This is a genomic window from Croceifilum oryzae, assembly GCF_030814315.1.
In the GTDB taxonomy this organism is placed as follows: domain Bacteria; phylum Bacillota; class Bacilli; order Thermoactinomycetales; family Thermoactinomycetaceae; genus Baia; species Baia oryzae.
Genome location: NZ_JAUSUV010000003.1, coordinates 1 through 115343, shown reverse-complemented (window position 1 = coordinate 115343; position 115343 = coordinate 1). Strand labels below are relative to the sequence as shown.

The following is a 115343-nucleotide window of genomic DNA, read 5'->3' as shown; positions in this document are numbered from 1 at the left end:
ATCCAGCTCCAAACGGCATTGACGCTAAGTTTGCTTGGAATCATCCAGGCGGAGACGGCGCTAATGTGACCATAGCCGATCTGGAGCAAGGGTGGAACCTATCTCATCAAGATCTCATCGCCCAAAACATCTCCATTATTTCAGGTCTAAGCCTAACTTCCCAAAGTCATGGAACCAGCGTTTTAGGTGAGTTAGTTTCGACCGATAACACAGTTGGCACAGTTGGAATCGTCCCTCATGCCACATCCAAAGTCGTCTCCCAATGGCGCACCAACTCTATCTATAGCACCGCTGATGCCATCCTAAGTGCGGCACAGAATTTAGCAAAGGGAGATGTTCTCCTATTAGAAGCCCAGACCACTTATCCAACGATGTCGAATTATTTACCTGTAGAGGTGGAGGATGCCGTTTATGATGCGATCCGATTCGCAACCAATAAAGGCATCGCCGTCGTCGAAGCAGGCGGAAATGGCTCCAATAATCTAGACAACTTCCGCAATCAAGCCGGTAAATATATCCTGAATCGCAACCTTTCTGACTTCCGAGACTCCGGCGCTATCATGGTCGGAGCAGCCTCTTCCTCCGCTCCTCATGCACGATTATCTTTCTCTAATTATGGTAGTCGCATCGATTGCTATGGCTGGGGACAAAACGTCACCACGACCACCGGAAACGTCGGGCAAAATACAAGCTACACAAACTCCTTTAGTGGAACATCTAGCGCCTCGCCCATTATCGCAGGAGCAGCTACCGCGCTAAATGGAATCACCAAAGCAGGCTATAACGGCTTCACGTACAGCCCTACCGATATCCGTACCATTTTAAAATACTCCGCCTTCTCTACCCCTTCCGCTAGCGCAAATGACAAAATTGGTCGTATGCCTAACCTAAAAGCCATTACCGAATACGTCCTACAGATTGGGTCGAATTCCAAATCAAAAAAATCAATCGCTCCCAAGCCGCCTATAAAGTAAATAAATTCTATTTTTTATCGCTGGATAGCAGGCATTTACCCTGTTTCCAGCGTATTTTTTATGTAAAGTTATCTAATATTTATTTGAGAGAGGAGGGAATCGTTTGAAAAACATTATGGTTCTCGACGTGAAAACCACCTGCTACCCTACTGGGCAAACGCCTGTCCAATTTATCCCCGAAGTCATCCGCATTCAAGCCATTATTCTACACACGGATCGTATGCGCATTCTCGAAAAATACCACTGCCATATCCAGCCCACTATATTCCCTCACTTATCCCATTTTTGCACCGAGTTTATCCAAATCCAGCAACAAGAAGTGGACACAGGAATCTCATACCCAGAAGCCATGCAAACCATCGGGCAACTTACCGCGCAATACCAATCCATTCCTGCATTCTGGGGATACTACGGTCATCTACAATTAGTTCGCCAATGCAAGAGGCTTCAAGTCCCACTCCCGATCCCCAAGCGTTTTATCACCATCAAACATAACTACAGCAAGTTTTACCAACTAAAACACATGAAAAAATTAGGACACGTTCTCCAATACCATGGTCTAGAATCCTCCGTCCCTCCTACAGACCCGATAGCAGATGCGAAAAAAGTGGCCAAAATCATATCTATCCTACTCGAAGAGGGCTGGGAACACCGTTATTTAAAATAAAATACGACAACGTAAAAAAGCCACCCCACCCCTGTATCGGATAACAAAGGTAAGGTGGCTTATGTATGAGTACTGGTACCGAAGGTGGGACTCGAACCCACACTCCTCGCGGAACGCGATTTTGAGTCGCGCGCGTCTGCCATTCCGCCACTTCGGCATATCATTTTTGGATGAATTGTTTGGCTCATCCGAACTACTTTATTGATAATAACATCACTTTTCATTCTATGTCAACAAAATCTCTATAAATCTTTCACATAAAAAACAAAGAGGGTCATAAAAAACGCCATCCTCTCCTATTGAAACGAAAAAGGATGGTGTTTTCGGATTTTAGTATTCTTATTTTGGTATTCTTGGCATGATAGCTCTACCCTTATTATCTAGGTTTAACCATCTTTCTACATGCTTCTAGTTTCTCTCGCACTTCTATTATCTTCTTTTGATAACCATCATTTCCGTTACGCCCGTCAAACTTTTTTGCTATGGACTCTACTTCATTGGTTAACCATTCATACGTAACATGGTCAGGAATGTTTAAGGTATGTTGGTATTCTCCTATCTCTTCGAATAGGATGCTAGCGGCTAAGAAGAATTGGAACTGACAATCTTTTTCGTAGAGTGACAAAGCCTCTGGTAGATGCCTCTGAAGGAGGATCGCTGCTTCCTCTTTATCCACTACAGTTAGAAATTGAATATGTTTCGCTACAGATGGGATAAACCCTTTTTCACCTCGGATCAACGGATATCCTGTTTGATAGTACTGCCATGCAAGCTCCACCTTACCTGCCTGCAAAGTCGGTAGAAGAAAATCGGCATAGGTAGTAGAAGGAACTGTGCGGCAACCTTCCCAACCTTGAAATAATGATTTGGCTAAGTCTTCTGCTCGATGTAAGTCTTTTTCTAGGTAATAAGATACTTGATGATCTCGTTCACAAGCCCGGCAGTCAGACATGCGATCCCTAGGCTCCTCCATCCATAATTGAAAATATTTCTCTGCTTCTTCTAGATCCCCTCTCTCAAAAGCAAATTTCCGTTTCTGCCAATAGTAAGGACGAAGTTTATACCCTAACTCCTGATATCTCCTTTTCAGATCTGCTAACGTTTCTTCTACTTTCTCTACACTAATTTGCGGAAATCTTTGGATATGTTCTGCAATCCACTTATATGTCCACATAATATTGTGACTCACAAATCGCCCCGGCTCTTTATCATACTGAGCAAGACACCAAGCAAAAGCAACGATCGCTTTTTCTCCTCTACCTAAGAAAACGGCTATGTTTATATAATTCATACGTTCGTAAAAAGCATTATCTACTTCTTGAAGACTATCTAACATACGAATCGCTTCTTCCATTAACGTGAGCTTTGCATCTCCATCCGGAAGCGAGGCAGCTTGTCTTAGCAGTTTCTGATAATCCATCATTTCTCTAACCTCCAGCTGATAAACTGTCGTAAGTTCTTGTTTAATAATTTCATTTCTGACTGCTTTAATGGATGATGTCCCAATAAAAGAGCTTGTACATACAAAGTCTCAATGACCGATCTCTGCAATTTTGGATCATCCGAGTGGAAGAGTTGTTGGATCGTTGGATTGTCATAGTTAAAACAGAGTTGGGCGAAGGTAGGCTTCACACCCTCTACGACCATCTGATCGATAATGGAGGCAAATAGATCATTCGTCTCCTCTTTGGTATAAGAAGCATTACGGAAAAAGGACGCCTCTTTATTATTGGTATATAACGCTGGTAACTCGCTCGGGTTAAATTTTTTCACATCACATTCGCATTGAAACGGTTGAAGAACTAAATTTGCGACCCGCAAGAATGTATAGGCTTCTTCTCTTTCCTTCAACGTAAGATCCACGAAGTTCTCAGAAAATGTACTAGCATCTACCTCCTGTATCTCAAGCTCTGGAAAGACGTTTGGTAACTTTCTCAGAAGTTCCGAATCGTGGACATACCCTCCGTTTAAAAGAAGAACGGATTGCGCTTTTGCTACTTTACTCACTTGGCGGAACTGGTCTACAGATGAAGTGTAAAGAATCATATCCCCTTCACTCCGTATCTCCTTCATCGTCTTCCTCCCTAGAGAAGTTTCAAAAGGTAACCAGTCGACAAAGAGTGCATAAAGCTCATCATCTTCCACTGCTAATGACTTAATAGAAGAATAATGAACATCTAGGATCTCCCAGAAAGTATCCGATTGCTTTTCTGCAAGATTGACCAAATACTTCTTAATACAATCTCCCAGCTCTACACGAACCAACTCTAGTAGATCACTCTGGTAAAACTCCTCTCGTGAGGCAGTTAAGCGGAGTCCATCTGCATTTAAAACACCCGTAACAAAGAAAGCCCAATCCGGTAAAATATTACTGACCTTTTCTGATAAAAGCATCTGTTTCACATAAACCTGATGGGATTGTTTTGCATTCGTGCTAACAGCATATGGCAAGACATATGCGATCCCTTTGACACCCCCGATAGTAGAAGAAAGTGGAATCGCATCTAGGTGTCTTGCTCCATTTCTCGCTTCCGCATATTGGAGGGCTGCTTCTGTCCTCATCTCCCACGGAGCTATTTCCTCGTTTAAACGAATCCGTTCTTCTCCATAAAAATAAATAGGATAAGGTAGAAATTCCCCATAATGCTTTACATATTTCCGTACACTATCTGGCTGAAAATATTCTTCAAACCCTCTCTTACTCTGTAAAAACACCTTCGTTCCAGGTAGCATCTCCTGATCTAACTTCTTAATCTGATAGCTTCCATCCGGCTTCCCACGCCACTCGATTACCTCATCCGAATGAACCGATCGAGTAATCAGCACAATCTCCTCACTTACAATAAAACAAGAGAGCAAGCCCACACCAAAGCGACCAATAAAGTCTTGCTCCTCTTCGCCACGCTTGGAAGTTTGACCAATCTGCGACAAGAACTGATGAACCTCTTCTTCTGTAAGACCAATCCCATTATCTTCTATGTACAACGTAGGGGGCTTTGTCGGCGAAGTAAATAATTCAATCCCAATCGTACCTTCGTGCTCTGCTGTCACTTTTTTACGTGCTGTAAGGGCATCCACACCATTTTGAATTAATTCCCGCAAATATACATGCGGTGTACTATATAAGTGGTTAGATAGTAAATCGATCATCCCTTTTAAATTTACTTTAAAGTGAAATTGACTCATCATTTAGCTCCTTATAAACATCTATGTAATATTATTAATTAAAATAGTCCACGTTCCATTCATCATTTTATCATGATCTAACTGCCTTACTGCCACTTGATTCCCCCAAAAAAGTATTTGTAATCTACTTGCTATTAAAGGAAGATTATAATAGTTAAGAATGATATACTATTTATGTTCAGGAGGGAATTTATTTGGGCGATATTAAACTATTCCGTATTAACAATGACTACGTAGAAGAACTAGCAGGACGATCCGTTACAGTTGAGAAATCATTGCAAAACACATTAGAGCAGCATTTAGAAACATTTCTAGGCGTACGATTTCTAGCCACTGAATACAGTACAGGCAAAAAGCATGCCGGCAGAATCGATACTTTAGGTATTGACGAAAACAACTCACCCGTCATTATCGAATATAAGCGGGCTGTAAATGAAAACGTTGTCACACAAGGTCTATTTTATCTCGATTGGCTACTAGATCACAAAGCAGAATTTGAGTTAATGGTTATGCGTAAATATGGTGCTGAAGTATCGAATACTATAGAGTGGAGCAATCCACGCTTATTATGTATTGCAGGTGGTTTTACTAAATTTGATCGTCATGCAGTTGAACAGATTCATAGAAACATCGAATTATATGTTTATAAATATTACGATGACGGGCTACTATTACTTGAATTAGTAAACGCAACTACTGCACAAACCATGCAGATCAGTGACAATACTGTTACACAACGTAATGTAAAAGTTAAAACCGTTTCCGATTACTTGGAACAAGCCAATACGCAAGTTACAGATAGGTATGAATCATTAAAAGCATACATGATGGCCTTAGGCGATGATGTACAAATCAAATTTCTAAAGCATTACATTGCCTTTAAGCGGATTAAAAACTTTGTATGCCTTGAAATACACCTCCAGACAGGGCGAATATTGCTATATGTAAAAGTAGATCCGGATCAAGTTACATTAGAAAACGGTTTTACTCGCGACGTCAGGAACATAGGGCATTTTGGTACTGGGAACTTAGAAGTTGCCATCACAAGCGATGCAGATATTGAAAAGGCGAAACACTTGATTAGCATGGCTTATGATGTTAGTTAATGAAGTCTATTTTTTATTCGAACCTACTCTCGACAACCCAAAAAGCCACCTCAAAAGCACGTAAAAAAGTGTAATAAGGATTTACTCCCTATTGCACTTTTATTTTATTGATATATTGATTTAAATCACCAATATCTTTTTATACGTCTCTGCTTCCCCGTCTGTCCTCTGACCATCCACTTCGATCCACGCATGTGAAGCAAAGGGCGCAAGCCTTACACCGATTAACCAATCTACTGATTTCCTCTTAGATGTTACATATAAAAATAGAGCAAGCGATTCCTCTAAACAAGCCGTTCGAGAGAGAAACAAGCGTTTTGCCTGTTCAATTTTAACGAAAGCCTGCTCCACTTCATCTAGAGAACATATCTCTTTACACTTATCTTTTCTTTTACGAAGAAATGGCTTTAATTGCTCGACACTTCTAGTACGAATGAGAAATATCGCGATAACCAGACAAATCCATCCTCTTATCATAATCCAAATATCAACTCTTTCTCACTAAGATTACGGATAAACTGTTCCATATCATTCTTTGCTCTTTCAAATGGAATCTCGTAAGCTCTACTTATATGATGGATAGCCAACTCTATTTCGCCACAAAGATTGACTTGTTCCAGAAATTCTGCCCCTGTTTTATTAATAGCGAAAAAGCGATTCGCTCGACAATCTAATAAAACCCATCTCCCCTCTATTTCGGTTAGTTGAATATGTTCAGGAATTGAAAACTGCATCCTGCTCAGTCCCTCCTCTGTCTTGAGCTTTTTTCGTTTGGCGTAACCACATTTCTAATGATAGTGTCTGATGAAACTCCGGAAGCCTTACCGGTACGCCCATAGATAGCCTATGGAAACACTCTTGGAATTTCTGAATGTCTACTAATCCCATTTCAGCTAAAATCATTTGTTGAAAGTTTTCTTGAAACCACGAAAACTGCTGCCTCATTCCATAGTAGACATCGGAAGTATAATTACCTTTCGTATTACGAGTTAGAAGACACTCGGGAAGGTCATGCTGAAATGCTCTCTTCAGTAGTGGCTTCAATTCATAGGGATTCATTTTCTTTTCCGATGAAGTCCGCATACAAACCCTAATCACATTATGATCTACGTATGGAAAACAAATATTCACTTGCTCCTGCTCCGATAAGTCTTTTAACCCATGCGAAATGTGCCCCAAATACTGAATGCCATGAATCGTGTTGGATACACCTTGATAGATCGAATAATTTTCTTTTGGAAATGCTGTGGAAAAAGGAAGCCATTCAGGATGGTTACTCATTGGAGAGAGAGGATGTCTTTCTTTAGGCGTGAATGGAAGTCGAAGGGCAAGCTGGATAGAACCCCTAATCCAACTAAAAGGAGATTGCTTTTTAACCTCTGCCCATCCTTTTGCATGAGATAAAAAAGTCTTCCACTTTCTTCGATGAATTAAGTCCACCAAGTACGTGTGATCTGCTCCTAGAACCGTATCTCCACCTTCCCCACTGAAGTGAATATCCGATTGATTCTGCTTTGCCCATAATAGCTTCGCCTTCACTTTATTGGCGGACCATAGAAAGGGAATAGGAGCATCAGCCCTTACTTTGTCGATATTTGAATAGATCAGAGGGATTTCATCCTGGGAAATAACAGTTTGCTCAATATTACTTTGCTTTTGTACGATTTCCTTTGCTATTATACAGTCTTCATCCTCTTCTTTCCCTACAATGGTGATAGATTTGACCTGATTTCCTTTAGATGCAATCCATGTAAGAGTAGATGAATCCAATCCACCACTTAAATCACTAGTAATGTGCTTATTCCTACATCTTAGTAGTACGGATTGGGTTAATTCGTTCTTTAATTGATCCTGCGCCATCTCCCAAGATAGTGAAGGTTCTTCATCCACATCCCATGCTTGGAAGACATGAACTTTGTCTCCTTTATATCGAAGCCCAAATCCACCAGAAATCATATTAATTGCTTCATATGGGGATTCTGACTCGATATGCGTTCCACCTGTAAGTAAGTATCGACGAAGCCAAGGAATATGTAGTTCAGAATTCACTTTTTGGTGGATAATCGAAAGATGAGAAGAAACTAGTAACTGTTCTTTCTGTTTTGCATAATAGATTGGTCGTACATTCCCTAGATCAGCAAATATCCATAGTTGGTTAGATATGCGTATAATGGATTGATAATTTCCGCGAAGTGATAGGATAAACCTTGGACTTCTATGGGATACAAAATGTCGAAAGGCACGATATGACTCTTCCTCATTCGATAACATTTCCCCAATAAAATAACATTCTGCATCGCGATCGTGGTAATGAATGGTTGGGTCCGTTATCAGTTCCATGGACAACCCATCCACCTTGTAAGTACTAAGGAACACTAGCATCATTCCTTCCTAGAATAAATAGGAGGGGACGGATCTGTCCCCACTCCATTTAGTGTTGATACGCGTTTTCATCAGCTGTATCAGCATACTTTCTGCCCAATGTCATCTCTTCGAAAGAGCCGATTTCAATTACTTCTGGAGCTTGATATTCCACATTACACACCTCCTTTCAATTTCACCTTCACTTTATTCCCTACAAAAAAAGGCTGTAACTGTTCATAACTAGGGCATCCGATATCATTCCAATCGTTCCACCAACTCTTCAGAACATCAGCATGCTCCTGATCTGAGATCATCCACTGATTTGGCTCATGATCGCAAACAAGGGCAAAGCCGTCTGGACTGCTGTAACCTACCCAATATCCGTAATCAGGGTGAAAGGCATATGTGAAGCCGTCTGGATTTGTACCTAGTAGATAGGCACGAATATCTCTTCCGCTTTCTTCAAATGGGGATGTTTCTAGCTGTGAGCGATAGAATATTTCGGTCCACTCTTGATTGGAAACTCCCTTTTCCATCCATTCGGAACTCGCCCAAACTGGGTGATCTTCGTCACCTACCAAACTTGCATGTATCTTCTCTCCAGAAAGATTTATATCCTTGACGGGTTCAGAATACATCATGATATACCCATCTCCACTAACCGCTTCCCCATGTAACAGTCCATTTTTATTTCTTATTCGAACCGTAACCGTACCTCGCGCCATAGGAAGAACTTGAAAGGGAGCAACAATAATGCCATTTTCACGTATCTGCTCCTTCCAAGCCGCTGGAAAAGCAGGTGGGGTCGTCCAAGCAATAATGCGATCATAAGGCTTTTGTGAATCATAGCCGTTTCTTCCATCTCCGGTTATAAAAAGAGTGTTATGGATGTTGTTTCTCTTACACAATTCTCGTGCCCTCTTGGTCAACTCTGGTTCAATATCAACAGAGACGACAGATCCTCTTATGCCAACTAATTGGGAAAGCAGTGCTCCGCTAAACCCTGAGCCAGTCCCGATTTCGAGGACATGATCTCCTTCTTGCACGTCTAACATTTCCAGTCCCTTTCGGATTGCAAAGTTGGCTGTACTTTGTGTGACTTGTCTTCCATCTTCCCTGAGTACAAACTCGTCACGATCTATATGTTGAAATGCTTGATCTACTCTGTTCATGTGACTCCCCCTTTTTTTGATTTGAGTGGTGATGCAGGACAAAAACATAAAACCATCTTCATCTATATGAAAACGTTCCAACTAAAGCGATCTAAGGCAGTAGCAAGAACGTTGGAGTAAACGGGGTTGAACAATACATCAAATGAAGGAGTTTACACCGCTCTCCATCCAAAAAATCGATGCCTAGAAAACAATCGGAGCTTGTCCCAGGCTTCAAACACACCTACGCAATCCTGGAGAGAAAGACCGTACACATCTAAAAATTTTTGGATTTTCTTAGGACTCGTAATCTTTTTCTTGGTTTGGCTCTTGATGTGTAGGACATGAAGGGTTCGTTCGGTCGTGCTATACCAAAATCGAATTTCGTTCACTTCGATCCTCCTTTCAAGAACTTAGTTTCCTTTTAAAACGGCTGATCGTGATGGTTCCGACTGCAATCAGACACACATTTCGATGATATTTTGTATTCATCGTGTACCGCTGAATTTCATAATCATCTACCACCGTCGTCACGCGATCATATTTATAAAGCGCCTTCTCTTCGTTACATAGAGGACACATAAACGTTTGCTCTGTCTGTGGCTTTCGGCACTGAAATTGTTTACGAATTGCGATCCTACCACAATCTCGGCATTTTACTTCGGAAAAGTAAAGAGTTAGAGGCATGTTTAAATTCCACCTTTCAACACTTTATTTTTCTACGGATTCGATCATAATTATTTTTCAATTAATCAAAAAGTGGTATAATTTACACAACCATTTCATACTAAGCCGTTTCCGAGACGGCCCTCTTACACCAAGACATCGATCAGCTCTCCACACGATCCTGACTCCAAGATTCATTTCAACCTCACATGCCTAAGTGGAATACTGATCCCGACACCTTCCTGATCAATTGAATAACTACGAGATAATCACCTCCGCAGTAAGGACTAACCTCTCATCTCCGATTGTATTAAATAGTTAAATTATTTACAAATTTGTAAAATAAACAATTATTTATGTGGCTTCTTAGTAAAAATCAGCTCTGTTTTCTCATCATTCCAGAGGAATATACACCCTTTTTTACTTTCGGCTGTACAAGCTTCACTAAAATCTAGCTTGACGGTCCATTCATACTGAAAAATATATTTTGAGAAATTTTTTTGATCAAGGGAGGAAGCCCTGTGGACGTGTATTCGTTAAATGGACTCGGACACGTATTTCGGGAGAAACGCGAGGAATTAGGACATAAAATCGAGGAACTATCCGAAGAAGGTCTATCCATCGCCACCATCAGCAACTTCGAAACCGGCAAGAAAAAAGTGAGCAAAGACAAGATCATCCGCCTATTTGACAAAATTGACATCACCATGGATCAGATCCCTCAGCTACTGTCTGAGACAAAAAAACAGAGAGACCACATCATGAAGCGATTAGAACTTCAATTAATCGCAGTGGAGAATGAAATTGATTTCGTTGATGCTACCCAAGCTCTGAAAAAGATCAAAAACTTGCGGAATACGATTCAAGAAAAGAAGTGTCTGCCCCACCTAGCTACATTAGAGTATCTAGCAGGAAACGCATATTATAAAAAGGAAAACTGGACGAAGTCTCAAGATTATTACCACAGAGCCATACGCATCTGCCATGACCATCCTGAAATCGAACACTCTAATATTAAGGCAGGTAGCTTTTATGGCTTGGCACGTATTTCCTTCCGAAATAGTGACATCTCGAATGCTTTAAAGTTTGTAAGTGATGGTCTGACTTCTTTTCAAGATAATGGCGACCGAAAATATCTCCATCAGCAGCTTATGCTTAGTAAAGCAATTTACTCAGAAATGCTAGAGCGAAATGAAGATGCATTCGATACTTTATCGGAAATGTGGCAATGTTTGAATGAGATAGATACAGAAATCATTCTAAACATGTATCAACTGCAATCGAGTCTCTACATAAAACGAAACAAATACGACATAGCGATCTCCTATGCTGTAAAAGGGATTGATATTGCCCGAAGAAATAAAAACTTTGACCGTAGCTTCGAACTGTGGATCACACTAGGCAGTGCCTATATCCATCTTGGCAACTTAGATCAAGCCAAAATCTGCTTTGAGACCGCTTCACAGTTTGAAAGTAAAATTCGTCGCAAAATTTTATCTGTACACAACCTTATACAACTTGGGTTGTTATATATGAAAGAAGGAGATGCAAAGTACGCACAAGCACTCTTAGAAAATGCCGCAGGAAAGGCAAAAAAGGAGAACGATGCTTTGTTACTTTTCAAATCACTTGAGGCTTTAGGAGACTGCCTTCTTCAGCAGTTAAAACACGATGAAGCTCTGGGTCAATTCGAATGTGCCTATGAAATCGCACAAAAGCATTCTTTTCTTCTCCAAGAGCATAATTTATCGCTTAAGTTAGCCGAATTTTACGAGAAAGTAGATTTAACCAAACACACCAAATACTCTACACGATTTTACCGAATTAGTGTACAATTACGGCATAACGGAGGTGAAGAACCAGTGAAGTCCAACGAACAAATTCAATATCTAATGAATGAGCGACAATCGGTAGCAGATCCTCCAGATAACTAAAATGAAATAATACATTCATTTGCTGATAAAACCCTTTACAACTCTAAAGTAAGGGTTTTTTGCTGTTGATCATAATGAAACAATATACTATATCATCTAAAATTAATGTATATTTAGACTAAATAAGCGATCTAGCATCACTAGATCGTTGTCAATTCGATTCCGGAGGTGATAGCACATGATCTTGTCACCTGAGCCTCTAGGAGATTGCTTTCTTCAACAGTACAAGCATGATGAAGCTTTTGATCGATTCGAACAAGCCTATGAAATCGAACAAAAGCATTCATTTCTTCCGCAAGAACATCAGTTAACACTAAAATTAGCTGAGTTTTACGAGAAAGTAGATTTAACAAAACACACCAAATACTCTACACGATTCTACCAAATTAGTGTGCAATTACGGCATAATAGAGGTGACGAACACATGAAATGAATGAACAAATTCAATACCTAATGACTGAACGACAATCCGCTGGAGATCCGCCAGATGACTAAAATGAAATAATACATCCGTACCCCTTTAAAAATCCTTTACAACTCTAAGTAAGGTTTTTTTGCTGTTAATTGGATGGTGGCAACATAGAAATAACCTCTTGAGAGCGAATAAAAGCCTCTAAAGGGGTTATTTCTACTATAGATAAATATTTAAAATTTTACGCGTACACCTTGTGGTCGAATCCCTACTGTAATGGTAGTGAGTATCGTATTTGTAGTCCCATCTATGACAGAGACATTATTAGAAACACTATTCGCTACATAAATCCGATGGGTCACTGGGTTTACGCCAATCCCGAATGGGCCATTCCCCACTGTAACAGTAGCAAGTACCCTATTTGTATTTCCATTTATGACTGAGACATTATTAGTATTAGTATTCCCTACATAGATCAGATTTGTCCCCGTGTTTACACCCACACCTATTGGACCATTACCTACAGTAACAGTAGCGACTAAAGTATTTCCATTTCCATTTATAACAGAGACATTATTAGTAAGATTATTAGCTACGTAGATCTGATTGGTTCCTGGGTTTATACCTACATCTAGTGGACCACCCACTCCCACTGTAACAGTAGCAAGGATAGTATTTGTATTTCCATTTATCACTGAGACATTATGAGAAAGAAAATTCGCTACATAGATCTGATTGGTTCCTGGGTTTACGCCTATACCTGATGGGTTAATCCCCACTGTAACAGTAGTGAGTATCGTATTTGTATTTCCATCTACGACAGAGACATTATTAGAAGTACTATTCGCCACATAAATTCGATTTGTCACTGCGTTTACGCCTATACCGGACGGGTTAACTCCTACTGTAATGGTAGCAATTCTAACATTTGTATTTCCATTTATAACAGAGACATTATTAGAAAGAATCCCCCCTACATAGATCCGGTTTGTCACTGCGTTTACGCCAATCCCGAATGGATTAGTTCCCACTGTAACAGTAGCAATTATCGTATTTGTATTTCCATCTATCACAGAAACACTATTAGAACCACCATTCGCTACATAGATCACTGGCGTATCTGTAAAGGTCCCTGTTGGACCTGTAGCCCCTTGTGGACCCGTATTTCCTTGGGGGCCCGTATTTCCTTGGGGGCCCGTATTTCCTTGAGGACCCGTATCTCCTTGGGGACCAGTATTTCCTTGGGGGCCCGTGTCTCCTTGGGGACCGGTGTTTCCTTGGGGACCCGTGTCTCCCTGGGGACCGGTGTTTCCTTGGGGACCCGTGTCTCCTTGGGGACCGGTGTTTCCTTGGGGACCGGTGTTTCCTTGGGGACCGGTGTTTCCTTGGGGACCGGTGTTTCCTTGGGGACCCGTGTCTCCCTGGGGACCCGTGTCTCCTTGGGGACCGGTGTCTCCCTGGGGACCCGTGTCTCCTTGGGGACCGGTGTCTCCTTGGGGTCCAGTATTTCCTTGGGGACCCGTGTCTCCCTGGGGACCGGTGTTTCCTTGGGGACCCGTATCTCCTTGGGGTCCAGTAAGACCGAGTTCTTCGACGATTGCTTTAACGATATCTGCAATAGCCCCAGACGTTCCAGTAGGCACTTCTAAACTCACATTGGCAGAACCGGAGGTTACTGTAATGTCTAACGTATTGGATAGAAAGTTTAGCGTATCTCCGAAACCGAGTGGAACGTTTCCGTCAGCTCCTGAATTCCCTTGAACCCCGATTAAGAAAGCACCTGAAGCAAAAGTTCCTGTCGGTCCTTGAGGCCCTGTGTTACCCTGAGGCCCGGTATTTCCTTGTGGTCCGATATCTCCCTGTGGACCTGTGTTCCCTTGTGGTCCCTGAGGTCCGATAGGTCCAGGAGGTCCTCCTGATGACCCAGTGACTCCCGCTGGTCCTTGAGGTCCCGTTGGTCCTCTTGTAACGTCTGTGTTTAAAACGTTTTCTAACTTCTGGTTTAAAATCCACTCTTTCTTCCCGATTATATTAATGGTATCACGAACACTTTCATTGATTGTAAGTAAGTCCGTAATCGAGGGTTGAAAAGTGGTGGACACTCCGGGGAGAGTACCTAGAACATATTGAAGCTTTTCTCCTTCCGCATTAATAATATGACTTAAGCCTAGCTCTTCTAACGCAATAGAGGACAGCAACAGATTTATCGCATCTTCTCTAGTGATCTGAATGTTGGGGGAAATATTAGGGATATTAGCTTGAGACATATTTAAACCTCCTAATTTCCATCTATTTATACTGAACCTTTAAATATTATCTATCAAACATAGATGATTTCAATCTATTGTAACTATAATTATTGTATGTAAAATGCTAGAGAGGGGTTACGACGGAAAAGCGTGGAAATATCATGATCCTTTTTAGTAACCGTCACAGGATACATTAGGTAGTATCCCATTTTATAGATTTGGATACAATTCTTAGAAACTAAATAATACAACGGAGGAACTAATGAACGTTCTAATCGTAGATGATGAAAAAGACATGCTAAAAATCCTAAAAGCTTACTTTGAACGTGAAGGATACCCTGTGTTTCTCGCTGAAGATGGAGAACAGGCACTTGATCTCTTTTACAGCAACAAAATTGATCTCGTGGTTTTAGACTGGATGATGCCCCACGTGAGCGGTTTAAGCGTATGTAAAGAAATCAAGAAAAATAGTAACGTAAAAGTTCTCATGCTAACCGCTAAAAGCGAAGACGAAGACGAGTTAACAGCATTACATATAGGCGCAGATGATTACATAAAAAAGCCTTTTCATCCTGGAGTCCTATTGATGAGAGCGAAAAAACTAATGAGCGAAGATAAAGTAACCTATCTTGGAGAGATAAAAATTGATTTTCAGGCAAAGAAAATCTATAGAGGAGAGCAAGATCTACAAGCCACGAAAAAAGAACTGGATTTAGTCGGTTGCTTTCTACGAAACAAGGGCAAGATCTTAACCCGAAAAGACCTATTAGATCTCGTCTGGGGAATGGATTATGTAGGTGACGAACGAACAGTTGATACACATGTAAGAAGATTACGAGAAAAGATCGGCTCAAATCTCATTAAAACGCATCGAGGTTTAGGGTATAGCTTGGAGAATGTGGATGAATAAACTCGGAAGAAAACTAGCTATCACCATTTCCATCTCTATCATGTTACTTTTTTCACTTTCTATGCTGGCCAACTATTTCTTTCTACCCAATTACTATAAGTACCAGATTAGAAAAGAGTTACAAGCCGTAACGCATGAAATCGAAACGACTCCTACTCCAAATTTGGATGAACTCATTGCTAATTTGGAAGAGAAGTATAGTGTGAACATTGTATATGAAAAAATAGTAGATAATGAAGAAGATCTGAATTGGAAGTTGCGTGAACAGCTAGCACGGAAACGAATCAATTTAAATAAATTTTGGATCACCCAGGATACTTTGCACAAAGTAAAAGAAGGACAAAATCAATATGTGTTATACGATCAAGGAAAGCTAAAGTCGAGTTTTTCAACAAGTTTGATCGAAAAGGACAATTTGCTTATTGTTGTGGGTGTTTCGATTGTTCATTTTCGGGAAGCGGCTGAGGTAATTAATTCATTTATGATTTACACTTTTGGATTTGCCATTTCCATTCTCCTCTTTTTGGTTTGGATATGGTCACGCAAAATTACAAACCCTTTGAAGGTCTTAACGGATATTTCACAAGACATCTCTCGTCTCGATTTCAAAAAAGTGGATATAAAAACCAATGATGAAATTGAAGACTTAGCCGATAGTATCAACAAAATGAGCGATGAACTCAAAACAGCCCACGATGACTTGAAAAGGAAAAATCAAAACCTAAAACGGTTTATGTCTGATATCACGCATGAACTGAAAACGCCTTTGGCTTTAATGAAAGCATACTCTGTAGGAATTCAAGATGGGCTGGACGATGGTACATATCTTCAGACGATTTTAAGGCAAATCGATAACGTATCCTCTTTGATCGATGAACTATTAGAATTCTCGAGAGTAGAACGGGAAGAATTAAAAAAGAAGGAGTTTGATTTAATCTCACTCTTTCACTCTTGTTTGGAGAAGCATCAAATTGAAATTCAACAAAAACAGATCTATCTTGATGTCCAAACAACCATAAGTCCCGCCATACAAGTATATGCAGATCCCAGTAAAATCGAAAAAGTGTTAAATAATCTAGTAAGCAATGCAATCAAATATACAGAAGGAACAACGATTCGAGTCAAATTTGATGAAACAAATGAGGATGTCCTCTTCACAATAGAGAATCAAACAAGCCTGCAAGATCCAACGGACATCGCCAGAATATGGGAGCCTTTTTATGTAAACGAACTCTCTCGCAACAAAGATAAATCGGGAACGGGGCTTGGGTTGGCCATTGTTCAATCTATCTTACAACGTCATCAACTAAAATATGGCATTAGGCTATTAGATGGAAGCATTCAGTTTTATATCTATTTCCCAAAAAGCTTTGATACAACGAATAGAGGACTTGATTCCCAGTAGATCTGAGGAATCAAGTCCTCTTTGTTATGGGCACGAAAACTCAAAGAACTACTAAGAGCTTTAACTAGATAGAAACTTTTTCTTGTATGTAACAATGGCGTCACATTGAGGCTTTATAGTGATATCAACTGAAGGAGGCTTCAAAATGAAAAAGAAAATAAAACGTTCGATCATCTCTATGTTGATCTTTTCACTTGCTATTACGAGCGTTATCATCTATTACACAAAAAATAGTACAGTAAGCGCAAACGTTAATCAGCCTTTTAATTTCCAATATCGGGACTTTGGATTTGATGCAAATCCAGAAACAGGCGAGATTGTTATCAACAAAGATGGGGTGAAAGAAAGTGCATCTCTTCCTTTGCCTAAGCAGAAAGTGACGAATCTAAAAAAGACAGGCCAATCCATCTCATGGAGTTATCCAGATAGTAAAATGGATTTCAACATTGAGAAAAAAGATCACTATCTTGATATTAAGCTAACATCCACAGGAGCCAAAGAGTTTGAGTGGCCAAAAGTTAGTGCAGATCATTACACGTTACCCCTAGGAGAAGGAAAATATATTCCAAATAATGACAAAAATTGGAAAGAGTACCTCAAAGATGAGAAGGAAATGTCGTTTTCATCTAGCTTTTCAATGAGATTCTTTGGCCTAAATAACAAGAAGTACTCGATGGTCTACATCGCAGAGAATATGTTTAATGATACCATTCGCTTCCAAACCGATGACAAAATTAAATTTAGTTTTGTTCATGAGTTTCCTTCTATTAATCCAAAGAAGGAATATAGTTTCCGCCTATATGTAACAGAAAACAATCCTGTCGAGATCGCTCAGGTATATAAAAATTATGTAAAAGAAATCGGTCAGTTTAAAACACTCCAAGAGAAGGCAAAAGAAAATCCAAATATTGAAAAACTGTATGGAGCTCCGCATTTTTATCTATGGAATGACTTTGCCTTCACCAAAGAGAATATCAATTGGGCGAAGCTAAAAACAAAGTTAACGGACCCATTGGTTTCTTGGATCGAACAACTGTTAAAACAGTATACACAAGATGGTTCTACTGAATTTACGAAAACAATCAGTCAAATAAAGAACCAAACTTATATGGATCAATCCCAAAAAAATACGATTTTACGCTCACTCAATACCATCTTGAAACTTGAGCAACTTTACAACAAAGATGTTTTTCAGAATATGGATGACGAATCAAAGAAAATGATCGAAAACGGTGTTAGCCGCTTAAGCGAACAAGAATTATACACATTGAATAAAAAGCTACTGAAAAGTGTGTTAACCGATTCCATCGATGACATCGAAGAATGGGGAAAAAAGGACACAGACATGATCCAAGATATGAAGCGCTCAGGCATCAAACAGGCTTGGATCGGTTTGCAAAACTGGGCGAACGGATTAATGAATCCAGATTTAGTCCAAAAAGCCAATCAATCTGGATATCTAGTAGGTCCATACGACTCTTATCACTCGATTCATGAGAAGAAAAATGTGGGCTGGAATACAGCTTCATTTGATGATCCTAACTTATACGAACAGGCAACCATTACAAAGAAAAATGGCCAAAAAGAAAGTGGGTTTTTAGGGAAAGGTAGAAAGCTGAATCCAACTCTATCATTACCGAGTGTCAAACAACGGGTATCAGGAATCTTAAAGAATGGGGTTTCCTTTAATTCTTGGTTTATCGATTGTGATGCGACAGGTGAAGTGTTTGATGATTATTCGCCAAATCACATTACAACACAAGAACAAGATATGAAGGCAAGATTGCAGAGAATGAGCTATATTCGAGACGAAAAACAAATGGTGATTGGCTCAGAAGGCGGCAATGATTTTGCTAGTCCTGTCATTTCATATGCACATGGTATCGAAACACCTGTTATCAAATGGGGTGATCCAGATATGCGAGAAAATAAAACAAGCCCTTATTATGTAGGAGCATACTGGTCACCAGACGGCTCGATCCCTGAAAGATACAGCAAGTCGGTACCCATTAAATCACAATATAGATCTATCTACATCGATCCCGTGTATTCACTTCCTTTGTACAAGTTAGTCTATAATGATTCGGTTATTACAAGCCATCATTGGGAGTGGGGAAGCCTCAAAATTAAAAATGAGGTTGGAAACCGAATGCTAAACGAATTACTGTATAATGTTCCACCGCTCTATCATCTTGACCAGAATACATGGAGCAAAAATAAAGATATGATTACGTCCTATACAAACACATGGTCTGAGTTCCATAAAAAAGCGGTTACCAAGCCAATGACTCGATTTCAAACGTTATCCCAAGACCGTTTAGTCCAAAGTACAGAGTTTGGAGAAGATATGAAGGTAATTGTAAATTACTCTAATAAAGACTTTGACTATAACGGTGAGAAAATCAAACCCAAGACAGCAGTTCTATACGATGGAAATTCGAAAAAAGTATGGGATGTATCAAAATATAAAGATTAAGTAGCTTCTAGACACAAACTACCTAGTGTATGGATGATTAGCAAAAGAGAGAGATTCTTCCCTATCTACAAGGTGAAGAATCTCTCTCTTTATGCTTTCGCAAACGTAAGCACATACCCATTATTATCCGCAATCGCAAACTCAGTTGCCCCGTAGAATGTTGTATGCGGTTCATAGAGGACGTTACACTTTCCCTGCAGCTCCGTATAAAGATGCTCAAAATCATCCACATCCATATATAGACTTACTGACGGCTGTACCTTTGGCGTCTCCAAGATTGGATATTCTTGAGTCAGACTTGCTCGTTGTTGAATCATTAAACTAAGCTTGTCCTTCTGTAGGATAGCAAATTGCAACTGTCCGTTATCATTTGGCACAGATGTAACAAGCGAAAACCCTAAGATCTCCTGATAAAAAGCCAATGTTTCCTCTACACTTTCCACCATCAAATTCGTCGTCATGCTCTTATACATATCACACTTCTCCTTTCCATCTATCGTAATTTTCAATTTTTAATCACTTATCATTAGTATAAAGTAACAGGAGGCGAAAGCCAAAGAGCTTATCTCCCTTTTCGATCCTACTCATGAATTTGAGTTTTTTTCGTTGTTTAAAAAATTACCCCTCCACACGTTTTCAATCAGGTGAAGGGGTAATTTTTGTTATAGCGATGCGATTGAATCTTTCATAGCGTGGTACATTTTTTCTGCGTACCCGTCTAGTTGATCTCGAGACATACACAAACGTTCTGCGGAAGTGCTATATCCGATTTCCGCTTCTCCTGCTTCTAATCCTTTGAAAATGCCGTCTGCAAAATCATGTAATGGCTCTACATGCGTACGAAGCCATTCTCCTCCTAAATCAGTAGCAACTGCTGGTGGAACGACTTCAATCACCTCTACAGATGTATCAGAGAGCTGGCGTCTGAGGCTCATGGTAAAAGAATGAATCGCCGCTTTAGTAGCTGAATAGATCGGAGTTACAGCAAGAGGGGTAAAGGCGAGCCCGGATGATACATTTATAATCGTCGCTTCTTCTTTTTTAGCAAAGAATGGTGCGAGCAACATAGTAAGATGGATCGGAGCATCCAGATTAGCTGTAATTTCTTGATTGTAGTGGCTCCAATTATCCCTCGCGTCTGCTGTTAACACGTTGAAACGCTGTAAGATTCCTGCATTGTTGACTAGTACATTTACTTCTGGATGATTCGTGATGACCCAATCAAATAATGCGATCCGCTCGGATTCGATTGTCAAATCGCATGTATACGTAATGAGACTTGGAAATTGCTCTTTCGCTTTCTGCAGAGCGCCTTCACGTCTGCCGCAGATTAGTACTCTGTTCCCCATCTTGATAAAACGTTCTGCAAAAGCCAACCCGATCCCAGATCCTCCGCCAGTAATGAGGATTGTGTTTCCTGTCATTTTCATATAGACTCCACCTTTTGTTTATTTAATTAGTCAAGCTAACTAATAGGGTAAAAAAATTATATATCCATTTTGATTAGTAATTCCAGCAACCGAGCGGTCTCTTCTTCTGTTAAATTGTTAGTGAGATTCGCGCAAGTCTGCCAGTAGTGTGGTAAAGCGAGATTCAAAAGACGAAACCCTTCTTCGGTTATGGTTACATGAACCCTTCTCTGATCCTCAGGAATGATGGTCCTGGTGATCAACCGATGTTCCTCTAACCAAATTAATTGTTTGGTTACAGATGCTCTTCTAATGCCTAGATAATCCGCAATTTCGGACGGCTGTAATGGCTGGTCTACTCTTGTATTGAATAGTAGCATGAGCAAAGCAAATTTGCTTTCAGAAATCTGGAATTCTTTCAGCGTAACATTTATCGCATCTAGAACATCGTCTGATATCTGTAATAGCACTTCTCCTAAACGGGCTCTCGTGTTAGGAGGGATGGTAATCGAATGTTCTTCCACAAAAATACCCCTTCCGCAATTAGTTTCCTTAGCTAATTAATAGTATAGTGAGGAGAAAAAGAAATGTCAACAGGGAAAAACACATTCAAATGAATACTATTATATATACGAAAAAGGAACCACTTCTAGCAAAGCCCCTCACCAGTAACCTCTCCTTTTCATAAAGAAGGAGCCCCATTATAGAGGCCCTCACTTCGGCATGTGCAACACGATTCATCATATAACGGAAAGGCTAGTTTCTCTTACACTATCTAATCTCTTCTACAGTACCTTGAAATTGAGCTCCTCCAAAAGAAGGAGTTACTTTAATCCTGTATTGGGTACCTTGGTACGCTCTATGGGTAATCGTAATGTTTATCCCACATTTTTTATCCTTTGTATCATACCAAACACCGTCTTTTTGCTGCTGTACCTTCATGCATAGACCCCCAGAGCTACTAGGATCATTTTTATAGATATTCCAACGCAACTTTGAGGAAGTGGTACTCATAGGTCCAAATGCCCCCTGATTCTCTAGACTATCAGAATACCAAGGACCATGATGTGTATCACCAACAAAGGCTGTTGATGCAAACACATTTGCTGTAAGCGATAAGGATAACGCGAAAGTTAGGAAACCAATTGCCCACTTCTTTCTCATGCCATTCATCCTCCTAAATGAATCTCTTCCTCTCAATCTTCTCCAATGAAGCCTACTTACAAACATGACAAAGGGCCTTCCATTGGAAAGCCCCTTGTTACATCAATGTATTTTCTATTCAAAAAGAAAGAAAACATTGCCCCAAAACAACTATAGCAAGGTTTTCTTTCTCTCATCCGATTAAGCCTTTTCGTTTCTCTTTATGTTAATAATCGGCATGAAATCCGCTTTCTGCTTCTTGATTTCCTCGCCATTCTTTCTCATAAATAAGAAGTAAACAAGGTACATCACGAGCACAGCAGGCACACCATATTGAACATAGATCTTAGTTGCTTCATCAAACCAGTTACTTACAAATACAGCAACACAACAAATGAAGCCAAAGATCGGTACAAACGGATACAGCGGTGTACGATATTTTAGATCTTCTATTTTTCCGCCTTGCGCAAGATATTTACGACGGAAAAAGAATTGAGATGCACAGATCATGATCCAAGAGAGAATAGCAGTCATACCAGCGATATTCATCAGTCCTTGATATACTTTATCAGATGGTAAGAAGTAAGTTAGGAAAGAAAGGGCTGCTACTGCAAAGCTGACTATCAAAGCGATAAATGGTACCCCTGAAGCATTAATTTTCCCAAATGCTTTTGGCGCCATTTTATTACCCGATAAGGAATATAACATACGACTTGATGCATATAGACCCGAGTTTGCTACGGAAAGGAGAGCCACTAACACGACTCCGTTCATAATGTCAGCTGCATAGGGAACGCCGATTTGTTCGAGTGCAAAAACAAATGGACTTTCGAGTACACCGGCTTGCTTAAACGGTACAATAGCGTTTAGTACTGTCATCGCTAATCCAAAGAATAAGATCGTGCGCCATACAGTCTGACGAATCGCACGTGGAATAACACGTTCTGGATCCTTCGATTCGCCTGCTGCAACCCCGACTAACTCGGTTCCTTGGAAGGCGAAGTTTACCGCGAGCATCGTAACGAAGATAGAACCAATCCCCGTTGGGAAAAGTCCGTCTTTTGTAAAATTAGAAAATAGCGGAGCTGAACTTGCGCTTTTGATATCTATGAAGCCAAACATAGCCGCTCCACCAATGAGAATAAACAATACCACCGCAGAGATCTTGATACTTGCAAACCAAAACTCTGCTTCAGCAAAACTACGTCCCGAGAATGCATTTACTAAAAACATCACAGATCCAAATAAAATGGACCAGATTACAATATGAATATCCGGGAACCAACGTTGCATAGCTCCACCAATCATCACAAGCTCTAAGGCCACTGTTGCCGCCCAGCCTAGCCAATACAACCAGCCTACTACAAAGCCATGCGACGGACCGATAAAGCGGGTTGAGTACTCTTGGAAAGAGCCTGCTGTTGGCATCGCTACCGATAATTCACCTAAACATAGCATTACGAAATACATAATGAGTCCGCCAATTAAATATGCCAATACGGATCCAAGTGGACCAGCAGTTTGGATTGCATAACCTGACATATTAAAGAAACCCGTTCCGAGTACTCCACCAAGTGCAATCATAAACAAGTGACGGCTTTTCATGGAACGTTTGAGACCGTTCTGAGTTGTCTCCATCATAATTCGATTCCCCTTAATAAATGATAGTGTCAAATTTATGTCGTTTCATAAGTACTAGCATGATTTTATATTTATTTATATTTGTTGTATACAGGTTTTTTTTGTAAAACTTCTTGCCTCCAAATTGTAAGCGTTTTCTTTCCTTATATACCAGTATATATGGATTTTCTCCCCTAGCTAATTATATTTTGATCAATATGTATCAAGCTTATATTTAACCATATGTCCATTCATGAATAAGCATTCATTCGCATACATTTTGTTATTATCATTCGTTAAGGATTCATGACTTTTCCAAATATGGATATTATATTCTGTATAGAGGATAAAAAATTCACTTTCATGCCTCAAATCAATCAAGATAAGAAAATATTATCGTATATAATTTATAGATCATATTTTATAGAAAAGAAGGTTTACTTATGAACAGAAAAGATAGGGTTGAAAATAGAAAGTTCGATTTCAAAAAGAGGTTACCCCTTATATCAGTAGTGATCGGGATAGGAGCTGTCTTGTTAACCGTAGCTTATATGCTCTTTTTTCATAATGGAGCATTACAAGAATTTAATAAAAAGATTAATCAAGTACAGACAAGTAATCTGAAATACGGAGAATTATCTGCTACGTCTTCCGAAATCTTTAAAAAGGAAAAAGACATGGTTCTGGCACTAAAGCCTGCGATTGAAGACAACAAGGACGCACTAAAACAAATTGTTCAATTAATTGAAGAACAACAAAAAACAACTGAACTTCAAAAAACAGAGCTTGCAAAAAGTAAAACCACCTTTCCAGAGTTAAAGAAGCAACTAAACGAAATTCCATCTGATTACCGTCCTTCTGCAACCGAGCTCATCTCTCAATTTGAGAAAGCGACGAATCAAAGAGAGCAAGTCTATCAACAAAGTGAGCTTGTACTAAAGCAGGAGCATGACTTTTACCTTGAGCTAAGCCAAGGGAAGATGGGCATGCACAAGATCGATCAGAAAGAGTATGCGAAATTAGAACAGCTTAGAACCCAATTAGAAAGCCAAATTAAAGATGAACAAAAGGCTTACCAAGCATACGTTGATAAAACCAAGTAGATCATGAAAATGAACTCATTAGGTAACTCAATCGGAGGGAAAGGAGGATGTGATCTTGTTTGCTCAACTCTTCGATAATTTTTGCCTATGGACTTCTGTTACTGCTATTTTCTTAGCTCAGTTCGTAAAGGTCTTATGGAATTTCTCGCTACATCGAAAGTGGAATTGGAGATGGTTTTATCTTTCAGGGGGAATGCCTAGCGGGCACACTTCAGCGGTAACTTCACTGGCAACCTCCATCGGGATTACACAAGGCTTTCATACAACTTCCTTTGCGATCGCCACCATCATCGGCATCATTGTCATGTATGATGCTACAGGGGTTCGCAGGCAAGCAGGTATGCAGGCCCAAGCTATCAATCAACTAATTGACGACTTCGCGGCCTTACTCCACGAAATTCGAACATCCAAGTTGAATTTAGAGCACCGAAACCGGTTAAAGGAAATTTTGGGACATAAACCAATCGAGGTATTTGTGGGTGCTTGGTTCGGGATTTTTGTCGCATTGATCATGCTTATGGTTTGGTATTAAATAGGTAAATAAAACAGCTCGCATCTGGTTACTAGTTACCAGATGCGAGCTGTTTTCATATTCCTCAGTACGTGCGTGATACTAAAACATCTTATATCCCTTCACTCGCAATGTTTGAATGGTCCATCCACTCGCAAGAGCACCTACTAGTCCAGCGATTAACCATGAAACATCCACTAAATGGATGTGTTTCATCTGAGATGCAATATAGGCTACAAACCCTGCATACACGATAATGGGTAGCCAAGTCGTTTTAAGAATCATATTTAATATAAAGCCAATACCAAAGAAGAAAACAAGCAACAGCACAATTGAAACGGCCAACTGTGGTATCGAAATCGGCATAGAAGCATCCATTAGACTATCCTCCGTTCAAAGCTTAATAACAAAACCAACTCTATCTTACTGAACCTCGTTCTATGGGTCAACTCTTAAAACGTTTGCGTTTTGATGGTTTCTTTGGCACAATAAGGATGATCTTTGTTCATGATTGAACAAATAGGCTACTCAAAAAGTGAGGAATGAAGAATGAGACCACAACAAGGTAGACCATCCTTTACAGGGCGTCCTGGAGCCGCTCCATCTTCTGCTGAAGGCACTCCACGTCCACAGTTACCCACCCAATATGTAAATTTCTCTTTCTTTAAAGTAGATCCTGCTTGGCGTCGTCTTTCGCAAGAAGAGCAAGAGCAAGGGAAAGCAGAATTCGCAGCAGTTGTAAAAGAATATCAAGGAATGAAAGGGAATTTTATTCTCCCTTATTCAATGGTAGGCATTCGCCCTGATGCTGAATTAATGCTTTGGAGAATTGCTAACGAGCTTGAGACATTCCAAAAAATGACCTCTGAGCTCATGCATACAGGTCTAGGGAAATATTTAACCATTACGTATTCGTATCTATCGATTACCAAACGTAGTGTTTATGTAGATAAAATGGATCCTGAGCATCAAAACCCACGAACCCATATCATCCCAGGACAATCCAAATACTTATTTGTTTATCCTTTTATTAAGACACGCGATTGGTATCAACTCTCCTTCCCAGCCCGCCAAGGGATGATGGATGAGCATATTCAAGTAGGAAGCCGTTATCCATCGGTTAAACTAAATACAACTTATAGCTTCGGGATTGACGATCACGAGTTCGTTGTAGCGTTTGAGACGGACGATCCGAAAGACTTCTTACAATTGGTACAAGACCTTCGTGAAACCGAAGCAAGCCGCTATACATTGCGTGATGTACCGATGTTTACCTGCATCTCACATTCTGACGTCATGGATGCATTAAACACTCTATAAACATAAGCAAAAGCACCCTTCCATCGCGGAGAGTGCTTTTTTGTTTGCCTATAATTTCCCTTTACGTAGAACAAGTGAAATTCCACCTAAGAGAAATAACCATTTGATGTCGATTATTTTCTTCATAAAGCTCGCCGAACCACCGAACAGCTTTTTAGATCCCACAACGCCAATCGCTACTCTGTTACCTAAAGAAGCAACCGTTCCCTTAGGTGCATATTGGAATGCGTCAACACTTTCCCCTCTCATTAATTGAGGTAAGTGTTTACCAAGGTATTGACCTTGTTGAGTAGAAATCTGTGCAGTTGGAGGGTAAGGACGCTCTCCATCTTTCGGGATGACTAAAGAGCTATCGCCTAACACATAAATGTTATCATGACCCGGTGCACGTAAATTTTCATCTACCTTCACACGACCACGCATGGTTTCAATCCCGGATTCCTCCACGAGCTTGTTACCACGAACACCACCAGTCCAGACAACGGTAGATGATTTAATCTCTTCTCCACCTTTTAGGACAACTCCATCTTTTGTACACTCTTCGATCGGTACGCCAAGGTAGAATTCTACACCTTTTCCTTTTAGATATTCTACAGCGTAGTCAATAAGCGCTTGATCAAAGCCCGGTAGTACCGTTGGTGCTGCTTCAATATTTACAATCCGTAGCTTTTCTTGTGGAAGATCGTATTCACGACAGAGTTCAGGAAGTCGATCTACCAACTCACCTATATACTCAATCCCTGTAAATCCAGCTCCACCCACTACAATTGTAAGATACTCTTCTTTTGGGTCATTTTTATAGCGAGCAAACATATATTCCATATGCTCACGAATCATACGGACACTATCAATGTTACGGATAAAGAAGGCATTTTCCAAAAGACCTTTGATCCCAAATGTCTCTGGAGCACTTCCAAGTCCGATCACCAAGTGATCATAATCAAATGTATTATTTTCCAAGTACACCTTTTTTTCACTTGGATTGATCGAAGTTACACGATCTACGACAAAGTTTACGCGGTTTGTATTGATCACGGAGGCAATGTTTACACGTGCGTGATCATGATGAGCCGTACCAGCTGCCGGTTTATGCAACTCAGTAGTAAAGTAATGATAAGGGTTTTGGTTCACCAATGTAATCTCAGCATCAGAAGCTCCAAGTCTTCTCGTTAAACCTTTCACAGTCATAAGACCGCCATAACCTGCACCTAGAACCAGAATCTTAGGCGTTGCCACTATTCATCACATCCATTTTGCTTATTACACATACCAAAATATGTTTATTCTCTCACAAACTAAGAAATGTAGGCCCGACAACGAGTTCCATATACTAATTACCAAACCTTATCATATGACCTCTTTAGACATTTGGCAAGGGATTTTGTATATATTGTGTCCGTTATTTTGTTTTATAGCCACGAAAAGATTATTTTAAAATGTTATGCGTTTTATCTGTCTAATATGGAAATAAGTAAGAAAAAACGTTGGCTTTCTGGTATAATGTTTCTAAGTTTTTTTTATATTCCAAATCAAATTAAACCTTGGGGGAAAATTCGTTGATTCCTACAGATATTACGATTATCGGTGGAGGGCCTGCTGGGCTGTTTGCTGCTTTTTATGCGGGGATGCGGAAGTCTTCGGTCAAAGTAATCGAAAGCATGCCTCAATTAGGTGGACAGTTATCGGCTCTTTATCCAGATAAGTACATCTATGATGTAGCTGGATTTCCAAAAGTGACAGCGCAAGAACTAGTCGATCAGTTAATAGAGCAAGCCTCTATATTCAAACCTGAATACTGTTTAGATGAGAAAGTAATGGAGGTTCATAAGCGAGATGATCAATTATTTGAGATCGTCACCAACCAACAAACACATTATTCTAAGTCCATCATCATTACAGCAGGCTGTGGCGCATTTGAGCCAAGACGAATTTCACTACCGAATGCAACTCGATTCGAGCAAACGAATCTCTTTTACTTTGTAAATGATGTTTCACGCTTTGCAGGACTGGACGTAGTCATAGCAGGCGGCGGGGATTCAGCCTTGGACTGGGCTCTTATGCTTGAGCCTGTTGCCAAAAGTGTCACATTGGTCCATCGCCGAGATAAGTTCCGCGCTCATGAGCATAGTGTCGAACTACTGGAACAATCCGCTGTACGAGTCATTACACCGCGAGAGATTACGGAACTACACGGTGGAAGTCAGATTACCTCCATTACACTGAGCAACCAGAAATTAGGGGTCACAGAAGAAATTCATGCGGACGCTCTTATTGTAAGCTATGGTTTCGTTTCCTCATTGGGACCTATTGCAAACTGGGGGCTACAGGTGGAAGACGGCGGAATCGTAGTAAATTCTAGTATGGAGACCAATATCTCTGGGATCTATGCAGCTGGGGACATCGCGCATTATCCAGGGAAGGTTAAGTTAATCGCAGTCGGATTTGGAGAAGCTCCGACCGCAGTAAATAATGCGAAACGATATATTGATCCTGCGGCGAAGGTACAGCCGGGGCATAGTTCGAGTATGTCATTTTAGGGGATAAGATCCGAGATAGAAAAATCAAAGAGAGACAAAAGGGATTTCAGCTATTGGGTAATCGAAGGCGGGATACGACCTATTGAACCATGTATGAATCCACCAAATAAGAAAAAGCCTTCTTTCAGATGACCAAATTCTGAAAGAAAGCTTTTTCTTATTTGTATTAACAATCTCCTGGTTTTCCAGCCTCTGTTGCTGTGCGGAATGATGAACCACAACCACAGTTTGCGATTGCATTTGGATTTTCGATGCTGAAACCGCCGCCCATCATGGACTCTTTATAATCGATAACGGTGCCAGCAAGAATGGGACCACTTGTCTCATCAATAATTACTTTCACCCCATGTAGATCGAGTACCGTATCACCTGGGTTCTGCTGTTCATCAAAACCCAAACTATATGATAGACCACTGCAACCGCCTTGGGTAACACCTACTCGCAAGAATTGTTGCTCTGGATTATCTGTATCAGTTAACATTTCTTTGACTTTAAGTACAGCTTCCTCTGTTAATATAATCATGGATTTCACCCTCCTGTAGCACAAGTATACTGCTCAGGAGACGAACAATTCAAGCTACTTACAAAGGATTAACCGACATATTGGTACATTTCGATGGCCGAACATTCTTTCACATGAATATGATTTTTTCGAATTTTGTAGATATTTTTCCTCTTACCCCCGCACATACGATGCCATTCATTATGAAGTTGATCAAGCTCAACACTTAACTGATAAACAATTGGGTGACCTATTCCCATTATTTTGGCTGTTTCTTCCATCTGCAGTCTAACTACCTCAATCTTCTCCTCTAGTTTCCGCTTTAACAACGGAAACCCCCCCCTTTATACTTCTAAAAGTGGACTATCTACCATTTTCTAGTATACACCATTCCTTCGACGAAACGGAACCACTATTTTACATTTTTTTCTAAATTGTTATTTTTTGTATGATTTGTACAGACAAACCTTGACACAAAGGACCGCTCCTGGCCAAATTCTCTCTTTCTTCGATACCAATTACATCTTTCGTTCGATTATGTTAGAATGAGGTCATCTTTCAAAGTCGAAAATCGTTATTGAGTTACTCAATATCATAGCATGTTTCGTCTTATTTTTTATGACTTGAGAGGAGAAGAGTCAAAAATGGATACTCGATTTCAGGAAATTGCAGACAAAGTACGCCATGGTGAGCGTTTAAATCTACAAGATGGTTTGTACTTATACGAGACGCCAGACCTGCTCTCGGTTGCACAACTAGCTAATGAGGTAAACCTAAGCCGAAATGGTAAAAAGGTATATTTTATTCAAAATATGTATATTAACCCCACAAACGTATGTGAAGCAAAATGCTCATTTTGTGGATTCCGCCGTGATCCAGGAGAAGATGGCGCCTATACGATGTCTCCTGAGGAACTATTAGAATATGTGGGACACCGGATGACAGACAATATTCGTGAGTTTCATATAGTAGGTGGGCACAACCATAAAGTACCATTCGATTACTATCTCGATACCATCTCGATTCTAAAGAAGAATTATCCAAATGTAACCGTAAAAGCATATACAGGAGCTGAAATTCAATTCTTCGCGAAGATTAGCGGACAATCTCCCGAAGAAGTCCTGCGCGCTCTCGTAAATGCCGGCTTAGATACCATGCCTGGTGGCGGTGCGGAAATTCTTACAGAGCGATATCGCGAGAAAATGAGTCCTGATAAAGCAAGTACGGATGAATGGCTAGAAGCACATCATATCGCTCATAATCTCGGACTAAAAACGCATGCTACCATGCTGTATGGATCGATTGAGACGAAAGAAGAACGCCTCATCCATATGATGCGAGTACGGGAGCTACAAGACGAAACCAATGGTTACCTCGTATTTATCCCACTTGCTATGCAACCACGTAGCATTAACGCAGGGATTCGTCGCCGAACATCTGCGATGGACGATATGCGCACGCTTGCCATTAGCCGTCTGATGTTGGACAACTTCCCACACGTGAAGGCTTACTGGATTAATATCGGTACGCAGCTTACTCAGCTATCCATGCATTATGGAGTTTCCGATATCCATGGCACATTAGTGGAAGAACGAATTAGTCATGCTGTTGGTGCTCTTACTCAGAGCGCATTGACCCGTGATGAACTCGTCTGGCTAATCCAAGGTGCGGACCGAATCCCTGTTGAGCGTGATACATTCTATAATGAGATTAAGGTGTTCGAACCTGCTATGAAGAAGTAGAACGATCGTTTTATAGAAAGAAGGGATGGTTTCTGTAACCATCCCTTCTTTTTTTAATTCCTAAAAACGAATCTCCATTTCATCGATCGCCTTATGAATGGCAATAAGTAGCTCCTCTGCTGTATCGGCTTTAATCATATCACCGTTGACTAGGGCATAAGGTTGTGTAGCACAAATCCCACAGTACCCTAGACAGCCATAATCGAGCACATCGTAATCGAGGTTCGCTTCGAGCTTCTTTTTTACTTCTGCTATCTCTGGAGTTGCGTTGTTTACGCAAAACTCAATGAGTGGCCGCACGTTTCTCTACCCTTTCACTCTTTAAATCGGTTTCACACCCAGATTCTCAATATATTGATACAATGCCCTTAATTTCGGATTCCCCTCCGCGAGAATTTCATCTTGAATCACCACAACGGGATACCACAGATTCTCCTCTATAATTCGGTTGGAAAACGCTTGATCCTGCTCGTTTTCAGGTGCACAGATATCGATATAGCGAACCTTTACCTGCTCTCCAAATTTTCTTAGCAAAGCCGCTTCAAGCCAAGTAGCTGTTTCGACAGCAGAAGGTAGGGTAACGCAACTGGAACAATTTTCTTTGGTCCCATATACCAAAACCTCAATTATGGACGTTTGATTCACACGTTACTCCCCGCAGTCACTTCCATTGCTTGGGCTAAATCTTGGATCAAATCTTCTACATCCTCTACTCCAACGCTAATCCGGATCAGACCATCTGTAATCCCTAGTTCAGCACGTCGCTCTGCTGGAATCGATGCGTGAGTCATGCGAGCAGGTACAGAAATCAAGCTTTCCACTGCTCCTAAACTCTCAGCCAATGTAAAATATTTCGTTTTACTTAAAATTTGATCCGCGCGCTCTTCGCTTCCTACATCAAAGGAGATAATCCCGCCATATCCTCTTGCCTGAATGCTAGCCATTTCATGCCCGGTATGGGTTACAAGTCCTGGATAATAAACCTTGCTTACTTGCTCGTGATTAGACAGCCACTTTGCCAATTGAACCGCATTGGCTTCATGCGCTTTCATCCGCAGTCCGAGTGTCTTTAATCCTCTGATAAGCAGCCACGAATCCTGTGGTCCGAGTACTGCTCCGATTGAATTTTGTACAAAATGCAACTGCTCACCTAGCTCTTCATTTTTTACAGCTACTAAACCAGCTACTAAATCACTATGCCCACCTAAGTACTTCGTAGCACTGTGAAGGACAATATCTGCACCTAAATCAAGTGGGTTTTGCCAGTACGGAGTTAGAAACGTATTATCCACGATACTAAGCAAATTATGCTTTTTTGCAATGATTGCAAGTCCTTTTATATCAGTCACTTTTAGTAATGGATTACTTGGCGTTTCCATATAGATCGCCTTTGTATTAGGACGAATCGCCGCTTCTACATTTGATAATACACTCGTATCGACGAAAGTAGATTCAATTCCTAGGCGACTAAAGACTTTGCTTAGTACACGATATGTCCCACCGTAAATATCATCCCCAACTACTAAATGATCTCCTTGGCTAAATAAACTAACAATCGTCGAAATTGCCGCCATTCCTGATGAGAAAGCAAATCCACGAACTCCATTTTCCAAGTCTGCAATTAGCACCTCAAGTGCATGACGTGTTGGATTGCCTGTTCGAGAGTATTCAAATCCCTTATGATTTCCTACTCCATCTTGTTTATAAGTAGATACTTGATAAATCGGAACACTTACAGCCCCTGTATGCTCATCTCCAAAAATTCCACCGTGAATTAATTTTGTATCCATCTTCATCTTTCTTACACCCCACCTTGATAGATTTTTTTACTTAAATATCGCTCTGAACTATCTGGAAAAATAACCACAATCCTCGTCCCTGGATTACCTTTCTGGGCCTCTTCCAATGCAGCATAATAAGCTGCCCCAGATGAACTTCCTACCAACAATCCCTGCTCCCTTGCTAAGTCTGATACCATAGCAAAGGAATCAGAATCATCTACCGTATAGATTTGATCCACTAAGTCATGTTCAAAATAAGGCGGTATAAATTCTAAGCCAATTCCCTCCGCCTTATGAGGACCTACTTCTCCTCCACCTAAAATAGAACCTTCTGGCTCTACAATGACTGCTTTCACTTTTGGATCTTTCTCTTTTAGATATTTCGTGACACCGACAAAGGTTCCTGCCGAACCAGCCCCTGCTACGATGACGTCTACTTTATTATCCATTTGATCCCAAATCTCGGGACCCGTCGTCCCATAATGAATACGTGGATTAGCTGGATTGGCAAACTGTTGAGGCACATAGGAATCCGGAATCTCTTCCGCCAATTCTTGACACTTACGAATCGCTCCTTTGATCCCTTCTTCCGTCGGCGTATTGACAACCTCTGCCCCCAATGCTCGCATTAACTCCTGCTTTTCCTGAGAGAACTTCTCCGGAACGACAAAAATCACTCGATACCCAGTGCCTACAGCCGCTAACGCCACTCCAATTCCAGTATTTCCCGCAGTAGGCTCAATAATCGTCCCACCTGGCTGCAGCTTCCCTGTTCGCTCTCCCTCGGCAATCAAGGCCATACCCAACCGGTCCTTCACACTTCCTCCGGGATTCATAAACTCCAATTTCGCATATACTTCAACCCCTATGGGAATACGTGAATCATGTAGTTGAACAATCGGAGTTTGTCCGATTAACTCTTTCACATTTCGGTATACCTTTTTCATATAGTACCTTCTTCCATAGAATTAAACATTTTTAAATAAATAAAACTTACATTTATCTTATCAATTTACTAGGGGTAAAAAAAGAGAGAGATTTTACATGAAAGAAACCCTACAATCTCCATTGATTTTATTTACCAAAAACTCTACAATGAGGATATTAAATAATTAAGAACAATTCTCACCCGTGAGGGATTGTTGACTCGAAGGGAGTATAACAAATATGACTTTAGAAGAACGCGTACAAGAGGTTTTAGATAAATTACGTCCATATATCCAACGTGATGGTGGCGATGTAGAACTAGTTGAAATCGAAGATGGTATCGTTCGCGTACGCCTACTTGGTGCTTGTGGATCTTGCCCAAGCTCTACGATTACACTTAAAGCAGGAATCGAACGTGCATTGATGGAAGAAATTCCAGAAGTACGTGAAGTTGAACAAGCACTTTAATATAGGGAAAGGCTATCTAGTAAAATGATGGACTAGATAGCCTTTTTTCTTTGTTTATCTATTTATTTTCTATCTACGAGTCGATTTTGTATCAAAAGCATCTCGCAGACCATCACCGATGAAGTTAATAGATAGTACGGTTAAAACAATCAGAACACCCGCAGGAATCCATTGCCATGGTCGCTCTGTCATGATGGTATAATCCATTCCATCATTTAACATTCCTCCCCATGCAGGAGTCGGATCAGGTATACCGAATCCTAGGAAACTCAGTGCTGCTTCAATACTAATCATCTGTGCCATCAATAAAGTTGCATTTACGATGATAGGTGCAATCGCGTTGGGCATCATATGCCTAAAAATAATACGGAAGTTTTTATTCCCGATTGCTTTCGCACTTTGTACATATTCCATCTCACGAAGTGATAAGAAGATTCCCCTTACGAGACGAGTCGTTGTAGGCCAAGACGTCAACGCTAGGGCCGTTATCAGTAGCGGAACGGTAGTCTTCTCAAAAATAGAGATTAGAAAGAGAACAAACACGAGGAATGGGAAGTTCAACATTAAGTCTGTAAATCTCATCATGAGACTGTCTATTTTCCCTCCAAAATAGCCCGCTATCGCTCCAAAGGTAATCCCAATTACAACCGTAAAAAACATGGTACAAAAACCAACCACCAAAGAAACTCGTCCACCTGTAACTAAGCGGGAATAAATATCATAGCCCATCGAGTCTGTTCCTAGAAAATGCTCACTACTCGGGGATAAATCTTGACTCGTAAGATCTGTCAATTCTGGATTATGTGTGATTAACCATGGGGAAGCAATAGTTAGAATAACAATGATGGAAAGAACAACCAAACCCATAAATGCCATTTTATTCTGTAGGAACCTTTGAAAACCTAGCTTAAAAGGAGAGGCATGCTTCTCTTCCTTTTTCAGACTTTTCTTGTTTCCCAATTCAACACTAACCTTCATAAGAGTCACCTCCTAGTCATATTTAATTCGTGGATCAACGAATGCATATAAAATATCTGCAATTAGATTTCCGATGAGAACCGCCATAGAGGTCATCATCGTGATCGCCATCACAACTGGATAATCACGAGTTGTAATAGACTGTATATATAATTGCCCCACTCCTGGGAAGCCAAAAATAGTCTCTGTTATAATTGCACCACTTAATAAGAGACCTAGATCGATCCCAAACAACGTAACGAGTGGAATTAAAGCATTGCGCAATACATGCTTCCTCAAAACCTTACTCTCCGAAAGTCCCTTCGAACGAGCTGTTCTCGTATAGTCTTGTGCTTTCGCATCTAGAACACTTGCCCTGACATAACGATTATATTGGGCGATATTAATGATCGCTAACGTCATAGCAGGCAAAATAACATGATGCAATCGATCCATTAGATATTCTAGACCCTCATATCCCGAGGCTTCAGTCTCCGAACCACTGTACGGAAACCATCCTAACTGAAATCCAAATAAATAAATTAATAATAGCCCTGCAAAAAATGACGGCATCGAAAATCCGATGAAGGAAGCACTGGTAAGGGTATAATCCAACTTGCTATACGGTTTATTAGCTGAGAGGATCCCTAGAGGTATCGCAATCATATATGTAAAAATCAATGAAACTATACCAAGAAATACGGTCTTCCCTATACGTTCACTAAGTAAATCCTGAACCAAAACTTTCTTATCAAATGAGACGCCAAAATTCCCCTGTACAAAATTCTTAGCCCAAAAGAAAAACTGTTCCACAGGCGGTTTATCGAGCCCAAAATCTTCTTTTAATTTAGCAATATAATTCGCATCTGCATGTTGATCCAACTTGCCAGCCAACGGATCTCCCGGTGCTAATTGCAATAAAGTAAATAGAATGATCGAAATAAGAACGATCATCGGAATGGTTCCTAACAATCGGCGAGTAATATATTTAACCAAGCTCTTCACCTCTCTCTACTGATAAATGAAAAACGTGTAGCCGTGTTGACTACACGTCTTTCATTTTCAAAGCTGTATATCGACTACTTCACATCCCAATCCACGAAGCTTGGATGCCCTAACGCACCACGGTAGTCATACTGCACTCCAGTGATACGTTTGTTGTAAGCATCGATAACATTTTGAGAGTACAATAAAACAACCGGAGAATCTTGTTGGAAGATCTTCGTCCAATCTTTAATCAATGCTTTACGACCTTCCTTAGTAAATGCTTTTTGATCGTACATAGAGACACTGATTGATTTATCACTTTCTGGGCTCTTCCAACGATAGTAGTTAGACTCAGCTGCCGAACCGTAGATGTTTTTAGGGTTTGGATCTACATCCGTTGTCCAACCCATTAACCACATTTCCATCGTTTTATCTGCTTTTTGTTGTACCGTTTCAGCTAGAGCAGCAAAGTCTTTCGGTTGTTTTAGATCAATTTTGATCCCTGCTTTTTCAAGATCTTCACGGATCAACTTAGCCGATTGTTCACGCACTTGATTTCCTTTAGGGAATTCTAAAGAAAGTACATATGGCTTACCAGCTGGATCTTCTACAAAGCCATCTCCATTTGTATCTTTGTAGCCTGCTTCCGCTAGAAGAGCTTTTGCTTTTGCTGGGTCATAGGAATAATCAGCATCCAGATCCTTGCTGTAAGCCCAACTTTTAGGAGAAACTGGAGTGCTGAGCAATGTACCGTGACCTTTTAGAAGACCAGTTACCATTTGTTCACGATTGATTGCATATGCAATGGCACGACGTACTTTTTTGTCTGCAAGTTTCGGATGGTCTGTTCTAAAACCTAGGTATTGATACCCAAGGTCGGTATCTTCCACAAGCTCAACATCCTTAAAGCCTTTAATGGTTTCAAAGCTACTAGGCTTGATCCGCGAAACCATGTCCACTTTTCCTTCTTTTAGTGCCCCAATCGCCACATCTTCCTGAAGCACTTTCCAAACGATTTGATCTAATTTCGGCTTACCTTCCGCAGCACCATAGAAATTTTTGTTTTTCTCAAGTACTACAAACTCTCCAGCCTTAATTTCTTTAATGGTGAAAGGACCACTTGTTACAATATTTTCTGCCTTTTTCACCGCTGGGTCATTCTCAAGTGTTTTGACTGGCTTATTCTCAAAAATGTGTTTCGGCATAGGCGTACTCCACACTTTGGTGCTAAGATCACGAGCATCACTCTTATCGAAGGTAAGTTCTAAGTTGTAGTCGTCTACTCTTTTTATCCCTTCGATCTCCTTGGCTTTTCCTTCGTGATACTCTTTTGCACCCTTGATGGATTCCACATACTCAAAACGGGAACCACTATACTCTTTATCCGCGATAAACTTCCACGTAAAGATCATGTCGTCCACTGTAAGTGGCTTGCCATCTGACCACTTTGCATCCTTACGCAGTTTAATCGTAACCCCATCTTTTTTCTCTGACTCTTTCCAAGACTCAGCCAAGTCAGGGATGCTCGTTTCTAGTTTTTCATCTTGTTTCCACAAGGAAGCAAATGATTGGTCAAGAATATAGGCATCATATATACTGTCATAAAGTGCGGGGTTAAACTTCCCATCAAATGTACTGTTCATCGTTGCTGTAATGGATTTCTTTTTTGCCCCGTCGCCGGAAGATTTACTAGCACAAGCAGTTGCGAATACAGAAAGACCCATCACGACTGCAAGAGAGAGAATACCAATTTTACGTTTCTTCATGCTTTTACAACCTCCTAATTGAATGAAAAAAATAATTTCAAATCTTCCGAAGTCCCTTCGAGGCATCACCCCTTTGATAGATTCTTTTCTACTAATCGTAGAGGTGACACGCTACGTAATGTTCACTTCCTAGATGCATCATCTCTGGGCGCTCCACCTTACAACGATCAAATGCTTTCGGACAACGCGGATGAAACGCACATCCTTGTGGCGGATTAGAGGGACTCGGTACATCTCCCTTTAAAATAATCCGTTCGCGCTTTAGGCGTGGATTCGGGATCGGTACAGCCGAAAGGAGTGCTTGGGTATACGGATGGGCTGGCTTCGTATATAGCTCCTCTTTGGGTGCAATCTCTGCCATGCGACCGAGGTACATAACTCCCACACGATCTGAGATATGACGTACCACACTTAAATCGTGGGCAATAAAAACATAGGCAAGACCAAACTCTTGTTGCAAATCTTCCATCAAATTTACAACTTGCGATTGAATGGAAACATCTAGTGCAGAAACAGGTTCATCTGCAACAATTAATTTGGGTTGTAGAGCAAGCGCTCTAGCGATCCCGATCCGTTGTCTTTGACCACCCGAAAATTCATGTGGATAACGACCACCAAAGTTTTTATTTAATCCAACGGTATCCATAATTTGAAGAACGCGATCCTGACGATCCTTCTTTTCCCCAATGTTATGAATATTGAGAGGCTCCTCAATTAGTTGTTCAACTGTCATCTGTGGATTTAAGGAGGCATATGGATCTTGGAACACCATTTGCAGATCGCGACGAGCTTTTCTCAAAGATTCACCCTTTAAGGTAGCAAGATCGACACCATTAAAAAGAATTTGCCCATCTGTTGGTTCCATCAACCGAAGGAGCGTCCGTCCAGTTGTCGATTTACCACATCCCGATTCTCCTACTAGGCCAAAAGTCTCACCTTTTTTCACATAGAAACTAACTTGGTCAACTGCCTTCACATCACCCACTTTACGTTTGAAGAGACCACCCTTAATAGGGAAATATTTACTTAATTTCTTTACTTCTAATAGGTGGTTACTCATGGCTGAACGTCCCCTTCTCTGGATGATACAGAAAGCATCGTACTTGATGACGATCTCCTACACGATATAAATCAGGTGCATGATCAAAGCAGTGATCCATCGCTTTATCACAGCGTGGTGCAAAACGACAACCGATAGGAAATTCATCTGGGGTTGGTACGTTTCCACGAATGGAGTAAAGTCTTGTTTGATCTGCTTCCAAATTGGGAACTGATTTAAGAAGGCCTTCGGTATAAGGATGGGATGATTTCTCAAAAACATCAAATACACTTGCTTCTTCTACTACTTTTCCTGCATACATAACAACTACACGATCTGCCATCTCAGCCACTACACCGAGATCATGTGTAATCAATAGAATCGATGTCTCGAATTCTGCTTTTACATCCCTCATTAATTCAAGAACTTGCGCTTGAATGGTTACATCAAGAGCAGTAGTAGGCTCATCTGCGATCAATAACTGTGGATCTGTGGACATCGCCATCGCAATCATGACACGTTGACGCATCCCACCAGACAGCTGATGTGGATACTCGTTCATCATATCTTTGGCACGAGCAAAACCAACTAGCTTTAATCGCTCTATCGCACGAGCTTCCGCTTCCTTCTTACTCAACTTATGATGGAGGATAAGCCCTTCTGTCATCTGATCCCCAATTTTGAGCACAGGATTAAGAGAGGTCATAGGCTCTTGAAAGATCATCGCAATTTTATTTCCACGAATTTTACTAATATCTTCAACTGACTTCTTAGTCAGATCATTTCCCTCAAACATGATTTTCCCCTGTGCAACTTTCCCTGTACCTGGCAATAGACCCATGATGGATAGAGAGGTCATACTCTTTCCACAGCCCGATTCTCCTACTAGAGCAAGCGTTTCTCCCTTATTCATAGAGAAACTAATATCATCGACAACCGTAACTGCGCTTTTTGTATTCTCGAATACTGTTTTTAAATTCTCAATTTGAAGTAAAGCCTGTGACAATCCTATCCCTCCAATTCTAAAAGAAAAGAACAAATATGTAATCTAATTAATTAGATATAACAAAATATACAATGCTATATTTCTATTCTGATAAATAATATGAAATATATGATTTATGGAGATTTTTCCCTAATTTAGAAAAAGCATTTCGTTAGATTAACACTAAATCTCCTGCTAATTGTAACAAATTTTATTTGATTTCTTTTTATATTGCAATAGGTCTTACTTATCTTTTAGAAAAAAATTTCTGTTAATTATTTAGATTTACGTAGTTTTGGCAAATTGAATTTTTTGTAACAAAGGGACTTTTTGTATGATATTTACTTAGAAGGTTTACCCACTTGCATCCATTTTAAAGAGTATTCTGGACCATATGGATGATAGACAACACCTTGTACATACGGCTTTTGAAGCCGAGAGATCGCTCTCTGGTACAGTGGGATCACTGCTTTATCCCTATAGGTCAAAATATCTTCAGCCTCCGAAATGAACTTAGCTTGTTTGACTGGATCAATTTCTTCATGAGCTTGGGTTACCAATTGATCGTACTTTGGATTTGAATAACCAGTCGTATTTTCTGTAGCATTTGTTGTAAAAATATCGAGAAATGTAAGTGGGTCATGGTAATACGATTTCCATAAGTTCACTACTAAACCTACTCCCTGTCCCTTCATTTGCTCTCGAATTTCTTTTGCTGGTACTTCATTCATCGTGCAAGAAGGGCACACTTTTTCTTTGAACATCTCACAAACTCTCTTCACCTCTGATTGATCAATGCAAGTAACTTCATCGGATTTTATGGGACTGGTGACATTTCCGTTTTCACTTTTTTTAAGCAAATCATTCCGCTTATAGATAAGGTCAGGCATGATGCTACTACTCTTTACAAATGAAGATTGATCCGTTAACTTCTCAACTGCATACGCATAATAATCCTTTGTATCCCCATTCAGATTAGGGTTTACATACAGATAGTAAATAGTCGCTCTTGGCACTGTCACCACATCACTTTTGATCGTAGCCTCCGCCATTTTGTTACGCATCTGCATGAAATCCACTTCATTCGACACATATTTATTGTCTGAATCCCGATCATCCTTACTACCAAACATAATAAATCCGTTACTCTTAACCGATTGATGATCCCAGTAGTTACTATTTTTCACTGCTACTAGTTTATGTAACGTAAAAGATTCCAACTGAAAAGGGCCGTTGGAAACTAATGTTTTTATGTCACTTCCAAATACATCGCGGTACTTCTCATATAGATCTTTTCGTTGTGGAAACATAGCGCTATTGGTAGTCAATGATAAAAAGTTTTGATCTGGCTTGACTAATGTTACTGTCAACTTATCTCCTGAAGCCACAACCCCTTGTTCTATCTTCCCTTCTTTATAGCCTTTTATATTTTTAAATAGATAACCATTTTTAGAATTTTTAGTGTCCACTGCTCTCGTCCAAGCAAAGGTAAAATCTTCTGCTATGACCGGTCGACCATCACTCCACTTCGCATCTTTTCGAAGCGTAAACGTATACGTTTTATAGTCTGGACTCACTTCCACTTTTTCAGCCATACCGTAAGATGGCTTGCTATCCTTATCTAGTCTCATGAGCCCTTCCATGATATTATTTAACACATTTTGGGCACTTTGATCGTTCACTAACGCACTGTCTAAATTGCGCAGCTCTCCCGTCTCCACGATCCGCAACATATCCGGAATCTGCGGCGGCATCTCCGTTAGAACAGAGGAATTATCGGCTCCTTTTTCCATAGCAAAAAAGCTGGTGTAAACCAAAACAATCATAACTGCAATCACAGCTAACTTACCTAGTTGATAATAGTGTTCCCTAGGCTCTTTTTCATTCCATTTGTTGACAAAAGCTTGTTTTAATTTCTCTAACCCTTTATATGAAATGGATTTACCTATTTTTGTTATGGTTTGAATGATCCGTTTAAACCGTGCCATATATCCTTCCTCCTCATTTGTCTGGAATGGATAGCTTATACTTTTTCATTATAATATAAATTTTTTGAATATGAAATAGAGCAAACTACATTCCTACCGAAATGACACTTTCATTCAACTCTAATCAACAAAAGTATGTCAATCAAATTTTTCGGGTGAGATAGTAGCTCATCAGTATATAATCTGTATACATTTTGTATCAATCGATCACCACCTCTTAATTATTTTGTAATTTTATATATTTTTAGTTGGAGTATGCTTTGCACATAAACTATAAAACCATGTCTCATTTCAGACATGGTTTTATAGTTTTTCCCTTTTTATACAAAGTGAATCCATCCATTCACTTCCACAATCTCAAGAAATTTAGCCAGACGCGGAAGTATCGGTTCCGCTTCTTCTCCAAAGTGGTTCATCAAGTCATCGCTAATCTGCTGAACGGTTTGCATTCCTTCACATCTTTGGATCACGAAGCTCCCTAGTGGATCTAATTGCACTTTTATCACTAAAGGCTGTTTTAGAAAGCGAATGGAAAACCGCTCGATCCAGCTCATCCTTGGCAACAATACTTTACACAAGCTCTGGTTTTCTTCGTTTTTCTCAATCTGAAAATGGCTTCGTAAAAGCGGCTTCATCTCAAGAAGATTACGAGCTGATTGCTTCCTCTGAGTACGTTGTAACATGGTATACTCCTATCTTGATTGGTACTAGGTAGTAGGTTTCTCTTTGGACTTAAATCGAACAGCGATCCATAGGAGTGAGATTGCTAATAGAGAGAAAATAGTAACTGGCATCCAGTTATTGTCGAACGCAAGTGGTTTATCAGGATCGATTACTTTCGGCACGATTAACAATGCGATCACCACACTAATCAAAGCCTCACCTGCAATTAAACCAGAAGCAAATAATGTCCCTACTTCCTCCCGTTTACGTCGAATCCTTTCATCTTTCGCAAAGGCTTCGGACAACCAGCGGATGATCCCACCCACCATGATTGGTGAACTAATTGACAGAGGGAGATAAAACCCAACTGCAACCGTAAGCGAATTTAAGCCTAAAAATTCGATCGCAATCGCCAGACTAATCCCCATAAAGATAAGGTCCCATGGTAAATTTCCACCCATAATTCCTTCCACGATGATGCGCATTAATACTGCCTTAACTGCGGGCAATTCTGTTCCACCTAACCCATAAGTGGAATCAAATAAAGTTAATACATACCCGATTAATAATCCACTCGCTAAAACCCCAATCATCATCGCAAGTTGTTGTTTCCAAGGGGTTCCACCAACTAGATATCCTGTTTTTAAATCTTGAGAGATATCTCCTGCGACTGCTATGGCTACACACACAATAGCCGCCACCACTAATGCCGCTACACTCCCTTCCGTTCCAGAAAATCCTACAGCTTTATATAAAATGGTCACGATTAACAAAGTAGCGATCGTCATTCCCGAAACAGGCATAGAGGAACTTCCCACAATCCCCACAATTCGGGATGCCACCGCTACAAATAAGAAGCCGAAGATCGCAATGGCAATCGCACCTAGAACACCTACATTAGTCACAGGCGTAAAAGCGATGATCAATATTAAAATTAATACACCAATACCAATATATTTATAGGAAAGATCCTGATCCGTTCGTTCTAAGGTACCGTCTTGATTCTGGGTACGAAGGCTTACTATCGTATCCCTTACAGATTTAATCAATAGAGGAAGCGTCTTAAGTAAGGTGATTAATCCACCTGTCGCTACCGCACCTGCACCAATGTATCGAATGTAGTTTGAATAGATCCCACCGGCATCAATCGTACTAATCGGCGCAGTAGCTGGGAAGAATGAAGTGGGACTTCCTGTGGTAAAAAAAGCAATCATCGGGATAAAAACAACCGATGCAAACAAGCCACCTGCCATCATTTGACCTGCAATTCGGGGTCCAATAATATAGCCGACTCCTAATAAGGAAGGCATGATATCCATCCCTAAAGTGGCCCCCTTATAGCCAGCGATAGCGGTTCCTACCGAGCTTTTGACCCAGCGAAGTCCATCCAATACCTTTACAAGTCCACCAATCATAAATCCAGCAAGGATTAAGATAGCGCTACTACCACCCCGCTCGCCAGACTTTAGCACTTCTGCACAAGCAGTCCCTTCAGGATAGGGAAGCGTCTCATGTTCATTTACAATTAACAGTCGGCGTAATGGAATCATCATGAAAACACCTAAAAATCCACCTGTTAACGTGATAAATGCAACCATTCCCTGTGAAGGAGTTAGTTTCATGAGATATAAAGCGGGAATCGTAAAGATAGCTCCAGCCGCTACTGCCTCACCCGCAGTGGTCATCGTTTGGACAATATTGTTTTCTAGAATCGATTCTCGACGGAATATTCCTCTTAATATCGCCATCGAAATCACGGCAGCAGGAATAGAGGCAGTGACGGTTAGTCCTATCTTTAGCCCCAGGTATGCGTTAGCTGCACCGAAAACAATTGCCAATATAACTCCTAATATAACGGATACAATTGTGATCTCAGGCAGAGAACGCGAAGCAGGTATATAGGGAATAAATTTCGATTCGCGTTTCAAAGAAAATCTCCTACCTTCTTTTTTATGTATCCTTACATTGCCCATTTCCTTTATAAAATATAAAACAACACCCCCTAATAGGATGCTGTTTTATGATCAACGAATATTTATAAATGTACCCAATATAGTGTCGGTACCTTTTTATTAAATTCCTGTTTCATCATCTCGACGTACCAGCTGGCGAAGGCAATTTTTTTACTCGTAACTTCTTTTGCTTCCGTGAGCTTTTTACACGCCGTGGTTTCAAAGTAAATTTGTTCCTCAAAAATCTGCTTGCACTCAAATAAATAATGATCTGGATAGATGAGTCGTGAATAAATCAAAGCATGTTCTTCTTCTTCAATGGGGTGAATCCGATCATATTGCTTGATAATTCGGGTAATTAATTCTTTGCTTCCAGTAGAACGATACGCGGTTAGTAGCCAATCGCCCACATCTTTCGTTCTTACCTGACAGCTAAGTTGATTCCAATCAATTAGTTGAGCCTTATGATCCTCTCTTCGAATCCAATTCTTCCGCGTACAGTTATTATGACAAAGCTTTCCGTTCACCCTGCTCTGTTCCCGAACTGCTGGGCCTGAGATCTTTTCATCATACTCTTGAATCGATTCCAGCAAGCTCTGATAGTAGGTTCCCATCCTTGATAAAGTAAGGTCTACTTGGCTCGGAATCTCCGTCCATTTGGCGGCAAGGGTATAAATTTCGTGTTTATATGCTTCTTCTTTTTGAATCCCGGATGGATCTGCCCATTTCATCTTTTTTTTCTTTTCTGGCTCCCATGCTGCACTCTGTTTATGAAAAGAAGCTAATTGTACTGTAGAATCCAGCCAATCTTGCTCATGATTCCAGGACATGCTTTCCCCTTGAATCCAAGGATAAATCACATAGTTCCGAGCAAATCCCGTTAAGACATGTTTTTCATTTTTAAGAGAGCTCAGGGGTACCGGAATTTCCATAACGCGATCCGATAACGACTCCATCCATGGCGCTACTTGGATCAGCAGTTTATAACTATCTAGTTCACTTTTCTTAATTCGTTTACATCCATACGGACCTTGATCTGTCTCCAGATAGATTACACCTGATATGGGCCTAGCTGAGAGCACCTGAAAACCATAGTGATATTCCAGTAATTGCGTAAAATGAATTTCTCCTGTCCACTGGTTTAGTTGCTCTGCTACCTCTTTCGAATCTTGTGAAAGCATGTACCTTCACCTCTACTTCTTCATTCACTTATGCCCATATTGTATGTAAAGAAACGTAGACTGTGCTTACTGAATGGAAGTAATTTGCTTTTTAGAGCGCGGATGGATGACATCAAGCCCTCCCGTCACATTCAAAACACTCCCTGTCATGAAGTCAGATTGTTCTTGTAGTAAAAAATGTACAATCCTCGCTACATCTTCTCCCGATCCAGGTCTACCACGCGGAGTTTCGTCATCCGAGATGGTAATCACTTGTTCACGAGTCATCTCTTTATATTCTCCAATAATATCTCCCGGACTTACCATATTAGCCGTAATCCCGTACACCGCTTCCTCTACAGCTATGCTTTTCATAAACGAAACCAAGCCTGTTTTCGCAGCTGCATACACAGATCGATCCGGCCATGCGGGAGCCTCTGAAACACGACCAAATCCAAAATAAATCAGCCGACCAAATTGCTCTTCTCTCATGATCGGGATCATTTCACGCGTCAACCATAAGCTACTCATAAAATTTCCTTGAATTAATTCCTCTATTTCCTCAGCAGAATGATCGGCAAATAATTTTCGCTCTCGCAAGAACGGTCCCACAGCATGTACCAATGCATGAATCCCACCAAAATCACGTTTTACTTCTTGTACCAACGATGTAACTTCTTGACGATTCGTCACGTCCGCTTGATAAAAACAGACTTGTTGTCCGGTCTGATCGGATAGCTCGTTTGCATAGGAAACCCCTTGATCATAAGACCTCGCCGCAATCGCAACATTCCAGCCAGATTCTGCAAGCAACCTCGATATCATTCTCCCGATTCCTTTGTTACCGCCTGTAATGAGTAATGTTTTCATGTAAAATCCGCCTTTCCTTCCTAACTAACATAATTCCCACATCTTCGGTAAACCTATCAACTGAAGAGAAAATGGAGTGTGATATATGGATCATCAACCAATCCCTGCTTCGGCAAAAGAGGTTCATCAAACGACGATTGAATGGATTCACCGGCGTGGAATCAATGAATCACAGATCGCCGAACTTACATTTTATTTACAGAAGGATTTTTTTCCAGATCTAACATTAGAAGAGTGCCTTACCAATGTAGAAAAAGTACTCGAAAAAAGAGAAGTTCAAAATGCAGTTTTAACCGGAATCCAGCTAGACATTCTGGCTGAAGCAGGCAGTTTGCTTGAACCGTTACAAGATATGATTGTTCGAGATGAAGGCTTGTATGGCATCGATGAGGTATTGTCGATAGCTATTTTAAATGTTTATGGAAGCATCGGCTTAACGAACTATGGTTACATTGATCGAGTAAAGCCGGGGATCCTAGCCAAATTAAATTGCAAAACAGATGGTGAGATTCACACATTTCTCGATGATTTGGCTGGTGCGATTGCAGCCGCTGCAGCTTCTCGAATTGCTCATAATCGGAAGCAGTAACTAGGTAAAGGTCATCTCATATGTAAGGAGATGACCTTTCCATTTGCTACTACCGAGCCGGAACATAAAAGTACCGTTTCCCCGCACGTTCTACTTCTAATTGTTGATTATTTCGCAGGTATTCCAAATGGGCCAATGTTTCCGATAATGCAAAGCGAATATTATGAATTGATAAGTCTTTACCAAAAACATGATCACATACTTCAGTAGCAGAGACACGCCCTTCTGTCTCAACAAAGTCTTGCATAAGCTTCAGCCGGCCCTCATGATGACGGCGAATTTGTTCAATTCGTTCCTGATAATTTTCAAACATAGGACCATGAGAAGAAAAGACTCTCTTTACAGGTAACGATTCCATTTTCTCAAGTGTTTTCATATACGATTGCAGAGGGTTCTTATCACAATTAGGCCACATGCTAATATTGGGCGTTATACGCGGAAGTAAGAAATCGCCCCCAATTAGCCATTCACGCTCCGGGTCATAGAAACTAAGATGACCGTCCGCATGTCCCGGTGTATGGATTACTTTATATGTACGATCTCCTAACTGAATCTTCGAACCCGCACGGAGAAATGTTGGATTTGGATGTGGTTCGATCCATGGGATAAAACTGGCTAGATGCTCGGGAATTTGTCTTACCACGCTTTCATCTAAGCCGTGTCTCCTGAAAGCACTTGCGAGATCTTGTGCCATCTTGCTATCCCGATCCCAGAAAAGCCTGGCTTGCTGAAAGTCAACTTGTGAGATATGAACAGGGATTCCGCCTGCTAGTTGTTGGATTCTCCCCGCTAATCCATAATGGTCGGGATGATAGTGGGTGAGGACGATTTTATCCAGATCACTCCACGTAATCCCTAGCTCCTCCATCACCGACTCCCACACCGTAAAATCTTGCTCTATATTTAAGCCCGTATCCACGATCGTAACGCCATTCTCCCCCATAAATAGATACGCCTTTATCTCTTTCAAAGCAAAAGGCAATGGCAGAGGTACTTCTACAATATCTTCCCAACGATTCAACAAATGAACTCCCTCCTATTTCTCCTCTAGATCTCCCATTTATCTAAATAATCCACTACAAAAGTAGGTGTTATGTTGTATTTTTCTACATCCTGTCTGGAATGAACACCCGTTGTAACCATCAATGTATCGACACCACCACGCACACCCGTTAAGATATCCGTCTCCAAATTATCGCCCACAATTAAGGTCTCATCTGGTTTGGTATGAAGAAGATCCATCGCATACTGCAAAATAATCGTCTCCGGCTTTCCAATCACAATAGGCTTGGTATCACTGGCATGCGAGATCGCAATATTAATCGTCCCACTACCCGGAAGATATCCCTCTTCTGTAGGTAAAACTCGGTCCACATTGGTCGCGATATAGGTAGCACCATCTTGAATCGCAAGACTCGCTCTTTTCAATTTCTCATAGTCAAAAGAGCGATCGATCCCAGCTACCACTACATCTGGCTCATGATCTGTCACAGTCATCCCAACTTCTATCAGCGCATGACGTAAGCCTTCTTCGCCTACCACAAGCACCTTCGATCCTGGATAATTCTTTTGTACATACTGTGCGGTTGCCAGAGCAGATGTGTACACTTGTTCAGGCGTGGCAGGAAGCCCAAAGCCCCTTAGATGCTTTGCAACTTGCTCTGGAAGACGAGAAGAGTTATTCGTTAGATACAGATAGGGGATGTTTTGTTCCACTAATCGTTTCATAAAGTGGACAGCCCCTGGAATGACCTCAATCCCGCGGTATAACGTACCATCTAAGTCAATCAAATATCCTTGATAACGTTTCTGATTCATCCTGATTACTCCTATCGAACTAACGTGCTCCAATTCTACTACTCGATATTTCCTTTTTCTCTTTCTGCCTGCAAGAATGTTTGAACTTGATGGTCAAATTGAATCATCATTTCGCATTGCTCTGTAAAAACAGCAAGCTCACTTGCTTGAACCGCTGTATAATGTCGTACCAAGCGATCACGTAACAAAATCCACTGCTTCCATACAGAACCTACCGAGGACTGTATCACTTGTTCATCTTCCATAATGTCTACGATATCGAGATAGCCACCTGGATCACGCATGATAAAGTCATCAATGATCGTATTTCCTACATCAATCATGCACTCTACCGCTAGATGAGCCGCTCGCTCTACTGCAAATCGCTCCATCGTGCCTTGACTCCCTAGTTGTAATCCCGAAGCCATCGAATAACAGACTCGTAACATGTCTAACTGCTCTTGGATTTTTGAGAGGTTTAGTTTGTATAACATAGTATCCCTTTCCCTTGTTCACTCATATCAATTCCATTATAAACGATTCAGTCACATCGAAACCACACTAGGAAAATTGCAACTTTGCGTAGTACAAAATCAACACGTTAATCTATAAAATATGAAATATAGTAATCATACATGTTTTATTTAAAGAGGTGAAAGAAATGCGTAAATTCTTCGTGGGAGCAATGGTTGCACTTTCTCTATTTGCAACGAGCGCACATGCAATGGATGCAACAACAGGCAACAAAGCTGGAGACAACGAATGTATGGTACTCCGTAACGGTATGCTATGGTGCACATAGTCAATCGCTAATATCCTTATGAATCAAACAAAAAGCAGGTCTATTGTTAGTCGTTGTACTAACTAGTAGACCTGCTTTTTACATAAGCGGATAGTGAACCAAGAATAAAAAACTAAATTCAAATCATTTTTAGCGTTCCCTTTCGCAAAACCATAGAGTTGCGATCCATTTTTCCCCTTTCTCTAATACACTGGATCCATGAAGAGAATGAGGATGAGGATTATTAGTTCCACTGTAACAATTCTCAAAAACCAGCAAATTTCCTTCTGTTGGAGTAATATTTAGATCAAGGTGAGGAAAGAATGTTTGTCCACCTTCTAATGTAGTATTTAAATATAGAATGGCTGTATAAAGACGTTGACCTCCAAGTGAGTAGAAATATTTGCCTCCCTCAGAGTTTAGATTATAACAATCTACATGTTGATCAAATTTCCCTCCGACTAGATACCTCGCCGCCTGTAAATGCTCTGCATGGTTCAAAGGCTGATCAATAGTCTCTGCAATCCGATTACAGAGGCTATAAATGGTTCCACAATTAAAGTGTCCTATCCAAGCAACATCAGATGTCCGTGATTCCGAATATCCGTCTTGTGATTGCGCTGGTGCCAGCCTTTCTTTGGCAAGATTTATGACGTATTGGCACTCTTCGTGTGACCAAAACCTCTCATACAGACCTACAAAAGGTTCCGTAGATAATGTAACGGTTGGTTCTTTCAAGTATAGTCCCCCTCACTGAAAGTCGGTTTTCCTTGATAAACCCTAATAGACATATTATTCAATTATATTAATAACTATTCAATTGATACTATTTCGCGACTATTTAGCGAGGTCATGTTAAAAGCCAATCGTTAAGGGACTGCTTATGTGAAGATATTATTTATTAGCGTCTCGATCTTGATGATTAGTAAAAGCATGTGGGATTACTTTACATAAAATCAGAATCGACTAGGGCATGTATCTACCCACAGCTCCATTTGGATGATACATGCCCTAACTCTACTCCAATTCATTAGATTCTATCATTCTTATTTAACTTAATTTTCTAATATGTTTCTGATATTTAAATGAGGGAACTACTCACATGTGTGTAAAACAATTCATTCTTTCATGAGGTGATCCAGATGAAACAAATCATGTTTACCTACCATTCCCTATCTCTTCAAAATAACCGCTACAAACAACATAAGGAGGAATTTTTGTGACTATCTTAGCGAAACTAAAGTCATTCTTTGAATGCAATGACTTCATGATTCACAAGCCAAAGAAAACGTTAAATGTGACGCATTCTCAAGATTTTATCGAAGTCATGTTAAATCGTAACATTCGATAATCTATCAAACAAAAGCATCCCTAGCTAATCCGTCACTAGAGATGCTTTTTTCCATTTCAAGAACTTGCTCCCCGCACATACCCCTTCACACGATAGGAAGAAGAACCATCCGTGATATCAATTCTATATGTACCCGGTCTCATCCCGTCAAAGACCGTTGCGTAACAATCCTCTGAACCGGCAAAAAGATGATTTGATGTACAAGCTCCTGTTTCGGTATTACATAATCGTACTTTTAGCGTTTTACCGTCAACCCGCTTTCCACCCATAGTAGTAGGTCCTCGCCCATCCTTTGCTCCTAGATTAATCTCCACATTCCCCTTCGACCGAGTCGTAATGATCGATTCCCCATCCCACTTGCCATCTTCCGTCTCAAAGTAAGTCCAATTAAATTCGTTTGCACTTACAATCCCTTTCATTCCAAATAACATAACCATAACTAAGCTAAGCGACCCTAGCATAGATAGCGCTTTTTTCATGAAGATACCTCCTTATATGAATAGTTATAAAGTCGTACCTTCATTTCCTACTTGATAATGGATTAAGAAAAAATTCGTGTGTCGTTTCAGGATAGTATGCAATTTAATGTAGTAAAAATATAAATATATATATGATAATGTTGGTTTTATGTTTTTTATAAAGGAGACAAATCAATGAAGTCAAAACGTCTGATAGCAGGAATGATCGCTTGTAGTGCCATATTAACCGGGACAGAACTAACTCTCCCTTCATTTACATATGCGCACGATACTACAGAAGTATCCCCTTCACAAATTTCCACTATGGGTTATACTGTGGTATCGAATGCCATAACAGAAAACTGTAATCTGAATTTATTTAATGACCATTTCGCTCAATTTACTGCTACCCATACTTCTAGGGTACGTATCAAAATTGCCACCAGCCATGTAGACTATGACAAAATTAAAAGCTTCCTCTCTTCTTGGGGTTTAATGAGAGTGGATGAGACAGTGGACATGCCTAACTACTTAGTTCCTGTTATGCCAGATCGCAACATAAAAAATGGAGAATCAGTCGAATTTTTCGCCACCGTACTAGCAGGTAAGAAGTATGTGTTCTCTGCTACCAACTGGACAGGCGATCAAATGAATGGAATCCAACCTACCCCTATTAACGCCACCATTACGGTTGACTACATTCAACCCAATCCATCAAAATAGTCGGGCGATCATATAAAAGTCAATGGGATATCAAATAATTGTGATTGGCTTTGAAAGTGACCATTTTGGTAGATTAACACAGGGCAGACAACCCGACATGTTGGATGACACATCGGAAATCAGCTTGGTTTGGTAAACTTCTCCTAACGGGGATTGTATACTCTCCTGATTGGAAAACACTATTTCTAACTAAACCTCCTCCAATATTAATAAAAATGAAAAACAACCCAGCTCACTAAGAGTTGGGTTGTACGTGTTTCCTATTTATATATCAGTTAGGTGGGTCGCTAATTTAAACTCCTCTGATCGTTTCGACTTGATGAGTCATTAATGCTCTATCTCTCTTCAACAAACGAATGGATAGCTCTTGGAATTCTTCTATTACTTTTTGATAATCGGGTAATTTGTTCCTCTTACAAATATCGCTCATATTCAGTAAAACGGTAAATGTCAGAGTCCCGAAATTATATTCTTTTGATATGGATCGTGCTTCTATGAGATGTTTATATGCTTCCATATCTTTGTTTTGCATGACTAGGCTTTGGCTTAATGATATAAGAGACTTCACTAAGCGTTGAACATCCTTATATTCGCGAGCTAACTGGACAGCCTTAACCAATGTAGATTGACCTAGCTTCAATTTTCCACATTCGCAATGTACAACACCTAAATGAGTGTGTGTTTTGATCGCTAAATGCTTTCTTTTTATCTTACCTTCTAGTTTTAATGCTGATTGATAACATAGTTCAGCATTTACCATTAATCCTTTTTGAGCATAGCTTTCACCTAAAGAAGACCAGAGGTCAAATGCATGGTCATATAATCCATCCACACGAGCAAGGAATAAGCCTTCTTGCACATAATGAATGGCTTCATCATACCTTCCTAGCTTGTTTAACAACTCGATTCGAATAAGCAACAAGTTTAACCATGCGTCACCGCTTCGTATACTAGAGCTCCCTCGCTCGCAAACAGATTCAACTAGCAATAATGCTTCAACATCTCGGTTTAACCTTTCAAGTATAATGGCTTTATTAATCCACAAATTGTATTGAATGTGGTGACGCTTGCTATCAGGATTAAATGCTTCGATTCCGAGATCTACATAAGCTAAAGCTTCGTCTAAATAGTTTTGGCGCAGATAAACTCTTGCCATGCCATTCAAACAGGCTGACTTCAGGTTTTCCTCGTCTATATTTTCAATAGATGAATTGATGATCTGGACTACTGTCCCATATTGTTCTAATGCAGAATTCCATTTTCTCTTTTTCTCATAATACTTTCCTCTTAGATAATATGGAAATAAAACAAGCAAGCTTTCTTTTATACCTTCTAGTTTGCTGTACTCTTCGAATTGTCTCAAGTCTTCAATCCCTTGTTCTAAATCCATTAAATCTATATCGTACTCTATAGCCATCAACTGAAGGCGTGTATCTGCTTTGTCGATGACTGGCTGAATGGTATGGTGGGCTGAAAACTCATCTATACTCATCCCATAGTAACTACATAGCTTTTCTAAATAGACTTTATTTGTCTTGCATACACCCTTCTCTATCTTGCTAATGGTCGAATTCGCGATGCCAATTTCATCTGACAGCTCCAATTGACTTATCTCCCTAGCTTTCCTTTCATTCTTAAACATTGCACCTAACTCAGCAGTAACGAAAATAGAATTGGTACTATTCCCCATTTCATCAATCATCCTTAAGAAAATTTTTTGGTTGAAACTCTATTTAAATAGTCATTTTCCTATCAAAAGCAAACTTGAAATAACATTTTTGATAAATAAATATACACATTCCACTAAAAGTTAGGGAAAGTTATTTCAAAATAAAATAGAAGTTAAATACCACGAAATGAAAATTAAACATTTTAAATTTTTGATACAAAAAACATATCCTAGTACACTAAGTTTGTGCAGTAAATGATTGCGAAAAACTTGAGAAAGAGAGGGACAAACATGCTACGGTTTCATATCAAAGCCAAGTCTTTAGAAGCCTTAAAATGTTCTAGATTAGCTTTAAAGCAAGTGTTTGACCTGGAAGAACGTCGGACGACCAAATTACCTGACGAAACTACGGAAGCAGTCTATGTTGCTATACGTAGAAAAACAGAGCAAACACTTGTTATCACAACTGACACGAAAGTGAAGATTTATCTACCAAACATCACATGGAAAAAATTCAAAATGGACAACAACACCATTTTTTATGGACGTGGGTATGATATTTTTTCGATTAGACTTGTTTTTCCCTCACTTATCTAATTTCGACATTTATTTACTTATCACCTGTTCTCAGGCTTTACCTCTCCATCATTTTTTGTAATTGGACTAGGAGGAGGCACGACTTTAATGTACAGACTGTTTGTAGGCGATCCACCTTTAGAAGCAGGAATCTAGTTGCTTCATGTATGGGGTCTATCCTTACGGTATTTTCATTGGTTGCTTCATTATGTAAATACGAGGGATGTAGAAGAGTTACAGTAGCTCATCCTTCGTATTTTTTTATTCAATTTAAAAGGAATTTTGAAAGAGATGAAAAAATTTATCTTAAAAAAGGTCCATTGGATTTAAATCCCGGAACAGCCATGCAAATAGCAGATGCTATAAAGTGGGCTATCAATGTCTTTTTATTCTAGTCTTATAAGAGGTGAAGTAATTGAACGAATATGAACGTCGACTGAAAGAACTGGAAGATGCCAAAAAAAATTACGTCCAAGAACCTGCAAGTGAATTGGACCTCTTAAAAGAAGAAGTGGCTCAATTACGAGAAATGGTTGAATTCTTGTCCTTCTCAAAGGTGACAAATGAAAAGTACGCTTTTTGGGATTGGTGTGTCCAAAATAACATTTTTGGAGATACACGAACACGTTTGGGAATCGTTAAATCAGTTCTAGTTGATCGCCTTACAGGTAAAGAACCTTTATTTGTAAAGAAGAATATTCCTGGGGTATCTATGGACATTCTATACAGCAAAAATCCTCCTACCTATCAAGAAGCAAAGCAATTGCTTATGGAAGCACTTGACACACGAAACGAAGAGACGGTCGAAGAGCTCTTCCGAGCATTACACCGTCAAGGAATATTCCAAGATTTGACCGCCTTGTACCCACATCAGCTTTAAATGGACTTTCAGGCTACTACGAGGGATGTAGCCTACTTGAATGGCTCATCCTTCGTATTTTTTATTCACTAATAGGGAAAAAAACCTAATCAACAAAAGACATATAAAGCAAAAAGAGAGATCCACCTACCATGATGATCATCACACAATACCAAAAAATCCGGAGCCATTTGGGCAGTTGCTTAGGTTAACACTTTTGTTAGGTAAACCTTCAATTTTTTGGTAATGGTCGATAGCACTATTGAATGGGGTCCCTTCTATATCCACTTTATGATCTTCCTTATTCATTTTAGCTTTCTCCCTTCATCTTTGTAGGTAAACTTCATTTCTCCCACCGATCCACCGTTTCCTGCTTCAGCTCAGGAGGTAAAAGTTCAACTTTCCTGTCAACTATTGACTTCCTTTGTCAACAAGGAGGATTCCTATTTTTCAAAGAGAAATGATACCTAACAAGAAAAATGTTAGGAGGATCTTCATTGATCAATCAAAAGGAATTCCTCACTACTCGGGAAGTTTCGGAGCACCTCCAGGTCCATGCGAGGACGATTCGTAAGTGGATTGATGTATTTGAAGACTATATTGGTCCCGATCTAAATGAGCGTGGACACTATATCCTATCTGAAGATAGTTTAGAGCGATTAATGGACATTAAAGAGCGGCTTGCGGTGCCGAATCAGTCGATGAAGCAGGTTCGTGAAGATCTTAAATTTGAGGGGAAGTTATCGATGCCAGCACCCGCTGCCTCTGTCTCACAAGAGGATGTCGCTTTTTTACCAATTGTTACACAAGAGAAGACGATGCAGAAGGTCATGTCAACCATGAATCAGATGGGTGATTTGATGGAAGAGTTATTTGAGCGGATGGATCGTATGGAAGACCATATGTATACCATATTTGAGACATTTGAAGATATGGAGCACAAGTTAGTCTCACTGAATCTAGACCGCGTATCGGGGAATGATGTTCATCAGATGTTCGATGAGATCCGGAAGAAGCAAGATCAACTAAAGCTTGAACTTCGAAATGTTCATTTTACACAGAAGTTATCTGCCGCGGCTAGTGAACAACCGGTGGTGCCAAAGAGGCAGAAGAAAGGCAAATTTCTCTTTTTCTTCTAAGGCTTGCAAACTTCGATTCCTACGGTATAATGGGGCAGAATCCACACAGTGAAGGAGATAGCACCATGATGTTGGATGACTTCATGCACCTATACGACGATACGGTACAAACAAATACTCGTTTTGTCGGATTCATGGGTGAGACTGTCCGGTTTGATCTCGTCATCATGAGAACGGATCGATTTTATGGAAAAATGGTTGTTATGGATATTCAGTCCAGTAAGTTTGCCATTATCGGAAAAGATGATTTAGAAGAAGAAGGTTATCTCGAGTTTGCATTTGGCATTAACGCAGAGTCCGCAGAGGAATTGAAGTTCTTTTTAGAACAAACTTTTTAAGGAAAGTACGATCCGTACGTATATATAGCGTATGGATTTTATTTTTGTAGACAAAGAAAGCCCTTTCGCATGGAAAGGGCTTTCTTTGTCTTTTTCTGTTTATACCACGGTGTCTGATTCGGTTGTTTTTGGTTTTGTATCGTCTTGTGTAAATATCTTTTGCAGAATAAAGTACGAACAGCCGAAGTTACAGTATTCATTTAAATACTCTTCGAGGTAACTGATACTCGTATCAGCCGTTGCCCTTATATGGTCTTCGTGAAAAAATCCCTTTAGTCGCAGTTGACCATATCCCCAATCTCCTACAATAAAATCATACTTACTTAAGATCTCGCTGTAACGTTTTTTAAATACCTCTGGATTCCAACCTTCTTTATAGTCCATGACCACTTCAAAGGTAAATCCTTGAATTTCCACGATTTCCATAGAGATCCATCAACCTCAATCTTTTTTTCTGGCATGATCCCAGATATCCTTATTGAGCTAGGCGCTCTTCCGTCGTTTTTTGATGTCCTTTTACTTGCTCGTGAGCGTGGTAGGAACTACGTACTAATGGACCAGATTCCACGTGTGAAAAGCCAAGACCCATGCCGTACTCTTTCCACTCCGCAAATTCTTCAGGTGTATAGTACTTCTCAATTTTGATATGTTTTTTGGTAGGTTGTAAATATTGACCTATCGTCAAAATGTTTACATCATGATCGCGTAAATCATGCATGGTTTCTTTTACTTCTTCGTAAGTCTCGCCCACACCTACCATGATGCTGGATTTCGTTGGGATATCCGGTTGCATTTCTTTGGCGCGCTTTAGTAGTTCGAGTGTCCGGTCGTATTTGGCCTTGGATCGAACACGATCTGAACGCCTACGAACGGTCTCAATGTTGTGGTTGAGAATATCGGGTTTTGCATCCATCACGACCTGCAGAGCATCCCAATTCCCCATAAAATCGGGAATCAACACTTCGACACTCGTAAGTGGATTTTTAGCACGGACTGCTTTAATCGTAGCAGCAAAGATCCCTGCACCGCCATCCTTGAGATCATCTCGTGCTACCGATGTGATAACTGCGTGGCGTACTCTCATCTGCTGAACCGCTTCTGCTACACGTTCTGGTTCTGCTAAATCTAATTCTGTAGGGAGTCCTGTCTTCACTGCACAAAAGCGACAAGCACGTGTACAGATATCACCCAAAATCATGAAAGTAGCCGTACCGTTAGCCCAACACTCATAGATGTTTGGACATCTTGCCTCCTCACACACAGTATGAAGCGTCTTACTGCGCATCATCCGCTTTAACTCCTGGTAGTTCTCACCTGTACTTAATTTTACTTTTAACCATTCGGGCTTACGCTCTTTTCCATCCACACGTTCCGTCGTCACCGACTACTCCTCCTCTATATCAACAAATGCGAACAATTCGTTTGGAGATGAAACTTTTCTTATCTTCTTATCTTACCACATTTACCTTCAAAAAATTGAATGCTCCAAAAGGGGAATTGCTTCATTCATGGAAAAAGCAAGAGACATGTTTAATTTCAGCGAAAAATGACAGACTAACAAACAGAATAATGGCTTAGAAATGGGGTGGTAGAATGAAGAAAGCGACCATAAGCAAGAAGGTTGGTACTCTATGTATTTGGCTCGTTATTTTCTCTCTTCTTACTTATCCAATCGAAGGATTTGCCTATAATCCCGACCTTGAACATGAAAAAAAAATAGCTCTCTTTCGCTCTGTAGGATCTCAAACCGGACTGCCGTGGGAGTATTTAGCTGCTATGGATCAATACGAGCAGAACATCCAAAAGAAAGATACGAAACCATTGCCTAATCGGATTACTTCCATCCAGATTATCGATTCCAAATGGTCAGGCTTGTCGAATCCAGACTTACATAGCTCAAACCCTACTAGCATTCAATTCTTTCAGGGCATGGGACGTGATGGGAATGGGGATGGGATTGTCGATTCGGAGAACGATCAAGATGTCCTCTATTCCATGGCTATTTTTCTTAGTAGCTCCGGCAATAGTGAGGATCAAATTCGAGAGCAACTTTGGAAATACTATCAACAACCTAGCGCCGTTGATGTCATTACCCATATCGCACGCCTCTATCAGAAACATCAAACCCTTCAATTAGATGCTAGCTCATTCCCCATCCCTCTCCAATATAACTTTACATACAGAGGAACATGGGGTGCCAATCGGGGATGGGGGGGACGTCGTATCCATGAAGGAACGGATATATTTGCTGGATATGGAACTCCCGTTCTTAGTACCTGCTACGGATATGTAGAACTAGTCGGTTGGAATGTGTTTGGTGGTTGGCGAATTGGAATTCGAGATGCACTAAATCGATATCACTACTTTGCACATCTCAAAGGGTTTCGAAAAGGGTTAAAAAAAGGAGACCTCGTTACTCCAGGAGAAGTCCTGGGAGCAGTAGGATCTTCTGGTTATGGGCCACCTGGTACTTCTGGAAAATTCCCGCCTCATCTTCATTACGGAGTTTATAAGTTTAACGGAAGCCGCAATTACTCTTTCGATCCGTTTCCCCTTCTAAAAAAGTGGGAGAAAGAGGCACGAATCAAGAAAAAATCTACTCATAAAAAGAAGAAGCATTAGAAAATCAAATCAAATGGAGCCCTTCCTCGTTAGGCGATCTAACAAGGAAGGGCTCCATTACATCATGTTTAATATCTCCGTCCAAGCATCGATAAGATCGCATCAGGCTGCAGGCCTGGGATCGCTTTTCCATTGATTACGGTAACAGGTACTCCCAGGAATCCCATACTTTTCACTTCATCAACATATTTAGGGTTCTTACTTAAGTCACGAACCACAAAGTCAATTTGATAATCACGCAAGAAGCGCTTTAACACATTGCACTCTGGACAATGTGGCTTCGAATATACAATTACGCTCATATAAGAAACTCCTTTTCTCACATATGCTAATACTATATCATAGGTACTACATAGAAAAATCATGACAATCAGGAGAGATTCCATTGCATAAAAATCTACGTTCCTTTTTGGATCAACTTCGTGAGGAAAGAGATCTGGTAGAGATCACTGCCCCAGTTGATCCCAAACTGGAACTTGCTGAAATCCATAGACGCGTCATCGATGAAGAAGGACCTGCTTTATTATTTACAAATGTAAAAGGGAGTCAATTCCCTGTCGCCACAAACCTTTTTGGTACCATCCGTAGGGTTAACTTAGCATTTGGAACTCGCCCAGAGGAATTAATGAAAAAAGTGGTGGAACTTACCCATACGATGCTTCCTCCCACTCCATCAGCCCTTTGGAAAGAGCGAAAGGTACTGCAAGATTTACTAAAAGTCGGACTCAAAACCGTTTCCGAAAGCCAAGCTCCTGCGCTTGCCTCTAAGCAAATGCAAGTAAATCTAAATGAACTACCTGTCCTTACTTCTTGGCAAGAAGATGGGGGTCCTTTTTTCACGTTACCTCTTGTATATACTGAGCATCCTGAGACGGGGCAACATAATCTGGGAATGTACCGCATGCAAGTATATGATGCATCTACAACAGGAATGCACTGGCAAATCCACAAAGGAGGCGGGTTCCACCACTTTGAAGCGGAAAAACGAAACCAAGATCTACCCGTTCGCATGTTCTTAGGCGGACCTCCAGCATTGATTGCTTCTGCCATCGCTCCCGTTCCTGAATTTTTACCTGAGTTACTTCTTACTTCCTTAATTGTAGGTGAAAAATTACCTGTTGTTCGTCCTGCAGATGGGGGCTATCCGATTATTGCGGAAGCCGAATTTGTACTATCCGGATTAGTGACTGCCCATGAACGCCGATTAGAAGGACCTTTTGGGGATCATTATGGATACTACTCCTTAGCGCATGACTTCCCAGTCTTCCACATAAAATCTGTTCATCACCGTACCGATGCGATTTATCCAGCCACCATCGTTGGAAAGCCGAAGCAAGAAGATTATTACTTAGGAGATTTCCTCCAACGTCTTCTCTCGCCTGCATTCCCGATGGCTATGCCAGGTGTACGTGATTTATGGACCTATGCAGAAACGGGCTTCCATCCATTAGCGGCTGCTGTGGTACGAGAAAGCTATAAGCGCGAAGCTCTAGCCAATGCATTCCGCATCTTAGGCGAAGGACAATTAACGCTAACCAAATTCCTAATTGTGACGGATCAAGCCGTCGATTTAGGCAACTTTACTCAATTATTTGAGGCTGTAATGGAGCGTTTTGACCCACGAACTGATTTGTTCATTTTTAATAACACTTCAATGGATACGTTGGACTATACCGGTCGTCGTTTCAATCATGGAAGTAAAGCAGTCTTAGTTGGAACAGGAGATCCTGTCAGAAGCTTGCCATCGGAGTATCACGGACCTGATATGAAAGGAATCCATGATGTAGCTGTCTACTGTCGAGGTGCGCTAGTACTCCAGGCTGATGCCTACGAGGCAAATCCGGATCTTCCTAACATCTTACTTACCCATTATGGTGATCAATTGAAAGACTGGTGTTTCCTTTTCCTCGTAGACGATATCCAAGCGGCAGCTGATCAAACTTCCTTCTTGTGGACAGCATTTACACGATTTGATCCAGCATATGATATTTATGCCAAAGCGGAACTTGTCCGACACCATTCGAGTTATGAATGTCCAATTATCATTGATGCGCGAATGAAGCCCGGATATCCGGATGAGCTCGAGCCCCTACCTGAAATCAAAGAATTAGTAGATAAACGCTGGAAAGAGTATTTCCCTTCTAAATAACGTCATGAAAACGAGCATCGATCCACGAGATCAATGCTCGTTTTTCTTTTCGATCGGTGGCAAAGCAGGCTGGTTTCCACTAGGCTTGGAATCTTCCGAATTATAGTAGTAGCTTGGAACTTCCCCTACCACCATCGTTTGCGCAATGGGATAAGACGTAGTAAATTGAATCATATCTTTATTAAACGGAACAATGATTCCTAATTCTGTTTGCACAACCAAATTAACGGTGATCAGCACCATATTAATCCCTTTTGATTCAAGTTTTGGCTCTAAGCTAATTTTTGCTGATCCTTCCTGCCACATCTGCACAGGGATATCGGGTCCAACGTCTGCAAACATAGTAGATTGCATCACCTGGCCTAAGGATATTTCAATCGGTTTATCCTTCAGATGAGCCATCGATTTTTCGATCTCCTTCGCACTGTTTGTATATATTTTCGCTTGGATGAGTGGTTCCAATTGAACCGAAACAATCCTGCCGTCTTCTGCTTTTTGAACTTGTATGAGCTTATTTAACTCTTCTCCCATATGAACTTGCTGTTCAATCCCCTTCGTAATCGCAGATTGAGCTTCTTTCTTCACTTCTGTAACCGCAATGTGCATGAGTACAGGATCAATATTTTTCTCAGCGGTCCATAAAATAGGGATTAAAATGAGTAGCACAATGATCACAGTGGAAACCCATCTATTTCGTGCAAAACGAAACGAAATGCTCCTAGATTTACGCATTGGACGTTTTGACATACGAGGCATCATCTCCCACCTCTCTTACTACTGATTCAAGCGATAAAATTCGATAATTATATATAGTGCCAAGACGTTCATTCTAGTACTGATTGAAAAAAGGAGGTTCTTATGTCGAAAAATAGAAGGGTAGGCGTCAATTCATCATAGTCGCCTACCCTTCTATTTTTCATTTATTGAATTCTATCCATTCTTCTCGCAATATCCCCATTTTTACAGAATCAAAGTACTTTCCCTCCACTATTCTCACATTCCGAATTCGCCCTTCTTGGATCATTCCAACTTTTTTAGCTAAGCCAATCATTCTCTCATTTCCTGACCATGTAGAGATACCCACACGAACGATATCCATATTTTCAAATAAATAATCGACCCACATCTTAAATGCCTCCGTACCATAGCCTCCAGACCAAAAATCGGGGTCAAATATGACAATACCACTATCCAACCAATTCGTATTTTGATCCACCCAATACCAACCAACTGTTCCGATCAACTTATTATTAACGATGATAGCTAACTTTGATCTAACATGGTTCGTTGTGGTGATATCTAAATGAGATCGATAATCCTCTTCTATAAATTCTTCCAATGATTTTTCGTCTATAGGATGATAAGGAGCATTCCAGTTAAGATGTTCTCGATTCTCTGCCAAGTATCTCCAATAGTATATTTTTTCTACATATTCTAATGATATATCTTTCAATTCAACCTTATTTCCGCTTAATACCACTTTATGATCGGACATTTTCTCACCTTATTTCATTATTTTAGGGGACCCCAAATCGGTCCCCTACTCATTTTACATCACGACGGCTCTTGATCCCAACGAGAAAACAAGCCACCTGTATATTCCATTTCTTCTTCGTTTAAGCTTAGGCTCACTTCTTGTAGTGCTTTCTCTTCCATAGGAATACGTAGCAAGACGAGAACGAGTATATTGACGAATGTCATCACGATACAGGTTACGTAAGCCCCAAAGAGAAGCGGAAATACCAAGAACTCCGTCACAACTGCTACATAATTGGGATGCCTCATATATCGATAAGGCCCTTTTCGTTCAATTGGCGTATTCGGTATAACCCAAATCCTTGTATTCCAGAATCGCCCTAGGGAACGAATCGACCAATACCGTAAAGCTTGAACCCCTATAAACAGGGTAAATGGAAGCCACCACCAACTGGGAGAGGTGGCGTGATATAAAAACATTTCAACAAGAATTCCCAGAAAAAAAAGCACGTGAACGCCTACTATAAGGGGATAATGCTCTCCCCCTATCTCTTGTCCACCCCGTCGTCTAATCCATTCTCCATTTTGTTTGGCAACTCCTATTTCCCAGATCCTTTGTAACACAACTAGAGACCAGAGAATCAGTGTCCATTTCATGTAATCTCTACCTCCCAACCAGGAAACTGCCGCTGGTATCGAGGGTTCGGGACATGATCTGGTTGTGCCAACTGACTCTCTTGTTGAATAGGAAGCCATTCTACTAATAAAAACTCTGCACTAAACCCGGGACCCATTGCTAGTAAAATGCCTTTTTCCTGCTCTTGATGCTGGTTTTGCAGCTCATGTTGTAAGACAAACAGGACGGTTACTGAAGACATATTGCCAAAATCACGTAGAATTTCAGAAGCTGAGGCAAAGGATTCTGCTGGTAATCCTGTAATCTCCTCGTAAGCTTGTAACACTTTTTTGCCACCCGGATGAGCGATCCATCTTTGTACATCTTTGCATGAGAGACCATGATTTTGTAGATAGGAGCGTAAAACAGGACCCACTTCTTTTTTAACCAACGTCGGGATCTCTTTAGAAAAAACAACTTTCAGACCGTCGTCCTCTATGTCCCAACCCATTACTCCTAAGGAATCGGGGAAGATTCGACTCTGAGATGAATGGTAATGCAAAACTGTATCTTGGGGAACGCGGATCGGTACTTCACTCCCAGTAACCAGCACTGCCGCCGCTCCATCAGCAAACAGGGACGTTGCCACAATATTGCTTTTGGAACGATCGTTTTTACGGAAAGTAAGCCCACATAATTCCACTGCTACGAGCAATATCTTCTCATCTGGGCACGCCTTTGCAAATTCCAATGCTCGAGTTAAACCAACTACACCACCCGCACAGCCTAATCCCCAAATAGGAGTTCTCTTGATATGCGGATTCATATTCAAACGATGAACGAGATGCGCGTCAATACTAGGAGTCGCTAGTCCCGTTGTCGATACAAATACTAAGTGGTCGATTTCACGAATGTGAAAACCACTCTGAGCCAGACATCTAAGAATCGCTTCTTCGCCTAATTGGCACGCCATCTCAATATAGATTTGATTCCGCTCAGCAAAGGTATGATCCTCTTTAAACCATTCTAATGGTTGACTCATTCTACGTTGTTGGATCGCAGTATTTTCAAAGATAGATAAATATCGATCAATATGTTGAACAGAATCTGAAAAAGTATGTTCAACATAGGATTTTACGTCTGATTGTTTTAATATATGGGGAGGAACAGCAGTTCCTACAGCAACAATACGTGACATCTTATCCTCCTCAAGTCGTTTTCTATACTATTCCCACTCAAATTGGAAACATGTAGAAAAAATAGAAACGATGAGGAAAAATATGTATGAATCATTCACAATCACATGTTATCTACGTTCATCCCATATCTACGCTCAGGTCGACCAATCGTTCCATATGCTAGATCTGCTCGAAGTCTCTCCATCGAAACCAAATATTCGAGATAACGCCTTGCTGTGGTTCTACTCGCTCCTAGTTTTCGTCCTACTTGTTCAGCCGTCAGTCCAGACTCTCCATTCCCTAACACAACTCGCTCTACTTTTTCGAGTGTCGTTGGGTCAATCCCTTTGGGCAAAGACATCGTATGAGATCCCTCTATTTCCTCTCGTGCGCCCCGGTGTATGAGATAGTCCACTTCGTCTTGACCCATCACTTTCATCGAATGAATGAACTGTACACGTTCTTTATATTTATCCAAACTCTGTCTAAATCGATCCAGCGTGATCGGCTTTACTAGATAATCAAAGACCCCACCACGCAGAGCTTCTTGAACAATCCCCGTTTCTCCACTAGCTGTCATCATAATAATATCTATGTTTTTATAAGTCTCTCTGATATACCATACTAAATCGCTTCCTGATATATCAGGAAGATATACATCCAAAAGAACCAATTGCGGTCTCATCACCTCTAGGTACTCTTTTGCTTCTTCTCCAGAGCACGCAATCGCGATTAATTTAAATCCTTTCATTTTCTCCAAAAAACGACGATTAATCTCAGCAACTCGCCGATCATCCTCAATAATTAACACTTCTATCAAGTCTCTCATCCCCTTTCAATGGTAGAGTAATGGCAAATAGAGAGCCATTCCAATCCCCTCTCCCTACAAACACCGTACCGCCATACTCTTCTACAATTTGTTTTACTTTCCACAATCCAAAACCACGCTTTCCAGAATGCGTGATTGGTTTTGTAGAAAATCCTTTTTCAAAGATAAACGGAACCATCTCATCTCTAATTCCGAAACCATTATCTTCAACCTCTAAAACCAATGTATCTTCTATACATTCCATATAAATCCGTATCCTTCTTTCACCCTGCACCTTTTGTAGTTCTTCCATTGCATTCAAAACCAAATTGCCGAACAACGAGATAAATGATGTTATATTTGGAATATTAATATGTTCAGGAATATTTGTATCGGGATCAATCTGCAAAGTTACTTTCATTTCGCTTGCATGATTGTAATACCCAATTAAGATAGCAGATATTCTTTTATCTTTCACCTTTTTCGTCCATACCCCTATTGGATCCTGATGAAGCTGAGATTCTTGTTGAATAAGTGAAACTGCCTCATCATACGATTGTAGCTGAATTAAACCGGAAATCGCATAAAGAGTATTTTGGAATTCGTGTGTCTTGGCTCTCATTGACTCCATATATTCATGAACTTGAGATAATTCTTTATGCAATTCATTATGAATGCGTTTTTTTATGTACTTGGACAGCTTGATCGTAGCAATCCATTCGATAGACATCATCCCCATGGGAACGCCAATCATCCATCCGACATTGATTTCCCCATGCTCCCAATAAAGAAAGAGGATACCAACAGAGATCGCTAATATATTTATCATACTAATCCAAAGAATTACCTTCGTCCGTAAGGTCCAGCACCGGTTGAGCACCAAACGGGTACCTCCTTCATGGTAATATCAACCTTAAACAATGATGAATATTAATGTTACATTATCTAAATACCATAATTCCATTAAAATTACTTGGTAAACATTTTACCTCATATATCAAAAAAATTGCTATCATTTTGACCTTCAATTTACAAAAAAAATCAGAAGCCTATTGCAAGCTCCTGATTTTTATAATGCTAACTCCATATCTTAAAGCGCATTAGCAGATAGCGACATCCCCCTACCAGTCCCGCAAACAGAAGAGCATCTAGCAAAGAAAATTGATCTGATGCCCATATAACGGTAAAAGCTGCCACTCCCCAACCAAGCGGAATGATAAAGGGCCTTATGAAATAACTTATGATACACAAAAAGATGATACTCATAACTGCCACGGCATTCCCATATGCAAAGCCCATAAAGTAACTAATCAGGAAGATCTCAAGGAAAGGACCTATTGTTTTTATTAGCTGTTTCACTTCTCCACCACTCCAAACTGATGTCCTGTTGAACAGATTTAATCATGGATGTTGTAGTTTTCGGTCATATATTCAGCAATTTGGGGATCAATCTCTTCAATAGGGCGAGCTTCAGCAGATTGCTTCATGATTTCTAGACCCCAATCTAATCCCCATCTCCTGGCTAACCCGAGTTCCTCTGTACGGTGATCAGCTACTTTTCCATCTGGCAAATAAACAAACGGCGGATCATTTTCAACCACACATACTGTCGTATGACTACGTTGATTTTTCTTTGTTCGTAAATAAACGGCGACATTTCGCTCCTGTAGTCGTTCTAAGAAGGTTGTTTTGACCGTTCCACGCGTCAAGCTTTCTACTTCATCGGCACCTTCATGTTGGGCACAGCTTAAAATCATCCCAATATTGCCCTTTATAGCCTGCATAAAATTCTCTTCATGAAAGGAATCAATATCTCTGGTCACAAGCCCGATCCCAAAATTATACTTGGCATCCTCTGATAATAGAGCCGTCACAATGGGGATCTGAACGAGATGCGCCTCTTCAACTAACATGAGATGGAATCTGGCACTATAGTCACGTTGCTTGGAATATTGATGATAGAGATGAACGAGATGCCCAACTGTTACCTTCACCTCATTATCCTGCATACCATACAGATCAAAAAACACGATATGGCCTTTATCCATTGCCTTCTTATAATCAAACAGCGACTCTTTTTGTAGAAAGATTCTTCGCATAGTCGGATCTTGTAGTAAAGGGTCAATTTGGGCTAAAATCGGCTCAATTTCCAAGTTCATCTGTTGATCAAATTTGGCCCAATATCTCTTTACATAAGGATCTTTTCCATTTTCAAGGACACTGTGACGAAACTTCTCGTTGCGGAAAAAATCATCGATTCCCAGCACGGTGTGAGCCACATCGTCCTCTAGTAAACTATGAATTGCCATAGCTAGTAAGCGGCGTGTGCGGGCTTGTAGGTCACCTGAAGTCTGCTTAAACAACAGAATATCAGCAATCTGTTCCGCCAGCTCATTCACAGGAATATCAGGAATGGAGTGTAGCAAATTAAGCCCCACTACATGAGTCGTATCAGTACTTAGATTAAAGTGGTGTATCTTTTCCTTCGGAATATGGACTCCTGTTCCTTCTAAATAACGCAAGCGATTTTCAATAATCGCAATAATTTCCCTAGCAGGATCGATAATGGTAAAGCCAGGTGCCTCTGGATTTTGAATCCAATCATCGATCATCGACTGGATCATTTCAACTCCTGCGCTAGATTTCCCCATCCCACTCGCTCCTGTTAAGAGGAAATGCCTGCTAAGGTGCTCATGAGGGACTCTCACCTCTCGAGTATAGAGTGGATGCTTCACTTTCCCAATCAATACCCCTTCCGTCCACTCATTTTCAGCTAAGGAACGTTGATTTTGAGAGATGTGTAGGAGCCTTCCCCGAGGATCTTCATCATTTGGTTCAGGGTCTTGGTAAATAAAGTGATTGGCAGGTGGCAAATGAAATAAATTGGCCATCTCTTCTCCAGACCAAATCATGAAGCTACCGGGTAGTGGAGTCGGGATTGGATTCGCATCCGCCATCGGATTCCAACGAGATTGTAGCCAGAATCGAATCGTACCATCATAATTCATCGTCGTTGTAATCGATTCTGCAGTCGATCGGATAACGGAAACAGCTTGTGGTGAATTAGACCAAATCGATAACCGCATTTTAAAAGGGAGTTCTCGCCCCGTGGTACGTTTTATGAGACTAATCTTCCTTTGCTTTTCTTCAGGATCCAAATCACTCATTTTTTTATCTTTCAAATCATCATAGGCATCTTCAAATCTCTTTTCAAATCGGCTCCATTTTACAGGCGAAAATTGAAGATCGATAAAAGATCCGGGTCGTAGGCAGTTTAAGACGTCCCCTAACATACTTACCTTTTTCTGCTCAAGAGAAGCCAGTGGCAAGCCCTTTCTCTTCCCCCATTGATCGGTAAAAATCCCGCCTACCCCACCCGCTGTAGGTTGTGGAAATTGGCTTGGCTTCAGATCATGAATCTCCGCATTGGGATACGTGCCACGAATGGTATCAATAACACTACTCTTTTTATCGAGTGGAAATGAAAGATAGATGCCGATCTCATTACTGCCAATTGGCATAGCAAATCGTAATCGGAACCAAGGCGGTCCCCATAAAACACGGTGACGACGATGGCGATGCATCTCTCCAAAAGTACGAGTCAAAACCGTTATCTTTTCAATATCCAAAACGGTATCGTCTGAGGGTAAAATCCGGATATATCGAGCTTGCAAAAGTGCTTGTTGTCGGTAATAACGATACAAAATATAACCGCCAATCGCCCATATTACAGCTCCTACAGCCGCTACTACCAAACCCCAAAACAAAACTTGCAGCGCAACATCCCAGACAGATCCAGCTGTATCCACTACTACTTTTTTCGCCTCATTTGCAACAGTCTGGCCTGCTTTTCTTCCCTCTAGCGTTTCTTCCAGATAAGGCCAAACTTGTACTAAGAGCAAAAGAACGCCTACTGGTATGACCAAATAGAACAATACAAGCCTAGGAATTCCCTTGAGCTGATCATCGCCGCCTTTGGGCTCTTTTAGCCAACTCATACCACGTAACCCCACCTTTTTTGAATCAAGTATCACATTGATCCATAATCTTTCGGAAACAAGGTTCTACTACTATTTACGTCGAATTTTTCCAAGTCTAGTAGAAGTGTTTGAAGCATACTGATTGAGCTTATTTAGCATGTTACGTAAACCAGGGTCCGCAATCCCCTGATCGGGCTTCCCAGAAAACGTTGTATTTAATACCCCATACAACTCTTTTCGCTTCCACATAACGCCCACCACTAAAATTAACTGCATAATGATCGTCCATGAATATCCATAATCCTTAGGCGGAGTTAAGCGATAAAGGAAATTAGAGATTGTAAGCAAGATACTTAAAAAGACGCCTAATACGATTTTGATTAATTGATATCCTAAAAATGTTTTGAGCCAATTGACCGCAATACTCGACCATGCAGGATAGAGTGCTAAGAGCAGTGCAATCGGAGCAAATAAAGCAAAAATGATAAAGAAAAATTGATAGAGAATGACTGCTCCTGCTGTTAAGAAGAATACAATCCCGATGACAAAGTGGGTAATCCCGAGTAACAATAGAATACTGAGTCGTTGAAATGTGCCTTTTGTTGTCATCATGATATTAGGCGGATTTCCATCTGTCCCAATGACCTCTTGTTTTACAACTTGTTTTCGGGCTTCACTACCAGGCTTTTGGCTTAGCAACTTCTTAGCCCTAGCATAGTTAACAGCATCGGAGCCGTCCACATTGCCATATTGAAGCATCAAATAGGGTTCATAAATGAGTAGGTGGTACACTTGATCTGCTAAACGAAACGGATACGTAACAGGAGAAGCTTTTACTTCACTCGAGTTTTGTGGTTTTCCAGCACCATTTCGAATTCCATCCACTACATCATCTTCCGAACTTCCTTCATCAGTTCCCACATCACCTAGATTTAATGAAATCCCCATCAACTCCGTACTGATCCCACTACTAATCGCATTTAGATCCTTCATGATCCCACCCGCATTCGCAAAGAAGGCTAATGATGCCATGAAGATCACCATCATCGTAATAATACTTGAAACGGCATTCGTCTGATCTCGCTTATATAAACCTCTGTAAGCAAACCAAGCTCCTGAAAGGACGATGATAAATAAGATAAACCCGCCCCATAATCCCTTGCCCGCTACGATGGTGGTTCCATTAAAGCCAGCAAATTGTTGAATTGTCTTCTCAACCGTTTCAGCAAACTCATTTACAATATCCAATGAAAATGCGCTCTGGATAGCCGAAATGACCGTAAAATCCCAACTGAGGATGACTTGCCAGATCGTATTATCTAGTTGATACAAGGTGTAATGCCCGATGTTTTCGGCCTTTTCAGCTATATCCCACCAGTTTTGACCATCCGCTTCAAATTCTAAAGTGTACCGGCTCGAATCATATCTGGCATAGTTTACTTCATAACCCGCTTCTTTGGATTTCTTTATCTTTTCTTCTGGAAATCTTGTAAAAACATCAAACAACATATTGTTGCCATCTGCACTTTTTGTTTGAACTTCCCCTGAAGGTGTAGAGCTGTCTTGCCCTGTTTCTGCATAGACCAGATCACGGCTACATATGAGGCAGATAAGCAGGAGGATGAAGCTCATGGGTAGCCATCTTGTTTTGTTCATCCACTTTACTCCTTTTCTTTTCCCCTTGAACCACACGAATGTTTAAGAGGTACCAGTCCGCCTGGTGATCCGTTCAATTGTAATTCCTGTCTGTGGCTTCTTGTTTGAGCCAGGTCTGGTATCGAATGCATGAAAAATTCGTTCCTCTACTATTTGAATCTCTAATTCATTGACACGTTTTTCAAGATCAGATAGCAAGCACATTCCGGTTGGGAGATTACGAATCCTCTCCACGTTGTAATCATTCGCCTCGATGCCTAAGATATCGCAAGCGGCTTCTGCTTCTCGCTGGTCACGGCACCGAAAAACAAATCGACAGCCTAAGTTGGATCGGATCTCTTCCCCTAGTAAATCCTTTGCATTCTGGCTAATCAGGTAGATGGCGGCATTTTTACTTCTCCCTGTACGAACTAGCTCCTCTAAAATCGCCCTTCCTTCACGAACCTTCGCTAATCTCCAAGATTCATCAAACAGAACGAGTTTAAAGCCATCACCGGTTTGATGAGAGAATCTCCGCGAGAAATCCGAGATCGCCATCAACAGGGCTATTCCCATACGACCAAAATCCGTTTGACTCTCTTCTGGTAGCTGTAGATCTTCAATTTGCAAGATGGTTAGCGGTTTCGACAAGTCGATTGCTTCTTGACTACCATCTCCAAACAAAAGCTGTCCTTGGCCCGATGTCGCTAAATATTGGAGAACATCTACCATCTCTCCTAAACTCTCTTGCCTCTTCTCGGGTGCTAGTTTATTCGATTCGATCAAAGCTTCAAGCACTGCGGTCATCGATGGCTTGGGATCATTTTGTACAACGTAGTCCACCGCTTTTCCGATGGAAATCGCTTCATAAGTACCGTCAGATGCTCTTGATAAAAATTGGAGAATTCGCTTGGCCGTTTCAGCCGATGCGGTCAACTCGGTTGGATTATGGGCTCCTGATAAAGGATCTAATTTCCCTCGATCCTCCATGCTAGCCCGCAGTGTAACAACCCGAGAGATGGGCTTTAATTCAGGTAATAAATCTGGCCAATGCCCACGCTCATCTTTCGGATCAAAAATCAATACTTTTGATCCATTTAAAAGTGCTTGGTAAGCCAATAAATTTGCCCCCAGTGATTTACCAGCTCCGAGCGATCCAATAAAAGCTGCTGAAGCAGTTGTACTTAATCTAGGATCTTTAGGACCACGATCATGCTGGAAAAACACCGGCAAATTTTGTGACATCCCGATAAAGTGCCCTTGGCCATCCCCCAATTGGCGTGTTGCACCAAACATCCCTGCTCCTACAGCAGTGGGGTCCATATGGTGAATATAATCTGTAATGTAACGCTTAGAGCCTGGTAAAAACTCATTAAATGCCCGCCACTGATCTCCGTAGGGAACTTCAATTTGAACCATCATGTCGCTATACAAATCTTTGATTAGTTGAATACGCATATGTAACTCTTCAACCGTTGTAGCAGAGACACATAGTACGATGGACGTCGTTAATAAAGGAAACTTGTCCGTTCGCAGATTGTTCTCTAACTCTAGGGCTTCTTGGCGACTGTTTAAGATATGATAAGAAGTATCTTCACCACTTTCAGACGCGTGCTCATCTTCTGCTTTTAGCTCTTTTTTCTTATTTTGAACTTGAGCGAGTGCCTTACTATACTCAATTGTTTCGGTTCTAACGGAAGCTTCAACAGGAAACGAGAGTTTTTGTAGCTGATACAACCACTCAATCCCAGGAAACGGAGCTTTATCTGGAATATGCGAAATGGTTAAAAAAGCCATATATCCTTTTCGAGATACTCCTTTAATAAATTGCTCAACTTCCAAGCGACGTCCCGCAGTAGCAGTAAACGATCCTTCTGCTAAAGTCAGTACATCACGTCCGGGGCGAAGTGCTTTCTTTCCTTGTATGTGAACAGGAGTAGCTTCCGGTTTCCAACTTTTTCGTTTTGGAGTCCTAGCTATTCCTCGATAAAAACTACGCCTAATCAACCACTCAAAATCTTCGGTCGCCACTCTTCGCACCCGAAAACAACTATTGATTCGAGAGTAAAACAACTCTTCCTGAGTCCGATACGTTTGGATTTCCTCTTCGAAAATTTCAGGAATCTCTGCTCCAGAACGGGCTAGCAAATATCTCTTAAAATCCTTCCATACATATGTGAGATCCGCAAAAATAGAACCGTTCTTCACCTGACTTTCCTTTAGCTTGATTCCTAGATAAAAGCGGTGCGAATGTACACCCTTCCCAGATAAATGGTCCATGCTAGCCTCAATAAATCCAGCACCCGCTTTTCCGAGATCAGGAGATAGCTGACTACGTAATCCTGATCGATGCTCTTCTAAGCTGTGAAATTCAGGGACGACGAGTGCATGCGTATCAGCTTGTATATTCCAGTAGAGAGTCTCCAGATTCCCGAGAAGATCCAACTGTTCATCCACCGAACGAAAATCGTAGTTAAAAGGTTGCAATTCATAATAAGCAGAGACGGTTCCATCTATGCCAAAAATAAGATTCTGCTCAAAGTATTTAATCGGAAAGGGAATGTTTGGCATCATCCGTCACCTCCTCATGTCTGCGATATACAACCGTACCTGTGTAGTGGTATCTAGCCTTTTTTTCAACGGGTATTTCTTGATATCTAGCAAAGTACTTCGGCTGTGAGCGGTACTCCAGAAAGCGAATCAAAAATCGATGGGGTGCTTTCCCATCTAGCGTTTTCCTTGTAAAAAACCATGCCACTAAGAGAGGGATCCCGATAAACTTAATCAGATAGTAATCGACCCAGCTAAACGGGGGAATTTCATTGAGTAGAAACATAAGGAATAAAGTCCCCGCAAAAAAAGCTAACTGTCGATATGAAACCGGAATAGGTAATTGAATCCCTTGAACGGAATAGACGGTCTTCTCAATACGAAAAACCTGGTTGTAAACTCGAATTTGTTTCATAGCATCACTTCAAAAACGCTTCAAATAGCCATGAAAACCCATTTTCACCCAAGGATTGCACCAATTCTGGTTTAAAAACAAATACGCTGACGAACATGGCAAACAATGCAAATCCTAAAAAAGCGGTAAACGCACGCTTCCAAAATAGAGTAACACTTACGAAAATAACGATTAGTAAAAAAACAGATCCGATCTCTGAGCCTAAGGACTTCTCTAATTTAGCAGCCGGAGTATCCGCTAAAAAAATAGCTAATGGATACAAAACATCATTCATACTATCTCACTCCTTGCTTCATATTGGTTACATAGAAACGGTCGCCTTCCTTCACTACTGATAGAGAGTATTGATAGGATAATTGAGCTCCGCTTGGTAAGTCAGAAAACGACACATCACATTTCACTTCTAGTTTTCCTTGCTTCTTGATAATGACCACATTTTTTACATCAGGCGTGCCAACTAAACCTGCCAACCCCTTCGAAATGACATTCTTTTCTTTTTCATAGTACCCAATTTCATCGACCGTTCCTGTAGTATATACCTTCCAAAACGACTTCAAGAAATTCTCGATTTGAACTCGCTCTGCATCCGAAACCGCTTCTCCCTGTTCGGATTTCGTCTCAGGCAGCTCTATTTTGGCAGATGCTGGTGAGGCCATTAAGTAAGGCTTATCAACTACCAAGAAAGACTCACCTGATCTCTTAACCGTAACTGCTAGATAGCGGATTGCCCTGCGTTGATCACTTTCGTTCTTAGCATGCGTCAAAACAGTATCTACTGTGACATATACTTTTCTTACCCCATCCTCACCATCTTCGATTTTCCAAATTCCAACCGAACGTGGAAATGAATTGTAGGTAGCATTTTTCATATCGATCCCTGCTTGCGAATCTACTGTGGAATGCAAATAAGGCTTCAATCGACTAGCACGAATCGTCTCATTTCCTTGATTCCACGTAAAATACTCCCGTACAAATTGATCTACAAAAGCCGTCTCACTTAAAACGTCTCCTAATCCACCGCCCTCGCCTTGCGCCTCTTGTTTTACCGCCGCTACTGTGCGTGGGCTCGAAGGTACGATGCCAAATTGGATTAACCATACAGCTGTTGTACTGACTGCCGTGTAGATCAGCAGCAGCCAAAATCCGAATATCGCAAATTTCCGCTTCGCTAGTTGTGACATTGTCTTCCTCCTACTGATTAATCCGAATTGGTCAATCGCTTTATTAAATGGGCTTCAATGATATATCGTTCTGGGGCAGGACCAATATATGAAAACGGATAACAAGTAGTAAGAGTGAGGACAGGCTTTTCCCTTGGAACGATTACGGTACGATCGAGTGCATCTGTCTTCCACATTTTCTGAATCACATAGACAAATGTCTCACGAGATGTAACGACACGCAGTTCGTCACCTAGTTGCATCTTCCCCATCTGCCTAAAAACGGTGTCTCGGTGGCCAGATAAAACTGCATTATCTGGTTCTCCAGGTAAGACACTTTTCGAATAGTGCCCCACACCCCGTTCCAGTTCATCTTCATTTGTGCCTTCTATAATAGGCATCTTTGCTTCTAATCGAGGGATGACTAAATCAGCAAAATGCTCCCCTTTTTTAGGTCGCTCAGTAGTAGGTACTGTACGCCATAAAACATCTTCCGATTTTACATCCCCCTTCTCGACTTGCCCGGAAGGGGGATGCGCTTTATTCGCCGTTGTCTCTACTACCTGTAATTGAAGCATATAACTCACACCTGAATAGCTTGCATAGCCAACCCCTGCTGTTAGAAAAAAGATAGCAAGCCATCGATCCCATTTCACTGTGACTGAACCCTTCTTGTATAAAATAAATACCCACCAGCCAATAGTGCTGCTGCGAACCCAGCCATTACGCCTTCCACATTATGACCTGCTGTTTGTGGGAGCTTCCCACCTTGCTCCGTCTTTGGTAGAGGTGCACTCGTACTTACAGCAGGAGCTGAAGTAGTAGCTTGTTTCGTAACTTCTGAAGATGCAGGTATTTGCTTTGGTTGTTTAGACACTGCGTTTTGTTTTTTCCCTTCTTTTTTGGAAGAAGAGTTAATTTTTTCCTTGTTAAAGCTAACGAAAGGGGCGTTTTCCTTCGCTTTCGATTCATCGATCGAACGCTCCACTTTCTTCTCGTATGTTGGTATCGTTTGGTTCGGTTTAGCTGGCGTGGAAGGTGCTACAGGGAGAATCTCCTTCGAATCAACATTTGATCCAGAATCCCTTGGATTTGTATTCTTTTCAAATGCAGAAACGTTAGGCTTCACTTCTACTTGCTGAGAAGGTTTCGTACTCCATGGAACTTGATCAACCACTCCGTCATCCATCGATAGAGACCCTTTCGCAAATGCGCTACCCGCTCCCATAGTCAAGCCCGTAGCTACACAAAGTACTAACAATGTGGTAAGAGATATCTGTCTCTTGGGAGGAGATAATCTAGTGGGCTCCAATAATCGATTTTTATCCTTATCAATTTGGAACATTCCCAAAACTAACTTCGGACCTTTATCCATCATTTAACCTCCTTCTGGTTGAACCAACAGAAGCGCATCAATTTCATGTTATCACCACGGTACAATTTCTAGTTCTTTCCTTATCTTATTACAAATTAACTGTCTTTTTCAACAACTTTTCGTATTTTTTGTAGTTTATTGACAACTCCTGTATCGCTTTACAACAATGGGATAGGGGCTTCGAAAAATGGAGAATACGTCTGTCTTATCTCCTTTCTATTAAAAAATGAATGTATCTTTATTTGAGTGTTATTTTTGTCTTGAACATAAAGAAACACTCTTTACATACATATGCTTCTATGTTTGTAAAGAGTGTTTTAAGTCGACTAACAGTCAATTTTTTAGAGCAATCCCGGGGCAATATATCTGACCACAGCTCACCTTTATACAATCTTCACTAACCCTTCAGCACTGCGTTTTGTAAAATCCCAGTTATCATAATAAGCGTTAGCCACTAGGATATTAGGACCTGTACATTTTGCTTGTTCGCAGTAGCAATGATACTTTTTCGCTACTGGATGCTCGAGCCATCGATCAAAGATATCTGATAATCGATCCTGGTGGATGTTACCTAGAGATGGGACATCTCCAAAGTCCGTTACGATGATATCTCCGGTAAAACCATTTACATTTAGACGGTTGCGTCCATCAGGATCTTGACGAACTGTGACGTTAGGCATTTCGTGCAACTGAGTGTAAAGAGCACGATGTTCGCGATCGTCACTGCATGGGAAAAAAGGAAGAGTTCCAAACAAAATCCATGTGTTCGGATCACGAACTGCTAGTAAACGATGGATTGCTTCTTCATATTGCTTTAATGAGATCAGATCCGCATGACGGGCAAAGTCGCTCGGATAAAGAGGATGAACTTCATGCCGTGCACACCCCATCTCCACTAAGTCGTGATGCATTTGATCAATAAATTGAGAGGTAAATGGACTTAATAAAGACTCTCCCGAAACAAATACACCCGCCTTTGCTAACGCCCGTGAGTTTTCTTTCATTCGCTCAAACAAGGTCTCAGCTGCTTTTATATCCACTTCTCGACCCATTTTTGCAAAAACAATCCGGTGGAAATCCTGGACATCTCTGTAGTTGTATGAAATATGAAGAACATCTAAATCCTCAATCCAATCTTCATAACGTGAAAGAGGTAAAGTGAGATTGGAATTCAGCTGTGTATAAATCCCTCTCGATTTTGCATACTTCAATAACGGTTGAATGGTTTCCTTCACAACTTTCGGACTTACGATCGGTTCCCCACCCGTAATACTGATCGTTTGTAACGAATCAATCTCATCCAGTCTCCGAATTAATAACTCGACCGGAATCGCAGCCCCTTCTCTCTCAACCAATTCTTCTCCCACCGCACAGTGCTCACAACGTAAATTACATAAATTCGTTACCGTAAATTCGACACTCGTTAACTCATAGAGTCCTTTGGCCATGCGAGTTTGCCATGCATCCCAAGGGTCAAACTGAGGCGAAATACGGCTTTTGATTGGAAAGTTCTCATGCTGTTCCATCGGTTTCTCCTTCTTTTTTCTAACTCAATATGAAAAACCAGCCCTCATTTAAGCTGGTTTCCCACAAGTTGGTTACTTATTTTTACCTTCTGCAATCTTCATTTCTACATACTCATCGTACGTCATCTGCTTATCGAAGATCGTACCATCCGGTTTTACTTCAATAATACGATTCGCGATAGTTTGCACGAACTCATGGTCATGAGAGATAAACAAGATGGTTCCTTGATAATTGATTAGGCCTTTATTCAGTGCGGTAATCGACTCCAAATCCAAATGGTTGGTTGGATCATCCATCAATAACACATTGCCACCTTTTAGCATCATCCGTGAGAGCATACAACGTACCTTTTCTCCCCCAGAGAGAACGCTTGGCTTCTTCAACACTTCATCGCCCGAGAACAACATTCGACCTAGGAACCCACGAAGGTAGGTCTCTGTCTGATCTTTCGAGTAAGGACGCAACCAATCGACAAGAGATTCTTCATTTCCCTGGAAATAATTCGACACATCTTTTGGGAAATAAGATTGGGTTGTCGTAATTCCCCATGTGTACTCTCCAGCATCTGGTTCCATCTCACCTGATAGGATTTCTAATAAGGTTGATTTCCCCACCTCATTTGTACCAACGAGTGCGATTTTATCACCTTTATTGAGAGTAAAACGTACATCCTTCAACACTTGTTCGCCGTCAATTGACTTACTCAGACCTTCTACACGTACTAAATCGTTCCCTGCCTCACGCTCTTGTTCAAAGTTAATAAATGGATAGCGACGAGAGGACGGTTTTATATCTTCTACATTCAGCTTTTCAAGCATTTTCTTCCGTGATGTAGCTTGCTTCGCTTTTGATTTATTAGAGCTAAATCGGGCAATAAAGTTTTCGAGGTCCTTTTTCTTTTCCTCTGCCTTTTTATTCTTCTCCTTAGCTAGCGCTAGTGCTAATTGGCTGGATTCATACCAAAAATCATAGTTACCTACGTAAAGTCTAACTTCAGCGAAGTCAATATCTACAGTATGAGTACAGACCACATTCAAAAAGTGACGGTCATGACTTACTACAATAACGGTATTCTCGAAATTCATTAGGAAATCTTCCAACCAACGAATCGCTTCTAAGTCCAAGTGGTTCGTTGGCTCATCGAGTAGTAAGATATCTGGTTTACCAAAAAGTGCTTGCGCTAATAACACTTTCACCTTTTGACCACCATCTAATTCGCTCATCTTTTTATAATGGAGATCATCTGAAACCCCAAGTCCAGATAGTAAGATAGCAGCATTTGACTCTGCTTCCCAGCCGTTTAACTCGGCAAATTCGCCTTCTAATTCAGCTGCACGCATGCCATCTTCCTCAGAAAAGTCAGCTTTTGCATAGAGAGCATCCTTTTCGCGGGTAATCTCAGCTAAGCGAGCATGCCCCATAATAACCGTTTGTAATACTTCAAACTCTTCATATTGGAAATGATCCTGTTTTAAAACAGCAAGTCTTTCCCCTGGAGTCATGATGACATCTCCTGTGTTCGGTTCAATTTCTCCAGCTAAAATCTTCAAAAAAGTAGATTTCCCAGCACCGTTGGCTCCAATTACTCCGTAGCAGTTGCCCGGGACAAACTTCACATTTACATCTTCAAAAAGCTTCCGTCCGCCAAAACGTAAGCCTACATTTTGCACCGTGATCATATCGCTAAATTCCTCCGTAACATCAAAATGATTCCAGTCTATTGTACCATGTTTCCTGCTTAACTCAATATTGGAGAGGTGGTCAGATCGCTCTATCATACAGCGAACCTGTTTTTGCAACGAATCTGTTGCCGTATGTCATATATATCACTGTAACATTACACTTACATTACAAATAGATGAAACATGAGACAGGCTTTAATCCGCCATGTAGAATACAAGTATCAAAACAAAACGGACAAATCTTTAGGAGGAAACAGCAATGAGAGAAATGACTGGCTTATTAAACGGACTTTTACTAAGTATTCCAATGTGGAGCCTGATCGTTCTAGCTGTCCACTTCCTCTTCTAATAAATATATAAATGAAATCTAATAAAAAGCTCATCCCCCGTCGATGAGCTTTTTTCTATGGCAAAATTAATATGAACACATTGCACCTCACTGGGCACATGCGAATAGTCTAGAAACAAATAGACGGATGCCTAGTGAGGTGAGGAGATGTCCCAAGCCAATGTTCCTAATATTAGCCCTACCATCTCGATTACCCGAGACAATGCGATCAATCTGTTATTAGCCTCGATCGCAATGGAAGAGATAGGGCTTAGTCACATTATCAATGCTGAGGGTGAGAAGATACAGTATGTCTTAAAAAACTTACCAGGAGTTACTTCTCCCCAACCTGCTACCATTAGTGACGTACTCTTAATTAATAAAAGTGTTCGCGATTCGATTCGTGAATTAGCGAAAAAAGAGTGGATTCTGCTAGAAAAGTTAGAGAGTGTTCTCCGTATACCGCGTACCCCAGAGCCCCGAATCGGTATATCCAGTACAATTCGTACCACTAGCATCACAGGACAAGTGGAATCAACAAAACAGACAGGATCCATCGGAGAGACAGAAGCATTTACAACAGACAGCACTCTACTCCAAACATCCATAAGTCCAGATGAAGATAAAGTTATTTCTATATCCTCTACACATAAAACCGATCTTCCATCCGACCCATTATCCAGTGAAACGACACCTGATTCTTCCAATTCGAGACCGAAAACATATACCGATATAATGGAAGCAACAAATGAAACAGACATAGACGAGACGACCAGTCCGATAGCGGACACGGGCGATGTAATGCCAGAGTCAACATCTCAAAGACCAGTGAGAACGACTAGGTTATCAGGAGCTATCGGATCCATCTGGACTCAACTATTCAAAACAAGGATGGTATTGGGGGTATCAGGACCCACTGGAGAAATGGGCTCTCCTGGGACCACAGGACCCACTGGGCCTCAAGGACCGCCCGGTCCCACTAGATCTATTTCTTCCACTGGCGCTACAGGGCCTACGGGAGAAATGGGCTCTCCCGGAATCACAGGACCCACTGGACCTCAAGGACCGCCCGGTCCCACTAGATCTACTTCTTCCACTGGCGCTACAGGACCTACGGGAGAAATGGGCTCTCCCGGAATCACCGGACCTACGGGACCTCAAGGGCCGCCGGGATCCACTAGATCTATTTCCTCCACTGGCGCTACAGGGCCTACGGGAGAAATGGGCTCTCCCGGAATCACCGGACCCACTGGGCCTCAAGGACCGCCGGGGTCCACTAGATCTATTTCTTCCACTGGCGCTACAGGGCCTACGGGAGAAATGGGCTCTCCCGGAATCACCGGACCTACTGGACCTCAAGGACCGCCGGGGTCCACTAGATCTATTTCTTCCACTGGTGCTACAGGACCTACGGGGGAAATGGGTACTCCCGGGATCACCGGAGAAGCTGGACCTCAAGGACCAGCGGGTCCCACTGGATCTGCCTCTCCCACTGGCGCAACGGGTACTACGGGCCCAGCGGGTCCCCAAGGACCTGCTGGACCTGCTGGATCTGCCTCTTTCACAGGTGCAACGGGACCTACAGGGCCTTCGGATACCCCTATATCAACCATCTATGTCAGCAATTCTGGTAGCAATAATGTTTCTATCATCGACAGAATGACTCATATGATCGTCTCAACGGTACCAGTAGGCTCTAACCCCAAAGGAGTAGCAGTAAACACCACCACGAATCGGATCTATGTAGCCAATTTTGACGATAGTACCGTCTCTGTCATTGATGGAAATACTCATACCGTCGTTTCCACGTTTACAGTAGGAGTAGAACTATCTATATTGAGCGTTGACTCTGCTAGAAATCGAATCTATGGAATTACTCAATCCAAAAATAATCTCTATGTAATCGATGGCATCACCCATACTGTATTTGTTATGGTTCCAGTGGGCACAGGTCCCGAAGGGGTGAGTGTAAACTCTGTTACGAACCGGATCTATGTAGCGAATGCCGTTGATAATACAGTCTCCGTCATCGATGGAATGACCTTTGCAGTATCCACCGTGATTCCTGTAGGAAATAGCCCCACACACATGGGAATAAACTCACTCTCCAATTGTATCTATGTCCTTAATAGTCTCGATGATACCATCTCAACCATAGATGGAAATTCCCACACCATCCTCGCCACGATCCCTGTAGGAAGCATGCTATTTTTAGACAGCGCCACCGGGATCGGAGTAAACTCCCACACAAACTGTATCTATATAGCCAATGGGCTTGATAATAACGTCTCTGTTATCAGTGGAAATACTCATACTGTCGTCACAACTATTCCCGTAGGCAACAATCCAATCGGAATGAGCGTAGACCTCATTGCCAATCAAATCTTTGCAGTCAATAATGTAGATGACAATGTCTCTGTACTCGATGGAAACTCACATCTGATCATCACCACCATTACCGTAGGCTCTGCTCCAACCTCAGTGGGTGTGATTACAAACTGATCACAAACTTCCTTCAATAGATAAATTCGAACAACACTGGCTCCCCGTAGCCCAGTGTTGTTTTTTCGCCTCTATGCCCGATATAATAAAACCAGTAGACTAAACGTAAAACAAGTAAGAAGTCATTTAGTTAGTAGAGGTGAGAAACATGGTAGAATCCCTATGGCTTCAATGGGGCTACACCTTGTTTTGGGTAGCACTTTTTGGGGTTATGTGTATCGGTGGATACTTTATGTTCCGTAAATTTCTTAAACGATTACCCAAACAAGATGGCCGTTCTGAGCTCGATTGGCAGGAGCACTATATCAATGAAACACTACATCTCTGGACAGAAGAGAAAAAAGCCCTTCTTCGGGATCTCGTTGCTCCCGTTCCCGAATTATTTCGTGATATAGCCAAACACAAAATTGCTGGCAAAATAGGGGAGATTGCCTTGGCTGAGAAAGCTGAGGAATTAAAAGAAGAACACATCATCCGTGGATATATCCTAGCCACTCCAAAAAGAGATCACAAATGGCTAAAAGAAACCTTACAAAAAAAACAAATTGATCTACAGCCGTATCAGCATTTGTTTTAAATCACATTTTCTTTTTCTGCTTTTGTTGTTATTTTTCCCGTTGTATGGTAGGATACGTGTATTACGTTAAAAAGTGGTTGGGAATCAAGTTTCACCTTGTGTGGCCTCTTGTACGTTGAAACAATAGGTTCATCAATAGGTTTAAACGCTTGACTGTTTGTCCGCTTTTTAATGAAGAAGGAGGCCCCAAGCATGAAGGGTAAAGTAAAATGGTTTAACGCTGATAAAGGTTATGGTTTCCTTGAGCGCGAAGACGGTGGCGATGTATTCGTACACTATAGCGCAATCCAAACCGAAGGTTTCAAAACTCTCGAAGAAGGCGAGCCAGTTGAGTTCGACATCGTTGAGGGAGACCGTGGTCCACAATCTGCTAACGTTCATCGTTTGAACGTTCGTTAATTCGGACTATAAGAGAAAGCACTCTCATTATGAGGGTGCTTTTTCCTTTGTTTTCAAGGATTTTCAAGATTACATAACAAAGCTTTATCGAGCTTTTTACGGGTCAAAAAGTTAATTTGCAACCAAATTGCAAACCAATTGCAAACAGTAGGAAAGAAGCCCTGTATATGAACGAAGTTTATAGGAAATTATACTATCAATCATGTATAGAGGCGGGATTACGTTGAAGAAAAAGTTGTTCATTCTATTCCTTGTAATGTCTATGATCTCCATCATCGTGGGTTGCAACAGTACAAATGAACTAGTCATTTATCAAGAAAGACAAGTGAACGACGCCATGAGTGAGAAAAAGCAGATTACAGACAAGGGCAAAATCGATCGTATCAACCAATATATTGGTTTAATTAACTGGAAATCTTCTACTCCTGCAAGAACGAAACCAGAAAATTTCCAGCTTTGGTTTTCAAAAGAGAAAAGCACCGATGTACCTAAAGAGAAAAAATACTACATTTGGTTTAATGATAACTGGGAAGCAGAAATAACACTTGATACAAAATATGGCCTACTGCCCCATAAAGAATCACTAGAGCTAAAGCAGTTGTTACAGTAAATTTATTTACACAACAGAAAAGAGCTTTTTTGAACGACACTCATGCAGTTCAAAAAAGCTCTTTTCTATGCCTACCATCTATTCATTTCGATTACATCATTCGTATAAGCGCTTCTTCTCCAACCATGCCCGCAATGATCCCGAAATCTTCAGCTGTGTGGGTCACAGACTCCAGAGGTGCACTTAGCAATTCGTCCAATGTCTTCACGCCCACAGCACGAGCAGCAACAATCTGACGATCGCCTAACCGTTCGTTTAATAAACCTACATCCAATGCACCGCACATAATATACCCTTTATCTGTAGTAATGACGAGAAGAGTCGTTTTGGGTAATTTCACTTCTATGCCTAGTGCGACTGATTCACCAATATGTATTGGTTTCATTTGAATCAAATCAAACACCCCTTTTACGGATCTATATACTATTTATATGTTGATCCCGCCCAAAGAGTGCCGATGAAACATAAGTTCCCTATTCAACGTTAATGAATACGTGTTGGAATGACTGGAGCTGGCTTATACGGAGAAATTTTCCCGTCTTGTACCATCTTCATTTTCAACATCTCAACCAGATAAATCCCCATCATCTGATTTACTTCTTCATCACCCATATTTTGAATGAGTTGAACCATATTTTCACGTGATTGGTCTTCTAACAGATTTAGGACGATGGTAATCACATCATCTTCATCATCACAAAGCTGATCACGATAAAGTTCATAAATATCATTTACGAAACTCAAGAGGAGTCCTCCTTTTTCTATCAAAAACATGCTATTCGTTCTATATCATGTGAGTGTACCACAATCTGTCTCATAAGAAGCATTCGAAAACCAACGTTTTTCTTTTGCTTTCTCAATTTTGGAGGAATCTTGAATCGCATCCTTTAAGAGATCCCGTAAAAACTCGGGCACATAGTATCTCAGTAAATCACTCTCTTTTAAGGTGACATATCCTGAGCCAAAAGTAAACATATCGATCGTAGCTAACTGGTAACGATGATCATCCTCTAACCGCTCATCCCCCACATAGATAGCTTGTACACCATGCTCCCCGCTAGGAGTACGAGCAGTTACCACCTGCAACCCCGATATCGCTAGTGACCCAAGTATCTTCCCACGAAACCCATATCCTCGGATTTTTTTATTCTGATAAGATGGTTGCAGGGATTGCTCTAATGCCTCTCGAATAGCCCTTCCTGAAATCTCGACTATTACTGGATTAATCGGATGGGGACAGAGCTCATGTAATTTTTCCCAAGTAACCACCCCTGCCACTAAAGGCCCTAATAATACACCACTATTTACCAAAGAAATAGGGGCACCCGTCCATGTCCGAAGCTCATCAGCGAGCAAATTAGCAAATATGGATTCCTTATTCCACGAGATGGGGAGCGTTTCCTCTAATTGCGCAATCGGTCTCGTCATATCACGCTTCGCCTCCATCCGTAAACTGTGGAGAAAATAGGACATCTCTGCAGAAGGCTCTTCTAACTTCATCAAATGGACACAAGCATCAAAACAAGGTTTCGCATTTGTACTTGGATCAACGATAATCTGCACTTCACCGATATACTCTCCAAATTTCCCTGCCGCTACAATCATCGTAGTACCGATACGCTCTGGTTCCTCTAACAGATGATGTGTATGAGCTCCTATAATGATATCCACATCGGGAATCATCGTGGCAATCTTACGATCCCAAAAAATTCCCAAATGAGAGAGAACCACGATCACATCTACTTGTGAACGTAACAAGGCTACATCTCTTGCAATACAGGTCATCGGATCATCTACATCCCAACCGAGCAAGTCATAAACCAATGGATAGGGGATCGTAGCACCTAAAAAAGCGATACGCACTCCCATTACTTCTCTAATCTCCCAAGGCGTAAGCCAATCAGGGAGCTGTTGATCTCCCTTTTGACGAACGTTACTACTTACCACCGAAAAGGAAGACTGATGATACATCTTATCCAGATCTACAGCTGAAATCGTTAATAGCTCATTATTTCCTAACGTTACGATATCGTAGCCCGTATAATCCAAAATCCTACGGTTTGCTATCCCCATCGTTCCTTCTGTCTCCATACGAAATCGGTCCGCATGATCCCCTAAATCAACGAGAAGAAACGACTCATCCCTCTGCATCGCTTCCTCTCTCTTCCGTAGCACAAAGCTATGAATGTGCGCCATTTCCTCCATATGGCTATGTAGATCATTGGTATGGTAAAGACGAATTACATGCCTCATATAAGGACCCTCCTCACAAGGTAAATCCGTCATAAATCATCTTAATCGCAATAACCACTAGTAACGTTTCAAAAGCCCGTAGCAGATGTTTGCTCTCCAAACGAGATGAAATCCAAGCTCCAGTTTTCCCTCCAAGCCAAGAGCCGGGGGCTAATAGCAAGACCGCAATCCAATGAATATGTGCTTGAAAAGCCTGAATACCGCTCCCCAGAATAGACGATAAAAAAATCGCAAACATCGAGGTAGCGGTAGCCACATGCGGCGGAAATCGAAACACAATGAGCATGATAGGAACCATCAACGCACCACCGCCAATCCCTAAGAGCCCTGAAAGAATCCCGATGGGAAAAGACATCCCTAACACAAGCCACCGATTATATCCATAGGTCCATGTATGTCCATCCGGATCCGTATGAGTCCTCACCTGAGACCCCGTATATCTCATCCATCCAATTCGGTCTTTGATTATAAGAACAAAAGAGATCACTAACATAAAGATGCCAAAACCAATGAGAAAGAAGTTAGATTGTAGGTAACGTGATAAGTACGCACCTATCATGGCACCCGGACCACATCCCAGAAAAAAGAGCCATCCGCTTGTAAAGTCTATTCTCTTTTGTTTGTGAAAGCTCAGAGTCGAAGAGAGGGAGGTAATAACAATTAAAAATAAGGAGGTTCCCACAGCCATCGGAGGGCTAATCATACGAAAAGGTGGAAAAAAATGAGCTAAATACAGCAGCGCTGGAACAATAATAATGCCGCCGCCAAGCCCTACAATACTTCCAATTGTACCTGCCACATAACCAACTAATAATAACGATCCCCATATCAAGATATCATCCATGTGATTACTCCATCCAGTCCAGTAAACTTAACTGCCTCGGTGCAAGCCCTTCATAGGAAATGCCTAGCTGTTTCATCATCTTCCTTGCACTTTTGACAGCATGCCCTTGTGAGTTATTATTAAATAGTACATATACTTCTCTACTACTTGTCGCTAAACTTTGTATCCTGGGAACCCACTCCGAGATTTCTTCATCTGAGTAGTCATAGGCATAGCGAATATCACGCCAATTTGGGTTCCCAGGCTGATCCCAACCTGCTTTATTCCGCCCATGGAATCTTACTACACTATATGTCGGATGAGTGGATGCCGCCACGATTGGAACAGAGTGAATTCCAGCCTGTGGTTCATCACATGCCACATGAACCAACTTCTCATCTGTTAAGAACTGCAACGTTTGATCACACATCGACTCACTAAACCAGCTTTGGTTGCGGAACTCGATGGCTAAACGGTATTCTGAAAATGCTTCTTTTACTTTCCGTATGTATCGAACATGTTTTTGTGAACAATCATACCAAGGAGGAAATTGAAAGAGCATCAATTCACATTTCCCTGCTAACCGCATGGGTTCAAACGATTCTTTGACAGCCTTCACGATCTCTTCCCAAGATCTCTCAGGAAAATGACTCGGTCGTCCATGTCCCGTAAGCTCTCGATACGGCTTTACCAGAAAGCGAAACGCTTCTGGTGTCTGCTCTACCCATTTCTCTACACGTTCGACAGCCGCAATCGCGTGAAAAGTACTATCTAATTCCACAATAGGAAAGTGACTTGTATAGTCCACTAATTTATCTTTGGTCTTTGACACTTGCGTAGTCAGAACATGGTCTCCCCAACCACAAACCCCTATTTGGACTTGGTTCATTCGAATATTACGCCCCACTTCTATTTATATCTATATATGATCTTATTGTAGCATAGTAAATACAGCCATATAGAGGAGCGCAAACCGCATGAAACTCAATTTTGCTTCTGCCCTGCATACAGATCAGTACCAAATTACGATGATGTTCGCCCATTGGAAACAAGGCAGTCACACCAAAAAACGTGCATTTGACCTTTATTTCCGTACTCTTCCCTTTGGTAATGGATATGCCGTTTTTGCAGGATTAGAGCGTGCCATTACCTATTTGCAAAACGTTCGATTCACGGAGGAGGATCTCTCCTACATACAGTCTTTATCTCCATCTTATGATGCCCCATTTTTAGAATATCTCCGCCAATTTCGCTTTACAGGTGACTTATATGCATTTCGCGAAGGCTCCCTCATCTTCCCAAATGAGCCCATCATGCGCCTTGAAGGAAATGTAAATGAGCTTCATCTCATCGAAACCGCTTTACTAAACTTTACAGGCTTTCAAACACTCGTTGCCACAAAGGCGGCCCGTATTCGCCACATCGTTGGGGAAAAAGAAACATTGATGGAATTCGGGACCCGCCGCGCTCAAGAAGCAGATGCCGCAGTCTGGGGAGCTAGAGCAGCCTATATCTCTGGCTTTAACGCCACCTCCAATGTATTAGCAGGAAAAACATTTGGCATCCCAACTAGTGGAACACACGCTCATGCTTGGGTACAAGATTTCTCTAGCGAACTGGAAGCGTTTCGTGCCTATGCAGATGCGTTTCCCGACCAAGCCGTACTGTTAGTGGATACGTATGACACCCTAAAAAGTGGCGTTCCTCATGCGATCCAAGTCGGACTAGAGCTCCGGGAGAAAGGACATACCTTAAAAGGAATTCGACTAGATAGCGGGGACTTAGCATACCTTTCTAAACAAGCTCGCATTATGCTGGATGAAGCAGGATTAACCGATACGAAGATTGTGGCTTCGAACGATCTAGACGAACAAACCATCCTGAACCTAAGAGCCCAAGGTGCACAAATCGACAGTTGGGGCGTTGGCACGAAACTCATCACCGCTCATGATCAGCCTTCTCTCGGTTGTGTTTATAAGATGGTCTCCCGATTAGAAGAGAATCAGTGGATTCCCACGCTGAAGATTTCATCCAATCCGATCAAGGTATCGACTCCCGGTCGGAAAAAAATTGTCCGCATCATCGATTCAAAAACAAATAAAGCACAGGCTGACTACATCATGGAAGTAAACGAAGAGCTAAATCCAGCCGAACCGCTCATGTTAATTCACCCTGTTCACTCATTTAAAAAGAAAACGATACAAAACTATCGGATAGAACCGCTCCATGTACCCATTTTTCAAGAGGGAAACCTTGTCTATTCGCTACCTATACTAGAGGAGATCCGTCAATTTCATCAACAGCAGATGGATCAATTTTGGGAAGAGTATCTTCGTATCTTAAATCCAGAAGAGTATACGGTGAACCTCTCTGACAAGCTTTGGGAAACGAAAAGGCAGTTACTTGACAGGGTTCAAGAGCAGGTGCAAAATCTTTCGATCAGTAAATGATTGCAAAAGCTATTTTACACATACAAATACATTTCAGCAGGTTGCCTAAAACGGATAGGTAGCCTTTTTTTATTATCCTACTGGACCTCAAGGAGAAACTGGCTCCATCATAAAAATTATGTGATAAAAATGAATGCTCTGTAACGCGAGCATACAAAATGGATTGGGAGCTGATCGTTCTCAATCCATTTCAGTGTACCCGGCATAGGCGTAGTCCTTTTACAAATTATTTCCTTTTCGACACTTTTTCTATATAATCTAACTATGCAGAAAATTATTATGATAAGGAGCAGGTAGATGAAACTTAGTAAACTTCAATTTTGGCTATTGATTGGCTTTACGGTCATCCTCATTTTTACCTTTATTAGTAGAATTCCTTTTGAAACAGAAAAGCCAGCGGCCCAATCAGCATCTGATAAAAGCAAGCCCCCCACTCTTATTCCGACTACCCCTCCCCAAGATATAGAAGAGACGAAGAAGAAAGATCAACAAGACCCGGAAGCAAAACAAATCTTAGAAAACCAACAAAAACGAGGAACTCAAGTAGAATCATTTCTCACGACATTTTTAAAAGATCTCTATCAATACAGTTCGGCAAAGCCAACCGCACATGTGGAAAGGGTAAAAAATCGCTTAGACCCTTCACTCTACGAAATATTAAAAGCCCAATATAAGGAGCCGTTTGCAGACACAAAGAAAATGGAATTCCAAGATTTTAAAATGGAGTCGAGAACCGTCGAGGATTCACAAGATATTCGCCTCGAGCTAACTGCCAATATTACCTTTACTGGTCCTGACAACAAAGCCGTAACAGAGCCTCAATTTATCTCAATCCTATTAAAGCCAAGCGGCGATACATGGAAGGTAAGGTGGTTGGAAAGTGCCAATGCTGCCGACTAACCCAAATAATGGAAAAGACCGAGATTCCTTTTTTGCCCTCTTAATTGGAATGGGTGTGCTTCCTACTATTTTGATCCTACTACTCATTACCTTTACTATTTTTATGGTTGTCCCATTTCTGAACAAGCCTCAAGCCTTACCCGAAGATGGAACGACAACCACCATGTCCATGTTTCGTGACTACTATGAAGAAGCCGCCTCCAAATACAATATCCCTTGGGAAATCCTAGCGGCTATTCATGCGAAAAGCCCTGAATACGCTTCACAGGCTTCTAAAGTGGGTGGAACAGTCCCTAACGTAAAATATAAAGAGTATATCGAGTCATCTCTCTACCGTTGGAATAAAGATCGCAAATATCAAGTGACTCCTGCTTTAATCGCCGCCGTGATGGAGCAAGAAAGTAACTTTAATCCAAATGTCGTCTCTTCTGCCGGAGCAGTTGGTCTCATGCAACTCATGCCATCTAACTGCCAAGCCCGTAAGTGGACCATTCAGGATTGTAAAAACCCGGTCAATAATATTGATCGCGGTGTAGAACTTTTAGTTAACCATCTAAATAATTTCAATGGAAATATAAAATACACATTAGCCGCGTATAATGCTGGAGCTGGCAATGTAAAACGCTACGATGGTGTTCCTCCGTTTCAAGAGACTCAAAACTATGTAAAAAAAGTTCCTGAGCGCATGAGCAAATTTGCCGGAGAAACCAACCTCGCACCCGTTAAAGATTACATTTTCGATTTAGCCGAAACATTAAAAGAAGAAGCCGACTCACAAAAAGGAATCTGTAAAAAGGATGCAACCCAAAAACTAGGGGAAGAAACCGTTAATACGTACGGAGACAATGTCATCTGCGGGATTTATAAACTGGATTCAAAATTCGCCGGTGACGGTGGTTGGGATTATGTAAATGAGGTAGCCTCTCAAGCGAACCTATTCACAGGCAGGGTTACGATTGATGGGAACGTGAAGTACACAGGCGGGACCCTCACTTGGCCGGTAGCAACGAACTGTCCCATTACAGGCAGATGGAATGAACGTAGACCCGGACACTTTCATCGTGGATTGGATCTAGCTTGTGCCGAAAATACCTTAGTCCGCGCAGCAGGCGATGGCGTTATCTACATTGATAAAGAGAATCCAGGCGGTTTTGGACATTACTTAGGCATCAAACATTCCAACGGGCTCATTTCCTGGTATGGTCATACCATCCCCTACGGAAACGTCCAAGTTGGCACCAAAGTAACCAAAGGTCAGTATATCGGTCAAATTAAGAAAATCGGACGCTCAACCGGGCCTCACCTTCACTTTGAGGTACACGTTGGTTTAAATCCTTCTTCCGATGCGCGAGATCCGCTATTATTTCTGCAAAAAAAATAACCTAGGCTATGTGCTAGGTTATTTTTGATCCAAAATCCAGAAGTGCAATCAGAAGATCGCCTTTGTAGTAATACCCTTTTATACCATTACTCGCTTTAATTGATTCAAATAATGAGCACGAACGATTAAGAAATAGATAAACTGCATAAAGAAAAAGGCACCGATCCCTGTCATGGTAGGGAGAAAGGTATTTCCTAGATCAGCAAATGTTCCCTTTAATGCTTCTAGACCTATAATGGCCTCTAATGCTGCAACCAACATGGGAATAAAGAAGAGAGCAGCGATTTGGATAGTGGCTGATCGTTTCATTTCTTTACTACTTAAACCGACCTTAGAAAGCCCATGGATGATATGCTGATCTTGGTTTAAATCTGTAAAAAGCTTAAAGTACAAGAAACTAGCCGCCGAAAGGGAAAAAATCGCTGCGAGAAATACGCCGATAAAGACTAGCATGCTACTATTTTGCTTGCCCATTAAATACGAACCTGCACGAGAACTGAAGAAACCACTTTCTTCTCCTGGTGTTGTCGCTTGATCATGCAAATCAATCAATTTTTTCCCGATTTTTACCTCTGGAGAGTTAGGATTAGGTAACTCTTTATTCGACCAATCTGGAATCAAATAGGAGATCTCCACATCTTCTTTCTCTTTCCTAGAAGCCTTCAACTGATTATATGTTTCATCCGAAACGACTAAGAGAGATCCTCCCTGAATCGATTTTTCCACGAACTGATCGATTACTTGAAGTACTTCTCCTCCATCATTTAGAGTAAGCTGTTTCGTATCTAACTTGTTAATAGAAGGATGGGAAATGACCAATGTTTCTCTAGGTTTCAGTATAGGAATTTTTTTCCTATTAAGCTTATCTGCCAAACGCTGATACTCTGATTGTTTCATTATCGGCATGTACCGATCCTGAGTTTCGCGGAATTGAGAGCCAATCGATGCCTGTTGAATCTTTTCAAATTTTACATTGGCAGATTTCAACTCTTGATCAATCTTATCGATCTCTTTTTTCCAATTCTCTCCCTTCTCATTTATTACCGCATAAGTAAGTGCAAATGGGTTTTCATGAAATGCTCTCTTATTCACCTGATCCATTGACAGAACAATTCCGATTACGGTGCAAGACATTGCCGTGACAACGGTGATCATAAAAAAGATCCGCGCATTATCTTTTATCTTATAGCCAATCTCCGAAACCCAGAGAAGGTTCGTTCCTCGCCAAGAAAAGGAACGATTTCTTTTACATAAGCGAATGGTCCACACACTGATTTGTGAAAAGAAAAAGTAAGTAGCGATAAGCCCAAGTGCTAAAATATACATCATATTTGACTGCGATAATGGTTGTTTCATTAGATAAAAGGCACCAATAAAGCACCCCACTGATAATAAACATAGCCAGATGGAAACCTTTGGTTCTGGTTTGGGCTTCATACCTCCTTGTAATAATTCTATCACCCGATTTTGTCTGATAAAAAATAGAGTAAGTGCAGAGATAACAAGAAAAAGGCTCAAAAAGGCAGCAGTAGTCAGTCCTATTGCCTTCCATGGTACGTATATCGGCAGCTCTTTAACCCCTACAACTCCCGCACCAAAGTAGAGAAAAGCCTTAGACATGACCATTCCACATACGATTCCCGTAATGATTGATAGAGAACCGATGATCATATTCTCTAGAAAGATCAGACGTTTTAGTTGTCTTCCTTCCGATCCTAGAATGGTTAAAAGACCAAACTCCTTTTTTCTTGCTTTTAAAAAAGCGCTGATCGAGTAGAGCACAAACAGAAAAGAGAAAATAAAAACTACATACTCGGCTGCCCCCATTCCAATCTGAGTTCGCCGTCCCATCTCGGTTTTCATCATATCAGGATGAAAGATAAACATGGCATAGATAAAAAAGATCATCACTGCAAATGAACTACTTAGAAAATAGGCAGAATAAGCCCGTATATTTCGTTTAACGTTATTAAACGCAAACTGCCGAAAGTTCAATGTACATTTCCTCCTAACAGCGACAACATGTCAATATTTCGTGGTAATACATCCTCCACGATCATCTACTTAACCAGCTGTGCGCCCCTTTCCACTGTAAACTTTTGATAGATGTGCCTTCTTAATATATCTATTCTTTTTGACACTCTATTAACTAGTTATGGACTAGTGTATCAGTCTGGATTATGAGAAAGTATAGATTTACCTTTCAAGAACCTTAATAAAGTGTAAGGATCATCAACCGCTCTGTTATAAACAATCCTCATAAACGCAGAAAAAGCTCCTTTTTAGGAGCTTTTTCTGACTGCAGGCAAAATCTATGATCCCTAAGCCTCATCGCAACTAGTAGAAAACAAAATAGAAACTTCGCATATTTCATTTCTTAAAACATCTTGAAATACATTTGCCGCAACTCCAGTAAAATTATTGCATAGATTTGATATATCATCATTGAAAAACTGAATGACTTCTGGCTTGAAAACAGGGTAGACAGCGTTTGGTTGGTTTGGTAGTTGAGGTTGTACGACAACTTTTTGAAAAAACTCATTACCGGTTAAGGCAGTTTGAACGATGCTTGCGACTAAGAAAGCGTTTAAGGGACAAGGTAAGGGAAAAACCTGCTCTCCATCCGTATTGATCACTACAACGAATGCTTCAACATTTCCGAAGGTTATCGTAGGGTTGAGGAGTGTAGCAATAGCTTTAGCTTTTTCATTTCCTGATACTGTGACAATGATAAGATAAACATCTCCAACAGGAATAAGGGGTCCCACTGTTACACCAGGATCAGCCCCTACTGAGTACTTGATTTCATTAAAATATGTGACCCAAGGTGGGGAAAGCTCCACATTATTCGTTTCATTTATATCCATAGAAGAAAGCCTCCCATATTGTTTTCTACATACAATATGTGGAGATTAAGAGAAATGATTCTTATATGAATCTATTTATAATTCATATTCGAGAAAATGGCGAAAAGAATAGATGGATCGAGATTGTTTACAGCTGGAATGCCTTCTCAGTTCTTGAGAAGGCATTCCAGAATTGGAGCTATCCAAAACATCCATGCATTTTGGATCTCTATCAGGTTTAGTAAACAGTTCTGGTGCACTTGGATAACCCTGTCTCGGAATCTCCTGCTAATGGTTCAGTAAGCCCAATTCGTTTCCAAGTAGGTTCAACCATCATGAATATCTCACTCCCTATCTCCTTAATATCCGTAGTGCTTTAGCCAAATTTCTAGTTCGAATGTTTTTAACATTATACTTAGACTATTATTGAAGCCGTTCTGGAATCGGTCAAAACGGCATACTAAAAACACTTAAAATAGAACCTTTTTAAAAAATTGACTCTATTTTAAGTGTATACAATTAAGGTTTAAACATTGTGTAATCTTGGATGTACACTCCTAGACCTCTGGTGGCTCATTGGTAAATGAAAACATATCACTCACTCCCAGTAACTTTTTTTGTATTTGATTCTTGAGGTATAACTGAACACAGTGATCGTATCCAGAAGGTTGAGAACGAACTGATATATCTGACATCAATAGTAGTACACTATTTGCCATATGGTCAAGTTTCAGCCTTTTGTAAATTTCCCATGCTTCATTTAAATAAGAATGAGCATCTTTTTCAAGTCCTTGACGATAATAGCACTCACCCATTACTGAAAGTGCCTTAGCTAAATGGAATTCATCATCTTTAGCTAATTCAATGGCATGTTTCAGATGACAAATAGCTTCATCATATTGATGTTGTTGCATACAGATTCTCCCTAATTGAGTATATGTGATTGACACGAGTTGTTTCCGATTGATTTTTGATTCCAACTGATTTGCTTTTTCAAAATAAAGCTTTGCTAGAGATAGATTCCCAAGAGAAGCAAATGCAACACCTAGTGAAGATAGGAATTCAAATTGACGATGGATATTTCGGTCTAATCTCGCCCGATCAAACCCTTCTCTAGCAAAAAAAATAGCTTCCTGAAAACTACCTCGTTTAATCAAAACCTCCACCCGGATTTGATATAGGTTTAACCGCGAATCAGAAAAATCCATATATGTTCTATCATTCCACAATGACTCAATTAATTGTAGAGCTTCGTGATCGCGGTCTAGCTTTTCGAGTATGGAAGCTTGGTTGACGCAAAGTGGTAGATAGAGATAAGGTCTTTCACCGCTGGAAATAAAAGATTTAACACCTTGTCTAGCTACTTGGAGTGCTTGTAGTAACTTGTTTTGCTGGTGTAACACTTGAGATATACCATAATAACTTCCACAAATAAGGTTATGATTCAATGATTCCCCTGATTCCTTAGCAATCTTAATGGTTAAATTGAAGTATTGAATTGCTAAGTCATGACGTTCTCTCATCTTTGCATGTTTGCCCCGCAGATAGGCACAATTCATCTCTAACAAAGGTGTTTTTCCTGCTACTTGAATTTGTTGTGTTTCAAATTGACGAAGATGTTCCACTGCTTTCGAAGGATTCTCCGTAAGTTCCCATTCGATGAGTTGCATGACCTCAGATAGATTCCCTTCAACTGGAAGATCCTCATCTTCCAATAGTTTTTCTAAGTCTAACTCGAACAAGTTGCAAACCCTTTGAAGCTTGTCCTGATCTGCACGGAGGTATCCTCTCTCGATATTATACAAATGAGCAGACGATATCCCTGTTTCGATTGCAACATCGTCTTGGTGCATTTTTCTAGCGTTCCTTGCCTCTTTAATTGCTTGTGCTAACCGACCACTCACTAAAATAAGTGCCATTTTTTCACCCCATTTTAATAGGAATTTTGTTTTCCATTGGACTGAAGCCATCGTTCCAATAGAAAACAAAATTACAAGTAGATTGTACACACACTATTGTGAACTACCTACTTAGATTAAATAATTTTTATACGATTTAAAAATTTTGTACTTTTATTCAGACATAGTAGAGTGTAACTAGGAACCATGTTAGTAAATAATTTTTAAAATTTGATAAAGAGAGGGCGGTTTCATATCAAAGCCAAGTCGCTAGATGCTTTAAAATGCTATCAATTAGCTTTAAAGCAAGTGTTTGATCTGGAGGAACGTCGGACGACCCAACTACCCGACGAAACTACGGAAGCAGTCTATGTTGCTATTCGTAGAAAAACAGAGCAGACACTTGTTATCACAACTGACACGAAAGTGAAGATTTATCTACCAAACATCACATGGAAACAATTCGAAATGGACAACAACACCATTTTTTATGGACGTGGGTACGATATTTTTTCCCATTAGACTTGTGCCTCCCTCGCTTATCTAAATTTCGACATTTATTTACTTATCACCTGTTCTCAGACTTTACCCTCTCCATCATTTTATTTAACTGGACTAGGAGGAAGCTTGACCTTATGTACAAACTGTTTGTAGGCGATCCGCCGTTAGAAGTAAGAATCTAGTTGCTTGATGTATGGGATCTATCCTTACGGTATTTTCATTGGTTGCTTCATCATGTAAATACGAGGGATGTAGGAGAGCTACTTGCTACTTCGGTTTTGTTGACGGGTCTAGGGACAAGTTTGAAGGCTTTTGCATCCGAAACGAATGCTCCTCTTGCTGTGATGGAGAAGAAGGAGGATATTGCAAGGAAAAGTGTAAGTTCTGGTAGTGGGGAAGTTACACAATCTACAAGTAATACGATTTATGAACATCAAAAGTTTGAGCCAAATGGATGGAAGAAAACAGCAATGGTTTACGCTTTGAAGTATGGCGGAGACTACATGGGAAGCCTTTTGAAACTTCTCAATAAAGAAGCTGGTGAATACCTAAGAAAACATTCGTTTGAGATTGGTGATGCACTAGATCGCTTTACTACACAGATTGAAGCAAGACTAGTTGACTTTATGATTTCACAACTTGGCTTTCCTCAATGGATAGCACGGAATATCGCATGGGCAATTATGTTCCTCATTGCTTAGTTGGTAGGAGATGGTAACATGGATAAAGCGATAGCTGATGAGTTAAGTAGGCTCAGGTATCACATCAAGTTAATGCAACACATGGTAAAGTCAGATGAACATATGTTTTTTATGTCCATCATTGACTACGATATCAATGAAACACAGGTGAAGGCTATACAAAACGTCATGTCGGCTTTTTCGTATCGCTTAAAAGAAAGTACAGATAAGCATTTTGAGCAATTTCATGAGGATTCAAAGAACGATCCCGATTCGATCTTATTTCAGTTCGGAGTCGATCCTAAAGAGCTGTACCTAGATCAAGCACCAAGTATGGAGGAGTTCTCTAAATATGTAGAAAAAATTCTTCCTGGCAGCATAAGCCCCAGATACTTGCTAATGGGGATGAAAAATCAGTCCATCCATACAGAATTGTGCGAATATCTACTTGCTTGAAAATAAAGACCGCTAGATTTTTTAGCGGTCTTTTCAGACTGTAGACAAACCCATTTACTTATGTACCCCAAGCGACCTATCCTGCCGCCTTAACGCATACAAGCGATACGCGTGCACCACGATCACCTTAGACACTGCATAAGTAGGCACCGCGAGCAACAGCCCAAAAAATCCACCTAAGCTACCCGCCACCAGCAATACCAAGATAATCGTCAACGGATGGATCTTTAAACTCTTCCCCATCACATAAGGCGAAATCAGGTTTCCTTCGAGTTGTTGTGCGATGACGGCGACGATGACCACTTGATACACCATATCGGGCGAAGTAATCAATGCCACAATCAATGCTGGAATCATCCCTAATAGAGGTCCGATAAACGGAATCACATTGGTAAACATCGCGATAATCGCTAAGAGGAGCGAGTAATCGATTCCGATGATGAGATACCCAATGTACAGTAATACTCCAATCGACATACTCACAATCACTTGGCCTTTGATATACGAGCTTAGCGCTTGATCCAAGTCGCGTAAGATCGCCATCCCTTGCTTTCTCTCCCACTCAGGGAACAGTTGCAAAAAATAGTCGGGCGTTTTATGCCCTTCTCGTAGCATGTAATATAGGATAAACGGAACGGTAACCAAAACCGTGATGATGTTGGTAACCACACTAATGAAATTAGCAATATTATTACCGATTACAGCGTAGCTCGTTTTCAGATAGCCTACTACCGTTTGAGAAATCTCATTCCAATCGACATAAGGCTCGATCCAAGGATGATGTGACATTTTGACAAACTGCACTTGTGCGATATCCATCATCGCAGGAAGATTTTTGATTAATTTCTCTACTTGATCGCTTAGTGGCGGTCCAATCAAAAATCCAAATAGAACCATTAACCCTATCACCACTAAATAGATGGTTAAAATAGCAAGTGATCTTGGAAAACGAAGTTTCATCAGGATATCGACTACCGGGCGAAACAAATAATATAAGACCCCTGATATGAGAAATGGAAAAAATAAGGTTTGGAAAAAGATCACAATCGGGTGAAAGATAAAGCTAATTTGGCTTCCTAACAGTATAATTAAAAATAATATTACGATCCCATAACCAAACAAAAACCACTTTGATTGGGGCATCGATTCACCCACTTCCCTGTTTACTATTGTTCCCTCTTGCAGTAATCTGACAAAGGGTTGCGTTAAACATTCCACCTATGATTAAAATAAGTGCACTTAAATAGAACCAACCCAATAGGACCATCCAAGCACCTAGATTCCCGTAGACTAGCGAGTAGTTGCCAAATCGCCCTACATAGATGGCAAAAAAATAGGAGCTGATTTGCCAACCAAATGTCGAAAGTAGTGCTCCGGGTAAGGCCTGTCGATATCCAACGTGGGTGTGGGGTGCAAATATATATAGGGAGTAAAACACGATAAATAGAATCATGCTTCCTGCTGACCAGCGTAATAACAGCCATATATCAATGAAGCCGGATGTTGCTCCTAGCCAAGGAAATAATGTATGTGCTAACACTTCACCAAAGACAGAAACCACTAGAGAAACGCTCAATCCGATTAAAATACCTGCCATCAAGAAAAAACCAACCCATAACTGTTTCCAAAAACTACGTTCTTGCTTTACTTGATACGCATTATTTAATATACGTATAATAGAATGGAATGCTAGAGAGGCGATATAGATAGTCGCCACCAAGCTGATCGAAAGTACTTTACCACTCTTTTGATCCATAATAACATACAAATTGTTACGTATTAGTTCATAGGTAGAGGGTGGAGCATAGGGATGAATCGTTTCAAGAAGCTCTGCACCTGAAATCGGAAGGTATCCAATGATCGTGAAAGCTAACATTAAAAATGGAAATAATGAAAGTAACAGATAATATGCCAATTGAGCCGCTAAGTCACCCACCCGATCCTCAAAATAGCGATGTGTAATTGTAACGATTACCTCTTTGCATATTTTCCATATGTTCAATAACCCTTTCTCCTTTCCGATTTAGCGTTTATTCTATTTATAGCCTTTTTTTCAGATCTACAATCTATATAAAAAAACCGAGGTGAACCAATATGTCCATAATATCGCTTCATGAAATGGGCGAAGTCATCCGCAGAGTGCGAAAAGAACGTGGATTAAGACTGGAAGACTTGGCAGATGAAAATATCTCTCCTGCTACTGTTAGTAATATTGAGCGTGGTGTAGCTCATGTAAGTCCAGAAAAAGTGACCTATTTGTTAGACAAATTGAATATTCCTGCACAAAAGCTACCTGAAATCCTGGAAAAGGAACAACAAGAACTACAAGAGTTATTTGTACAGCTACAAATTGTTAGTACTCTTCGTGAGGTAGGAAAGTTTGACGAGGCACTACAAACGCTTGATAAAATGCCTGTTGATGAGCATCATCCGTTAATTCCTCAAGTGTACTACTACAAAGGTAGATGTTATTTTTCGAAAAAGAAATATCGTCAAGCAGAGCGAGCTTTCCATAATGCGATTCGCTGTGTCCAGCAAGGGGAAAATCCAGAAAATAACATTGAATCGGCTGGCTACCTCATGTTAGGTGTGATTGCGTACCTCCAAAATAATCATACTCAAGCCCTTACATATGCAAACCAAGGCTTAAACGTCTGGGTGCAAAATGGAGAACGCCGTCATATCCGGCATCTCCTGCTCAGAAATAAAGGAGTTTGCCTACAACGATTAGGTCGTATCACAGAAGGCATGCAACTCATCCAAGAGATTTGGGACGAAGTAGAGCACGTGGATCGAATTGAAACAAAACTTATGTTCTATTGGCTTCGAGCTGATTTCTCGAAACGCTCTGGTTTCCTCGATGAAGCGATCCAGTTCACCCTGCAAGGAATTACCCTTGCTAGAAGGAATAGCAAGCTAATCTCTCTATTCGAACTCTGGACGTTGCTCGGCTCAATCTACCTAGAGCAAAAGAAATATCATTTAGCTGAACAAGCATTAGAGACTGCGCAAAAGCTACGCGGATCTTTCCCAGATGGAGCACGATTAGCGAGTGTTTATACACAGTTTGGTCTTCTATCTATGGTAAATGGAGAGCTAGACAAGTCCTACGAATATTTCCTCGAAGCGATTACAATTTCTAAGAAATATCAAGATGCAGCGCGCCTGATCTCGAACTTATCCGTCATGGGTGAAATTTGCCGTAAGAGAGATCAAACAGCAGAAGCCATCGAACATTTGCAGCAAGCAGTCGCTCTAGCAGAAAAGCATGAGTATAAAGAAAGAGAGGCCAAGTTGTGGATGCAACTTGCTAGTTGCTATGAGGGTGTCGATGATAAAGAATTTATCCATTGTATGCGGAAGACGTACTCTCTCCAGCAAACGAAACAAGAATCCTATATCGTCCATAACGATATCATCTAAAAAAACCACATCACCTATGACGTTTCCAACCTTTAGTACTAAAATCGAGTATGCTATACTTTAACAAGTTAGCAGTATTTTTTAGAATGACAAAGGGGATGGACAACACATGCAACTAATGGACGCAAATCAGATCATTGACTTTATCAAGAACAGCGAGAAAAAAACTCCTGTCAAAGTATATATAAAAGGACAGTTAGAAAATGTATCCTTTGGAGGAAATGTAAAAACATTTGTTAACGGCAATGTTGGTACCATTTTCGGTGATTGGAAAGATATCGAACCAATCTTACAAGCTCATCAAGCTCAAATCGAAGATTTCGTAGTGGAAAATGATCGTCGCAACTCCGCTATTCCATTACTTGAAAACAAGCACATTCATGCTCGTATTGAACCAGGAGCGATCATTCGTGATCAAGTTGAAATCGGGGCAAACGCGGTTATCATGATGGGGGCAGTTATCAACATCGGCTCTGTGATCGGTGAAGGAACCATGGTCGATATGAACGCAGTAATCGGCGGACGTGGCACCGTGGGCAAAAATTGTCACATCGGAGCTGGCGTTGTGATCGCAGGGGTTATCGAACCACCATCAGCCACTCCTGTAATCGTAGAGGATAACGTGTTAATCGGGGCAAATGCGGTCGTCTTAGAAGGGGTACGCATTGGAGAAGGTTCCGTTGTAGCTGCTGGAGCGGTTGTCGTGGACGATGTTCCGCCGAATGTGGTTGTAGCGGGTACTCCTGCTCGAATCATCAAGGAAATCGATGACAAAACTCGCTCTAAAACAGAAATCAAACAAGAATTACGCCAATTGTAAGCAAAGAGGGCCCTTCGGGGCTTCTTTTCGTATTTATATTTTAAACTCATGTGAGGTGTCGTTCCATGAAATTGATTCAACAACTAGATGAAACCTTTATCATGCATACAGTAAAACGGCTTCCAATCGCCATTGAACACGCCCATGGCAACTATCTAACGGATACGGAAGGCAATACATTCTTGGACCTCTTCACGGGTCTTGGGGTCAACACACTCGGTCACTCTCATCCTCGCCTCATGGAAACCTTGGTCGAGCAAGGAAAACGTTTTTTACATATTAGCAATCTGTTTTTAAATCCTCCTGCTATTCAGCTAGCGCAAAGACTTGTCAAACATACCGTCAAAGATGGAAAGGTATACTTCTGCAACTCTGGGGCTGAAGCGACAGAAGCCGCTATTAAACTCATACATAAATGGAGTAAAACACATGCTCCAGAGCGACAGGGCATAATCGTGTACACCAATGGCTTTCATGGTCGAACACTAGGTGCTGTCCGTCTCACACGTCAGCCTCATATTTATCAAGATTTCCCTGAGTTAAACTACCCAGTGTTTGAAGCGACAACCATCGAAGAACTAGAAGAGATTTGCCGTACAGAGAAGCCTGCTGCTGTCTTATTCGAGCCGATCCTCGGAGCTGGCGGCGTTCATGCCCTACCACACGAATTTCTACTCCGTGCCCAACAACTATGCCAAGAACACGGAATGTTATTTGCCCTCGATGAGATTCAAACCGGCATTGGCCGTACCGGTTCACTATTTGCCTATCAACATGAAGACTTACCGGGACTCCATCCTGATCTGATCTTATTTGCCAAAGGGATTGGTGGCGGGTTACCCCTTGGAGGAATCATCGCGAATCACAAAGTAGCTGACGTATTTGGATACGGTGATCATGGAACCACCTTTGCTCCCTCACCTCTCAGCGCGGCCCTAGGAAATGCCGTCCTAGATGTACTGCTCGAGGAAGGACAATTAGAAAAAGGACGACTCGCCGCTCAGAAACTTTGGACTGGTTTACAAACACTACAAGCGGAACTCCCTGAATACATCATCACCATCCAAGGACGTGGCATGATGATCGGAATTCGTACTCATCTCACTGCAACACAAGTCTCTCACATCCAAAGCGAACTCCTTACCCGCGGCATCCTAGTCGACATCGCCGCCAAAACCGTAATCAGACTTCTCCCACCCCTAACCCTACAAGAGAGCGAAATCCAACATTTCCTCACTACCCTACGGGAAGTCTTACTGCATCTAAAGAAATAGAGCCTGTTCGATTAGTACTATTACGCATCCTACTTAGCTTTCTTCATAGGCTTACTATCAAATAGATCAATTGATTAAACAGTAAGGTAAAGTGGAATAGGGGCAATGTGTCTGACCACTGCGATGTTAGTGGGCCTACTTAGCGTAGTCATTCGAATCAAGGGCGTTTTGTGGCAATGTCCCCGCGTTCTTTGCGAGTTTTGCCACTTGCCCGAAGCATCGATAGACGGAGCGAACCTGCATTTCACATCCTCGCAGGCTCACTATTTGAGCTGTAGTCAGATACATGCCCCGGGACACATGATGATAGCTGAAACCATCTTTTGATTTTTAGCTATCATCTTCAGCCTGAAAGGAGAACCACACCGATGAAGACTGACCTAATCCAAATCCGCCGCGATCTCCACCAGATCCCTGAACCCGGATTCGAAGAATTTCAAACCCAAGCATACATCCTAGCCTTTCTCAAATCCCTACCTCAGGATCGTCTCGAACTGCAGACATGGCGAACCGGTGTACTAGTACGGATCACAGGGAAAAACCCACATCAAACCATCGCCTATCGGACAGACATGGACGGGTTACCACTCACCGAGCAAACCACTCTTCCTTTCCCTTCACAGCATACGGGGTATATGCACGCTTGTGGGCACGATTTACATATGACCATTGCAATGGGGCTCATTCAACACTTCGTTCATCATCCTGTAAATGATCACTTGTTATTCCTCTTCCAGCCTGCCGAAGAAGGACCTGGTGGGGCAGAGCCTATGCTTCAAAGTGAAGAGTTTCAGCGCTGGAAGCCCGATCAAATCTATGCGCTTCACATCGCACCCGAACATCCAGTTGGCACCATTGCCACTCGACCTGGCATCTTATTTGCCAATACACAAGAAATCTTGATCCACCTTCAAGGAAAAAGTGGTCACGCCGCCTATCCACATCTCGCCCATGATATGGTTATAGCCGCATCTCAACTAGTCGGTCAACTACAGACCGTCATAGCTCGTAATATCAATCCACTCGACTCGGCGATTATCACAATCGGGAAACTACATGCCGGAACGAAAGAAAACATTATCGCCGGGGAAGCCCTTCTCGAAGGAACCATCCGCACCTTATCAGCCGAATCCATGGAACTGATAAAAGAACGTTGTGGGTCCATCGTCCGCGGAATCGAAGAATCGTTCCAATGCAAAGGAGACCTCACATGGGGCTCGAACTATTGCCAAGTATATAACCATCATCAGATCACCCAAGAATTTATGGACTGGACCCGTAGAGAAACCACATTTCAACTCATCGAGTGCAAAGAAGCCCTCACAGGCGAAGACTTCGGCTACTTCCTCGAACAGATCCCTGGCATGATGTTCTGGCTAGGCGTAGACACCCCGTACGGGCTCCATCATCCACAAATTGAACCAAACGAAGATGCCATCTCTGTCGCTATTGAGTTGATGACACGTTATTTAACACATGTGGCTTCAAGTAAATAGCGAAGAAACTCGAATCAAAATCAACCAATCTAAACATGAAAACACGCCAGAGAATCAAAGCTCTGACGTGTTTTTTATATCTTTATTATCCAATTGAGCCTTCCATCTCAAACTTGATCAGACGGTTCATCTCAACGGCATATTCCATTGGTAATTCTTTCGTAAATGGTTCAATGAAGCCCATGATAATCATCTGGGTCGCTTCATTTTCGGAAAGCCCACGGCTCATCAAGTAGAAAAGTTGATCCTCGGAGACTTTCGACACAGTCGCTTCATGCTCCAACATAATGTTATCATTTAGGATCTCATTATATGGAATCGTATCCGAAGTCGACTCCCCATCTAAAATGAGGGTGTCACATTTAATATTTGCCTTCGATCCCTCGGAGTTCTTACCAAATTTGGCTAAACCACGATAGGTAACTTTCCCACCCTGTTTACTAATCGACTTCGAAATAATCGTAGCCGTACAGTTAGGAGCCAGCATCGTTACTTTGGCACCCGCATCTTGATGTTGTTCTTTACCGGCTACAGCGATGGAAAGAATGTCTGCTTTCCCGCCTTCACCTTTCATGACAACAGCTGGATACTTCATCGTAAGTTTAGAGCCAATGTTACCATCTACCCATTCCATGTGTCCGCCTGCTTCACAAACCGCACGCTTCGTAACAAGGTTGTAGATATTTGGAGCCCAGTTTTGAATCGTGGTGTAACGAACACGAGCATTTTTCTTAACCACAATCTCAACTACTGCACTATGAAGGGAATCCGTGCTGTAGATTGGAGCGGTACAACCCTCTACATAGTGAACGAAGCTGCCTTCATCCGCAATGATGAGAGTACGTTCAAATTGTCCCATATTCTCTGAGTTAATGCGGAAATAGGCTTGTAGTGGCACTTCACATTTCACACCTGGTGGTACGTAGATAAAGGATCCACCTGACCATACCGCACTGTTTAGTGCAGAAAACTTATTATCCACTGTTGGAATAACAGTTCCAAAATACTCTTGGAAGATTTCTGGATGCTCACGAAGAGCTGTATCGGTGTCACAGAAGATCACACCTTGATCCTCAAGCTCTTTTTGCATGCTGTGGTATACAACTTCAGATTCGTACTGAGCGGATACACCTGCTAAGAATTTTTGCTCTGCTTCTGGGATCCCCAGCTTGTCAAATGTCTGCTTAATCTCGTCCGGTACCTCTTCCCATGTCTTACCTTGTCTTTCGGAAGGCTTTACATAGTAAGTGATGTTATTGAAGTCTAATTCGCTTAGATCCCCCGGTAACAAGGAGAACCATTTGCTGTTCAGATCATCCGGCATTGGCATCTTTTCAAATTGCTCTAGCGCCTTGAGACGGAACTGCAACATCCAGTCCGATTCACCTTTCATACGAGAGATTTCCTCTACGATCTGACGATTAAGACCTCGTTTTGAACGGAACACCGATACATCCTTATCGCGAAATCCGTATTTATAATCGGAGATTTCAGGTACATCACTGTAATCAGGTACATTTTCTGCCATGTTTCTCTCCTCCTTCAGTTATTTATGTTCATTTACCCCTTTTTCTAGAGCTTTCCACGCAAGCGTTGCACATTTTATGCGAGCAGGGAATTTTGCCACTCCAGTCAGGGCTTCAATATCTTCTAATGGGAATTTCTCAACGTCGACATCTTCTCCTAGCATCATTCGAGAGAATAGATCGACAAGTTCTAAAGCTTGTTCATACGTTAACCCTTTTACGGCTTCTGTCATCATGGAAGCAGAAGATAGGCTTATCGAGCAACCCTCACCCGTAAACATTGCCTTGGTAATCTTCCCTTCTTCTAAGTGAAGTTGAAGGGAAATACGATCTCCACATGTAGGGTTATTCAGCTCAATTGAGACGGTTCCATCTTCAAACGTCCCCTTATTGCGCGGATGTTGATAATGGTCCATGATCACACGGCGATAAAGATCATCTAAAGACATGTCCGAAGTACTCCTTTGTCTTTTTTAATCCTTTCACAAGCGCATCAATATCTGATTCGTCATTATATAGATAGAAGCTCGCACGCGCTGTAGCAGACGCTTTTAACCATCTCATCAACGGTTGGCAACAATGATGTCCAGCTCGGACAGCGATTCCTTCTGCATCAAGCACAGTAGCCACATCGTGTGGATGAACATCACCTAGGTTAAAGGTAACCAAACCCGTACGTTCTGACTTAGGACCATAAATCGTAAGCCCTTCTATCTGACCCATCTGCTCAGCTGCATACGTAGCCAGTTTCCGATCGTGCTCTTCAATGGTGTCCATTCCTACTGCTTCCAGATAGTCAATCGCCGCTCCGAGGCCAATCGCTCCTGCGATGATCGGGGTTCCACCTTCAAATTTCCAAGGTAGCTCTTTCCAAGTAGAATCATACAAGTCTACAAAGTCGATCATCTCTCCGCCAAATTCAATCGGTTCCATCTGTTCAAGTAAGGCTTTCTTCCCATACAATACCCCGATTCCAGTTGGACCCATCATTTTATGACCAGAAAACTGATAGAAGTCTACATCCAAGTCCTGAACATCCACTCTCATATGCGGCGCCGCTTGAGCACCATCTACAGAAATGACACCGCCCACCGCATGAATCATTTGTGCAAGTTCTTTAATCGGTTGTACGGTTCCCATCACATTGGACAAATGATGAATCGCAATCACTTTCGTTTGCGGTGTGATCATCTCGGCTACTTTAGCTAAATCAAGCGTTCCATCTGCTTCTAGAGGGAAGAACTTGAAAGTAGCTCCTGTCGCTTTAGCCGCCTGTTGCCAAGGGATAAAGTTACTATGATGTTCCGCAACCGTAGTGATAATCTCATCGCCTGGTTGTAGGTTCATCCGAGCATAGCTAGAAGCAACTAGATTGATCGCGGTTGTCGTACCCCGAGTATAGATAATCTCTTGAACCGACTTAGCATTGATGAATTTGCGTATCTTTTCACGAGCACCTTCAAATCCATCTGTTGCCTTTGTTCCCAGAGTATGAACACCTCGATGAACATTTGAGTTATACCCCTCGTAGTACTGGGACATTGCTTCGATCACGGGATAGGGCTTCTGTGAAGTAGCCCCACTGTCCAAGTAAACTAACGGGTGACCGTTTACCTGTTGGTGTAGGATCGGAAAATCCTTTTTCCACGGGTTGGTCATCGTAGTTTCCTCTCGATTAACTGATGAATCGTTTTACGTAAGCTATCAGAAGGGATCTCCGTCACAACTGCATCTAAGAAGCCGCGAACCACTAGGCGTTCTGCCTCTACACGTGGGATTCCACGAGACATTAGATAATACAATTGGTTTGCATCCACTCGGCCAACTGAAGCCGCATGACCTGCTGTTACGTCATTTTCATCGATAAGCAAGATTGGGTTTGAATCACCACGAGCCTGGTCGCTAAGCATTAGCACTTTACTCGATTGTTGACCATCTGCCTTACTAGCACCTTTTTCGATCTTCGTAATACTGTTTGTAATGCAAGAAGCGTTATCTTTCATCACCGCACGCGCATTTACATCACTCGCAGTATGCGTGCCCCAATGGTACGCTGAGGAAGTAATATTCGCTCTCATATCGCCAGAACCAAGGGCTACCGATTTTACGTTTGCGATACCGCCTGATTCATTTAGATGGCTTGTACTATTGGAGATGACTCGCCCTTCGCTGAGATCGGCAATAATGTATTCCACCTCTGCATCACGACCGATATTAGCACGACGATATAGCACGTCAACAGTAGAAGATCCCATGTTACTGATCGTAGCGAGACGTACTTTTGCGTTTTGTTTCGCAACTACTTCAATCACCGCATTGGAGAGTGCTACTTCCCCTTTGGAAGCAAAGTTTGCCACAAATTCCACACGGCTATTCTCTTCTGCGACAATCACCACATGTGGGAAAATCGCAACTTGTTCACCTTCCGCATAGAAAAGACCTTGGAATGGAATTTCCACTTCTACGTTACGTGGTACGTAGAGGAAGATCCCTCCTGTAGCCAGTGCGCCATGTTGGGCAGCCAAACGGTGAGCATCTTTCGTCACTAGAGTCATAAAGGTCTGCTTTACGAGATCCTCATGTTTGCTACTAGCTGTATTCAAGTCTGTAAAGATCACACCTTTGGCTTGTAACTCCTCTTGGAGTTGCTTATAAACCACAGATGAATTTTTCTGTACCAAGACATTATTTGAATCAAATAAAAGAGCTTGTACATCTTCCGGCAGTTCACTCAAGCTTTGTAATGGAGCTGCTTCTGTATAAGGAGTAAAGCGATCAAAGTTCCATTTGCTTAGATTGGTTTTCTCCAATTTAGGTAGAGGAAGCTCATTTATTTTGTGAAAAGCTGCTAAACGATGTTCTAACATCCAAGCAGGCTCTTGAAGATCCTGAGACAGCTTGGCTATAAACTGATCATCAAACTGCAATTTTGTCTCTAAGCTCATCGCCGACACCATCCTTAACCTTTTCCTACCGTTTCGTCTTCAATGCCTAACTCTTCTTTTACCCAGTCATAACCTTCTGCCTCAAGTCGCTCAGCTAGCTCTGGTCCACCTGATTTTACGATACGTCCCTGCATAAATACGTGAACGAAATCTGGTTTAATATAATTCAATAAACGTTGATAGTGAGTGATAATGAGGCAACCGAACTCATCATTACGCATCGAGTTTACGCCCTCTGCTACTACTTTTAATGCATCGATATCCAGCCCTGAGTCAATCTCGTCCAAGATCGCAATGCCTGGCTTAAGCATCATCATTTGTAGGATTTCGTTACGCTTCTTTTCTCCACCTGAGAAGCCTTCATTTAGATAACGAGTCGCAAACTTTTGATCCATCTCCAGTACATCCATCTTAGAATCCATCTCACGGATAAACTTCATAAGAGAGATTTCATTTCCTTCGCCACGCTTCGCATTCACTGCACTACGGAGAAAGTCAGAGTTGGTTACCCCGCTTATTTCGGATGGATATTGCATAGCTAAAAATAGACCCGCACGAGCACGTTCATCTACTTCCATCTCCAATAAGTCTTCTCCATTTAGATGTGCTTCTCCGCTTATGATCTCATACTTAGGATGACCCATCAGAGCAGAAGCTAGTGTTGACTTACCTGTTCCGTTTGGTCCCATGATGGCATGAATTTCTCCACCCTTAATTTCAATGTTTACACCCTTTAAAATTTCTCGCCCTTCGATCTCTACTTTTATATCTTTGAGCTTTAGATTCGGTTTATTTGACATCCTACATTCCCTCCATGAAATCAAAATCGATACCATATATTCTCGTAATCATAAATGCCAACGGTCATTATCGTCGTTAGCATCATTCTCTCTATATCATAGGATATGATATGATGAAATCAAAGTCTAGATTAGAGTGATTATCAAGTGATTCTCATTTTATTCTACTCGACCTCTCCAAGGAGTTCAAGAAATGTTTCCAAAATGGATTTCTTTAACGCTATTATAGCCTTCACTCCTACACAGTACCCATGTTATTTCAGTACAATCAAATATTTTTATTCTTCAGCAAAGAGGTGCAGAATCATGAACCAACCCGTTCGCTGTATCGAGTGTTATAAAAATCGTCCAGGTGGAAGATGTGATTTCTGTCCTCTGCATAAGAAAAACAGAGATCATTACATACCACTCGAAAATGGCTGGTTTCTACCAAAGCCAGAACAGGAGCCCAAATCACAATCGAAAAAGGAATGGAGTTAATAAAATTCTTCTCCATTCCTCTAATATATTGTGCACTATTTTCATATCTTTTTCTCTATGAATTCGATAAAATAGGTTTGTGTCTATTTATTTGGTTCGATTTCCTCCTTCATCTCCGTATTTATTTTTCAAAACACATCAATCATTCAATCTTTCTACACACTCATTGCCAATAGAACATCCATCATTCATGTACAATAGAAATAGATATAGATTCCTCTCTAGAAGGTAGCTTTTATCCTTTTTCTTTCTCTTTTTTATTTTCGCTAGGAGGCAGATTTTATGAAGAAAATTCGCACTCGTAACCAGGATTTCAACCTTGCCCATGAAAATGTTTTTCCTTTATTGAATAGAACGATTGAAAAAAAGCGATGGCCAATGGCTTATGAGCAAAAATCAGATTATCAAACCTCTTCATTAGAGTCCATTGGAATCCATTCCTACAAACACAGCCTAAGCAAAAGAAGGCTACTAAAGTTTTGGGGACAACAACGGAAAGAAGTGCGGATCGCACCCTTCCTTCCTGAAATTATTCAAGAAATCGTATTTAAAAATGTCTATGATGATATGAAACAGATGCTAGCAAATAGTTATTACGAAGATTTTCAACTCCCACTAATGGAAATCACTCTACAGAGCTGGCTTCTCCATCAAAAAAACATCTCAATGGAATTAGACCGAACTGGTGATACTCTCTATTGGGAAGAAATCATTCAATTTCTCCATACTTGTTCCAAGCGCCAACTACTACAAGACCTTCAGCAACAAGGAACCCGTCCCTCTTCTAAACATTCCATTTAATTTCAGAACCAACGTCAGAAAGCCGCCTTTAGGTTCCCCTAGAAGCGGCTTATTTGTTCTCTCTATTATGTTCCCCAGTACATCCTACCTCATTACGAATGACTATACAGGGTCTGCTAATGTCTGTAAGTATTCACCATGAAAATATTCAATTACCTTTTCCATCATCACCCTGCGAGTCAAGATTCCCAAAAATTGGTTCCGTATATCAATAATAGGAATATAGGACCGATTCATTAGGATTTCAAAAGCAAAGGAAAAAATTGAGTTTGATAAGATTCCACTGTGATTTAAATCCATTGCCTCGTGAACTTGAAATTGATTTAGCTTTGAAAAATCAAGTTCATTCTCTTTTTCACGACTTAACTCATACAGATGATCCAAGATATTCGTTTTACTAATGATTCCTTCAATTTGGTTCTCATCATTAATAACAGGAACCGAATTTTGCCCACGGCGTGTCAGGACTAATAAAGCACGATCTAATGTCCAATCAGGCTTTACAACGGTTACCTGTTCCTTCGGGATAATGAAAGGGGCGACTTCCTTAGAAAATAATAGAGTTTCAGCATTTCCTTTCATACTAAAGACTCCCTACGTTACAAATTTGATATGTGCGCACGGATGTTTCACCATCATCTATTCATCCAGCCTCCCTCTCATTTTACCACCCTTTTCGAATGGAGATAAGAGTTACCAGCAAAACGTCATGGAAAAAATAAACTTTAACCACAATAAAAACTTATTTGGGAGGCTCATCTTTTGATCACACGTGATACATATATGCTTGCTGCAACAACTGAAATGCTTCCTCTCCCTGTCCTTGAGAAAGAAATTTTTGTGCATCTTCGATCATAACAGGATTCGATTCCATCGCATACGTCTCGGATTGCTGTATCGTGGCACAAGCTTCCTCCCACTTCCCTTCCTCTGCATAAAACAGAGCAAGTTGATGAATCGCATAACAAAGCCCTGGACCCACTAACGACACACCATCTTGATCGGAATAACCTGTAAATCTCTTCTTTTCGCGATCAATCACTCTCCGTAATTCCTCATCAGCCAATGCATGCTTTCCTGCTTGGAAGCGATAATATTGAAGATAAACTTCCAAATGAACTTTACTCATCATATAGCTCATCGAATCAGGATACTGCAGTAGTGCCTCAGCCATCTTTTCTTCCGCCAGTACATATTCGCCTCTCTCTGCATCCATCTCCGCCATCTCAATCAAGCTTCTTACATAAGCAAAATGCTGATTTGCATTCTCCTGTGGACCTTCCTGTGCATTAGCTTCAAACAGACGGTACGCGAGGTCCTTGGCCCCTTTCCGCATACACGAGACCGCTACCAGCATCCGCGTGGTTAACTCTTGATCGAAATTGTAAAATGTATCATTAGGAAGCGTTTTCCCTACTACCTCATATGCTTCTTCTTTTAATTGCTTTAAATCGTTTACCATAAAAACTCCTCCGAAAGACGTTCATGTTGCCACTATTGTACCATGGTCTTTACGATCCATCTCTTTTATTCACAATTTGTTTAAAGGTTCATGAAGGGTTACAATAAATCCATTCTACAACTAGAAAGGAATTTGTTTTCACCATGTGGATTCTACTCTCTATTTTCTGCTCTTTAGCCTTCGGATTAGCTGGTTTTATGATGAAAGTCAGCTCGGCTAAAAAGGGCTCTCATACTACATTATTATTTGGATTGTACGTCACTGGTACTCTTGGATTCTTAGGTTATCTATTGATTACCGGAGAATGGGATACTTCGCCGATCGTATGGATTGCCGGCTTGATCATTGGTTTTGGGTCCATTGCAGGGAATATTTTATTTATGAAAGCATTAGACCGAGGACCAGCAAGCCTCACTTCCCCGATTATTAACAGCAACATATTATTTATTGTGGTCATGTCTGTGCTATTTTACAACGAAAGACTTTCATTAATCGAATCAATTGGCGTTGGCTTGTTAGTTTTAGCTATCTTTATCATCCCAATTGACCCAAACGAAAATTTACGCATTCGCAATAAGACATGGTATTTATATGTATTTACGGCCATGGTTTTATTCTTCTTACGGACAGGCGGTCTCAAAATTACAGAGGAATTGGATCGTTCGAACAGCATGATTTTGTTTATTAGCTATTTGATGGGTGTGATCTGGTTTGCGATAGATTCTTTTTGTAAACGAGGGAATCTTGGTTCGACACAGGCGATAAAAGTTGGTTGGATCTGGGGACTAAGCTCGGGAATTTTTTCTTTTGCTGGGATGCAGGCTTACACGTTAGCATTGCGAGATGGACCCGCAAGTATTGTCTCCCCTATTTTTGCAACGAATAGTTTGGTTGTGGCGCTGCTTTCTATTTTGGTGTATAAGGAGCGGTTGTCACCTTTTCAGAAGTTGGCGTTGGTTCTGTTGGCCGTGGGATTAGTGACAATTAGGTTGTAATCAGATTTATCAGGAGTGCACCAAAAAGAGTAGGCCTCAAAGGTCTACTCTTTTTATGGGGAATAAATAAGGGGGGAAAACAATATCTTGATTTTGTTATTATAGCATAAACTTGCAAAAAAATGAATAGATATTAGCCCCAGAGATCTATTCATTTTTTACATAGAAAAAACCTCTTCTACTTAAAAATAGAAGAGGTTTTTTGGTATTCCCTGAAAACTAAAGAGTGAGTAAGAAGTCAAGACCTGAGAGTGTGTATATCGTTATGCTCATAAGAGCTCCATAGAAAGGAGGTGATCCATCCCCACCTTCCGGTAGGGATACCTTGTTACGA

118 protein-coding genes and 1 tRNA gene (1 of these 119 running past the window's edge) are annotated in these 115343 nt (G+C 41.1%); 41 read left to right on the top strand and 78 right to left on the bottom strand.

The window, feature by feature from the left end:
- Both J2Z48_RS03795 and J2Z48_RS03790 read left to right on the top strand, forming a co-directional pair.
- Nucleotides 1-974 carry the 3' portion of a S8 family peptidase gene (locus J2Z48_RS03795; protein ID WP_307251215.1) on the top strand. The gene continues 517 nt to the left of window position 1, outside the view, so the window shows 974 of its 1491 coding nt (coding positions 518-1491); its start codon lies beyond the left edge, outside the window; its stop codon occupies nucleotides 972-974.
- A gap of 103 nt (nucleotides 975-1077) precedes the next feature.
- Entirely contained in the window at nucleotides 1078-1641 is a 564-nt protein-coding gene (locus J2Z48_RS03790; RefSeq protein ID WP_307251214.1) for a 3'-5' exonuclease, read from the top strand.
- Nucleotides 1642-1714: 73 nt separating this feature from the next.
- On the opposite strand, the gene J2Z48_RS03785 is transcribed toward J2Z48_RS03790, so the two are convergent.
- From J2Z48_RS03785 to J2Z48_RS03775, 3 genes are all read right to left on the bottom strand, one after another.
- Nucleotides 1715-1798, bottom strand: a tRNA-Leu gene (locus tag J2Z48_RS03785).
- Nucleotides 1799-2017: 219 nt separating this feature from the next.
- Nucleotides 2018-3064: a hypothetical protein gene (locus tag J2Z48_RS03780; RefSeq protein ID WP_307251213.1), complete on the bottom strand. Its 1047-nt coding sequence runs from the start codon at nucleotides 3062-3064 to the stop codon at nucleotides 2018-2020.
- On the bottom strand, nucleotides 3061-4827 hold the full coding sequence (locus J2Z48_RS03775) for an HSP90 family protein (protein WP_307251211.1): 1767 nt from the start codon (nucleotides 4825-4827) through the stop codon (nucleotides 3061-3063). Before J2Z48_RS03775 ends, J2Z48_RS03780 begins: the two co-directional genes overlap by 4 nt.
- Nucleotides 4828-5021: 194 nt before the next feature.
- On the opposite strand from J2Z48_RS03775, the gene J2Z48_RS03770 reads away from it, so the two are divergent.
- The gene (locus J2Z48_RS03770) at nucleotides 5022-5933 is read left to right on the top strand and encodes a DUF5655 domain-containing protein (RefSeq protein ID WP_307251209.1); all 912 of its coding nucleotides are present in this window, start codon (nucleotides 5022-5024) and stop codon (nucleotides 5931-5933) included.
- Nucleotides 5934-6053: 120 nt separating this feature from the next.
- Here the strand turns inward: J2Z48_RS03770 and J2Z48_RS03765 are convergent, their stop codons facing one another.
- The 7 genes from J2Z48_RS03765 to J2Z48_RS03735 form a co-directional block, all read right to left on the bottom strand.
- Nucleotides 6054-6410 carry a lasso peptide biosynthesis B2 protein gene (locus J2Z48_RS03765; protein WP_307251208.1) on the bottom strand — a complete coding sequence of 119 codons (357 nt, stop codon included), beginning with the start codon at nucleotides 6408-6410 and terminating at the stop codon, nucleotides 6054-6056.
- The gene (locus J2Z48_RS03760) at nucleotides 6407-6667 is read right to left on the bottom strand and encodes a PqqD family peptide modification chaperone (protein ID WP_307251205.1); all 261 of its coding nucleotides are present in this window, start codon (nucleotides 6665-6667) and stop codon (nucleotides 6407-6409) included. The genes J2Z48_RS03765 and J2Z48_RS03760 overlap by 4 nt, the downstream gene beginning before the upstream one ends.
- The gene (locus J2Z48_RS03755) at nucleotides 6648-8273 is read right to left on the bottom strand and encodes an asparagine synthase-related protein (protein WP_307251204.1); all 1626 of its coding nucleotides are present in this window, start codon (nucleotides 8271-8273) and stop codon (nucleotides 6648-6650) included. The genes J2Z48_RS03760 and J2Z48_RS03755 overlap by 20 nt, the downstream gene beginning before the upstream one ends.
- A gap of 91 nt (nucleotides 8274-8364) precedes the next feature.
- Nucleotides 8365-8469: a lasso RiPP family leader peptide-containing protein gene (locus tag J2Z48_RS03750; protein ID WP_307251203.1), complete on the bottom strand. Its 105-nt coding sequence runs from the start codon at nucleotides 8467-8469 to the stop codon at nucleotides 8365-8367.
- 1 nt (nucleotide 8470) lies between these two features.
- Nucleotides 8471-9517 carry a protein-L-isoaspartate O-methyltransferase family protein gene (locus tag J2Z48_RS03745; protein ID WP_307251429.1) on the bottom strand — a complete coding sequence of 349 codons (1047 nt, stop codon included), beginning with the start codon at nucleotides 9515-9517 and terminating at the stop codon, nucleotides 8471-8473.
- Between the two features lie 104 nt (nucleotides 9518-9621).
- Entirely contained in the window at nucleotides 9622-9840 is a 219-nt protein-coding gene (locus J2Z48_RS03740) for a hypothetical protein (protein WP_307251201.1), read from the bottom strand.
- A gap of 13 nt (nucleotides 9841-9853) precedes the next feature.
- Nucleotides 9854-10135, bottom strand: coding sequence for a hypothetical protein (locus J2Z48_RS03735; RefSeq protein ID WP_307251200.1), 282 nt, complete (start codon nucleotides 10133-10135; stop codon nucleotides 9854-9856).
- A gap of 500 nt (nucleotides 10136-10635) precedes the next feature.
- Here J2Z48_RS03735 and J2Z48_RS03730 point away from each other — a divergent pair, with 500 nt between their 5' ends.
- Nucleotides 10636-12048 carry a helix-turn-helix domain-containing protein gene (locus J2Z48_RS03730; protein WP_307251197.1) on the top strand — a complete coding sequence of 471 codons (1413 nt, stop codon included), beginning with the start codon at nucleotides 10636-10638 and terminating at the stop codon, nucleotides 12046-12048.
- Nucleotides 12049-12226: 178 nt separating this feature from the next.
- Nucleotides 12227-12481, top strand: a complete 255-nt coding sequence (locus tag J2Z48_RS03725) for a hypothetical protein (RefSeq protein ID WP_307251195.1) — start codon at nucleotides 12227-12229, stop codon at nucleotides 12479-12481.
- A 212-nt stretch (nucleotides 12482-12693) separates the two neighbouring features.
- On the opposite strand, the gene J2Z48_RS03720 is transcribed toward J2Z48_RS03725, so the two are convergent.
- Nucleotides 12694-14727, bottom strand: a complete 2034-nt coding sequence (locus tag J2Z48_RS03720) for an alpha-helical endospore appendage domain-containing protein (RefSeq protein WP_307251194.1) — start codon at nucleotides 14725-14727, stop codon at nucleotides 12694-12696.
- Between the two features lie 244 nt (nucleotides 14728-14971).
- On the opposite strand from J2Z48_RS03720, the gene J2Z48_RS03715 reads away from it, so the two are divergent.
- The 3 genes from J2Z48_RS03715 (at nucleotide 14972) to J2Z48_RS03705 (ending at nucleotide 19500) form a co-directional block, all read left to right on the top strand.
- Nucleotides 14972-15619: a response regulator transcription factor gene (locus J2Z48_RS03715; protein WP_307251192.1), complete on the top strand. Its 648-nt coding sequence runs from the start codon at nucleotides 14972-14974 to the stop codon at nucleotides 15617-15619.
- Entirely contained in the window at nucleotides 15612-17024 is a 1413-nt protein-coding gene (locus J2Z48_RS03710; RefSeq protein ID WP_307251190.1) for a sensor histidine kinase, read from the top strand. The genes J2Z48_RS03715 and J2Z48_RS03710 overlap by 8 nt, the downstream gene beginning before the upstream one ends.
- A 145-nt stretch (nucleotides 17025-17169) precedes the next feature.
- Nucleotides 17170-19500 carry a glycoside hydrolase gene (locus J2Z48_RS03705; protein ID WP_307251189.1) on the top strand — a complete coding sequence of 777 codons (2331 nt, stop codon included), beginning with the start codon at nucleotides 17170-17172 and terminating at the stop codon, nucleotides 19498-19500.
- 89 nt (nucleotides 19501-19589) lie between these two features.
- On the opposite strand, the gene J2Z48_RS03700 is transcribed toward J2Z48_RS03705, so the two are convergent.
- From J2Z48_RS03700 to J2Z48_RS03680, 5 genes are all read right to left on the bottom strand, one after another.
- Complete coding sequence (locus J2Z48_RS03700) at nucleotides 19590-19973, bottom strand: VOC family protein (protein WP_307251188.1); 384 nt, start codon at nucleotides 19971-19973, stop codon at nucleotides 19590-19592.
- A 189-nt stretch (nucleotides 19974-20162) separates the two neighbouring features.
- A complete protein-coding gene (locus J2Z48_RS03695) occupies nucleotides 20163-20930 on the bottom strand; it encodes an SDR family oxidoreductase (RefSeq protein ID WP_307251187.1) in 768 nt (255 codons plus the stop codon).
- Between the two features lie 56 nt (nucleotides 20931-20986).
- Complete coding sequence (locus tag J2Z48_RS03690; protein WP_307251185.1) at nucleotides 20987-21433, bottom strand: MarR family winged helix-turn-helix transcriptional regulator; 447 nt, start codon at nucleotides 21431-21433, stop codon at nucleotides 20987-20989.
- A 247-nt stretch (nucleotides 21434-21680) separates the two neighbouring features.
- Nucleotides 21681-22073 (bottom strand): hypothetical protein, encoded by a 393-nt coding sequence (locus J2Z48_RS03685; RefSeq protein WP_307251183.1) that lies wholly within the window; start codon nucleotides 22071-22073, stop codon nucleotides 21681-21683.
- Between the two features lie 180 nt (nucleotides 22074-22253).
- Nucleotides 22254-23690, bottom strand: coding sequence for an amino acid permease (locus tag J2Z48_RS03680; protein ID WP_307251428.1), 1437 nt, complete (start codon nucleotides 23688-23690; stop codon nucleotides 22254-22256).
- Nucleotides 23691-24115: 425 nt separating this feature from the next.
- Between J2Z48_RS03680 and J2Z48_RS03675 the strand changes: the two genes are divergently transcribed.
- On the top strand, nucleotides 24116-24775 hold the full coding sequence (locus tag J2Z48_RS03675) for a hypothetical protein (RefSeq protein ID WP_307251182.1): 660 nt from the start codon (nucleotides 24116-24118) through the stop codon (nucleotides 24773-24775).
- 49 nt (nucleotides 24776-24824) lie between these two features.
- On the top strand, nucleotides 24825-25307 hold the full coding sequence (locus J2Z48_RS03670; protein WP_307251180.1) for a divergent PAP2 family protein: 483 nt from the start codon (nucleotides 24825-24827) through the stop codon (nucleotides 25305-25307).
- A gap of 81 nt (nucleotides 25308-25388) precedes the next feature.
- Here the strand turns inward: J2Z48_RS03670 and J2Z48_RS03665 are convergent, their stop codons facing one another.
- Complete coding sequence (locus J2Z48_RS03665) at nucleotides 25389-25664, bottom strand: YuiB family protein (protein WP_307251179.1); 276 nt, start codon at nucleotides 25662-25664, stop codon at nucleotides 25389-25391.
- Nucleotides 25665-25835: 171 nt separating this feature from the next.
- On the opposite strand from J2Z48_RS03665, the gene J2Z48_RS03660 reads away from it, so the two are divergent.
- Nucleotides 25836-26606: a chlorite dismutase family protein gene (locus J2Z48_RS03660; protein ID WP_307251178.1), complete on the top strand. Its 771-nt coding sequence runs from the start codon at nucleotides 25836-25838 to the stop codon at nucleotides 26604-26606.
- Nucleotides 26607-26654: 48 nt separating this feature from the next.
- Here the strand turns inward: J2Z48_RS03660 and J2Z48_RS03655 are convergent, their stop codons facing one another.
- Nucleotides 26655-27842 carry an NAD(P)/FAD-dependent oxidoreductase gene (locus J2Z48_RS03655; protein WP_307251177.1) on the bottom strand — a complete coding sequence of 396 codons (1188 nt, stop codon included), beginning with the start codon at nucleotides 27840-27842 and terminating at the stop codon, nucleotides 26655-26657.
- 320 nt (nucleotides 27843-28162) lie between these two features.
- On the opposite strand from J2Z48_RS03655, the gene J2Z48_RS03650 reads away from it, so the two are divergent.
- A complete protein-coding gene (locus J2Z48_RS03650; RefSeq protein ID WP_307251176.1) occupies nucleotides 28163-29143 on the top strand; it encodes an NAD(P)/FAD-dependent oxidoreductase in 981 nt (326 codons plus the stop codon).
- A 166-nt stretch (nucleotides 29144-29309) separates the two neighbouring features.
- Here J2Z48_RS03650 and J2Z48_RS03645 read toward each other — a convergent pair whose 3' ends face one another.
- A complete protein-coding gene (locus tag J2Z48_RS03645) occupies nucleotides 29310-29666 on the bottom strand; it encodes a HesB/IscA family protein (RefSeq protein ID WP_307251174.1) in 357 nt (118 codons plus the stop codon).
- Between the two features lie 68 nt (nucleotides 29667-29734).
- Complete coding sequence (locus J2Z48_RS03640; RefSeq protein WP_307251171.1) at nucleotides 29735-29974, bottom strand: Spo0E family sporulation regulatory protein-aspartic acid phosphatase; 240 nt, start codon at nucleotides 29972-29974, stop codon at nucleotides 29735-29737.
- Nucleotides 29975-30289: 315 nt separating this feature from the next.
- Between J2Z48_RS03640 and mqnE the strand changes: the two genes are divergently transcribed.
- Nucleotides 30290-31387, top strand: coding sequence for an aminofutalosine synthase MqnE (gene mqnE / locus J2Z48_RS03635; protein ID WP_307251169.1), 1098 nt, complete (start codon nucleotides 30290-30292; stop codon nucleotides 31385-31387).
- Nucleotides 31388-31447: 60 nt separating this feature from the next.
- Here mqnE and J2Z48_RS03630 read toward each other — a convergent pair whose 3' ends face one another.
- The 4 genes from J2Z48_RS03630 to cysK are packed head-to-tail and all read right to left on the bottom strand — an operon-like array spanning nucleotide 31448 to nucleotide 34115.
- A complete protein-coding gene (locus J2Z48_RS03630) occupies nucleotides 31448-31687 on the bottom strand; it encodes a YuzB family protein (protein WP_307251166.1) in 240 nt (79 codons plus the stop codon).
- Nucleotides 31688-31708: 21 nt separating this feature from the next.
- Nucleotides 31709-32032: a DUF1462 family protein gene (locus tag J2Z48_RS03625; RefSeq protein ID WP_307251164.1), complete on the bottom strand. Its 324-nt coding sequence runs from the start codon at nucleotides 32030-32032 to the stop codon at nucleotides 31709-31711.
- Nucleotides 32029-33183 (bottom strand): bifunctional cystathionine gamma-lyase/homocysteine desulfhydrase, encoded by a 1155-nt coding sequence (locus J2Z48_RS03620; RefSeq protein WP_307251162.1) that lies wholly within the window; start codon nucleotides 33181-33183, stop codon nucleotides 32029-32031. The genes J2Z48_RS03625 and J2Z48_RS03620 overlap by 4 nt, the downstream gene beginning before the upstream one ends.
- A gap of 5 nt (nucleotides 33184-33188) precedes the next feature.
- Nucleotides 33189-34115, bottom strand: a complete 927-nt coding sequence (gene cysK / locus J2Z48_RS03615; protein WP_307251160.1) for a cysteine synthase A — start codon at nucleotides 34113-34115, stop codon at nucleotides 33189-33191.
- Nucleotides 34116-34335: 220 nt separating this feature from the next.
- Between cysK and J2Z48_RS03610 the strand changes: the two genes are divergently transcribed.
- Entirely contained in the window at nucleotides 34336-34563 is a 228-nt protein-coding gene (locus J2Z48_RS03610; protein ID WP_131849634.1) for a NifU family protein, read from the top strand.
- Between the two features lie 69 nt (nucleotides 34564-34632).
- On the opposite strand, the gene opp4C is transcribed toward J2Z48_RS03610, so the two are convergent.
- The 10 genes from opp4C to J2Z48_RS03560 form a co-directional block, all read right to left on the bottom strand.
- Nucleotides 34633-35541, bottom strand: coding sequence for an oligopeptide ABC transporter permease (opp4C, locus tag J2Z48_RS03605; protein ID WP_307251151.1), 909 nt, complete (start codon nucleotides 35539-35541; stop codon nucleotides 34633-34635).
- A gap of 12 nt (nucleotides 35542-35553) precedes the next feature.
- A complete protein-coding gene (locus tag J2Z48_RS03600) occupies nucleotides 35554-36525 on the bottom strand; it encodes an ABC transporter permease (protein ID WP_307251148.1) in 972 nt (323 codons plus the stop codon).
- A gap of 74 nt (nucleotides 36526-36599) precedes the next feature.
- Nucleotides 36600-38273, bottom strand: coding sequence for an ABC transporter substrate-binding protein (locus J2Z48_RS03595; protein WP_307251145.1), 1674 nt, complete (start codon nucleotides 38271-38273; stop codon nucleotides 36600-36602).
- 91 nt (nucleotides 38274-38364) lie between these two features.
- Nucleotides 38365-39333 (bottom strand): ABC transporter ATP-binding protein, encoded by a 969-nt coding sequence (locus tag J2Z48_RS03590; RefSeq protein WP_307251142.1) that lies wholly within the window; start codon nucleotides 39331-39333, stop codon nucleotides 38365-38367.
- Entirely contained in the window at nucleotides 39326-40318 is a 993-nt protein-coding gene (locus J2Z48_RS03585) for an ABC transporter ATP-binding protein (protein ID WP_370872861.1), read from the bottom strand. The genes J2Z48_RS03590 and J2Z48_RS03585 overlap by 8 nt, the downstream gene beginning before the upstream one ends.
- Before the next feature lie 320 nt (nucleotides 40319-40638).
- The gene (locus J2Z48_RS03580) at nucleotides 40639-42285 is read right to left on the bottom strand and encodes a peptide ABC transporter substrate-binding protein (protein ID WP_307251139.1); all 1647 of its coding nucleotides are present in this window, start codon (nucleotides 42283-42285) and stop codon (nucleotides 40639-40641) included.
- Nucleotides 42286-42605: 320 nt separating this feature from the next.
- Nucleotides 42606-42968 carry a PqqD family protein gene (locus J2Z48_RS03575; RefSeq protein WP_307251137.1) on the bottom strand — a complete coding sequence of 121 codons (363 nt, stop codon included), beginning with the start codon at nucleotides 42966-42968 and terminating at the stop codon, nucleotides 42606-42608.
- A gap of 24 nt (nucleotides 42969-42992) precedes the next feature.
- Nucleotides 42993-44921, bottom strand: a complete 1929-nt coding sequence (locus J2Z48_RS03570) for an OPT family oligopeptide transporter (protein ID WP_370872860.1) — start codon at nucleotides 44919-44921, stop codon at nucleotides 42993-42995.
- A gap of 62 nt (nucleotides 44922-44983) precedes the next feature.
- The gene (locus J2Z48_RS03565; protein ID WP_307251132.1) at nucleotides 44984-46081 is read right to left on the bottom strand and encodes a YutH/CotS family kinase-like spore coat protein; all 1098 of its coding nucleotides are present in this window, start codon (nucleotides 46079-46081) and stop codon (nucleotides 44984-44986) included.
- A gap of 66 nt (nucleotides 46082-46147) precedes the next feature.
- On the bottom strand, nucleotides 46148-46930 hold the full coding sequence (locus tag J2Z48_RS03560) for an SDR family oxidoreductase (protein ID WP_307251129.1): 783 nt from the start codon (nucleotides 46928-46930) through the stop codon (nucleotides 46148-46150).
- An 85-nt stretch (nucleotides 46931-47015) separates the two neighbouring features.
- Here J2Z48_RS03560 and J2Z48_RS03555 point away from each other — a divergent pair, with 85 nt between their 5' ends.
- On the top strand, nucleotides 47016-47519 hold the full coding sequence (locus tag J2Z48_RS03555) for a phosphatidylglycerophosphatase A family protein (RefSeq protein ID WP_307251126.1): 504 nt from the start codon (nucleotides 47016-47018) through the stop codon (nucleotides 47517-47519).
- Between the two features lie 49 nt (nucleotides 47520-47568).
- Here the strand turns inward: J2Z48_RS03555 and J2Z48_RS03550 are convergent, their stop codons facing one another.
- Genes J2Z48_RS03550 through J2Z48_RS03540 form a run of 3 tightly spaced genes read right to left on the bottom strand, consistent with a single transcriptional unit; the run spans nucleotide 47569 to nucleotide 49810 of the window.
- The gene (locus J2Z48_RS03550) at nucleotides 47569-48543 is read right to left on the bottom strand and encodes an MBL fold metallo-hydrolase (RefSeq protein WP_307251124.1); all 975 of its coding nucleotides are present in this window, start codon (nucleotides 48541-48543) and stop codon (nucleotides 47569-47571) included.
- Nucleotides 48544-48566: 23 nt separating this feature from the next.
- Nucleotides 48567-49337 (bottom strand): 5' nucleotidase NucF, encoded by a 771-nt coding sequence (gene nucF, locus J2Z48_RS03545; RefSeq protein ID WP_307251122.1) that lies wholly within the window; start codon nucleotides 49335-49337, stop codon nucleotides 48567-48569.
- A 38-nt stretch (nucleotides 49338-49375) separates the two neighbouring features.
- The gene (locus J2Z48_RS03540; RefSeq protein ID WP_307251119.1) at nucleotides 49376-49810 is read right to left on the bottom strand and encodes a DUF86 domain-containing protein; all 435 of its coding nucleotides are present in this window, start codon (nucleotides 49808-49810) and stop codon (nucleotides 49376-49378) included.
- A gap of 167 nt (nucleotides 49811-49977) precedes the next feature.
- Here J2Z48_RS03540 and J2Z48_RS03535 point away from each other — a divergent pair, with 167 nt between their 5' ends.
- Complete coding sequence (locus J2Z48_RS03535) at nucleotides 49978-50118, top strand: hypothetical protein (RefSeq protein WP_307251117.1); 141 nt, start codon at nucleotides 49978-49980, stop codon at nucleotides 50116-50118.
- A 129-nt stretch (nucleotides 50119-50247) separates the two neighbouring features.
- Here the strand turns inward: J2Z48_RS03535 and J2Z48_RS03530 are convergent, their stop codons facing one another.
- Nucleotides 50248-50835 carry a prolyl hydroxylase family protein gene (locus J2Z48_RS03530; RefSeq protein ID WP_307251115.1) on the bottom strand — a complete coding sequence of 196 codons (588 nt, stop codon included), beginning with the start codon at nucleotides 50833-50835 and terminating at the stop codon, nucleotides 50248-50250.
- A gap of 481 nt (nucleotides 50836-51316) precedes the next feature.
- On the opposite strand from J2Z48_RS03530, the gene J2Z48_RS03525 reads away from it, so the two are divergent.
- Nucleotides 51317-51448 carry a hypothetical protein gene (locus J2Z48_RS03525; RefSeq protein WP_307251112.1) on the top strand — a complete coding sequence of 44 codons (132 nt, stop codon included), beginning with the start codon at nucleotides 51317-51319 and terminating at the stop codon, nucleotides 51446-51448.
- 56 nt (nucleotides 51449-51504) lie between these two features.
- Here J2Z48_RS03525 and J2Z48_RS03520 read toward each other — a convergent pair whose 3' ends face one another.
- Nucleotides 51505-51927, bottom strand: a complete 423-nt coding sequence (locus J2Z48_RS03520; protein WP_307251110.1) for a hypothetical protein — start codon at nucleotides 51925-51927, stop codon at nucleotides 51505-51507.
- A gap of 174 nt (nucleotides 51928-52101) precedes the next feature.
- Between J2Z48_RS03520 and J2Z48_RS03515 the strand changes: the two genes are divergently transcribed.
- Nucleotides 52102-52629 (top strand): hypothetical protein, encoded by a 528-nt coding sequence (locus J2Z48_RS03515; RefSeq protein WP_307251108.1) that lies wholly within the window; start codon nucleotides 52102-52104, stop codon nucleotides 52627-52629.
- Nucleotides 52630-52921: 292 nt separating this feature from the next.
- Here J2Z48_RS03515 and J2Z48_RS03510 read toward each other — a convergent pair whose 3' ends face one another.
- Nucleotides 52922-54319 carry a helix-turn-helix domain-containing protein gene (locus J2Z48_RS03510; protein WP_307251105.1) on the bottom strand — a complete coding sequence of 466 codons (1398 nt, stop codon included), beginning with the start codon at nucleotides 54317-54319 and terminating at the stop codon, nucleotides 52922-52924.
- 270 nt (nucleotides 54320-54589) lie between these two features.
- Here J2Z48_RS03510 and J2Z48_RS03505 point away from each other — a divergent pair, with 270 nt between their 5' ends.
- Together J2Z48_RS03505 and J2Z48_RS03500 are read left to right on the top strand one after the other, a co-directional pair.
- Complete coding sequence (locus J2Z48_RS03505) at nucleotides 54590-54895, top strand: hypothetical protein (RefSeq protein WP_307251103.1); 306 nt, start codon at nucleotides 54590-54592, stop codon at nucleotides 54893-54895.
- Nucleotides 54896-55289: 394 nt separating this feature from the next.
- Nucleotides 55290-55754, top strand: a complete 465-nt coding sequence (locus J2Z48_RS03500) for a hypothetical protein (protein WP_307251100.1) — start codon at nucleotides 55290-55292, stop codon at nucleotides 55752-55754.
- A gap of 141 nt (nucleotides 55755-55895) precedes the next feature.
- On the opposite strand, the gene J2Z48_RS03495 is transcribed toward J2Z48_RS03500, so the two are convergent.
- Nucleotides 55896-56042, bottom strand: a complete 147-nt coding sequence (locus tag J2Z48_RS03495) for a hypothetical protein (protein ID WP_307251098.1) — start codon at nucleotides 56040-56042, stop codon at nucleotides 55896-55898.
- A gap of 188 nt (nucleotides 56043-56230) precedes the next feature.
- On the opposite strand from J2Z48_RS03495, the gene J2Z48_RS03490 reads away from it, so the two are divergent.
- Together J2Z48_RS03490 and J2Z48_RS03485 are read left to right on the top strand one after the other, a co-directional pair.
- Complete coding sequence (locus J2Z48_RS03490) at nucleotides 56231-56872, top strand: MerR family transcriptional regulator (RefSeq protein WP_307251096.1); 642 nt, start codon at nucleotides 56231-56233, stop codon at nucleotides 56870-56872.
- A gap of 68 nt (nucleotides 56873-56940) precedes the next feature.
- Nucleotides 56941-57210, top strand: a complete 270-nt coding sequence (locus tag J2Z48_RS03485; protein WP_307251425.1) for a DUF3055 domain-containing protein — start codon at nucleotides 56941-56943, stop codon at nucleotides 57208-57210.
- Nucleotides 57211-57309: 99 nt separating this feature from the next.
- On the opposite strand, the gene J2Z48_RS03480 is transcribed toward J2Z48_RS03485, so the two are convergent.
- Both J2Z48_RS03480 and lipA read right to left on the bottom strand, forming a co-directional pair.
- Nucleotides 57310-57636 carry a YutD family protein gene (locus tag J2Z48_RS03480; RefSeq protein WP_307251093.1) on the bottom strand — a complete coding sequence of 109 codons (327 nt, stop codon included), beginning with the start codon at nucleotides 57634-57636 and terminating at the stop codon, nucleotides 57310-57312.
- 49 nt (nucleotides 57637-57685) lie between these two features.
- Nucleotides 57686-58591, bottom strand: a complete 906-nt coding sequence (gene lipA, locus J2Z48_RS03475) for a lipoyl synthase (protein WP_307251091.1) — start codon at nucleotides 58589-58591, stop codon at nucleotides 57686-57688.
- A 212-nt stretch (nucleotides 58592-58803) separates the two neighbouring features.
- Between lipA and J2Z48_RS03470 the strand changes: the two genes are divergently transcribed.
- On the top strand, nucleotides 58804-59832 hold the full coding sequence (locus J2Z48_RS03470; RefSeq protein ID WP_307251088.1) for a M23 family metallopeptidase: 1029 nt from the start codon (nucleotides 58804-58806) through the stop codon (nucleotides 59830-59832).
- Between the two features lie 68 nt (nucleotides 59833-59900).
- Here J2Z48_RS03470 and J2Z48_RS03465 read toward each other — a convergent pair whose 3' ends face one another.
- On the bottom strand, nucleotides 59901-60134 hold the full coding sequence (locus J2Z48_RS03465) for a glutaredoxin family protein (protein ID WP_307251085.1): 234 nt from the start codon (nucleotides 60132-60134) through the stop codon (nucleotides 59901-59903).
- Between the two features lie 83 nt (nucleotides 60135-60217).
- Between J2Z48_RS03465 and J2Z48_RS03460 the strand changes: the two genes are divergently transcribed.
- Complete coding sequence (locus J2Z48_RS03460; protein ID WP_307251084.1) at nucleotides 60218-61981, top strand: menaquinone biosynthesis decarboxylase; 1764 nt, start codon at nucleotides 60218-60220, stop codon at nucleotides 61979-61981.
- A gap of 30 nt (nucleotides 61982-62011) precedes the next feature.
- Here the strand turns inward: J2Z48_RS03460 and yunB are convergent, their stop codons facing one another.
- The 17 genes from yunB to J2Z48_RS03375 form a co-directional block, all read right to left on the bottom strand.
- The gene (yunB, locus tag J2Z48_RS03455; RefSeq protein ID WP_307251082.1) at nucleotides 62012-62728 is read right to left on the bottom strand and encodes a sporulation protein YunB; all 717 of its coding nucleotides are present in this window, start codon (nucleotides 62726-62728) and stop codon (nucleotides 62012-62014) included.
- A 169-nt stretch (nucleotides 62729-62897) separates the two neighbouring features.
- Nucleotides 62898-63476 (bottom strand): GNAT family N-acetyltransferase, encoded by a 579-nt coding sequence (locus J2Z48_RS03450; protein ID WP_307251080.1) that lies wholly within the window; start codon nucleotides 63474-63476, stop codon nucleotides 62898-62900.
- Nucleotides 63477-63535: 59 nt separating this feature from the next.
- The gene (locus J2Z48_RS03445) at nucleotides 63536-64114 is read right to left on the bottom strand and encodes an isoprenylcysteine carboxyl methyltransferase family protein (RefSeq protein WP_307251077.1); all 579 of its coding nucleotides are present in this window, start codon (nucleotides 64112-64114) and stop codon (nucleotides 63536-63538) included.
- Nucleotides 64111-65271 (bottom strand): type III polyketide synthase, encoded by a 1161-nt coding sequence (locus J2Z48_RS03440; RefSeq protein ID WP_307251074.1) that lies wholly within the window; start codon nucleotides 65269-65271, stop codon nucleotides 64111-64113. The genes J2Z48_RS03445 and J2Z48_RS03440 overlap by 4 nt, the downstream gene beginning before the upstream one ends.
- Before the next feature lie 101 nt (nucleotides 65272-65372).
- The gene (locus J2Z48_RS03435) at nucleotides 65373-66080 is read right to left on the bottom strand and encodes a response regulator (protein WP_307251072.1); all 708 of its coding nucleotides are present in this window, start codon (nucleotides 66078-66080) and stop codon (nucleotides 65373-65375) included.
- Nucleotides 66049-66939, bottom strand: coding sequence for a sensor histidine kinase (locus J2Z48_RS03430; protein WP_307251423.1), 891 nt, complete (start codon nucleotides 66937-66939; stop codon nucleotides 66049-66051). The genes J2Z48_RS03435 and J2Z48_RS03430 overlap by 32 nt, the downstream gene beginning before the upstream one ends.
- Before the next feature lie 197 nt (nucleotides 66940-67136).
- Nucleotides 67137-67418, bottom strand: a complete 282-nt coding sequence (locus tag J2Z48_RS03425; protein ID WP_307251071.1) for a hypothetical protein — start codon at nucleotides 67416-67418, stop codon at nucleotides 67137-67139.
- A 38-nt stretch (nucleotides 67419-67456) separates the two neighbouring features.
- Nucleotides 67457-70057, bottom strand: a complete 2601-nt coding sequence (locus tag J2Z48_RS03420; RefSeq protein WP_307251069.1) for a type IV secretory system conjugative DNA transfer family protein — start codon at nucleotides 70055-70057, stop codon at nucleotides 67457-67459.
- Nucleotides 70058-70129: 72 nt separating this feature from the next.
- The gene (locus J2Z48_RS03415; RefSeq protein WP_307251067.1) at nucleotides 70130-71695 is read right to left on the bottom strand and encodes a CD3337/EF1877 family mobilome membrane protein; all 1566 of its coding nucleotides are present in this window, start codon (nucleotides 71693-71695) and stop codon (nucleotides 70130-70132) included.
- Nucleotides 71696-71737: 42 nt separating this feature from the next.
- Complete coding sequence (locus tag J2Z48_RS03410) at nucleotides 71738-74248, bottom strand: ATP-binding protein (protein WP_307251064.1); 2511 nt, start codon at nucleotides 74246-74248, stop codon at nucleotides 71738-71740.
- Nucleotides 74220-74639, bottom strand: a complete 420-nt coding sequence (locus J2Z48_RS03405; protein ID WP_307251062.1) for a TcpE family conjugal transfer membrane protein — start codon at nucleotides 74637-74639, stop codon at nucleotides 74220-74222. The genes J2Z48_RS03410 and J2Z48_RS03405 overlap by 29 nt, the downstream gene beginning before the upstream one ends.
- 4 nt (nucleotides 74640-74643) lie before the next feature.
- The gene (locus J2Z48_RS03400) at nucleotides 74644-74913 is read right to left on the bottom strand and encodes a hypothetical protein (RefSeq protein WP_307251059.1); all 270 of its coding nucleotides are present in this window, start codon (nucleotides 74911-74913) and stop codon (nucleotides 74644-74646) included.
- Between the two features lies 1 nt (nucleotide 74914).
- Nucleotides 74915-75820 (bottom strand): conjugal transfer protein, encoded by a 906-nt coding sequence (locus tag J2Z48_RS03395; RefSeq protein WP_307251055.1) that lies wholly within the window; start codon nucleotides 75818-75820, stop codon nucleotides 74915-74917.
- Between the two features lie 17 nt (nucleotides 75821-75837).
- Entirely contained in the window at nucleotides 75838-76455 is a 618-nt protein-coding gene (gene srtD / locus J2Z48_RS03390; protein WP_307251052.1) for a class D sortase, LPxTATN-specific, read from the bottom strand.
- Nucleotides 76452-77177 carry a hypothetical protein gene (locus J2Z48_RS03385; protein WP_307251051.1) on the bottom strand — a complete coding sequence of 242 codons (726 nt, stop codon included), beginning with the start codon at nucleotides 77175-77177 and terminating at the stop codon, nucleotides 76452-76454. Before J2Z48_RS03385 ends, srtD begins: the two co-directional genes overlap by 4 nt.
- A gap of 380 nt (nucleotides 77178-77557) precedes the next feature.
- Nucleotides 77558-78700 carry a radical SAM/CxCxxxxC motif protein YfkAB gene (gene yfkAB, locus J2Z48_RS03380; protein ID WP_307251048.1) on the bottom strand — a complete coding sequence of 381 codons (1143 nt, stop codon included), beginning with the start codon at nucleotides 78698-78700 and terminating at the stop codon, nucleotides 77558-77560.
- A 72-nt stretch (nucleotides 78701-78772) separates the two neighbouring features.
- Nucleotides 78773-80380 (bottom strand): ABC-F family ATP-binding cassette domain-containing protein, encoded by a 1608-nt coding sequence (locus J2Z48_RS03375; RefSeq protein WP_307251421.1) that lies wholly within the window; start codon nucleotides 80378-80380, stop codon nucleotides 78773-78775.
- A 499-nt stretch (nucleotides 80381-80879) separates the two neighbouring features.
- On the opposite strand from J2Z48_RS03375, the gene J2Z48_RS15710 reads away from it, so the two are divergent.
- From J2Z48_RS15710 to J2Z48_RS03355, 4 genes are all read left to right on the top strand, one after another.
- Nucleotides 80880-83213: an alpha-helical endospore appendage domain-containing protein gene (locus tag J2Z48_RS15710; RefSeq protein WP_370872859.1), complete on the top strand. Its 2334-nt coding sequence runs from the start codon at nucleotides 80880-80882 to the stop codon at nucleotides 83211-83213.
- A 148-nt stretch (nucleotides 83214-83361) separates the two neighbouring features.
- Nucleotides 83362-83790, top strand: a complete 429-nt coding sequence (locus J2Z48_RS03365) for a DUF2621 family protein (RefSeq protein WP_307251046.1) — start codon at nucleotides 83362-83364, stop codon at nucleotides 83788-83790.
- Between the two features lie 192 nt (nucleotides 83791-83982).
- Nucleotides 83983-84189, top strand: coding sequence for a cold shock domain-containing protein (locus J2Z48_RS03360; RefSeq protein ID WP_072333201.1), 207 nt, complete (start codon nucleotides 83983-83985; stop codon nucleotides 84187-84189).
- 223 nt (nucleotides 84190-84412) lie between these two features.
- Nucleotides 84413-84799 (top strand): hypothetical protein, encoded by a 387-nt coding sequence (locus tag J2Z48_RS03355; protein ID WP_307251042.1) that lies wholly within the window; start codon nucleotides 84413-84415, stop codon nucleotides 84797-84799.
- A 91-nt stretch (nucleotides 84800-84890) separates the two neighbouring features.
- Here J2Z48_RS03355 and J2Z48_RS03350 read toward each other — a convergent pair whose 3' ends face one another.
- The 5 genes from J2Z48_RS03350 to J2Z48_RS03330 form a co-directional block, all read right to left on the bottom strand.
- Entirely contained in the window at nucleotides 84891-85184 is a 294-nt protein-coding gene (locus tag J2Z48_RS03350; protein WP_370872873.1) for a YunC family protein, read from the bottom strand.
- A gap of 98 nt (nucleotides 85185-85282) precedes the next feature.
- Nucleotides 85283-85543 carry a DUF6154 family protein gene (locus J2Z48_RS03345; protein ID WP_307251039.1) on the bottom strand — a complete coding sequence of 87 codons (261 nt, stop codon included), beginning with the start codon at nucleotides 85541-85543 and terminating at the stop codon, nucleotides 85283-85285.
- Between the two features lie 45 nt (nucleotides 85544-85588).
- Nucleotides 85589-87052, bottom strand: a complete 1464-nt coding sequence (locus J2Z48_RS03340) for a bifunctional metallophosphatase/5'-nucleotidase (protein ID WP_307251037.1) — start codon at nucleotides 87050-87052, stop codon at nucleotides 85589-85591.
- Nucleotides 87053-87065: 13 nt separating this feature from the next.
- Entirely contained in the window at nucleotides 87066-87896 is an 831-nt protein-coding gene (locus J2Z48_RS03335; protein ID WP_307251035.1) for a sulfite exporter TauE/SafE family protein, read from the bottom strand.
- A 4-nt stretch (nucleotides 87897-87900) separates the two neighbouring features.
- Entirely contained in the window at nucleotides 87901-88764 is an 864-nt protein-coding gene (locus J2Z48_RS03330) for a DUF72 domain-containing protein (protein WP_307251033.1), read from the bottom strand.
- Between the two features lie 88 nt (nucleotides 88765-88852).
- Between J2Z48_RS03330 and J2Z48_RS03325 the strand changes: the two genes are divergently transcribed.
- From J2Z48_RS03325 to J2Z48_RS03315, 3 genes are all read left to right on the top strand, one after another.
- A complete protein-coding gene (locus tag J2Z48_RS03325) occupies nucleotides 88853-90325 on the top strand; it encodes a nicotinate phosphoribosyltransferase (protein WP_307251031.1) in 1473 nt (490 codons plus the stop codon).
- Nucleotides 90326-90622: 297 nt separating this feature from the next.
- Nucleotides 90623-91225, top strand: coding sequence for a hypothetical protein (locus J2Z48_RS03320; RefSeq protein WP_307251029.1), 603 nt, complete (start codon nucleotides 90623-90625; stop codon nucleotides 91223-91225).
- The gene (locus J2Z48_RS03315) at nucleotides 91212-92606 is read left to right on the top strand and encodes a transglycosylase SLT domain-containing protein (RefSeq protein ID WP_307251419.1); all 1395 of its coding nucleotides are present in this window, start codon (nucleotides 91212-91214) and stop codon (nucleotides 92604-92606) included. Before J2Z48_RS03320 ends, J2Z48_RS03315 begins: the two co-directional genes overlap by 14 nt.
- A gap of 78 nt (nucleotides 92607-92684) precedes the next feature.
- Here J2Z48_RS03315 and J2Z48_RS03310 read toward each other — a convergent pair whose 3' ends face one another.
- From J2Z48_RS03310 to J2Z48_RS03300, 3 genes are all read right to left on the bottom strand, one after another.
- The gene (locus J2Z48_RS03310; RefSeq protein WP_307251027.1) at nucleotides 92685-94601 is read right to left on the bottom strand and encodes an FtsX-like permease family protein; all 1917 of its coding nucleotides are present in this window, start codon (nucleotides 94599-94601) and stop codon (nucleotides 92685-92687) included.
- Between the two features lie 326 nt (nucleotides 94602-94927).
- The gene (locus tag J2Z48_RS03305; protein ID WP_370872872.1) at nucleotides 94928-95467 is read right to left on the bottom strand and encodes a hypothetical protein; all 540 of its coding nucleotides are present in this window, start codon (nucleotides 95465-95467) and stop codon (nucleotides 94928-94930) included.
- A 542-nt stretch (nucleotides 95468-96009) separates the two neighbouring features.
- Nucleotides 96010-97371 carry a helix-turn-helix domain-containing protein gene (locus J2Z48_RS03300; protein ID WP_307251023.1) on the bottom strand — a complete coding sequence of 454 codons (1362 nt, stop codon included), beginning with the start codon at nucleotides 97369-97371 and terminating at the stop codon, nucleotides 96010-96012.
- 210 nt (nucleotides 97372-97581) lie between these two features.
- On the opposite strand from J2Z48_RS03300, the gene J2Z48_RS03295 reads away from it, so the two are divergent.
- The 3 genes from J2Z48_RS03295 (at nucleotide 97582) to J2Z48_RS03285 (ending at nucleotide 98987) form a co-directional block, all read left to right on the top strand.
- Nucleotides 97582-97872: a hypothetical protein gene (locus J2Z48_RS03295; protein ID WP_307251020.1), complete on the top strand. Its 291-nt coding sequence runs from the start codon at nucleotides 97582-97584 to the stop codon at nucleotides 97870-97872.
- Between the two features lie 161 nt (nucleotides 97873-98033).
- Nucleotides 98034-98552: a YqxI family protein gene (locus J2Z48_RS03290; RefSeq protein ID WP_307251018.1), complete on the top strand. Its 519-nt coding sequence runs from the start codon at nucleotides 98034-98036 to the stop codon at nucleotides 98550-98552.
- A gap of 18 nt (nucleotides 98553-98570) precedes the next feature.
- A complete protein-coding gene (locus tag J2Z48_RS03285) occupies nucleotides 98571-98987 on the top strand; it encodes a DUF1878 family protein (RefSeq protein ID WP_307251016.1) in 417 nt (138 codons plus the stop codon).
- 54 nt (nucleotides 98988-99041) lie between these two features.
- Here the strand turns inward: J2Z48_RS03285 and J2Z48_RS03280 are convergent, their stop codons facing one another.
- Both J2Z48_RS03280 and J2Z48_RS03275 read right to left on the bottom strand, forming a co-directional pair.
- A complete protein-coding gene (locus tag J2Z48_RS03280; protein WP_307251014.1) occupies nucleotides 99042-100130 on the bottom strand; it encodes an AI-2E family transporter in 1089 nt (362 codons plus the stop codon).
- Between the two features lie 4 nt (nucleotides 100131-100134).
- Nucleotides 100135-100989 carry a YihY/virulence factor BrkB family protein gene (locus J2Z48_RS03275; protein WP_307251013.1) on the bottom strand — a complete coding sequence of 285 codons (855 nt, stop codon included), beginning with the start codon at nucleotides 100987-100989 and terminating at the stop codon, nucleotides 100135-100137.
- A gap of 92 nt (nucleotides 100990-101081) precedes the next feature.
- Between J2Z48_RS03275 and J2Z48_RS03270 the strand changes: the two genes are divergently transcribed.
- From J2Z48_RS03270 to J2Z48_RS03255, 4 genes are all read left to right on the top strand, one after another.
- Nucleotides 101082-102410 (top strand): helix-turn-helix domain-containing protein, encoded by a 1329-nt coding sequence (locus J2Z48_RS03270; protein WP_307251012.1) that lies wholly within the window; start codon nucleotides 101082-101084, stop codon nucleotides 102408-102410.
- Between the two features lie 109 nt (nucleotides 102411-102519).
- Nucleotides 102520-103230 (top strand): 2,3,4,5-tetrahydropyridine-2,6-dicarboxylate N-acetyltransferase, encoded by a 711-nt coding sequence (gene dapD, locus J2Z48_RS03265; protein ID WP_307251011.1) that lies wholly within the window; start codon nucleotides 102520-102522, stop codon nucleotides 103228-103230.
- A 65-nt stretch (nucleotides 103231-103295) separates the two neighbouring features.
- Nucleotides 103296-104504 carry an aspartate aminotransferase family protein gene (locus tag J2Z48_RS03260; protein ID WP_307251009.1) on the top strand — a complete coding sequence of 403 codons (1209 nt, stop codon included), beginning with the start codon at nucleotides 103296-103298 and terminating at the stop codon, nucleotides 104502-104504.
- 368 nt (nucleotides 104505-104872) lie between these two features.
- Complete coding sequence (locus J2Z48_RS03255; protein ID WP_307251007.1) at nucleotides 104873-106000, top strand: N-acetyldiaminopimelate deacetylase; 1128 nt, start codon at nucleotides 104873-104875, stop codon at nucleotides 105998-106000.
- A gap of 85 nt (nucleotides 106001-106085) precedes the next feature.
- Here J2Z48_RS03255 and sufB read toward each other — a convergent pair whose 3' ends face one another.
- The 5 genes from sufB to sufC are packed head-to-tail and all read right to left on the bottom strand — an operon-like array spanning nucleotide 106086 to nucleotide 111271.
- Nucleotides 106086-107528, bottom strand: coding sequence for a Fe-S cluster assembly protein SufB (sufB, locus tag J2Z48_RS03250; protein ID WP_307251005.1), 1443 nt, complete (start codon nucleotides 107526-107528; stop codon nucleotides 106086-106088).
- Between the two features lie 18 nt (nucleotides 107529-107546).
- Nucleotides 107547-107975, bottom strand: a complete 429-nt coding sequence (gene sufU / locus J2Z48_RS03245; RefSeq protein WP_307251003.1) for a Fe-S cluster assembly sulfur transfer protein SufU — start codon at nucleotides 107973-107975, stop codon at nucleotides 107547-107549.
- On the bottom strand, nucleotides 107962-109185 hold the full coding sequence (locus tag J2Z48_RS03240) for a cysteine desulfurase (RefSeq protein WP_307251001.1): 1224 nt from the start codon (nucleotides 109183-109185) through the stop codon (nucleotides 107962-107964). The genes sufU and J2Z48_RS03240 overlap by 14 nt, the downstream gene beginning before the upstream one ends.
- The gene (gene sufD / locus J2Z48_RS03235) at nucleotides 109182-110471 is read right to left on the bottom strand and encodes a Fe-S cluster assembly protein SufD (RefSeq protein WP_307250999.1); all 1290 of its coding nucleotides are present in this window, start codon (nucleotides 110469-110471) and stop codon (nucleotides 109182-109184) included. The genes J2Z48_RS03240 and sufD overlap by 4 nt, the downstream gene beginning before the upstream one ends.
- A gap of 14 nt (nucleotides 110472-110485) precedes the next feature.
- Nucleotides 110486-111271, bottom strand: coding sequence for a Fe-S cluster assembly ATPase SufC (gene sufC, locus J2Z48_RS03230; RefSeq protein ID WP_307250997.1), 786 nt, complete (start codon nucleotides 111269-111271; stop codon nucleotides 110486-110488).
- 306 nt (nucleotides 111272-111577) lie between these two features.
- Between sufC and J2Z48_RS03225 the strand changes: the two genes are divergently transcribed.
- Together J2Z48_RS03225 and J2Z48_RS03220 are read left to right on the top strand one after the other, a co-directional pair.
- Nucleotides 111578-111751, top strand: coding sequence for a hypothetical protein (locus tag J2Z48_RS03225; RefSeq protein WP_307250996.1), 174 nt, complete (start codon nucleotides 111578-111580; stop codon nucleotides 111749-111751).
- 282 nt (nucleotides 111752-112033) lie between these two features.
- On the top strand, nucleotides 112034-112552 hold the full coding sequence (locus tag J2Z48_RS03220) for a hypothetical protein (RefSeq protein ID WP_307250994.1): 519 nt from the start codon (nucleotides 112034-112036) through the stop codon (nucleotides 112550-112552).
- Nucleotides 112553-112654: 102 nt separating this feature from the next.
- On the opposite strand, the gene J2Z48_RS03215 is transcribed toward J2Z48_RS03220, so the two are convergent.
- Both J2Z48_RS03215 and J2Z48_RS03210 read right to left on the bottom strand, forming a co-directional pair.
- Nucleotides 112655-113134, bottom strand: a complete 480-nt coding sequence (locus J2Z48_RS03215) for a CBS domain-containing protein (RefSeq protein WP_307250993.1) — start codon at nucleotides 113132-113134, stop codon at nucleotides 112655-112657.
- 184 nt (nucleotides 113135-113318) lie between these two features.
- Nucleotides 113319-114014, bottom strand: a complete 696-nt coding sequence (locus tag J2Z48_RS03210; RefSeq protein WP_307250991.1) for a tetratricopeptide repeat protein — start codon at nucleotides 114012-114014, stop codon at nucleotides 113319-113321.
- 143 nt (nucleotides 114015-114157) lie between these two features.
- Here J2Z48_RS03210 and J2Z48_RS03205 point away from each other — a divergent pair, with 143 nt between their 5' ends.
- On the top strand, nucleotides 114158-115009 hold the full coding sequence (locus tag J2Z48_RS03205; protein ID WP_307250989.1) for an EamA family transporter: 852 nt from the start codon (nucleotides 114158-114160) through the stop codon (nucleotides 115007-115009).
- Nucleotides 115010-115343: the final 334 nt, after the last annotated feature.

Excerpts from the sequence above, each read along its gene's own strand:
- yunB (WP_307251082.1), bottom strand. The coding sequence starts at position 62,728 with ATGTCAAAACGTCCAATGCGTAAATCTAGGAGCATTTCGTTTCGTTTT.
- J2Z48_RS03575 (WP_307251137.1), bottom strand. The coding sequence starts at position 42,968 with ATGTTACAACGTACTCAGAGGAAGCAATCAGCTCGTAATCTTCTTGAG.
- J2Z48_RS03220 (WP_307250994.1), top strand. The coding sequence starts at position 112,034 with ATGAAGAAAATTCGCACTCGTAACCAGGATTTCAACCTTGCCCATGAA.
- J2Z48_RS03570 (WP_370872860.1), bottom strand. The coding sequence starts at position 44,921 with ATGGGCAATGTAAGGATACATAAAAAAGAAGGTAGGAGATTTTCTTTG.
- J2Z48_RS03700 (WP_307251188.1), bottom strand. The coding sequence starts at position 19,973 with ATGTATAAGAGCATGACGACGAATTTGATGGTGGAAAGTGTAGAGGAA.
- J2Z48_RS03510 (WP_307251105.1), bottom strand. The coding sequence starts at position 54,319 with ATGGGGAATAGTACCAATTCTATTTTCGTTACTGCTGAGTTAGGTGCA.
- J2Z48_RS03535 (WP_307251117.1), top strand. The coding sequence starts at position 49,978 with ATGCGTAAATTCTTCGTGGGAGCAATGGTTGCACTTTCTCTATTTGCA.
- yfkAB (WP_307251048.1), bottom strand. The coding sequence starts at position 78,700 with ATGGAACAGCATGAGAACTTTCCAATCAAAAGCCGTATTTCGCCTCAG.
- J2Z48_RS03465 (WP_307251085.1), bottom strand. The coding sequence starts at position 60,134 with ATGAGCGTAATTGTATATTCGAAGCCACATTGTCCAGAGTGCAATGTG.
- J2Z48_RS03755 (WP_307251204.1), bottom strand. The coding sequence starts at position 8,273 with ATGGAACTGATAACGGACCCAACCATTCATTACCACGATCGCGATGCA.
- J2Z48_RS03685 (WP_307251183.1), bottom strand. The coding sequence starts at position 22,073 with ATGAGAAAGAAGTGGGCAATTGGTTTCCTAACTTTCGCGTTATCCTTA.
- J2Z48_RS03360 (WP_072333201.1), top strand. The coding sequence starts at position 83,983 with ATGAAGGGTAAAGTAAAATGGTTTAACGCTGATAAAGGTTATGGTTTC.
- J2Z48_RS03485 (WP_307251425.1), top strand. The coding sequence starts at position 56,941 with ATGTTGGATGACTTCATGCACCTATACGACGATACGGTACAAACAAAT.
- J2Z48_RS03470 (WP_307251088.1), top strand. The coding sequence starts at position 58,804 with ATGAAGAAAGCGACCATAAGCAAGAAGGTTGGTACTCTATGTATTTGG.
- J2Z48_RS03395 (WP_307251055.1), bottom strand. The coding sequence starts at position 75,820 with ATGTCACAACTAGCGAAGCGGAAATTTGCGATATTCGGATTTTGGCTG.
- opp4C (WP_307251151.1), bottom strand. The coding sequence starts at position 35,541 with ATGAAGGTTAGTGTTGAATTGGGAAACAAGAAAAGTCTGAAAAAGGAA.
- J2Z48_RS03580 (WP_307251139.1), bottom strand. The coding sequence starts at position 42,285 with ATGGCACGGTTTAAACGGATCATTCAAACCATAACAAAAATAGGTAAA.
- dapD (WP_307251011.1), top strand. The coding sequence starts at position 102,520 with ATGCAACTAATGGACGCAAATCAGATCATTGACTTTATCAAGAACAGC.
- J2Z48_RS03410 (WP_307251064.1), bottom strand. The coding sequence starts at position 74,248 with ATGATGCCAAACATTCCCTTTCCGATTAAATACTTTGAGCAGAATCTT.
- cysK (WP_307251160.1), bottom strand. The coding sequence starts at position 34,115 with ATGAAAAAGGTATACCGAAATGTGAAAGAGTTAATCGGACAAACTCCG.
- J2Z48_RS03240 (WP_307251001.1), bottom strand. The coding sequence starts at position 109,185 with ATGACCAACCCGTGGAAAAAGGATTTTCCGATCCTACACCAACAGGTA.
- J2Z48_RS03760 (WP_307251205.1), bottom strand. The coding sequence starts at position 6,667 with ATGCAGTTTTCAATTCCTGAACATATTCAACTAACCGAAATAGAGGGG.
- J2Z48_RS15710 (WP_370872859.1), top strand. The coding sequence starts at position 80,880 with ATGTCCCAAGCCAATGTTCCTAATATTAGCCCTACCATCTCGATTACC.
- J2Z48_RS03735 (WP_307251200.1), bottom strand. The coding sequence starts at position 10,135 with ATGCCTCTAACTCTTTACTTTTCCGAAGTAAAATGCCGAGATTGTGGT.
- J2Z48_RS03565 (WP_307251132.1), bottom strand. The coding sequence starts at position 46,081 with ATGCTTTCACAAGATTCGAAAGAGGTAGCAGAGCAACTAAACCAGTGG.
- J2Z48_RS03620 (WP_307251162.1), bottom strand. The coding sequence starts at position 33,183 with ATGAAGATGGATACAAAATTAATTCACGGTGGAATTTTTGGAGATGAG.
- J2Z48_RS03300 (WP_307251023.1), bottom strand. The coding sequence starts at position 97,371 with ATGGCACTTATTTTAGTGAGTGGTCGGTTAGCACAAGCAATTAAAGAG.
- J2Z48_RS03505 (WP_307251103.1), top strand. The coding sequence starts at position 54,590 with ATGCTACGGTTTCATATCAAAGCCAAGTCTTTAGAAGCCTTAAAATGT.
- J2Z48_RS03365 (WP_307251046.1), top strand. The coding sequence starts at position 83,362 with ATGGTAGAATCCCTATGGCTTCAATGGGGCTACACCTTGTTTTGGGTA.
- J2Z48_RS03645 (WP_307251174.1), bottom strand. The coding sequence starts at position 29,666 with ATGATTATATTAACAGAGGAAGCTGTACTTAAAGTCAAAGAAATGTTA.
- J2Z48_RS03660 (WP_307251178.1), top strand. The coding sequence starts at position 25,836 with ATGAGACCACAACAAGGTAGACCATCCTTTACAGGGCGTCCTGGAGCC.
- J2Z48_RS03405 (WP_307251062.1), bottom strand. The coding sequence starts at position 74,639 with ATGAAACAAATTCGAGTTTACAACCAGGTTTTTCGTATTGAGAAGACC.
- J2Z48_RS03720 (WP_307251194.1), bottom strand. The coding sequence starts at position 14,727 with ATGTCTCAAGCTAATATCCCTAATATTTCCCCCAACATTCAGATCACT.
- J2Z48_RS03445 (WP_307251077.1), bottom strand. The coding sequence starts at position 64,114 with ATGAAATGGACACTGATTCTCTGGTCTCTAGTTGTGTTACAAAGGATC.
- J2Z48_RS03450 (WP_307251080.1), bottom strand. The coding sequence starts at position 63,476 with ATGTCCGATCATAAAGTGGTATTAAGCGGAAATAAGGTTGAATTGAAA.
- J2Z48_RS03695 (WP_307251187.1), bottom strand. The coding sequence starts at position 20,930 with ATGAAAATGACAGGAAACACAATCCTCATTACTGGCGGAGGATCTGGG.
- J2Z48_RS03415 (WP_307251067.1), bottom strand. The coding sequence starts at position 71,695 with ATGAACAAAACAAGATGGCTACCCATGAGCTTCATCCTCCTGCTTATC.
- J2Z48_RS03725 (WP_307251195.1), top strand. The coding sequence starts at position 12,227 with ATGATCTTGTCACCTGAGCCTCTAGGAGATTGCTTTCTTCAACAGTAC.
- J2Z48_RS03385 (WP_307251051.1), bottom strand. The coding sequence starts at position 77,177 with ATGATGGATAAAGGTCCGAAGTTAGTTTTGGGAATGTTCCAAATTGAT.
- J2Z48_RS03225 (WP_307250996.1), top strand. The coding sequence starts at position 111,578 with ATGAACCAACCCGTTCGCTGTATCGAGTGTTATAAAAATCGTCCAGGT.
- J2Z48_RS03205 (WP_307250989.1), top strand. The coding sequence starts at position 114,158 with ATGTGGATTCTACTCTCTATTTTCTGCTCTTTAGCCTTCGGATTAGCT.
- sufB (WP_307251005.1), bottom strand. The coding sequence starts at position 107,528 with ATGGCAGAAAATGTACCTGATTACAGTGATGTACCTGAAATCTCCGAT.
- J2Z48_RS03495 (WP_307251098.1), bottom strand. The coding sequence starts at position 56,042 with ATGAATAAGGAAGATCATAAAGTGGATATAGAAGGGACCCCATTCAAT.
- J2Z48_RS03675 (WP_307251182.1), top strand. The coding sequence starts at position 24,116 with ATGAACAGAAAAGATAGGGTTGAAAATAGAAAGTTCGATTTCAAAAAG.
- J2Z48_RS03555 (WP_307251126.1), top strand. The coding sequence starts at position 47,016 with ATGGATCATCAACCAATCCCTGCTTCGGCAAAAGAGGTTCATCAAACG.
- J2Z48_RS03350 (WP_370872873.1), bottom strand. The coding sequence starts at position 85,184 with ATGAAACCAATACATATTGGTGAATCAGTCGCACTAGGCATAGAAGTG.
- J2Z48_RS03320 (WP_307251029.1), top strand. The coding sequence starts at position 90,623 with ATGAAACTTAGTAAACTTCAATTTTGGCTATTGATTGGCTTTACGGTC.
- J2Z48_RS03400 (WP_307251059.1), bottom strand. The coding sequence starts at position 74,913 with ATGAATGATGTTTTGTATCCATTAGCTATTTTTTTAGCGGATACTCCG.
- J2Z48_RS03255 (WP_307251007.1), top strand. The coding sequence starts at position 104,873 with ATGAAGACTGACCTAATCCAAATCCGCCGCGATCTCCACCAGATCCCT.
- J2Z48_RS03340 (WP_307251037.1), bottom strand. The coding sequence starts at position 87,052 with ATGAGGCATGTAATTCGTCTTTACCATACCAATGATCTACATAGCCAT.
- J2Z48_RS03680 (WP_307251428.1), bottom strand. The coding sequence starts at position 23,690 with ATGGAGACAACTCAGAACGGTCTCAAACGTTCCATGAAAAGCCGTCAC.
- J2Z48_RS03705 (WP_307251189.1), top strand. The coding sequence starts at position 17,170 with ATGAAAAAGAAAATAAAACGTTCGATCATCTCTATGTTGATCTTTTCA.
- J2Z48_RS03780 (WP_307251213.1), bottom strand. The coding sequence starts at position 3,064 with ATGATGGATTATCAGAAACTGCTAAGACAAGCTGCCTCGCTTCCGGAT.
- J2Z48_RS03520 (WP_307251110.1), bottom strand. The coding sequence starts at position 51,927 with ATGAAAAAAGCGCTATCTATGCTAGGGTCGCTTAGCTTAGTTATGGTT.
- J2Z48_RS03330 (WP_307251033.1), bottom strand. The coding sequence starts at position 88,764 with ATGAACCAAGTCCAAATAGGGGTTTGTGGTTGGGGAGACCATGTTCTG.
- J2Z48_RS03435 (WP_307251072.1), bottom strand. The coding sequence starts at position 66,080 with ATGAGAGACTTGATAGAAGTGTTAATTATTGAGGATGATCGGCGAGTT.
- J2Z48_RS03590 (WP_307251142.1), bottom strand. The coding sequence starts at position 39,333 with ATGAGTAACCACCTATTAGAAGTAAAGAAATTAAGTAAATATTTCCCT.
- J2Z48_RS03745 (WP_307251429.1), bottom strand. The coding sequence starts at position 9,517 with ATGTTTTTGTCCTGCATCACCACTCAAATCAAAAAAAGGGGGAGTCAC.
- J2Z48_RS03280 (WP_307251014.1), bottom strand. The coding sequence starts at position 100,130 with ATGCCCCAATCAAAGTGGTTTTTGTTTGGTTATGGGATCGTAATATTA.
- J2Z48_RS03515 (WP_307251108.1), top strand. The coding sequence starts at position 52,102 with ATGAAGTCAAAACGTCTGATAGCAGGAATGATCGCTTGTAGTGCCATA.
- J2Z48_RS03420 (WP_307251069.1), bottom strand. The coding sequence starts at position 70,057 with ATGAGTTGGCTAAAAGAGCCCAAAGGCGGCGATGATCAGCTCAAGGGA.
- J2Z48_RS03710 (WP_307251190.1), top strand. The coding sequence starts at position 15,612 with ATGAATAAACTCGGAAGAAAACTAGCTATCACCATTTCCATCTCTATC.
- J2Z48_RS03335 (WP_307251035.1), bottom strand. The coding sequence starts at position 87,896 with ATGGATGATATCTTGATATGGGGATCGTTATTATTAGTTGGTTATGTG.
- J2Z48_RS03480 (WP_307251093.1), bottom strand. The coding sequence starts at position 57,636 with ATGGAAATCGTGGAAATTCAAGGATTTACCTTTGAAGTGGTCATGGAC.
- J2Z48_RS03260 (WP_307251009.1), top strand. The coding sequence starts at position 103,296 with ATGAAATTGATTCAACAACTAGATGAAACCTTTATCATGCATACAGTA.
- nucF (WP_307251122.1), bottom strand. The coding sequence starts at position 49,337 with ATGAATCAGAAACGTTATCAAGGATATTTGATTGACTTAGATGGTACG.
- J2Z48_RS03560 (WP_307251129.1), bottom strand. The coding sequence starts at position 46,930 with ATGAAAACATTACTCATTACAGGCGGTAACAAAGGAATCGGGAGAATG.
- J2Z48_RS03665 (WP_307251179.1), bottom strand. The coding sequence starts at position 25,664 with ATGGATGCTTCTATGCCGATTTCGATACCACAGTTGGCCGTTTCAATT.
- J2Z48_RS03540 (WP_307251119.1), bottom strand. The coding sequence starts at position 49,810 with ATGTTATACAAACTAAACCTCTCAAAAATCCAAGAGCAGTTAGACATG.
- J2Z48_RS03210 (WP_307250991.1), bottom strand. The coding sequence starts at position 114,014 with ATGGTAAACGATTTAAAGCAATTAAAAGAAGAAGCATATGAGGTAGTA.
- sufD (WP_307250999.1), bottom strand. The coding sequence starts at position 110,471 with ATGAGCTTAGAGACAAAATTGCAGTTTGATGATCAGTTTATAGCCAAG.
- J2Z48_RS03325 (WP_307251031.1), top strand. The coding sequence starts at position 88,853 with ATGAAACTCAATTTTGCTTCTGCCCTGCATACAGATCAGTACCAAATT.
- J2Z48_RS03375 (WP_307251421.1), bottom strand. The coding sequence starts at position 80,380 with ATGATCACGGTGCAAAATGTAGGCTTACGTTTTGGCGGACGGAAGCTT.
- J2Z48_RS03715 (WP_307251192.1), top strand. The coding sequence starts at position 14,972 with ATGAACGTTCTAATCGTAGATGATGAAAAAGACATGCTAAAAATCCTA.
- J2Z48_RS03610 (WP_131849634.1), top strand. The coding sequence starts at position 34,336 with ATGACTTTAGAAGAACGCGTACAAGAGGTTTTAGATAAATTACGTCCA.
- J2Z48_RS03315 (WP_307251419.1), top strand. The coding sequence starts at position 91,212 with ATGCTGCCGACTAACCCAAATAATGGAAAAGACCGAGATTCCTTTTTT.
- J2Z48_RS03270 (WP_307251012.1), top strand. The coding sequence starts at position 101,082 with ATGTCCATAATATCGCTTCATGAAATGGGCGAAGTCATCCGCAGAGTG.
- mqnE (WP_307251169.1), top strand. The coding sequence starts at position 30,290 with ATGGATACTCGATTTCAGGAAATTGCAGACAAAGTACGCCATGGTGAG.
- J2Z48_RS03775 (WP_307251211.1), bottom strand. The coding sequence starts at position 4,827 with ATGAGTCAATTTCACTTTAAAGTAAATTTAAAAGGGATGATCGATTTA.
- J2Z48_RS03215 (WP_307250993.1), bottom strand. The coding sequence starts at position 113,134 with ATGAAAGGAAATGCTGAAACTCTATTATTTTCTAAGGAAGTCGCCCCT.
- J2Z48_RS03765 (WP_307251208.1), bottom strand. The coding sequence starts at position 6,410 with ATGATAAGAGGATGGATTTGTCTGGTTATCGCGATATTTCTCATTCGT.
- J2Z48_RS03595 (WP_307251145.1), bottom strand. The coding sequence starts at position 38,273 with ATGAAGAAACGTAAAATTGGTATTCTCTCTCTTGCAGTCGTGATGGGT.
- J2Z48_RS03285 (WP_307251016.1), top strand. The coding sequence starts at position 98,571 with ATGGATAAAGCGATAGCTGATGAGTTAAGTAGGCTCAGGTATCACATC.
- J2Z48_RS03440 (WP_307251074.1), bottom strand. The coding sequence starts at position 65,271 with ATGTCACGTATTGTTGCTGTAGGAACTGCTGTTCCTCCCCATATATTA.
- sufU (WP_307251003.1), bottom strand. The coding sequence starts at position 107,975 with ATGTCTTTAGATGATCTTTATCGCCGTGTGATCATGGACCATTATCAA.
- sufC (WP_307250997.1), bottom strand. The coding sequence starts at position 111,271 with ATGTCAAATAAACCGAATCTAAAGCTCAAAGATATAAAAGTAGAGATC.